Origin of the sequence: Vibrio paracholerae (genome assembly GCF_037672085.1) — a bacterium.
In the GTDB taxonomy this organism is placed as follows: domain Bacteria; phylum Pseudomonadota; class Gammaproteobacteria; order Enterobacterales; family Vibrionaceae; genus Vibrio; species Vibrio cholerae.
Map to the genome: position 1 here is coordinate 1567416 of NZ_JBBHLM010000002.1, position 115343 is coordinate 1682758.

Annotated in this window: 80 protein-coding genes, 2 tRNA genes, 2 pseudogenes and 1 riboswitch (2 of these 85 cut by a window edge); of the genes and pseudogenes, 40 read left to right on the top strand and 44 right to left on the bottom strand. The window is 47.2% G+C overall.

Annotated features, from left to right (window positions below; translation table 11 throughout):
* A protein-coding gene (locus R4537_RS12380; RefSeq protein ID WP_071178248.1) for an SslE/AcfD family lipoprotein zinc metalloprotease crosses the window boundary here: on the bottom strand, window positions 1–2490 show its 5' portion. Its footprint begins 2079 nt before the window's first position; the window shows 2490 of its 4569 coding nt (coding positions 1–2490); the start codon lies at window positions 2488–2490; the stop codon falls past the left edge of the window.
* 301 nt (window positions 2491–2791) lie between these two features.
* Entirely contained in the window at window positions 2792–3670 is an 879-nt protein-coding gene (locus tag R4537_RS12385; protein ID WP_071178249.1) for a LysR family transcriptional regulator, read from the bottom strand.
* A gap of 108 nt (window positions 3671–3778) precedes the next feature.
* Between R4537_RS12385 and budA the strand changes: the two genes are divergently transcribed.
* The 3 genes from budA (at window position 3779) to budC (ending at window position 7161) form a co-directional block, all read left to right on the top strand.
* A complete protein-coding gene (budA, locus tag R4537_RS12390; protein ID WP_001068896.1) occupies window positions 3779–4564 on the top strand; it encodes an acetolactate decarboxylase in 786 nt (261 codons plus the stop codon).
* Window positions 4565–4702: 138 nt separating this feature from the next.
* Entirely contained in the window at window positions 4703–6406 is a 1704-nt protein-coding gene (alsS, locus tag R4537_RS12395; protein ID WP_001191535.1) for an acetolactate synthase AlsS, read from the top strand.
* The gene (gene budC / locus R4537_RS12400; protein ID WP_001214790.1) at window positions 6403–7161 is read left to right on the top strand and encodes a meso-2,3-butanediol dehydrogenase; all 759 of its coding nucleotides are present in this window, start codon (window positions 6403–6405) and stop codon (window positions 7159–7161) included. Before alsS ends, budC begins: the two co-directional genes overlap by 4 nt.
* 74 nt (window positions 7162–7235) lie before the next feature.
* On the opposite strand, the gene galM is transcribed toward budC, so the two are convergent.
* From galM to R4537_RS12420, 4 genes are all read right to left on the bottom strand, one after another.
* On the bottom strand, window positions 7236–8288 hold the full coding sequence (gene galM / locus R4537_RS12405) for a galactose-1-epimerase (protein ID WP_071178250.1): 1053 nt from the start codon (window positions 8286–8288) through the stop codon (window positions 7236–7238).
* Window positions 8289–8296: 8 nt separating this feature from the next.
* A complete protein-coding gene (gene galK, locus R4537_RS12410) occupies window positions 8297–9457 on the bottom strand; it encodes a galactokinase (protein ID WP_071178251.1) in 1161 nt (386 codons plus the stop codon).
* A gap of 65 nt (window positions 9458–9522) precedes the next feature.
* The gene (locus tag R4537_RS12415; protein ID WP_071178252.1) at window positions 9523–10587 is read right to left on the bottom strand and encodes a UDP-glucose--hexose-1-phosphate uridylyltransferase; all 1065 of its coding nucleotides are present in this window, start codon (window positions 10585–10587) and stop codon (window positions 9523–9525) included.
* Window positions 10588–11030: 443 nt separating this feature from the next.
* On the bottom strand, window positions 11031–12464 hold the full coding sequence (locus R4537_RS12420) for an MDR family MFS transporter (protein ID WP_071178253.1): 1434 nt from the start codon (window positions 12462–12464) through the stop codon (window positions 11031–11033).
* A gap of 211 nt (window positions 12465–12675) precedes the next feature.
* Between R4537_RS12420 and R4537_RS12425 the strand changes: the two genes are divergently transcribed.
* Window positions 12676–13431 (top strand): substrate-binding periplasmic protein, encoded by a 756-nt coding sequence (locus R4537_RS12425; protein ID WP_071178254.1) that lies wholly within the window; start codon window positions 12676–12678, stop codon window positions 13429–13431.
* 172 nt (window positions 13432–13603) lie between these two features.
* Here the strand turns inward: R4537_RS12425 and R4537_RS12430 are convergent.
* Together R4537_RS12430 and R4537_RS12435 are read right to left on the bottom strand one after the other, a co-directional pair.
* Window positions 13604–13680: transfer RNA gene (locus R4537_RS12430), tRNA-Val, on the bottom strand.
* Window positions 13681–13701: 21 nt separating this feature from the next.
* Window positions 13702–13778 (bottom strand) — tRNA-Val (locus R4537_RS12435).
* Between the two features lie 271 nt (window positions 13779–14049).
* On the opposite strand from R4537_RS12435, the gene R4537_RS12440 reads away from it, so the two are divergent.
* Window positions 14050–15108 carry a GGDEF domain-containing protein gene (locus R4537_RS12440; RefSeq protein WP_071178255.1) on the top strand — a complete coding sequence of 353 codons (1059 nt, stop codon included), beginning with the start codon at window positions 14050–14052 and terminating at the stop codon, window positions 15106–15108.
* Between the two features lie 2 nt (window positions 15109–15110).
* Here R4537_RS12440 and R4537_RS12445 read toward each other — a convergent pair whose 3' ends face one another.
* The gene (locus tag R4537_RS12445; protein WP_071178256.1) at window positions 15111–15800 is read right to left on the bottom strand and encodes a DUF2726 domain-containing protein; all 690 of its coding nucleotides are present in this window, start codon (window positions 15798–15800) and stop codon (window positions 15111–15113) included.
* Here R4537_RS12445 and R4537_RS12450 point away from each other — a divergent pair.
* Window positions 15775–15896 (top strand): annotated as a pseudogene (locus R4537_RS12450) (glycerol-3-phosphate regulon repressor). The gene R4537_RS12445 and the pseudogene R4537_RS12450 overlap by 26 nt on opposite strands.
* Window positions 15897–15916: 20 nt before the next feature.
* On the opposite strand, the gene R4537_RS12455 reads toward R4537_RS12450, so the two are convergent.
* The 5 genes from R4537_RS12455 to R4537_RS12475 form a co-directional block, all read right to left on the bottom strand.
* Window positions 15917–16720: a hypothetical protein gene (locus R4537_RS12455; RefSeq protein ID WP_071178257.1), complete on the bottom strand. Its 804-nt coding sequence runs from the start codon at window positions 16718–16720 to the stop codon at window positions 15917–15919.
* Between the two features lie 134 nt (window positions 16721–16854).
* On the bottom strand, window positions 16855–17832 hold the full coding sequence (locus R4537_RS12460) for a chemotaxis protein (RefSeq protein ID WP_000070390.1): 978 nt from the start codon (window positions 17830–17832) through the stop codon (window positions 16855–16857).
* Between the two features lie 27 nt (window positions 17833–17859).
* On the bottom strand, window positions 17860–18633 hold the full coding sequence (locus R4537_RS12465; RefSeq protein ID WP_071178258.1) for a substrate-binding periplasmic protein: 774 nt from the start codon (window positions 18631–18633) through the stop codon (window positions 17860–17862).
* Window positions 18634–18698: 65 nt separating this feature from the next.
* The gene (locus R4537_RS12470) at window positions 18699–19385 is read right to left on the bottom strand and encodes a response regulator (RefSeq protein ID WP_071178259.1); all 687 of its coding nucleotides are present in this window, start codon (window positions 19383–19385) and stop codon (window positions 18699–18701) included.
* Complete coding sequence (locus R4537_RS12475) at window positions 19385–21001, bottom strand: ATP-binding protein (RefSeq protein ID WP_071178260.1); 1617 nt, start codon at window positions 20999–21001, stop codon at window positions 19385–19387. The genes R4537_RS12470 and R4537_RS12475 overlap by 1 nt, the downstream gene beginning before the upstream one ends.
* Window positions 21002–21329: 328 nt before the next feature.
* Between R4537_RS12475 and R4537_RS12480 the strand changes: the two genes are divergently transcribed.
* The 5 genes from R4537_RS12480 (at window position 21330) to R4537_RS12500 (ending at window position 26459) form a co-directional block, all read left to right on the top strand.
* Window positions 21330–21563 (top strand): hypothetical protein, encoded by a 234-nt coding sequence (locus R4537_RS12480; protein WP_001250487.1) that lies wholly within the window; start codon window positions 21330–21332, stop codon window positions 21561–21563.
* Between the two features lie 167 nt (window positions 21564–21730).
* The gene (locus R4537_RS12485; protein ID WP_071178261.1) at window positions 21731–23161 is read left to right on the top strand and encodes a TolC family protein; all 1431 of its coding nucleotides are present in this window, start codon (window positions 21731–21733) and stop codon (window positions 23159–23161) included.
* 11 nt (window positions 23162–23172) lie between these two features.
* Window positions 23173–24147: an HlyD family secretion protein gene (locus tag R4537_RS12490; RefSeq protein ID WP_071178262.1), complete on the top strand. Its 975-nt coding sequence runs from the start codon at window positions 23173–23175 to the stop codon at window positions 24145–24147.
* Window positions 24148–24165: 18 nt separating this feature from the next.
* Window positions 24166–25314, top strand: coding sequence for an ABC transporter permease (locus R4537_RS12495; protein WP_071178263.1), 1149 nt, complete (start codon window positions 24166–24168; stop codon window positions 25312–25314).
* A complete protein-coding gene (locus tag R4537_RS12500; protein ID WP_071178264.1) occupies window positions 25311–26459 on the top strand; it encodes an ABC transporter permease in 1149 nt (382 codons plus the stop codon). The genes R4537_RS12495 and R4537_RS12500 overlap by 4 nt, the downstream gene beginning before the upstream one ends.
* Before the next feature lie 3 nt (window positions 26460–26462).
* Here R4537_RS12500 and R4537_RS12505 read toward each other — a convergent pair whose 3' ends face one another.
* Window positions 26463–26837, bottom strand: coding sequence for an ATP-binding protein (locus R4537_RS12505; protein WP_071178265.1), 375 nt, complete (start codon window positions 26835–26837; stop codon window positions 26463–26465).
* Between the two features lie 140 nt (window positions 26838–26977).
* On the opposite strand from R4537_RS12505, the gene metA reads away from it, so the two are divergent.
* Both metA and pilW read left to right on the top strand, forming a co-directional pair.
* A complete protein-coding gene (gene metA / locus R4537_RS12510) occupies window positions 26978–27919 on the top strand; it encodes a homoserine O-acetyltransferase MetA (protein ID WP_032475906.1) in 942 nt (313 codons plus the stop codon).
* A gap of 208 nt (window positions 27920–28127) precedes the next feature.
* Complete coding sequence (gene pilW / locus R4537_RS12515; protein WP_071178266.1) at window positions 28128–28841, top strand: type IV pilus biogenesis/stability protein PilW; 714 nt, start codon at window positions 28128–28130, stop codon at window positions 28839–28841.
* A gap of 3 nt (window positions 28842–28844) precedes the next feature.
* Here the strand turns inward: pilW and R4537_RS12520 are convergent, their stop codons facing one another.
* The 3 genes from R4537_RS12520 to R4537_RS12530 all read right to left on the bottom strand — a co-directional run bounded on the left by R4537_RS12520 (window position 28845) and on the right by R4537_RS12530 (window position 30859).
* The gene (locus R4537_RS12520; protein WP_001217307.1) at window positions 28845–29069 is read right to left on the bottom strand and encodes a hypothetical protein; all 225 of its coding nucleotides are present in this window, start codon (window positions 29067–29069) and stop codon (window positions 28845–28847) included.
* A 198-nt stretch (window positions 29070–29267) separates the two neighbouring features.
* Entirely contained in the window at window positions 29268–30356 is a 1089-nt protein-coding gene (rlmF, locus tag R4537_RS12525; RefSeq protein WP_071178267.1) for a 23S rRNA (adenine(1618)-N(6))-methyltransferase RlmF, read from the bottom strand.
* The gene (locus R4537_RS12530) at window positions 30353–30859 is read right to left on the bottom strand and encodes a M48 metallopeptidase family protein (RefSeq protein WP_001935138.1); all 507 of its coding nucleotides are present in this window, start codon (window positions 30857–30859) and stop codon (window positions 30353–30355) included. Before R4537_RS12530 ends, rlmF begins: the two co-directional genes overlap by 4 nt.
* Window positions 30860–31032: 173 nt before the next feature.
* Here R4537_RS12530 and R4537_RS12535 point away from each other — a divergent pair, with 173 nt between their 5' ends.
* Entirely contained in the window at window positions 31033–31266 is a 234-nt protein-coding gene (locus R4537_RS12535; protein WP_000832721.1) for a glutaredoxin family protein, read from the top strand.
* 30 nt (window positions 31267–31296) lie between these two features.
* On the opposite strand, the gene R4537_RS12540 is transcribed toward R4537_RS12535, so the two are convergent.
* A complete protein-coding gene (locus R4537_RS12540; protein ID WP_071178268.1) occupies window positions 31297–32166 on the bottom strand; it encodes a LysR family transcriptional regulator in 870 nt (289 codons plus the stop codon).
* 105 nt (window positions 32167–32271) lie between these two features.
* Here R4537_RS12540 and R4537_RS12545 point away from each other — a divergent pair, with 105 nt between their 5' ends.
* The gene (locus R4537_RS12545) at window positions 32272–33489 is read left to right on the top strand and encodes an MFS transporter (RefSeq protein ID WP_071178269.1); all 1218 of its coding nucleotides are present in this window, start codon (window positions 32272–32274) and stop codon (window positions 33487–33489) included.
* A 55-nt stretch (window positions 33490–33544) separates the two neighbouring features.
* On the top strand, window positions 33545–34093 hold the full coding sequence (locus R4537_RS12550) for a DUF1415 domain-containing protein (protein ID WP_029627548.1): 549 nt from the start codon (window positions 33545–33547) through the stop codon (window positions 34091–34093).
* A 106-nt stretch (window positions 34094–34199) separates the two neighbouring features.
* Here R4537_RS12550 and R4537_RS12555 read toward each other — a convergent pair whose 3' ends face one another.
* A complete protein-coding gene (locus R4537_RS12555; RefSeq protein WP_338953241.1) occupies window positions 34200–51278 on the bottom strand; it encodes an Ig-like domain-containing protein in 17079 nt (5692 codons plus the stop codon).
* A gap of 436 nt (window positions 51279–51714) precedes the next feature.
* On the opposite strand from R4537_RS12555, the gene R4537_RS12560 reads away from it, so the two are divergent.
* Together R4537_RS12560 and R4537_RS12565 are read left to right on the top strand one after the other, a co-directional pair.
* Window positions 51715–53022, top strand: a complete 1308-nt coding sequence (locus tag R4537_RS12560) for a TolC family outer membrane protein (RefSeq protein WP_071178350.1) — start codon at window positions 51715–51717, stop codon at window positions 53020–53022.
* A gap of 1 nt (window position 53023) precedes the next feature.
* Complete coding sequence (locus tag R4537_RS12565; RefSeq protein WP_071178351.1) at window positions 53024–53662, top strand: OmpA family protein; 639 nt, start codon at window positions 53024–53026, stop codon at window positions 53660–53662.
* A 134-nt stretch (window positions 53663–53796) separates the two neighbouring features.
* On the opposite strand, the gene nspC is transcribed toward R4537_RS12565, so the two are convergent.
* From nspC to R4537_RS12605, 8 genes are all read right to left on the bottom strand, one after another.
* On the bottom strand, window positions 53797–54930 hold the full coding sequence (nspC, locus tag R4537_RS12570; protein WP_071178352.1) for a carboxynorspermidine decarboxylase: 1134 nt from the start codon (window positions 54928–54930) through the stop codon (window positions 53797–53799).
* A 265-nt stretch (window positions 54931–55195) separates the two neighbouring features.
* Entirely contained in the window at window positions 55196–56440 is a 1245-nt protein-coding gene (locus tag R4537_RS12575; protein WP_071178353.1) for a carboxynorspermidine synthase, read from the bottom strand.
* Between the two features lie 13 nt (window positions 56441–56453).
* A complete protein-coding gene (locus R4537_RS12580) occupies window positions 56454–59339 on the bottom strand; it encodes a pyridoxal phosphate-dependent class III aminotransferase (protein ID WP_071178354.1) in 2886 nt (961 codons plus the stop codon).
* A 596-nt stretch (window positions 59340–59935) separates the two neighbouring features.
* On the bottom strand, window positions 59936–61084 hold the full coding sequence (gene nhaA / locus R4537_RS12585; RefSeq protein WP_071178355.1) for a Na+/H+ antiporter NhaA: 1149 nt from the start codon (window positions 61082–61084) through the stop codon (window positions 59936–59938).
* A gap of 279 nt (window positions 61085–61363) precedes the next feature.
* Entirely contained in the window at window positions 61364–62482 is a 1119-nt protein-coding gene (locus R4537_RS12590; RefSeq protein WP_071178356.1) for a lipocalin-like domain-containing protein, read from the bottom strand.
* Complete coding sequence (locus tag R4537_RS12595) at window positions 62483–64936, bottom strand: ABC transporter permease (protein ID WP_071178357.1); 2454 nt, start codon at window positions 64934–64936, stop codon at window positions 62483–62485.
* Window positions 64917–65588, bottom strand: a complete 672-nt coding sequence (locus R4537_RS12600) for an ABC transporter ATP-binding protein (protein WP_000939697.1) — start codon at window positions 65586–65588, stop codon at window positions 64917–64919. Before R4537_RS12600 ends, R4537_RS12595 begins: the two co-directional genes overlap by 20 nt.
* A 125-nt stretch (window positions 65589–65713) precedes the next feature.
* Window positions 65714–67090: an MATE family efflux transporter gene (locus R4537_RS12605; protein ID WP_071178358.1), complete on the bottom strand. Its 1377-nt coding sequence runs from the start codon at window positions 67088–67090 to the stop codon at window positions 65714–65716.
* A gap of 127 nt (window positions 67091–67217) precedes the next feature.
* On the opposite strand from R4537_RS12605, the gene R4537_RS12610 reads away from it, so the two are divergent.
* On the top strand, window positions 67218–68654 hold the full coding sequence (locus R4537_RS12610; RefSeq protein ID WP_071178359.1) for a DUF2867 domain-containing protein: 1437 nt from the start codon (window positions 67218–67220) through the stop codon (window positions 68652–68654).
* Between the two features lie 86 nt (window positions 68655–68740).
* On the opposite strand, the gene R4537_RS12615 is transcribed toward R4537_RS12610, so the two are convergent.
* The 3 genes from R4537_RS12615 to rsuA form a co-directional block, all read right to left on the bottom strand.
* Window positions 68741–69400 (bottom strand): DUF2913 family protein, encoded by a 660-nt coding sequence (locus tag R4537_RS12615; RefSeq protein WP_000024969.1) that lies wholly within the window; start codon window positions 69398–69400, stop codon window positions 68741–68743.
* Entirely contained in the window at window positions 69400–70605 is a 1206-nt protein-coding gene (locus R4537_RS12620; protein ID WP_000108087.1) for a Bcr/CflA family multidrug efflux MFS transporter, read from the bottom strand. Before R4537_RS12620 ends, R4537_RS12615 begins: the two co-directional genes overlap by 1 nt.
* Window positions 70606–70924: 319 nt before the next feature.
* Window positions 70925–71620, bottom strand: a complete 696-nt coding sequence (rsuA, locus tag R4537_RS12625; protein WP_071178360.1) for a 16S rRNA pseudouridine(516) synthase RsuA — start codon at window positions 71618–71620, stop codon at window positions 70925–70927.
* A 133-nt stretch (window positions 71621–71753) separates the two neighbouring features.
* Here rsuA and radD point away from each other — a divergent pair, with 133 nt between their 5' ends.
* The 5 genes from radD (at window position 71754) to rplY (ending at window position 76513) form a co-directional block, all read left to right on the top strand.
* Entirely contained in the window at window positions 71754–73523 is a 1770-nt protein-coding gene (radD, locus tag R4537_RS12630) for a DNA repair helicase RadD (RefSeq protein ID WP_071178361.1), read from the top strand.
* A gap of 118 nt (window positions 73524–73641) precedes the next feature.
* Complete coding sequence (locus tag R4537_RS12635) at window positions 73642–74043, top strand: PepSY domain-containing protein (protein WP_019828553.1); 402 nt, start codon at window positions 73642–73644, stop codon at window positions 74041–74043.
* An 11-nt stretch (window positions 74044–74054) separates the two neighbouring features.
* Window positions 74055–74714 carry a response regulator transcription factor gene (locus tag R4537_RS12640; RefSeq protein WP_000699609.1) on the top strand — a complete coding sequence of 220 codons (660 nt, stop codon included), beginning with the start codon at window positions 74055–74057 and terminating at the stop codon, window positions 74712–74714.
* Window positions 74704–76077 (top strand): ATP-binding protein, encoded by a 1374-nt coding sequence (locus R4537_RS12645; RefSeq protein WP_071178362.1) that lies wholly within the window; start codon window positions 74704–74706, stop codon window positions 76075–76077. The genes R4537_RS12640 and R4537_RS12645 overlap by 11 nt, the downstream gene beginning before the upstream one ends.
* Before the next feature lie 157 nt (window positions 76078–76234).
* A complete protein-coding gene (gene rplY / locus R4537_RS12650; RefSeq protein WP_000667183.1) occupies window positions 76235–76513 on the top strand; it encodes a 50S ribosomal protein L25 in 279 nt (92 codons plus the stop codon).
* A gap of 153 nt (window positions 76514–76666) precedes the next feature.
* Here rplY and R4537_RS12655 read toward each other — a convergent pair whose 3' ends face one another.
* Together R4537_RS12655 and R4537_RS12660 are read right to left on the bottom strand one after the other, a co-directional pair.
* Window positions 76667–77440 carry an EAL domain-containing protein gene (locus R4537_RS12655; RefSeq protein WP_071178363.1) on the bottom strand — a complete coding sequence of 258 codons (774 nt, stop codon included), beginning with the start codon at window positions 77438–77440 and terminating at the stop codon, window positions 76667–76669.
* A gap of 91 nt (window positions 77441–77531) precedes the next feature.
* Complete coding sequence (locus R4537_RS12660; RefSeq protein ID WP_001143312.1) at window positions 77532–77933, bottom strand: ribosome recycling factor family protein; 402 nt, start codon at window positions 77931–77933, stop codon at window positions 77532–77534.
* 274 nt (window positions 77934–78207) lie between these two features.
* On the opposite strand from R4537_RS12660, the gene R4537_RS12665 reads away from it, so the two are divergent.
* On the top strand, window positions 78208–79914 hold the full coding sequence (locus tag R4537_RS12665; RefSeq protein ID WP_071178579.1) for a methyl-accepting chemotaxis protein: 1707 nt from the start codon (window positions 78208–78210) through the stop codon (window positions 79912–79914).
* A 387-nt stretch (window positions 79915–80301) separates the two neighbouring features.
* Entirely contained in the window at window positions 80302–81492 is a 1191-nt protein-coding gene (locus tag R4537_RS12670; RefSeq protein WP_071178364.1) for a DUF3103 domain-containing protein, read from the top strand.
* A gap of 67 nt (window positions 81493–81559) precedes the next feature.
* Here R4537_RS12670 and chxA read toward each other — a convergent pair whose 3' ends face one another.
* From chxA to R4537_RS12685, 3 genes are all read right to left on the bottom strand, one after another.
* Window positions 81560–83467 (bottom strand): cholix toxin ChxA, encoded by a 1908-nt coding sequence (gene chxA, locus R4537_RS12675; protein ID WP_071178365.1) that lies wholly within the window; start codon window positions 83465–83467, stop codon window positions 81560–81562.
* Window positions 83468–83930: 463 nt separating this feature from the next.
* Window positions 83931–84539, bottom strand: a complete 609-nt coding sequence (locus tag R4537_RS12680) for an HAD family hydrolase (RefSeq protein WP_001007813.1) — start codon at window positions 84537–84539, stop codon at window positions 83931–83933.
* Window positions 84540–84709: 170 nt separating this feature from the next.
* A complete protein-coding gene (locus R4537_RS12685) occupies window positions 84710–84874 on the bottom strand; it encodes a hypothetical protein (RefSeq protein WP_000470863.1) in 165 nt (54 codons plus the stop codon).
* A 229-nt stretch (window positions 84875–85103) separates the two neighbouring features.
* Between R4537_RS12685 and R4537_RS12690 the strand changes: the two genes are divergently transcribed.
* Window positions 85104–86867, top strand: coding sequence for an SgrR family transcriptional regulator (locus tag R4537_RS12690; RefSeq protein ID WP_071178366.1), 1764 nt, complete (start codon window positions 85104–85106; stop codon window positions 86865–86867).
* Between the two features lie 80 nt (window positions 86868–86947).
* Here R4537_RS12690 and R4537_RS12695 read toward each other — a convergent pair whose 3' ends face one another.
* A complete protein-coding gene (locus tag R4537_RS12695) occupies window positions 86948–88585 on the bottom strand; it encodes a S1 family peptidase (protein ID WP_071178367.1) in 1638 nt (545 codons plus the stop codon).
* A 327-nt stretch (window positions 88586–88912) separates the two neighbouring features.
* On the opposite strand from R4537_RS12695, the gene R4537_RS12700 reads away from it, so the two are divergent.
* A complete protein-coding gene (locus tag R4537_RS12700; protein WP_071178368.1) occupies window positions 88913–91351 on the top strand; it encodes a M9 family metallopeptidase in 2439 nt (812 codons plus the stop codon).
* A 33-nt stretch (window positions 91352–91384) separates the two neighbouring features.
* Here R4537_RS12700 and R4537_RS12705 read toward each other — a convergent pair whose 3' ends face one another.
* From R4537_RS12705 to R4537_RS12715, 3 genes and pseudogenes are all read right to left on the bottom strand, one after another.
* Window positions 91385–93052, bottom strand: coding sequence for a response regulator (locus R4537_RS12705; RefSeq protein ID WP_042988432.1), 1668 nt, complete (start codon window positions 93050–93052; stop codon window positions 91385–91387).
* A gap of 14 nt (window positions 93053–93066) precedes the next feature.
* A complete protein-coding gene (gene vieA, locus R4537_RS12710; protein ID WP_080483317.1) occupies window positions 93067–94821 on the bottom strand; it encodes a two-component system response regulator VieA in 1755 nt (584 codons plus the stop codon).
* Between the two features lie 4 nt (window positions 94822–94825).
* A pseudogene (locus R4537_RS12715) lies at window positions 94826–98286 on the bottom strand (ATP-binding protein).
* Between the two features lie 521 nt (window positions 98287–98807).
* Window positions 98808–98977, top strand: a riboswitch (M-box (ykoK) riboswitch).
* Window positions 98978–99079: 102 nt separating this feature from the next.
* On the opposite strand from R4537_RS12715, the gene mgtE reads away from it, so the two are divergent.
* Window positions 99080–100432, top strand: a complete 1353-nt coding sequence (gene mgtE, locus R4537_RS12720) for a magnesium transporter (protein WP_071178370.1) — start codon at window positions 99080–99082, stop codon at window positions 100430–100432.
* Window positions 100433–100514: 82 nt separating this feature from the next.
* On the opposite strand, the gene R4537_RS12725 is transcribed toward mgtE, so the two are convergent.
* On the bottom strand, window positions 100515–101378 hold the full coding sequence (locus R4537_RS12725; RefSeq protein ID WP_071178371.1) for a DMT family transporter: 864 nt from the start codon (window positions 101376–101378) through the stop codon (window positions 100515–100517).
* A 336-nt stretch (window positions 101379–101714) separates the two neighbouring features.
* Between R4537_RS12725 and R4537_RS12730 the strand changes: the two genes are divergently transcribed.
* Together R4537_RS12730 and R4537_RS12735 are read left to right on the top strand one after the other, a co-directional pair.
* Complete coding sequence (locus R4537_RS12730; RefSeq protein WP_071178372.1) at window positions 101715–102968, top strand: aromatic amino acid transport family protein; 1254 nt, start codon at window positions 101715–101717, stop codon at window positions 102966–102968.
* Window positions 102969–103250: 282 nt separating this feature from the next.
* Entirely contained in the window at window positions 103251–103466 is a 216-nt protein-coding gene (locus R4537_RS12735; RefSeq protein ID WP_000828213.1) for a hypothetical protein, read from the top strand.
* 5 nt (window positions 103467–103471) lie between these two features.
* Here the strand turns inward: R4537_RS12735 and R4537_RS12740 are convergent, their stop codons facing one another.
* Window positions 103472–103738 (bottom strand): DUF1289 domain-containing protein, encoded by a 267-nt coding sequence (locus R4537_RS12740; protein ID WP_019828519.1) that lies wholly within the window; start codon window positions 103736–103738, stop codon window positions 103472–103474.
* A gap of 146 nt (window positions 103739–103884) precedes the next feature.
* Between R4537_RS12740 and R4537_RS12745 the strand changes: the two genes are divergently transcribed.
* The 5 genes from R4537_RS12745 to R4537_RS12765 all read left to right on the top strand — a co-directional run bounded on the left by R4537_RS12745 (window position 103885) and on the right by R4537_RS12765 (window position 108639).
* Window positions 103885–104328 (top strand): META domain-containing protein, encoded by a 444-nt coding sequence (locus tag R4537_RS12745; RefSeq protein ID WP_000778133.1) that lies wholly within the window; start codon window positions 103885–103887, stop codon window positions 104326–104328.
* A gap of 207 nt (window positions 104329–104535) precedes the next feature.
* Window positions 104536–105684: an ABC transporter substrate-binding protein gene (locus tag R4537_RS12750; protein ID WP_042988429.1), complete on the top strand. Its 1149-nt coding sequence runs from the start codon at window positions 104536–104538 to the stop codon at window positions 105682–105684.
* Window positions 105685–105697: 13 nt separating this feature from the next.
* Window positions 105698–107398, top strand: coding sequence for an ABC transporter permease (locus R4537_RS12755; RefSeq protein WP_071178373.1), 1701 nt, complete (start codon window positions 105698–105700; stop codon window positions 107396–107398).
* Window positions 107364–108026 (top strand): ATP-binding cassette domain-containing protein, encoded by a 663-nt coding sequence (locus tag R4537_RS12760; RefSeq protein ID WP_000577782.1) that lies wholly within the window; start codon window positions 107364–107366, stop codon window positions 108024–108026. The genes R4537_RS12755 and R4537_RS12760 overlap by 35 nt, the downstream gene beginning before the upstream one ends.
* Window positions 108019–108639 carry a CDP-alcohol phosphatidyltransferase family protein gene (locus R4537_RS12765; RefSeq protein ID WP_057557222.1) on the top strand — a complete coding sequence of 207 codons (621 nt, stop codon included), beginning with the start codon at window positions 108019–108021 and terminating at the stop codon, window positions 108637–108639. Before R4537_RS12760 ends, R4537_RS12765 begins: the two co-directional genes overlap by 8 nt.
* Window positions 108640–108697: 58 nt before the next feature.
* Here R4537_RS12765 and R4537_RS12770 read toward each other — a convergent pair whose 3' ends face one another.
* Window positions 108698–109405, bottom strand: a complete 708-nt coding sequence (locus R4537_RS12770; protein WP_071178374.1) for a TIGR01621 family pseudouridine synthase — start codon at window positions 109403–109405, stop codon at window positions 108698–108700.
* A gap of 148 nt (window positions 109406–109553) precedes the next feature.
* On the opposite strand from R4537_RS12770, the gene R4537_RS12775 reads away from it, so the two are divergent.
* From R4537_RS12775 to R4537_RS12785, 3 genes are all read left to right on the top strand, one after another.
* Entirely contained in the window at window positions 109554–110537 is a 984-nt protein-coding gene (locus tag R4537_RS12775; protein WP_071178375.1) for an AraC family transcriptional regulator, read from the top strand.
* A 218-nt stretch (window positions 110538–110755) separates the two neighbouring features.
* Window positions 110756–111706, top strand: a complete 951-nt coding sequence (locus R4537_RS12780) for a hypothetical protein (protein ID WP_071178580.1) — start codon at window positions 110756–110758, stop codon at window positions 111704–111706.
* Window positions 111707–111869: 163 nt separating this feature from the next.
* On the top strand, window positions 111870–113576 hold the full coding sequence (locus tag R4537_RS12785; RefSeq protein ID WP_071178376.1) for a HEAT repeat domain-containing protein: 1707 nt from the start codon (window positions 111870–111872) through the stop codon (window positions 113574–113576).
* Window positions 113577–113632: 56 nt separating this feature from the next.
* Here the strand turns inward: R4537_RS12785 and R4537_RS12790 are convergent, their stop codons facing one another.
* Window positions 113633–114967, bottom strand: a complete 1335-nt coding sequence (locus R4537_RS12790; protein WP_071178377.1) for a sodium-dependent transporter — start codon at window positions 114965–114967, stop codon at window positions 113633–113635.
* A 373-nt stretch (window positions 114968–115340) separates the two neighbouring features.
* Here R4537_RS12790 and cls point away from each other — a divergent pair, with 373 nt between their 5' ends.
* Window positions 115341–115343, top strand: partial view of a cardiolipin synthase gene (gene cls, locus R4537_RS12795; protein WP_071178378.1) — the beginning only. Its footprint extends 1452 nt past the window's final position; 3 of the gene's 1455 nt are visible here — the first part of the coding sequence; it begins with the start codon at window positions 115341–115343; its stop codon lies off the right edge, out of view.

Consider the following 115343-nt stretch of genomic DNA (forward strand, 5'->3'; position numbering starts at 1 on the left):
TTTTTGCCAATGATCCGCTTCATCGATGAAAGCAACTTGCTTAACCAACGAACCTTCACTGTTTTTCTCTAGCCAACTGGCTACCTCTAGGTTGGGTTTATCATCCGGCTTACCTTCAATAATAAACGTCCACTCAACCGTGCCATCTTCTTTAATCGTGTACGGTAAGATCGGGGCTGCACCATTCCCCCCTTCTATCGCGGCATAACGTTCAAGTACCCATATACCATGTTGACGTTGATTACGTACGCGATCTGGGTAACCACCACTCGGACCATTACCATTCGCTATCACACTTGATCCCATGCCAAAAGCAATGCCAGCACTATCGAGTAAGCGCGTCATCTCCCCCGCATTAGCTTGGTCGATGATGGTTTCCATCATCAGTACATTGCCGCCACGACTAACGTAGTCGATCAGATTCGTGACATCGTCTTGGCTCATTTTCGGCTCGTCAGTATCGGCACTCAACGGCAGATCATAACTTCCCATCCCTCTCAATCCACGATATTCATAACCATTGAGGATCACAACAGGCAGAGTTTCTGGATCTAGTCCTTCAAAACTCGTCAGCGTCTCTGTGCGCGCAGCAAATCGTGTATCCAAAATAAATGGCGCTGAGCTACCCATCACTTGTCCATGACGCTTGAAATAGACGTAAGGAATATTCGTACCAACCGTCAGTTCGGCCGAATTTTTTCCAGTCAGATAACGCAACACATTACTGAAAAAATTTCCCATATCATTGCTGTCAGAGCTTGCGATACATTCGCCTTGATTGTTTACGCCACCATTCCAACTAAAGCCATTCGGGCAAACTAAAACGCTGTTGTAACGCGAGTTACCGATTACCATCACTTTTCCTCGGCCAAGATCACCGACGCTAATAAAAGGCAAGTTAAACGTTGCGGTCTCGGCAGAAACTTTCTCAGGTTGAACCCGCGAAGGCGCTTCTGTAATGAAAGCTAAACCTTGAGCATCCCATGCCTTCGGTTTACCAAAATCAATCCAGTAGTTGTTATCGTTTCGTGCCATCAAAACAGGGAAAGCCGTATTGGCGATGTTGACTGCCGCTTGTCCACGTGCATGACCGGTACTACCGTAAAAATTGGTACTGTCATGAAATACATGGAAGCGTTCCACTTTTTTCCATCCTTGTTTCTGCACTTCCTCTGTCGCGCCCCAGAGTTTTTGGATGTCCGCCAGAATTCGGCTCGCTTCTGGATCCACGGCCGATTTCGTCGCAAACGTTGACCACATTTGTGATGCACGACTGGGGTTTAAAGCTTGATCAATTTCTGCGGCGATCCCTTGGGAAAATTGCTTGTGGAACTCTCCTGGCACCGTTTGCTTTTCACCACCTCCGACATCCAGCTCGACATCTTCATTACTGAGCGACAATGATATGGCTTCATTCACAACATTCGGGTATTGAGCAAAAACTTGGGTAACTTTATCCGAAAGTGAAACTATATCGCCGGAAATATTGGCATAACGCAACACTAAAGCTTCTGCATTCTTCCCTGCCCATTCAGAGCCTAACTCATTTAATTGAAAGGCATTTTTATTGCCACGAATATGACCAAGCTCAAAGGTGTCAATCGCAAAACTGATCGTATCTCCCCACGAAAATTCAAAGCTGCCGTCTCCCGTGGCTTGCCCATTTTTATTAATACCTGTCACACCTCGACTGTGCTTACTGAAATAAGCAACCCCATTTACCGGACGCCCTTGGCTGTCCAATAATTGACCTTGGCTTAAAATGATTTCTGTTGGTTTATACACCAAATTCTCTTCAGCATTCGCTGAAACAAAACCGCTGTTTAAATCGTTTGATGTCCCCGGAGTGACCGCGGGTGGAATATCAGGAACATGGGTTGAAGGTTGTTTGTCCACTTGGTTATCGTTACTGACTTTTTCGGTAATCAGTTCACGAAACTCTTCAGCAGGCATATCTAAATTATTTCGTAGATAATTTTGAAAAGTGAGTGAATCACGGGATGATTCGAAATTAAAATCAATATTTTTCCCTTGCAGATTACCCATGTTTTTGATCAAAGTTTGTACGTTGCTTTGACGTAATACGGACTCTTTGTACTCATCGGCATTCGTCAGTGTAAGTAATTCCAATCCACTTGTTCGAGCTGCCATGCGTGAATTCGGAATATTGAAAGGAGAGCTAAAGGTGGCTAACGTTTGACCATCCAATGTACACACTACATGATCTTTCTGTTCAACTGAAAACTGGTTGGCAGGTTGATCATTACACTGCACCGATTCACCAAACATCAAGCTACCATCTAAAGAAAGACGAGAAATAATTATTGGGTCATCAACTCCGATATCGGGTAGTTCCCCCCCCGTAACTGAATCACCTTCACCAATATTAGGAATATCAGGCTTAATAGTATCGGATGGATTAGGAATCGAATCATGATTACAACCAGCAATTGCTAGAGCAACCATAATAGCGGTTAATTTTATTTTCATATTTATCATTCTTATGTATTTAAATTTACCAAAATTACAATAAGAAATATTTAATCTTTAAGTCTATTATGTCAATCGATACGGTATAGGACTTTTCCCACAATGGTAAAGTAGCAAGATAACACAGAATGGATTTATTTATTTCATACCGATTTATTATTGATAAGCGCAAATAATTAATAATTTAAAAACAATTTACATCGATGCACATTCTATAAATAAAAAATAGAATAAGAACATCCTCAATGACTTGGAATTGCAGGTAAGTATTAAATGAATCGCGATGTACAATTAAGCGAATTCATTCCCCCATACACGCAATGCAGCGATTGAGTAAGGGGTGGTGATGTCCGGCATCGGAAACGATAGCAACCTGACTGACAAACGGCATATCTTGAATCTTCTTCACCACCACCGAATGGTCAAGATGCTCTGTGAGCGATAAAGGAACGATCGCAATACCAAACCCAGCTTGCGCCATAGTAATTGCCGTTCTTAACTGTGGCGCAGCATACGATCGCGCGATATTGACTCCGGCTGCGCTGAATGCGGCTTCAATATTGTCGTACAGGGCCGGCCCGACCTCTCTTGGAAACATCAATACATTTTCATGGTTAAGCTGGATGAGCTGAATCTTTTCCACTTCCGCTAACGTATGCACGGCGGGGATCACCGCCACAAATGGGTCATCAAATAATATCTTTCGCCGTAGCGCTTCACTGGCATAACAAGGCAAACGCATAAATGCGATATCCAACTGTTTTTCTTGGATCATTCTAGCCAACTCTGGCATCGGATGTTCTACGGCGATCAATTGTAGATCTGGAATCGTTTCATGCAGTTGGCGCACTTTTTCTAATACCACAGAACTGCTGGCGGTTGAGGCAGCAAAGCCTAAACGCAGTTCAAGATGCTCTCCCCTTGCCCTTTGTCTAACTCGATCTTTGGCTCGTTCAACTTGTTGGAGAATGCTGGTCGCATCCTGATAAAAAAGCTCACCGGCGGGCGTCAACTCAACGCCTCGTGATAATCGTTTGAAAAGATTGACGCCAAGCTCTTCTTCTAACTTTTTGATTTGCTGACTTAAAGGTGGCTGGGCTATGCCAAGTTGCTGCGCCGCACGCGTGAAATGTTTTGCCTCTGCGACGGCCGCAAAGTACTTCATGTAACGAAATTCCATCAACCACCCATATATTTTCTATATCAAAATAAATCTTATTTATATTGGATTTAGCGCCACTAAGAAGTCAACCTAAATATACACACAGATTCATATTAGAGTTGACTTATGAACCCTTTACTCTCTGCCCACTGTTCATGCTCACAAGAGATTGCTCAGCAATTTGCCCACTATCAACACATCAGTGGTGAAGGCGAGATTTATCAAACCTCATTGATGAGCGCCTTAATCGCTGGGGTTTATGAAGGTGCAACCACCATAGCGCAACTTTTAGAACATGGGGACTTTGGTCTCGGTACGTTTAATGAACTGGATGGCGAATTGATCGCATTTGATCGGCAAGTCTTTCAACTGCGTGCTGATGGTTCTGCACAACCCGCACATCCTGAGCAGCAAACGCCTTTCGCCGTTTTTACTTTTTTTAAAGCGGATATTGAGCTGCCCATTACCGAGCGCATGACTCGTGAACAAGTGCATCAGTTGATTGACCGATTAGTCCCAAGCGACAACCTATTTTGTGCGATTCGCATTGATGGCACCTTTCCGAGTGTGCAGACCCGTACTGTACCTAAACAACAGCGGCCCTATCGACCTATGTTAGAGGTGGTTAAACAGCAGCCCGTTTTTCGTTTTCAACAGCAACATGGCGTGATTGCCGGATTTCGCAGCCCGCAATACACCACAGGCATCAACGTGCCCGGCTACCACGAACATTTTATTACTCAGCAACGTACGGGTGGCGGACACATTCAAGATTACATCATCCGTTCAGGATTCTTACAAATTGGGCGAGTTTCGCGTTTGGTGGTCGACACTCCGGTGTCTCGTGACTTTCTTGAGGCGAACCTCACCCCTAATAACATCCGTACTGCCATCGAAGCAGCGGAAAAATAATCGCCCAACCGTGAAATGCTTGTGATTGGCGGCGAAAGCGCTCTCCTGTTGCGATTATCTCCGTGCAGGAAGTGCCCACCCACTTATCGCAAAACAACTTTCACTTAGGGTGTAACGTCAGGTAACTAAGGATCACTTATGCAATCCAACATTCACTTGCGCAGCGGAGCACAACTTATCGCCCAACAGCTTGAAGCTATTGGTGTGCGTTATGTCTTCGGCATTCCGGGGGCCAAAATCGACCGTCTTTTCGACGCGATTGAGGATACCAAAATCCAAATGATCCCAGTCCGTCATGAAGCGAATGGCGCTTTTATGGCGGGTATTATGGGGCGTCTTTCAGGTCGAGCGGGAGTTACCTTAGCCACATCTGGCCCCGGCTGCGGCAACCTTGTAACAGGCGTCGCGACAGCCAATTCTGAAGGCGATCCGATGATCGCTATTGGCGGCGCAGTCAAACGTGACTATCAACAAAAGCAGACCCACCAGAGCATGGATACGGTGAGTATTTTTCGTTCTATCACCAAATACAGCGCCGAAATTCAACATGTCGATGCCACCAGCGAAATCATGGCTAATGCATTTCGTCTCGCCGAATCGGGTCGCCAAGGCGCGTGTTTTATCAGCGTACCGCAAGATGTGCTGGCCGATAAAACCTCAAGCGAAATTATTATCCCCAGTGCTTATCAGCCCACGGCTGAAGCCGACCCAGACAGTTTGCAGGAAGCCGTAGAACGGATTCAAAAAGCGCAGCGCTGCGTCGTATTACTCGGACTGCATGCCAGCCACCAAGCCACTGCTGAAGCGGTCAGCGCTTTTTTACATAAAACCCAGTTACCTGTCGTGGGCACCTACCAAGCCGCTGGCGCAGTAGACATCAACTACTATCACCATTTCGCCGGACGAGTCGGCTTATTCAATAATCAACCCGGAGATGTGCTGCTTAAAGAGGCCGATTTGATCATCACCATCGGTTTTAATCCGATCGAGTACGATCCTGAGCTATGGAATAGCCAGCGCTGTCCTATCGTTCATATCGATATTGAGCCTGCGCAGTATCAAATCCACTACCAGCCATGCCTACAAATTGTCGGTAACATTGCCAGTAATTTGGCGGCACTCTGCCGCCCACTACCCGGTTTTACTCGCCTCTCCCCGACTGCATTAGCGATTTTGGAAGAAGTGACTCAGCAGCGTCACGCCATCAAAGCCTATCCTTTGCGCTATCAAAATGCGGGATTTCATCCGCTAACCTTGATTAAGACCATGCAAGCGATCATCAAACCTGATACCACCCTCTGTCTCGATATGGGGAGTTTCCACATATGGATTGCGCGCTATCTGAGCTGTTTTCGTGCACGGCAGATGCTGGTATCTAACGGACAGCAGACCATGGGCGTTGCCCTACCTTGGGCGATTGCGGCCAGCTTACTCAAACCCGGCCATAAAGTCGTTTCAGTATCCGGTGATGGCGGCTTTATGCAATCAAGCATGGAGCTCGAAACCGCGGTGCGCCTCAAATGTAATATCGTACACATCATTTGGGTCGATAACGCTTACAACATGGTCGAGATGCAGGAAGTGCAGAAATACCATCGCGCTGCTGGTGTAAAATTCGGCCCTATTGATTTTAAAGCCTACGCCGAATCCTTTGGCGCTCGAGGCTACGCCATCACGCAACCCGATCAGTTGCTCCCTACTCTGCGCCAAGCGATGGAAGTCGAGGGCCCCGCCGTCGTCGCGATTCCAGTCGATTACTCGGATAACCCCAAATTGATGCAAGCGCGCACCGAAGCCAATCAAGATCCCGTATTTCAAACCCTAGAAGGAGTTTTCGCATGAGAGGTTTAACCCATAAAGTCGCCTTAGTGACCGGTGCTGCTAACGGTATTGGACTGGCGATTGCCGAACGTTTATATCAAGAAGGCGCAACCTTAGCGCTGGCTGATTGGAATGAAGAGCAGTTAGCCATTGTGATTGAGCAGTTTGATTCTGCGCGAGTTTACGCGCAAAAAGTCGATGTCTCGGATCCCGAACAGGTGCAAGCTTTAGTACGTAAAACGGTCGAGCGTTTCGGGCGTCTAGATATTCTCGTCAACAACGCAGGGATTCATATTCCGGGCACAGTGTTGGAGTGCAGCGTGCAAGATTGGCGACGCATCGCCTCGGTTAATATAGATGGAGTGGTCTACTGCGCAATGCATGCATTACCTGAGCTAATAAAAACGCGCGGCTGCATGGTGAATACGGCGTCCGTGTCCGGCTTAGGCGGTGACTGGGGCGCAGCCTTCTACTGCGCGACTAAAGGTGCAGTAGTCAATTTCACTCGCGCTCTAGCACTGGATCACGGCGCGCAAGGTGTACGCATTAACGCGGTATGTCCAAGTTTGGTGAAAACCAATATGACCAACGGCTGGCCACAAGCGATCCGCGATCAATTCAATGAACGCATCGCTTTAGGCCGAGCCGCAGAACCAAAAGAAATAGCCGCCGTCGTCGCCTTTTTAGCCAGTGATGATGCCTCGTTTGTCCATGGGGTGAATCTTCCCGTTGATGGCGGTGCCACCGCCTCCGACGGGCAACCTAAAATCGTTTAGCCTCATTGGCCTCGTGATGAATAACCCTAGCCAGATCTGAGAGCGCCGAGAGGCGCTCTTTTTATAAATTCAATCTAGAAAACAAACTGATAGCACGTTTGATAGCGATAGACTTCTTCGGGTTGCAGGATGCAGCTCGGTTGCGGCCATTCTGGATGATGAGGGGAATCGGGTAAAAACTGCGTTTCTAAAGCGAGGCCTGCATAATCCTTGTAGTGCGAACCAAGGCGATTAGGTGTTCCCGCTAACCAGTTACCGGTATAAAGCTGCATAGCAGGTTTATCCGTACTGACGAGCAGTTGCACTTTCTCATCGGCAGACCACACCTTAGCGATAGGCGTGTGCATATCACGCTCTGGCGCAAAGAAATAACTGTGGTCATAGCCTTTCGCACGGATTTGCTGCTTATCTTGAAGCAAATCTTTCCCAACCCTTTTCGGTTGAGTGAAATCAAAAGCGCTACCCAGTACCGATTGCAACTCCCCGAGCGGGATACCCGAGGCATCCGTTGGTAAGAACTGCTTTGCATCAATCCAGAGCTGATGATTGAGGCAATCACTACCTTGCTCAGCGCCATTCAAATTAAAGTAGGCGTGGTTCGTCAGATTCACGGCGGTCGCACGATCGGTGGTGGCTTGGTAGTCGATATTCACCCCACCTTGCTCATCCAGCGCATAAGTCACCGCAACTTGTAAATGACCTGGAAAACCTTGATCGCCCGCGGCAGACAGCAGTTGAAAAGTCACACTTTGTGCTTTTTGTTTCACGATTTGCCAGCGACGACGATCAAACCCTACAACGCCACCGTGTAACGTATTGCCAGCTTGATTAACTGACAAAGCATATGTTTGTGTCCCTATCTTGAGTTCGCCACGCGCAATCCGATTGGCATAACGTCCCACTGTTGCGCCTAAATAACTGCCTTGGCGCACAAAATCATCCATGCTACTTACGCCAAGTAGCACTTCTCTTGATTCATCGCCCATCGGTAGAGTGCAACTGAGCCAAGTGGCACCGATATCCATCACTACCACACGCATACCGCGGCGGTTAGTGAGCTCAATAAGCTTGGCAGGCTGACCATCATAGGCGGCCTGTGCTGTCATGCTGGTGAATAACGCGTTCATCTCTAACCTTATGCAAGCTCAACCAATCCCGCGCCCGAAGTTGCATGGCAGACATAGATCGATGCCTTCAGCCCTGTCGCAGCTTCATAGTGTTCAACCACCGCTTGCTGCACCGCTTCTACTTGCGTCGGATGTATAAGGGCAACCACACAACCACCAAAACCGCCGCCGGTCATTCGCACACCGCCTTGATCGCCAATCACAGATTGAACAATCTCGACCAGCGTATCTATCTCCTTGACGGTGATTTCAAAATCATCACGCATCGAAGCGTGAGAAGCGGCCATTAACTCGCCTAAGCGCGTCATGTTTCCTTCACGCAGTGCCTGAGCGGCATGCAAAGTGCGTTCATTTTCCGTGATAACATGGCGCGCACGTTTGGCCACCACAGGATCAAGTTCGGCCTGCTTTGCAGTCAATTGCGCCAAAGTGACATCGCGTAACGCTTTCACACCAAAAGTTTTGGCTGCGGCTTCGCATTGCTGACGACGGGTATTGTATTCACTCTCTACCAAGCCGCGTTTTTTATTGGAATTGAGGATCACCACTGCCATCTGCTCTGGCATCGCAACGGCCTCGGTTTGCAAGCTACGACAATCGAGCAACATGGCATGGTTCGCTTGCCCCTGCGCCGAGATCATCTGATCCATAATGCCGCAGTTACAACCGACAAACTGGTTCTCCGCTTGCTGGCCATTGAGGGCGATCTCCGCCTGACTGATTTTTAGCTGGTAAAGCTCTTTAAAAGTTTGCCCAATCACGACTTCTAAAGCCGCCGAGGAACTGAGCCCCGCCCCTTGAGGTACGTTACCTGAGACCACAATATCTGCCCCATTAAACTCAAAACCACGTTCAATCAAGCACTTGATTACACCGCGAATATAGTTCGACCACATTTTTTTAGGCTGAAAGGCAATCTCTTCTCGCAGGTCAAATTCGTCCGTGTCATTGTCGTAATCGACGGCGACCAAACGCACTAGAAAGTCTTCCCGTTTGGCTGCAGCCACGACGGTCTGGTAGTTAATCGCGCAAGGCAGCACAAAACCATCGTTGTAGTCGGTGTGCTCGCCGATCAAATTGACCCGCCCCGGAGCTTGCACAAGGTGCGTAGCATCATAGCCAAAGAGTTGTGCAAAGGTTGTAGTCACGTTTTGGATTAATTCAGACATAGGGCTTCTCACTTTAAATGGGGAGAGCGACGCTGTCGTTGGTGCTGCGCCGCTCAAAATATCTGTTATTGATGGTTATGCTGTTCTTTGTAGTGAATATCACTCACCGCGCGTAAACGCTCTGCGGCCTGCTCTGCGGTTAAATCACGTTGGCTTTCTGCCAGCATTTCATAGCCAACCATAAACTTACGAATGGTTGCGCTACGTAGCAGCGGCGGATAAAACAGCGCGTGCAACTGCCAGTGGTTAATGTCGGTACCCGCTTCAAAAAATGGCGCAAAGTGCCAGCCCATCGAATATGGAAAAGCACATTGGAATAAATTGTCGTAGCGGCTAGTCAGTTTTTTGATGGCAAGTGCAAGATCATCACGCTGCTCATCATTGAGCTCACTCATGCGGCGAATGTGAGCTTTGGGCAACAACAGGGTTTCAAACGGCCAAGCCGCCCAATAGGGCACCACCGCTAACCAATATTCGGTTTCCACCACGGTTCGAGCGCCATCTTTTAGCTCGGCTTGTACGTAATCCACCAGCAAATTGCGGCCATATTGTTGGTAATAAGCCTTGAGGTGCTGCTCTTTGCGTTCTATTTCGTTGGGTAAAAAACTGTTCGCCCAGATCTGCCCATGGGGATGCGGCTGAGAGCAGCCCATAGTTTCACCTTTGTTCTCAAAAGCTTGCACCCAAATATACTCTCTACCGAGCTCTTCGATTTGTTCGTTCCATGTCTCTATCACGCCACGAATCTTATGCACGGGTAACTCTGGCAGCGTTTTGCTGTGATCAGGAGAAAAACAGATCACCCGACTTAAACCACGTACCCCTTGCGTTTTGAACAGCGGATTATCGGACTCTGGCGCTGCTGGAGAATCCGTCATCAGCGCAGCAAAATCGTTATTGAACACATAAGTGCCGCTATAGTTGGGGTTTACATCCCCAGAAATGCGAGTATTGCTCGGGCACAAAAAACATTGCGCATCATAGTGGGGAAGCTCAGTGAGCGCCGGTTTCTCATCGGCCCCACTCCATGGACGCTTTGCTCTGTGAGGTGAAACGAGGATCCACTGCCCCGTCAATGGGTTATATCGACGGTGTGGATGATCGACAGGATTAAACTTAAGCTCAGACATGAAAACTCTCTCACGCCCTCCACTGCAACAATCGAGTGAAAAGACAGTTAGCAAAGATCAAACAGTAGGCTTACGACGCACAGTCCAGCCTTTTACCAAGCATAGCAATCCTACTATCGAACATTCTGTGAAGTAAATCGCACAGTGTAAACGCTTTCACAAGTTATCACTAAGGCAGCCAAAGTCATCTGCTCTAAATGCCGCATATTGTGAAGTCTGATAAAAAGGTAATGAATGACAAAGCAATAGCAGAAAAGGAACACCCAATCAACGGGAATGGTTGACGATCAGTGACAGCGCATTGCGCGTGCTACTCCGCCAAATTGAGGGAGAGATGTCATGCTCTCATTAAGCATTAAAGTTAAACGTTTACACAGAGCGTACAGAGCGAGTTAATCTGGTTACTGCACCTGCAACTCCAAATCGTTTAGGTATAGTGACATTTAAGAGTCAAAGGCGTAATCATCCAACTGAATTTTCGGAGCGCGCAACGCATTCAATGCCCCGAGCAACGCAAGCAGCGCCGCAACCGCAAAGCCAATTTGAAAAGCATGCAAAATCTCACTGTGTGGCAATGCGGCAATCGCCTGCAAACCACTGTTTGGCGATAATCCGGGGAGTAAGGAGTAAATCAATGTACCAAAGAAAGCGGTGCCGACCGATGCTCCTAACGAGCGGCTCAACGAAGCCATCGCAGTGATCCGCCCTAAATTAGCTTTACCTGCCAATGTTTGAACTAAAACTTGGGTTGAGGGCATTACAGTGCCTAAGCCTAAACCACATAAGGCTGCAATCGCACTCACCACGGGGGCAGAGAGCGAAAACATCGCCAACGCAGCAAAGGCGCAGCTACTTAAACTCATACCAAACACAGGCAAGAATTTTGGCACTCCCGTTTTTGCAATCACTTTGCCGGTCGTATAGGCGCCACCAATAATGCCGCACGACAGGGGGATAAGCAGTAGCCCCGATTGTGCTGCGTTAACTCGTAAGCCAAGCTGTAAAAAAATCGGTAAAAAGAAGATCAGTGCAAACAAACAGGCCGCGAAAATGAACGTGGAAAGCAACGGAATATGTATTTCACGACGCGCCAATAAACGGAGTGGCAAAAAGGACGCCGTGACTCGCTTTTGCTGAGCGATAAACAACAAGCTTGTTAAAACAAATGCACTGACTAGGCTGATGCTGGTGACCGAGAACCACGGAAAATAGTGCCCGCCAGCCGAAAGCCAATAGATGATGAGAGTCATCATGCTGGGAAACAGGATAAGCCCAGCCACATCAATTGAAGCCTCAGACTTACGTGAACTTTGCACAAATTGAAATCGTGCCAGTCGATACAAAGCGATGCCCACAAGCGGCAGGTTAAACCAAAACAGCCATTGCCAAGAAAGGTAGGTTACCAATACACCACCTAACACAGGCCCACCAATACTGGCCACCGCAAACAGTGAGGAAAAATAGCCCTGAAATCGAGCACGCTCGCGGGGCGGTACTAATTCTCCGATCAAGGCTTGCGATAAGCTCATCAAGCCGCCGCTACCCAACCCTTGAACAATGCGCCCAGCCACCAACCACGGCATATTCATTGCAAAAGCACAAATGACTGAACCTAAGGCAAAAATACTCAGCGCAATCATTAACATCGGTTTACGTCCATACTGATCCCCTAACCAGCCGTAAACCGGAACACTGGCTGCACTTGCCAGCATGTAACCAATCGCAATCCACGAAGAAAGTTGCAAGTTGCCGAGATCGCGCACAATCGCAGGCGTCGCGGTAGCCAGCAAGGTTTGATCAACGGCCGCCAAAAACATTGGCAAAAAAACCGTAAAAAAGATGCCCAAAAAGGTTTTTCTATCTACAGGCTGCGACATACCTTCCTCATCGATAACTCACTAGAACACGACAACATCCACTTAAGATATTCATAAAATCAGCATGATGTGGACATCTCGCGGTCAAGCTTACTCCTTAAATTTCGTCAACTGAATCAAAAAAGCCGATAAAAATTAAACCTATGATTTGACAGTGAGGAGTCAACTTACCCATGATTCAAAGACTAGCCTAGACCACCAAGGAACCGTCATGCTGAGCAACAGATACTTAAAACGTTATGTGCGCTGCTGCTTGCTCATCATAGGATTATGTCCCGCGCTGCTGTATGCACAATCCTCCCCCAACGCAGAGGATAAACTCGTGCGTATTGCATCCGGCGAATGGCCACCTTTTATCGGCAGTGATTTACCTAACTATGGTTTTGTTGGTGAAATCATCACCCAAGCTTTTACCAAGCAAGGTTATCAGGTGGAATTTCAGTTTTTACCATGGGCAAGAGCTTATGCTGAAACCCAACGCGGTTTGTACGATGCCACTGCGATCTGGATGCACAGCGCGGAGCGTGAAGTCGATTTTTTCTATAGCTTGCCAGTGAGCCAAGAAGAGTTTGTTTTCTTTTATCCCGTTAAAAAGCCCTTTGATTGGAAAACCTTAAGCGATTTAGCCCCTTATAAGTTAGGCGGCGTATTGGCCTACAGCTATGGTAAAGAGTTGGATGCCCTACTCGACTCTGGCGTACTGACGATGGAACGCAATGGCTTAGCGGCAAAAAATCTCGAAAAACTCGCTAAAGGCCGAGTCGATCTGGTGCCAGAGGAAAAACATATTGGCTACTACCTCATCAACCAACAAATTCCACATTTACAAGATTTGATCACCCACCACCCGACACCTTTTCTCACTAACAGTAATTACCTGCTGTTTCCCAAACAGGGGGCCCGCAGCCAAAAGCTATTAGATGCGTTTAATCATTACCTCGCTCAGACACAAAAGAAGAAAAAATAGTAGCGATAGACTTGGAATATCAGGTAGGAGGCATGTGAACTCATACCCATGAACATAGGTAGACCAACAGTCGGCGTTGCCAATAGCACAGCAGTCGCAAATAATTTTAGTTAGGAAAAGCACAAAGCCCGCGTTAAGCGGGCTTTGTGTGGTGTTCGTATTGAACAAATTCTGGTGCGTCTAAGTGGACTCGAACCACCGACCCCCACCATGTCAAGGTGGTGCTCTAACCAACTGAGCTATAGACGCATACTTTTTTTAAGTTTCTCATGGTGCGTCCGAGTGGACTCGAACCACCGACCCCCACCATGTCAAGGTGGTGCTCTAACCAACTGAGCTACGGACGCATCGCTTGAGAACGAGGTGGATATTAGCGACAGTTTTTCTGACGTGCAAGCCCAATTTCTTTGTTTTTGAATCGTTTGGCTTTTCTGTCATCATTTTGATGTTTTTTTGTGCTTTTAGTGTTCTTTTACGGCCTTAGTTTACTAAGCCGCAAATAGTTTGCAGAATTAGAGCGCCGTCTACTTTTGTGACATGCATTCAAGATCAATATTGATCAAGATATTCAACTCTGTACTATAAACGCTTACGTTTAGCCCCGGAGAGGGTGAGTGCATGGATGCTAGGTTATTTGACAATACACAAACGCTGCGAGCTTCAGTGCTATGTGGCCTAAGCTTTTTTTGGGCTTTGATCGCTTTCTTGATGGCGCTGATTAATTTTTGGTCAACACAGTTAGTCGAACTCGCGTTACTTGAGCTCGTTTGCGCTTTCTACTCCCTTTACATTTATTCGCTAGCCAAACGCCGCATTCACACGGAGCAGCACGTTTACTTTTATCTGTTTGTCTTAACTGGCACAACGCTTTTCGCGACCTATATGAAGCCATTAATGATGGGGGTTTATATTTGGAGCTGCTTCGTTCCCATCCTGTTTTACATTTTTACCTCTGCTCGCTTTGCCTTTGTTACCTCTTGCCTGTTTTTGATCATACAAAGCAACATTATTTACTGGCAGCTACAGCAAACTGGTGCGGCTATCTCTTGGTCGGTACTCCTACACTTTTGTTTTGCTTACATTGGAATTTGGGTGGTTGCTCATGTTTACGAAGATAACCGACGTAAAATTGAAAACTCCCTACTCTATCTTGCTTCACGTGATCCTTTAACCGGCGCGCACAACCGTTTGTCTCTCACCACATCGTTCCAACATTTTGAACGGTTTAGTGATCAAACCTCACTCTGTTTGCTCGTCATTGATTTGGATTTTTTCAAATCGATTAATGACCAGTTCGGCCATGACACCGGAGATAAAGTGCTGATTGAAACTACTCGCCTTTTTGCTCAAGTTGTCGGTGACAACAATTTATATCGAATTGGTGGTGAAGAGTTTTGCGTTACTTTATTTGATCAATCACTTGAGCAAGCTGGGCGTGTTTGCGAGCGCTTGAGAGCGATTGTCAGCCAGCACTTGTTTGCGTTTGGAGAAAAACGAGTGCAAGTGACGATCAGTATTGGTGTATGTGAGTATCAGGCAGGAGATCAACTGAACGATCTCCTGAAATTTGCCGATATGGAATTGTACCGAGCCAAAAAGGCGGGAAGAAATCAGGTTCGTTTATTCCAACACGCCTCAACTAACGCCGCAGTCAATCAACAAACCGAGAATGTGTGAGTTTAGTTGCCATTGGTATTGCTGGCATTGTCCTCTTCTTCAAATTCATAAACCACGTTGTAATTTTCAGTGTAAGAACAGTGTGGTTGGCGGCTACAGGTAAAGAATCGTCTTCCACGGTATTCCCCTTGTGTGGCCACTTTAATCACCATAGGACTGCCGCAGCGTTTACAAAAACGCACTTCTTGCTCGGTTTGAATTAAATCGATATGCGCGGCCAGTAAACGTCTTAATTTGCCGACTTGGTAACTCATGCGAATATTGGAGCCAATCAACGGGATATTGGCCGATTTACAAACGTGCAGCAGCAACTTTTCTCGTTCTACTTTGCCCTTTTGCAGCTCTTTCCCATCATCCAATTCGAGCACGACTCTGGGTTCAAGCGTTCTTGCATCGCACACCACAAAGTCAAAGTAGCTTTTTGAGATCTTGTTATAAGCAATAAACCAGTGCTTTTTGTTCGCGACTTTACTTGGAGTGATCACATTAGCCATATTCACTTTCGCTAAAACCACACCATGATCGCCAACCGCGCTAACCAGCGCGTTATAAAAAGCACTTTCCTTCATATCCAACAAGGGGCCTTTCTTTTTATAGGCATAGTCCTTGGTGTCATCGTGACGAATGACATATTTTTGGATCACGAAAAAGAACAGAACTAGCAGTATGACGACAACAAAAATTTCAAACATAAAGTATTTGAGCCAAAGAGAGGGATTACCTTTTCATTGATAACTGATGTTGTGCTGAAAAACCAGTTTCTATTGTTGATTTTGTGCGGAAAATAAAGTGGTTATGGAAACAGGGATTACTTGCCTTCGAAGGGTATCTGTAATTCAATCACCCGTCTTTGATCAAGCCTCAATAAAGAGAGGGATTCCCCCCAATACTTCTCAGCCAATTCGCTCATTAAGCCGGATTCTTGCGCCGCCTTAAGTGCTTGGCTTAATAATGCCTTATGTTGAGCAGCTTGAGGACTCAAATAAAATTTAAAATCTCGCTGATATTGAAATAACAGATGCTGTTCTATGGCTAAGTGTGGATTGATAATGGATTCTGGGTAGATTTCAGTCACACCACGCGGGAAGTAGTTAACCACACCCGTGACAGAAAGCTTCTTGTACAGCTCTCGCCACTCTCCGTTTTGAATATAGAAAGGCAAATGGTTAGAGCGCCAAACCGCAATATCTAACCATCCCTCACCTAGCCCAGCCACCAGTCGTGTTTGACGAAACTCATTCACGTTACTGATTTTCGCTAGTCGGCTCTGTAAGCTAGGTGGAATGAGTAAAATACGTTGTCCAATCAAACCATTAGTTAACGGTACATCGATATAGGCAAACTTTTTATTGCGCTCCGGCGTTTCCAATAACCAAGTGAGTGACAGTTGATTGTTTTCAACCATTTTCACCACCCGTTTTTGCGGTACGTGGGAGTATGGCATTTCAATAGTTAAAGAGACGCCTTGAGCCGCTAAAGCTCGGGTAAGTAACTCATGGTAATAAGCATGCCCATTATCGTTTTGTGCCGCTAAAACCAAGGTAATGGATTGATGGTTAGCAAAAGCACTTGTCGAGAACCATAGGAGAATGAACAACCAAGTTATGCGCATATTGCCTCCACAGTTACTTCATTTTCTATCCTTCATCACTCAGCAAGATACCGACCATGCTTTACTGCAGAACTCTTGGGTGATAGCGCTGTTATCACTCCCATAAGAAAAGCGGAGCAATGCTCCACTCATCCTCAAAGATTGAGAGTATATTTATCCATCATCGCAACCATTTTACCGATTTCAGGCTTAGTCAACGTATCATTGGCACCAAGAGCAAGCGCTTTGGATCGGTTATCGTCACTCATCAGTGATGAGAACATGACTATTGGCATAGTGGCGTATGAGTCATCCTCACGTAAACGTTTAATCAGATGCATACCATCCATTCTTGGCATTTCCACGTCCGTGACGACGGCATCGACCAGTTCACTAACAGGAATATTCTCCTCTTTTGCCGATTGCTTAAGCTCCATCAGCTTTTCATGGGCCTCGCCACCATCTTTACAAGCGATAATGTTGTAACCCGCTGAACTCAATGTGTCTTGGATTAAGCTTCGGATAAAGGCAGAGTCATCAACGACCATAATGGTTTTCGCATTACGCTTGGTCACCATACGCTGGTTGAGATCGACTTTTCTATCCACCGTCACATCGTATTTTTCCATACTCAGTTCAGGGTTGATATCAGAAATGATCTTCTCAAAATCCAGGATCATGATGAGCTTTTTGTCTTGTCGAACGACCGCAACCACACAATCTTGCTCACCCGCTTCGAGGAACTGGCTAGGTGATTCCACATCGTTCCACGAAATACGATGAATACGGCTGATACTGTCGATCAAAAAACCATTCGTCATACGGTTGAAGTCGGTGACTATCACGTATTTCTTACTGATATCCGTTGAAGTGGGCACACCGAGCCATCCAGCTAAATCCACCAATGGGGTTAAAATTTCCCGTGAGGAAAATACCCCTATCATGTGTGGTTGGGCATTCGGATAGTCTGTCGTCTCTGGAACCCGGATAACTTCACGAACCTTTGCCACGTTAATGCCGTAATAACAGGTTTTGGTTCGCCCGTCGGGAAGCACTTTTTCAAGATGAAACTCAATGATTTCTAGCTCGTTAGTGCCGCTTTCAGTCAAAATAGTACTGCTTGGGTTGCTCATAATCGTCACATCTTCTCGGGATGGTTATCAATATTTGTCCAGTATTGCCTGATAACGATTTACTCCATTCGCATTGACACTGTTTTTAATCAGCTCAATGCCTTTTTGTAAATCGTTCAATACTGACTTATCTATGTTTTTGTTAAATGCGTAATACAGTGAACCTTGCATTAAAACGTATACCGTTTCAAATTCTTCAACAGGATAGCTGTCTTGGCTCAACCACCAAAGTGCGGTTCTTTCATCATAAGCAAGCAGATCGATGCGTTTTTTTAGCAGTTGTTCTGCCAAGCTGCTGACGGTGGAACCTTCTACCATGGACTCCCGTGGCACACCGAGTTGCAATAATTGCTGTTCACCAATGTCATCACGGATCACGCCAATTCGGTAATTCCCCAACTCGATGGGGTCATTCACTTTGATCTGACTCGACTTGCGTGCCAGCACGACCACTTTGATATCGGCAATAGGGCCGACCCAATTAAATAAATTTTCACGATGTGTTGTACGCGTCGTAGAAAAAAGCACTCCATCTTGATTTAACAACGCTGACCGATAAGAACGTGGCCAAGGTTGTACTAAAATTTGCTCTGAGTCCAAAACGACGTTCACCGCTGCCGCTGCTTCTTGGAGTAAATCAACCGCAATCCCTGCAGGTTTGCCATCTTGGGCAAAATTCAGTGGTGGATAGTTTTCTGTGTAATACGTTAACGATTCCAACCCCTGAGCTTGAACCTTCACACTAGGACTAAAGCTCAGAACAACACCCAGTACTGTTGTCAAACAAAAACGCCATTGCATCTGTCGACCTCATCACATTCGTGTAATCTGTTTAAACTTTAGATGCAGTTATCCAATCCGTCTAATCAGGATGTGTGACGAAGTAATTTACGGTACGTTCGCTCTGGTCGCCCCACCGTACCATAACTGAGATCGGCCTCCAACTCTCCAGCAGTGATAAGATACTCAAGATAGCGTCGGGCTGTTGTGCGGCTAGCCCCAATTTTTTCACCTGCTTCGTCCGCCGTCAGCATGGTAGCACTTTGAAATAGCAACCGAATCTTATCTAATGTCACGGCGTCGATGCCTTTCGGTAAACGTTGCGGTAAAGCCTCTGATGAGTGTGTGGTGAACATTTTGTCGACTTTTTGCTGATCAAAATCCGCCAACTGTTTTAGCTCAGCTTGCCGCATTTGGTATTTTTTTAATGCAGTTTCCAACCGTGGGAACATCACAGGCTTGAGCAGATAATCTACTACACCACCACGCATCGCTTGTTGCAGTGTCTCTACCTCGCGCGCCGCCGTAATTAAAATCACATCGCAATGAACATTACGTCCACGAATCCATTGCAACAGATCAAGACCAGTCCCATCCGGTAAGTAAACATCCAACAACACCAAATCGGGGTTAAGCACTTCCATCTGTAAACGCGCATCCGCTTGGGACGTCGCGATCCCGACTACCTCAAAGCCTTCTAACTGACTCAAATAGCGATGATGAAGCTGCGCAATTGCAGCATCATCTTCAATGATCAGAAGTCGGGTTTTCATTACAACTCATCCTTGGGTAAATACACTGTCATTCGGGTACCTTGTGTTTTGCTGTGCATGTTTAGTTGTCCTTGATATCGATCGGCAAGCTGTTTGACTAAAAACAGCCCCACCCCTCGGTTTTGCACGGCCTTGCTCGACACCCCTTTTTCCGTTAGCTGCCAATGTTCCAGCTCTTTGGGTAAACCGCAACCTTGATCATCCACTTCCAAAATGATTTCGTTACCAAAATCACTGATCGAGACCTCAATCACTCTGCGTTCAGGTGGAACCAGCGACAGCGTGCGTATCGCGGTTAACGTCGCTTCAAACGCGTTGTCTATAAGGTTACCGAGAATGGTCACCACATCTTCCGCTTTAATATGAATAGGCAGCGTTTCTAAGCGCGCCCCTTCTTCCACCATGAGTTCCAAGCCCAGTTCACGAGCGCGCTCTGTTTTGCCAAGCAGCATGCCTGCAATCAAAGGGTCTTTGATCGTTTCACGTAAAAACTCAATCAACACTTGATAGTGTGCGGTTTCTTGGCCAATCAGCTGCTGAACGGCATCTAACTCCCCCATTTGCAACAACCCACTGATAGTATTCAATTTATTTCTATGTTCATGGGTCTGAGAACGCAGCATCTCTGCGTACTCACGGGTTTGAGCCAACTGCTCAGTGAGTTCATTAATTTCATCACGAAGACGGAAACTCGAAACCGCCCCGACGATTTTTCCCTCGACCACGATCGGACTGCGATTAGCAATAATCCAATGTTTATTCAAGTAGAGTTCAATATCGTGATCAGTTCTTCCGGTCACCAAAACCGTATAGAGGTCGCTTTCTGGCAGAATGGTGGTCAAGCGTCGATTGAGAGCTTGTTCGCGGCGTAACCCCAAGATTTCACAAGCACTTTTATTGATTGAACGTAAAATCCCTTTGTCATCAATGCTGATGATCCCTTCTTTGAGGGTGCTCATGGTGACATCCAGCTCCACGTACAAACGGGCAATTTCTTCCGGTTCAAACCCCAAAATTGCGCGCTGAAAACGTCGTGAGGCATAGCTCGAAACTAATGCATTGGCGCCAACCACCAGTAACGCTGTCGCTATCAGATAAAATAGAAACGGTTCAACGCGGTCTTGTAGACGTTCAATTAAGTAGCCAACCGAAACAACACCGATGATTTGACCGTGTTGATCTACCACCGCCGCTTTACCACGAACCGATTTACCTAACGAGCCTTGAGCGAAAGAGACATAGGCTTTACCTTCCACTAAAGCTCTCTCGTTATCTCCACCCATCATAGGTTTACCGATACTCTCATCTATGGGGTGGACTAATCGAATACCGTGATTATCGCCAATCACAATAAAAGCCGCGCCAATCAGTTGAGTTAATTCACGGTAGCTTTGCTGCTGGTCATCGGAAGCACGGCCGGTCTTGATCATGTTGATAACCGTCGGCGTTTGAGCAAGAAATGCGGCAACGCCTAGTGCTTTCTGACCCACTTCTTGCTCTTGAGAATGTTTGACATACATAAACCCCGCGACAACCAAAAGTAGCAGCTCAATCAGACCCGATAAGGTCATGATGATCAGCATTCTCTTGCGGAAGGTAATACTGCTCCACACCATTGTTCACTCCTTGCTAGCGAGTGAAAGCTAACATCAATTTAACATTGGGGCGAAGCTCGTAATAGATAACTGTGAGGCTGGCACGAGATTCACGTTAGCCATATGCCAGCAAGACAGATCGTAGCATCAAAAAAATAAAACCAATTGCATATCTGTTTTATGGCACAGGTCACAACAAATAGGCACTTTGTTCCGGCAACTTTCTAGGTAAAGCAGTATACTTAATGCGCAGTGAGCATAAACCTAACTGGGATGCAATTCAGGCATAAGACTGAGAATAAAAATTGCGGCCAAGTTCACTCAATAACACGTCAGAAGGAATAGAGACATGAGAAGAGATGCTTTTGGAATTTGCCTATCCAAAGACATGCTTTGTGAGCATTTACACTCGACATTTACTCATGTGAGGGCTTACGAAATCGAGCCAGAAACGCATGATGAGATGCGTGTTTTGTTTGCTTTTCCTCAAATGTCAGGCAAAGACGTACTGACGACCATGCAGGGAACCAAAAAGTTAGTTTGGAGAGCCGATTACTATTGCCCCTCCTACCCTCATTGTTGATCACGTTCCTAAGCTCAAGACACTTTTTTGGGCGTCAAAACCGATTACTCAAACAACTGGCTTGCTCTTGCAAGTCAGTTTTTTATACTGCAGTCCTTAACTCTTTGTTTGACTTCATCATCCAAAAAATAGAGCATTAGCTCTAAATTCATTCTGTCGAGCTCAAAATGAAAGTGAAATCTCTCTCTCTGGCGATCTGCTCTATGTTACTTATGCCGATTGCCCATGCAGCGCCTCTCTCATTTCAAGAAGCTTGGGACTTGCTGCAACAACAAAACAACTCGCTTGCGGCACAAAGAGCCAATGTTGAACGTTACGCTCATTTGAAAGATGCCACACAAAACCTCAATCTACCTTCCGTCAGTGTTGGCGCGAATTTTATTCGTTTAGACCAGGACGTCACACTATCTGGCAAACAAATCCTAGATAGCTCTGGCGGGATAGACCCTAGCCTGATGGCTCACTTACCCGCGGATATTTTACCACTGGTAACCCATTTAGGCGCTGCTAAATCTACCATCACTGAACGCGATATTTTCACTTCCTCGATCCGTGCGATATGGCCAATTTTTACTGGCGGACGAATTACTGCTGCGCAAGATGCCGCCGCGGGTAAAGAAGAGGAAGCGCAAAGCCAGCTCGCGATGGAAATACAAGCACGATATGAAGATTTAGCCAAATATTACTTTAGCGTAGTGTTGGCCAAAGAGGTGCTCGCTACCCGAATCGCGGTTGAAGAGGGGCTCACGCAGCATAGAGATAATGCCCTCAAGCTCGAGCAACAAGGACAAATTGCTCACGTTGAGCGTCTGCAAGCGGATGCGTCACTGGATAAAGCCAAAGTTGAGCGTAAAAAAGCACAAAAAACCTTGGATATTGCGCAAAGTGCGCTAACCCAAATTTTAGGCGCTACAGAAACCGTAGAACCAAGTGGCATGCTATTCATTAATACCAGCTTACCGCCCATGCACGCCTTCATCGAACAAACGCTCAATACCTATCCCGGCTTAAGCCTGCTCGATGCCAAAGAAAAGCAAGCCAGCAGTCTCATTAAAGCTGAGCAAGGGAAATACTACCCAGAAGTCTATCTGTATGGCGATTATAGCTTGCATGAAGATGACTCACTCGCTAGCCAAATGAAACCGGATTGGTTGGTTGGCGTTGGCGTGAATATTCCGCTCATTGAAAACACCGGGCGCAGTGAACAAGTCAAAGCAGCCAATAGCGCCGTGAATCAAGTGCGCTATTTAAAAGCGCAAGCGAAACAAGATCTCAGCGTGCTGGTGGAAAAGACCTATCTCGAAGCAGAACAAGCGTTAGAAGAAGTCACAGGACTCAACTCCAGCCTAAACTTGGCGCAAGAAAATCTACGCTTACGCCAGAAAGCATTTAGCCAAGGTTTATCCACCTCCGTCGATGTGGTGGATGCCGAGCTTTATCTGGCCAGCATTCGCACCCAACAATCGCTAGCGAGCTTTAACTATCTCATTTCACTGAACAAATTATTGGCTCTGTCGAGCGAGATGAGCAGCTTTTCCACTTACCATCAATCCGCAGTTGCTCTCTCTTCACTGCACCAAAGCGCCACGGCTAAGTAAAAGGAATCCAAATGAAAACAGTAAAAACGACCTTAATGACGCTCACCGCTGTCGCAGTTGTTGGCTGGATTGGCTATCGCTTTTATCAAGCCTATCAACCTGAGCCTGTCACACTGCAAGGTCAGATTGAGTCTCAGCAGTACAGCATCTCCTCTAAAGTGCCGGGGCGCATTGACCAAGTTTTGGTGCGCAAGGGCGATCAAGTGGAAAAAGGCCAACTGATCTTCACTCTACTCAGCCCTGAAATTGATGCCAAGTTGGAACAAGCGATCGCCGGCCAGAAAGCCGCGGGGGCACTGGCTCAAGAAGCAGAAAATGGTGCGCGTGAACAGCAGATTCAGGCCGCCAAAGATCAATGGTTAACAGCGAAAGCAGCGGCAGACTTGGCTGAAAAGACGTATTTGCGCGTTAATAACCTTTACAACGATGGTGTGGTGTCCGAACAAAAACGGGACGAAGCGCAAACCCAATGGCAAGCAGCGAAATATACCGAAAGTGCTGCACTACAGATGTATGAACTAGCTAGAGAAGGTGCGCGGGAAGAAACTAAACAAGCCGCTTTCGAAAAAGCCCGCATGGCTGCTGGTGCCGTGGCAGAAGTCGAAGCCTACGCAGCGGATACCAAAATTCAGAGCTGGTTTGATGGTGAAGTATCACAAGTGTTGATGCACAGTGGTGAGCTGGCTCCGCAAGGTTTCCCTGTCGTCACCGTTGTCGATACGCAAGACACTTGGGCAGTATTTAACGTGCGTGAAGATCTGCTCAAGCATTTTACCCAAGGTGTTCAGTTTACGGCTTACTTGCCGGCTCTGGATAAATCCATCGAGTTTAAAGTCACTCACGTCGCCGTGATGGGTGATTTCGCCACTTGGCGCTCAACCGACGCCACTCAAGGGTTTGACCTGCGCACGTTTGAAGTGGAAGCGCGTCCAGTCACGCCAACCGAAGGCCTGCGCATGGGCATGAGCGTTGTGGTTAAGTTATAAGTTGTGGTTGAACTTAAAATGAAACACGCCATCCCTCGCCAATGGACGTTACTGCGTCACGATAAATGGTTACTTTCCTGTTTAACATGGGTGCCCATTCTACTCGCCGTCTCCATTTGGTGGATTTTTTCCCAAGGTATAGCGCGCGATCTGCCGTTTGGTGTGGTGGATTTCTCCCACAGCCAGCTTTCACGCCAGCTTATTCGTGAGGTCGATGCGACATCGACACTGCTTGTCAGTCAGCATTTTTCGAGCGTCGATGAAGCCAGCCAAGCAATGCGCAGTAATCAGATCTATGGCTTTATGGTGATCCCAGCACAATTCGATAAAGCGATTTATCGTCAAGAGCAGCCGCAAGTAACGACCTTTTACAACAGCCAAATGATTTTGGTCGGTAAGCTCGTTAACTCAGCGGTGGTGCAAGCACAAGGCACATTTAATGCTCAAGTGGATGTGATGAAAAATCTCGCCACCAAAACGCATACTACCCTTGCGGCCATGGGGCGCTCGGTGCCCGTACGCACACAAATAACGCCACTCTTTAACCAAAATACCAACTACGCGCAATTTTTAGTGTCGGCGATTGTCCCCGCATTGTGGCAAATCACCATTGTCGTTAGCACCATTTTGATTCTGGCAGCCAACTATCGTCATTACGGGTTAACATCTTGGTTCGCGCAGTCTCCCTTAACCCAGTTAACCCGAACCCTATTGCCCTATCTCCCCATTTTCATGCTGCAAGGGCTTGGTTTTTTGATCTGGTTTTATGATGTACTGCGCTGGCCTATGTTTGGTCACTTTTCCACTTTGCTGCTTGCTCAATCGATTACCGTGGTGGCATGCGTCATCATGGGGGCATTTTTCTACTTCCTCACGCTCGATCCCGCTCGCGCGATGAGCTTTGCTGGCGCTTTCACTGCGCCCAGTTTTGCCTTTATGGGGATCACCTTTCCGGCTAGTGATATGAATACGCTCGCTCAAGCGTGGCGCAATTTGTTGCCGATTAGTCACTACATTGAAGTGCAAGTGAACCAAGTGAGCTATGGGCTTGATGCCTTAAGTTCTTTACAACCTATGGTCAATATGTGGGGCTATCTCCTGCCGCTTGGTTTGGCGCTACTTCTGATCCGCAAGCATTTAGCGCGTGAAATGGGAGCAGCCGTATGACCCTATTTGAGCTATTTAAAGCAGAATTAAAAGCACTCTTCACTAACCCTGTTGTCGTGCTGACCGTCTTTGGTGGTGTGGTATTTTATTCTTTTCTCTATCCGCTGCCTTACGCCAAACAAATCCCCCGTGAACAAACCGTTTCTGTGGTCAATCTCGATCACAGTCAGGCCAGTTTTCAACTGGAGCGGATGGTAGATGCCACGCCGCAAGTCAAAATTGTTCAGCGTGATCACACCATTGCCGATGCCAAACAAGCTTTCTTAGACAAGAAAGTGGCTGGGATACTGGTTATCCCTGAGCATTTCTACAAAGACTTATTGTTAGGGAAAAGCCCAACGCTCGCTTATGCGGGCGATGCTTCCTATTTTCTGGTTTACGGTACGATAGTTGAAGGTTTAGCCCAAGCGGGCGGTACACTCGCAGCACAAACCAAAGTCAGTCGTTTGGTCATCGAAGGTGAACCGATGGCGTTTGCCGCGCAGCATTTCTCGCCAACCAGTGCCAACCTGAAACCCACTTTTAACCCACGTATGGGCTATGTCGATTACGTCGTACCCGCCGTTTTTGTATTGATCCTGCAGCAAACGCTGATCATGGCGGCTGGATTGATGGTTGGGACACAAAAGCAAGGTCACGGCTATTGGAGCCGAGTCGCTCCTGCAAAACTGTTGTTAGTGCGTAGTTTTGTGCTGGTTGCGGTCTACTACTTGCTCAGTCTTTATTATTTCGGTGCCAGTTTTGATTTGCACGGCGTGAATACTTTAGCAAAGCCAAGTGATCTTATTAGTTTGCTCCTGCCGTTTTTATTAGCCTGTAATTTTGTCGGTATTGCGTTGGGAGCAGTGACTCCGAGACGCGAACTGGTCACTTTGGTGGTGTTAATTAGCTCGATGCCACTGATTTTTACCGCTGGATTTATTTGGCCGTTGGAAATGATCCCTGCGCCTTTAGTCTGGCTTGCGCAGTGCTTCCCAAGCACGCCAGCAATCCAAGGCTTTCTGGGTTTAAACCAAATGGCGGCCAGTTGGTCAACCATAGCACCAAAATGGACACTCCTTTGGGCACAGGCTTTGGTATGGGGCGGTTTGGCGTTTTATCTTTTACGCCGAGATCTCCAGCGTACCGCTAAACACCCACAATAATGTCTACTCTTGCCACTGTTGACGCATGCGTTCGACAGTGGCTTCATCCACCCCATGCACGTTTTGATAACGTTCTCGGCACACCAGAATCGTCAGCTTAGCTCGATATTGTCGGGCAAGTTTTCGGTATGCCGCCATCTCCCAATGCCGAACAAAAGTATTCGATACCACCACGTCTTTGCCTTGTTGCAGCCAGTATTCCGTCTGTTGTTGACACCATTCATGGGCTTGCGCCAAGTGTTCGGGGTGAAAATGGTAATCACCTTGTGGATTGACAAAATACATGTCTGCTTCCAGATGCACAGCAGCCAAGGTCTTCGCCAAGGTTGATTTCCCCGAACCGGGCAAACCACGAATAAGGGTTAAATGAGGTCGCATACTTGATTCACAGTAGTCAATTGTGCCGAGAGATACTAACTTAGATTGAGGTTCGTTGCATTTTGCTATCGACAATAATTTTCGGTTGAGTTATAAGTCTGGATGTTTAGACGTCCAAATCAACGCTTAGGGAGAAAGCTGTGCCGATTAGAATCCCCGACCAATTACCGGCGAGTGATGTGCTACGTAACGAAAACATCTTCGTTATGTCCGAATCGCGTGCTTCGACGCAGGAAATACGACCACTCAAGGTGCTATTGTTAAACTTAATGCCTAAAAAAATTGAGACGGAAACTCAGTTTTTACGCCTCTTGTCCAACTCCCCTTTGCAGGTCGATATCGAGCTGCTGCGCATTGATGACAGGCCAAGCAAAAATACTCCAGAAGAGCATCTCAACACTTTTTATCGCCAATTTGAGCTGGTCAAAAATCGCAACTTCGATGGGTTAATCATCACGGGCGCGCCACTGGGCTTAGTGCAATTTGAGGATGTCGCCTATTGGCAGCATCTACAAAACATCATGGCTTGGGCTAAAGCGCATGTCACCTCCACTCTTTACATCTGTTGGGCGGCGCAAGCTGGGCTGAAGCTGCTGTACAATTTGCCCAAACGTACGCGTGAAGAGAAATTATCCGGTGTCTATTATCACGACATCCATAAGCCGTTTCACCCTTTGCTGCGTGGATTTGATGATCGCTTCCTTGCCCCCCACTCTCGCTACGCAGATTTTGATGCGGAATTTTTGGCTGAGCATACTGATCTCGACATTCTAGCAACGTCAGATGTCGCGGGCGTTTACCTCGCCGCGACCAAAGATAAGCGTAATGTGTTTGTGACTGGCCACCCTGAGTACGATGCTTACACCCTACATGGTGAATATGTGCGTGATCTGGGCGAAGGGCTTAATCCTGCGATCCCCGTCAATTACTACCCCAATGACAACCCAGATAATAAGCCTTGTGCCAGCTGGCGTAGCCATGGACACCTGCTATTTTCTAACTGGCTTAACTACTGTGTTTACCAACAAACACCGTACGATTTGGAAAAATTCAGCGAAGCCAATTTTACCAAAGACGAATAATCCTTTCGGCCGCCGCGTGCGGCCTTTTATCCCTTTACTCGCCTTTCCGCCTTTAACTTCTGCCTGATATCCCATCCACTTGGCGTTGCAGCTTCAAGCCAGAAGGGGGATAGATAAATAGATTTGCTAACTGACTCGCAGACTTAACCCTCACCGCTCGGCCTCTCAATTGAATTGCCTATCATTGGTGCGTTAACGGGAGGGATGTATGAAAAATGTGTTTGGTTTAGGGCTCATCATCGCCTTAGCAGGCTGCGTCACCGTCACTGAAACGGCGGGTAATACAGCGCAAAGTGACCCAACTGAGATGGCAGAGGCGCGCATTGCCCTCGGTTTAGGCTATTTAGAAAATGGCAGCATGATCAAAGCACGGGAAAATTTAGAAAAAGCACTACAGCATGCACCGGATTATTACCGCTCACAACTTTCAATGGCGCACTATTATGAGGCTGTTGGAGAGAATGATTCTGCGCGGAAAATGTACCGCACGGCATTAAGCAAGCACCCGAAAAACGGTAATGTGCTGAATAACTTCGGTACCTTTTTGTGTAAGCAAGGCGAATATGACACGGCCGATCAATACTTTCGCCGTGCGGTCGAGCAACCTTATTACTACTTAATTTCAGCCAGTTACGAGAACGCCGGATTGTGTGCTCTCAAAGCAGGGAAAACGGACAACGCTCGTGAATATTTCAAACGTGCTATCGATCACGATCCAAATCGTCTTCTGTCCATTTTACAGCTGACTAAAATGGAGATCGAAGCCGGCGACTACACACCCGCTCGCTTACGTTTAATGGACTTGAATCAGCGTTATGGCTATCAAAAAGCCTCACTCAAACTACTGATTGAATTAGAAAAACGCGCTGGAAATTCAGCGTTAGAGCAAAAATATCAAACCCTATTAAATTCACTCTCTTAAGCTTTATTTGATATTGGTCGGACGACCACCGCCCTGACGATCTCGATAATGAGTGCGCCGCAATCGGCGCACTTTTTGTGCGCGCTGAATTTTTAAGTATTCGCGATAAATAATGCGAATAAAGAAAACCAACCCAATCAAGAGCAATAACGCAAAAATACTCATAAAAGGAACACACAGCCAATGAGGCTGGCAGGGTGCGTAGAGTGGAACGTCTTCAATTCTCATCTTGCCCCTCCTGGGTTTTTATTTAGGAGCGATTGGCTTTTTACTTTTCATGTTCAGTATACCCAAACGACTTGGAGTTGCAGGTAGGCGGCAAGTAAGTGAATCCCCATGAGCATAGGCAAACTATGTGATTGGGGTGAACGAACGTAGCCAACACCGCTGCAACTTTAAGTAGGAAGGGTATAACTTGTTTAAAGCTTAACATTTTGCCTGCCACCACAGCTTGCGCTGCTCAGCATTTTGAAAACTCCAAGCGACAAAGCGACTTATCTTTTGGCCCTGTGCCATCTCTACCACTTGTATCGACTGAGCGCCGAGTTTTTCCAGCTGTTTTTTCATGCCACGAACGTTATCACCTTTAGAAATCAGCGTGGTAAACCAGAGTACTTGCTGCGCAAACTGCTGGCTTTCTACCGCCATTTTACCAATGAAAGCCGCTTCTCCGCCTGGACACCATAGTTCAGCTTTTTGACCACCAAAATTTAACCTTGAGTGGCTTAACGTTGGCGTTGCTAAGCGGCCTTTCTTGCGTTGATTTGCCTGTAAGTTGGTCAACTTTCGCTGGGTTCCTTGCTGAGCGTCAGCTAAGGATGCATGAAAAGGAGGATTGCAAGTCGTCAGCGTATAACGCTCTCCCGCTCTAATAATGCCGTTAAAAATATGTTGGCTGTTCTTTTGCAGGCGGCATTCGATATGGCCTTGCAGCTTCGAGTTGCTTTGAACAATCAAACTCGCTTGTTGTATTGAGACAGGATCGACATCACTGCCAACCCATGACCAGCCATATTCCGTTACTCCCAGAATCGGATAGATACAATTCGCGCCTACTCCAATATCCAGTGCTCTGACTTGATTCGTGCTTAATTTGGGATTGTCTTTAAGCAGCAGATCGGCCACGCGATGAATGTAATCCGCACGACCCGGAATGGGCGGGCATAAAAAGCCCTCTGGGATATCCCAATAGGTGACACCGTAATGCAGAGCCAAAAGCGCTTTATTGAGTAACTTTACCGCGATCGGATCGGCAAAATTAATCGTCCATTGCCCTTTAGGATTTTTCATCACATGGGATTGCAACTCTGGCACGACCTTAATCAGTGCCGGAAAATCATACTGCCCACGGTGACGATTGTGTGGATGTAACCCAGATTTAACGGCAGCGACTTCCTCACCTTGTACTTTGTGGGTTGGCGGCTGCTTAGTTTGCTGCTTTTTCACAACTGGCTTATTGGCTTTCGGTTTTCGATTTGTTTTTTGCCCATGTTTTGGCTTAAGTGGAGTGTTCATGCTTTGCCTGCCTTAAGCTCTAGCACCATCATGTATAACCGTGCATCCAGTTCAAGCTGGTGATAATTCGGTTCCATATGGCAACAGAGCTGATAAAACGCTTTGTTGTGTTCTTTCTCTTTTAAATGCGCCAGTTCATGCACCACTAACATGCGCAGTAGCGGTTCAGGAGCTTGTTTAAACACATTGGCAATTCGGATTTCGTTTTTCGCTTTAAGCTTATTCCCATGCACCCGAGAAACGTAGCTGTGTAACCCCAGCGCATTATTAATGAGATGAATTTTTCCGTCATACACCACTTTACTGAGCGGAGCCGTTTTCTTCATATATTGGTTTTTTAAAGCCATGGTGAAGTCAAACAGCGCTTTTTCACTCTGGATATCGTGCCGATCAGGATAACGCTGCTCAAACCAAGGTATCAGCTTGTCGTTTGCGATCAGTTGAGCAACTTGTTCAACAATGTGTTGGGGATATCCCTGAATGTACTTCAGTGCAGGGTGCATACTCATTTCGCGTGCTCAGTTCGGGTGACAAAAAAGGTCGGCAAGTTTACTCAATTTCCACTCAAGAATCACCTACACCAATAAGTATGAGCGCTTCAAGTCGGAGGGGGATATTTGCATCTCCAGCCGACTCTCGTTACACTTTGCGCCCTTTTGATTCATGAGAGATTCCAATGAAACGCGTGGTTTTGTACATAAAAGATAAATGCCCACACTGCAAAGACGCCCAGCGTTATCTGGACTCAAAAGGCATTAAGTACCGCTTATGCAACGCAAAAATGGAACGCGGCCGCAAAGAGCTCGATGCTCTCGGCGCTCGCAGTGTACCAGTACTAAAAATTGGTGATCGTTTGATGATCGGCTGGAACCACACCAATTTTGAACGTATTTACAGCAGTAAAGATTAATAGCAGTAAAGATGAATGCTCTTCTTGGCGCTAAACGTACTTTTTCACAAACTCGATGAAAGCACGATCAGCATTGGAAAGATAACCTTCTTTACGCCAAGCCAATGCAAGATCAAGCCACACCGGCGGTTCAAACGGAATCGCCTTCACTTCCGGTTCATTGCTGGTCACCAACTCCAACAGCGCGGTAATCGCATATTCATGTTTCACTATGCTTAAAATCATAGGTAACAAATTGGTTTCAAAAGAAAAATCCGCAGTAAACTTATGTTCTCGGCACACTTTATCGATAAAGTCTCGGTGAAAATAGCCGGGTTTAAACATCACCAGTTCATGTTCAAAAAACTCGGCAAAAGTAAGATGACGACGTTCAGCTAACTCATGATTTTTGCCAACCACAGCAACCATTTGCGAAGAGAGCAACGGATCTGCTGCCAAATCGTCTGGCAAATCGTGATTCAAAATTACCCCAATATCCAACTCGCCTGAGAGCAGCATTTTGCGGATCGATTGAGTACCCGCTTCGATCACCGTCATTTTCAGATTCGGAAAGTGGCTTTTAAACGCCATGATGATTTGCGGGAAAAAGTAAGAGCCCATCATGCTTGGCGCGCCAAGGCGTACCTCGCCTTTCACAACGCCTTTGAGCTCATCAACCGCCAATTGAGCATCATTGACTTGTTGCAAAATGCGCTTGGCATGTTCAAGCAACACTTCACCTTCATGGGTCAACGCAACTTTTCTTTCATCTCTTTTGAATAAGGTAACACCGAGCTGCTGCTCAAATTTCTTAATCGAAATACTCAGTGCAGGCTGCGCAATATGCAGTTGCTGCGCGGCTAAGGTAAAACTTTCCCATTCTGCCACGGTCACAAAGTGACGCAGTTGTCGAACTTCCATCATATATCCTGTATATCGCAACCATATTTTTAATATATTTCATTAATCGAAATGCCACTGCTATCGTGATCACATCACCGCCTCTTTGCATCTTGGATCCGCTGTATGATTGAACTGCATTCTCCTCAATATTTAAAAGTGACCTTTGCCCTCGCCTTCGGCTCATTTTTAGTTTTCTGCAATCTTTATCTTTTCCAACCCATGCTGCCTTATTTGGCGAATCACTTTGCGGTTTCGGAAACCCAAATTAACTGGTTGTTTGCAGCTTCCACCTTAGCTTTATCACTTTGCCTCGTGCCTTGGGCGGTCACTTCGGAAGCCGTTGGGCGACGCTTAGTGATGCTGACCGGCTTATTTGCTATGCCTGTGATTGGCTTAACCATGCTTTATGCTGAGCAATTTTGGTTTTTGGTACTCACCCGGGCTTTAATGGGCGTGGCTTTAGCGGCCTTTGCTTCGGTTGCGGTGGCCTATATGGTGGAAGAGCTTTCTCCGCAAGCGTTTGGTAAAGCAATTGGCGGATACATTGCGGCAAACTCATTGGGCGGTATTACCGGCCGCATTGCTGGAGGGTTACTCACCGATGCCCTTGGCTGGCAACATGCGGTCGTTGCGATGGCTATTTTTACTCTGCTCGGCGCACTTTTGGTCGCGTATTTGCTGCCCATTCAACAGCATTTTAAACCGCAGCGTGGGCTGTTTTTCCATCACAATCGTGCGTTGGTCAAACATCTGCAGAACCGTACACTCTGGCTAGCTATGTTGATTGGCGGAGTTAACTTCGCGCTGTTTGTTAACCTCTATTCCGTCATGGGATTTCGTTTAGTCGCCGAACCCTATTCACTGCCCATCGGCATCGCTTCACTGATTTTCGTCTGTTATTTAGCTGGAACACTGAGCTCAAAGCTCACCGCCAACTGGAACCGTCGTTTCTCCGCGATTCCCGGCATGATGCTTGGCGCACTCATCAGTATGGCGGGCATGTTAATTGCGCTCATTGAAGCGATACCCGCCATGCTGGTCGGTTTGATTTTGATTAGCTTCGGCGCCTTTTTCACCCACACTTTGGCTTACGCTTGGGTCAGTCAAAAAGCCACACAAGCCAAAGCCACCGCGACTGCACTTTACTTGGTTCACTACTACATCGGCGGTAGTTTAGGTGGTTTTTACCTGCTGTACTGTTGGCAACACGGTGGTTGGGAAATAGTCACCCTCGGCGGGTTGGGGCTTTACTTCATCTTGTTTATCCTTGGTTGGCGCCTAAGCCGACAAAATAAACAAACGCCACAGGGCAGTCAGGCTTTGGTCAGCCCTTCGGCCTAAGTTATGCTATGCTCAGCGCCAAGTGATAAATGTAAACGAAAAATCTGAGCTCAACATGTCAACGGAAACTATTATTCAAGAAGTCGATCACTGGCTTAATCAGGTCGTGATCGGCTTAAACTTATGCCCATTTGCCGCAAAACCACAGCGTAATCAGCAAATTAAAATCTATGTCAGTGAAGCCAGTGATGAAGAAGCACTGCTGCAAGATATTTACGATCAGTTGCTTGAACTTGATACGAAAGAGCCGCAAGAGCTTGAAACAACACTCGTCGTTGTACCAAACCTGCTGCACGATTTTGTTGATTACAATTTTTACATCGACTGGGTGGAAGCGTTAATTCGCCAGCAAGACTGGGAAGGTGTGTTTCAAGTCGCAACGTTCCATCCTGATTACTGCTTTGCAGGCACAGATCCAGAGGATGATGAGAACCTCACCAACCGCTCACCCTACCCAATCTTTCACCTGATCCGCGAAGAGAGCATGGAAAAAGTGCTAAAACACTACCCAAATCCAGAAGCTATCCCAGAGACCAATATCGCAAGAGTCAGCGGCCTTTCTGCACAAGAAAGAAAACAGCTTTTCCCTTATCTGTTTCGCTAAACCGATGACGGAGTCTTCACTCATTCTGCGAGCGGATACTGGCGAATAATATTGTTCTCCAGAGACAAAACTCCCGCCAGTTAGCGGGAGTTTTATTTAAGGGCTACTAATCTTTTATCTGGATTATGTTTTCCAAATTGGAGAGTAAATCACCCGCGGTTATTCCATCGAGCTGGATTGTAACATGCTCTGTGGGTCCCTTATTAATAACGATTTCCGAGTTTTGTCCTTTATCAGTAATCTCAATAACATGGCTATTAAGCAGTTGATCTAACGTTCTGGTTTCATCAGAGAACAAATCACTTAAATCGATCTTGTCTTGGCCAATCGTAAAGTCGGTAATCCGATCTTTACTATTATCTAAATCACCATCAACCCATTTGAAGAGATCTTCACCTGAGCCACCAGTTAGAATGTCGTTACCCAATCCCCCGATAAGGATATCGTTGCCTGAACCACCATCGAGGTAATCATCACCGCTACCACCTCTAAGAACATCGTTGCCATCACCCCCATACAGATGATCGTTCCCGGAACCACCAAAAATGAGATCGACGCCCCCTTGTCCATAAATTCGATCATTACCTCCTCCACCATGAGCAACGTCAACGTAGGCATTACTAAAGGAACTTATCTTCAGGGCACTATCTTCATTATTTGGGTCTTGTAACCAGTCGCTATCTTTACCAGAACCAAATTCTTTCCAAGCATTGAGTGCAGCTTGTTCTTTTAGCATCGCCTGTGCATGAGAGTCCAAACCCTCTACATGGCTATCACCGAGGAAAATAATATCGTCGCCTTTACCTAGATGAACATTATCTCCGCCAGCACCCACGTCAACCACCAGACCTTTTTCGGCATGTTCATAATATTTAACGCTCGCCCCAGAGCTGCCAGTTGACGACCATTGGACTTTTTGATTGGTTAAAGTCGGGTCATACACTTGAACTGAATCAATCTGTTCACCTGAAGATTTAATGTCTGTTCCTACCACAAACGTCATAGTACTAGAGCTAACATCTCCATCGTTATCTTTTAGTGTATAGCCAAAATCAAGCTTAGCTGACGGAATTACCGCTGCACCAAAGAACTGGTAACTACCGTCATCCAAATCAACAATCAACGAATGCTTGTTATCAATATAAATTGATAACGTCTTCGTCGAAGTGTCAAAACCATAAGCGAGCGAAGTTGAGTGACCTGAAACGCTAACAGTTTGACCATTAAATAAGTACTTAACGCCATTGATACTAATTTCACTAATCACCCCGCCATCTGCGCCAATACCATAACCACCACCAGAATTGAGTAAGTTACCGCCAATCGGTTGAATGACAGACTGCAATAAAATTGGTGGAAGCTTTGTCACATCAGGCACGACTACTGCATTGGTATTAAGATTCAAATGCCCATCGTAAGCCACCTTGTCCAGCTCACCTTGTGGAACACTATTACCCATACCATAGGCAAGTGCCGTAATTTTATTCGCTTGAAGATGGTTAATCCAGCCAGATAACTCATTGGGCTCGATCGTATTTAAGTTCCACTCCCACTGATTGTTTCTCCATACCCAATCACCACCTTCAGGAACCCCATCAGATAAGAAATAACTGACGTTACTTGCGCCTGATAACAATCCTCCGGAACTGAGACCTAGCCAGTTTTTTTCTGCTAATTCAATAGCATGATCATAATCTGTCCCACCAGAAGCAATTAATCCATTAATATGAGTTTTTGCCTGATCCACCGTCATCCAGACAGAGCTTCCTTGTGATTTTATCGATGCATCACTGGCAAAAAGTATCAACTGAACCTTAGTTTGTCCTATTGATTGATACTGTTCTAGAAGCTGTATCGCCGATTCTTTCATCACTTGTAGACGACTCTTACCATTACCAGCATCCCATGCCATGGAGCCAGAGACATCGAGTATTAACTGTACATTAGCCCCTTGTTTTGTTTCAGATTCAGCAATATGGAAAATTTCTTTTGCCACGGGTGCATCATCTTCAATCACAAGAGTCACTTTGCCCGTTCCTATTGCACCTGTAGCGTTTTTCGCCTCAAGTGGGATATTGATAGCCAAGCTATCCTCACCCGACTTATTGGCATGATCAATTGGAGAGTGGAGGGTACTGTGCACTTTACCTTGGTTATCTAAAGTAAATTCAACGACTTTATTACCTCCCGCAGACCCAGTGAGCGTTTGTTTATCCGCAGATAATACCCAACTGATTGCGGCTCCATTCGACGTATAGTTACCAGTGGGTATTCCCATCGATAACTGAGCAACGTTAGACAAATTCAGTTGACCATCTGCACTAGTATTGTTTGTCGTATCTTGGGAGTTTGATATTGATGAACCATCAGCAATTCCACCTTGCAAGCCCTCTTCTGAAACATTAAGTGTAAGCTCACCGATCACAGGCGGAGACATCGGCTTAACAGCAAAACCAAGTTGAGCACTATCGCCATCGGCATCTGTCACTTGTACTTTGAAGTCAATATCTGCATCACCTATTGGCGATTTCATATTTTGATACTGATAAAACTCCCACTTACCTGTTGCCGGAGTGAACTCAAGTTTAAACACCAAGTTATTATTGGCATCTTTACCCACTATAGTGTTCGCGCTTTCTGCAACCACATTAACGGGTGATCCGTTGGCTGTCTCTAAAGTCGTTGACTCATTTAATCCAATAAGTTTCAGTGTTCCAGGACCATCAGCCCCCCACTGAGGGATAACGGTACCAGAGCCGTAAGCAATTACCGCGGGTGAGTCGGAGCCGATAAACTCAATACTTTTAACAGTAAAGTCACTGTTATCCTTATGAGTAAAGGGCTTACCATTATCTGTAGCTTTGATTACCATCGTATCAAAGCCACCTTGTTGTACTGAGAAATTCTTAGCGTAGTTACCGCTGGTTTCTTCAGAAGTAAACACTTGAGTCGCTACAAGCTTACCATCACGCCAGAATTCAACGACTCCACTCTCACGTTCCCCACCGAACATTTTGCTAAATTCAATCTTAGCGCCATAAGCAACGGTATTGGGATCGAGTTTAACGATGATCTCTTCAGAAGCGGTTGTTCCATCAGCAAACTTACGGAAATCAACTTCATTTTCAAGATTATGATAAGGCGAGCTATTGCTACTTACACCTAGCCCCTCAGAACCACCATTGACATATGCATCAACCAGTTTAGAAGAGTCCGCGGATTCAAAGCCTTTTGCGGTGATCGTAAACTTACCGCCATCAATAGAAGATTTGTTACCGCTGTAATTGGTTAAATTGAATTTACCCACCAAAACATCAGGGATATCTGCAACTGTTAAAGATACAGGCTCCATCTCAACGGCAATTGGTGCATCGTCTTCGATCGTGACATTGAGTTTAGTCTCTGTCGTTGTTTTACCATCAGAAACAATAACATCGAGCTGTACCAACAGTGAATCTTCAACTCCTTTCACTGGATGATCTACTGGAGCCTTGAGGGTTAGCTCATAAGTCCAGTCTCCTTTACCACTCTCATTTGGTGAAATAAGCTGCACTTCAACAATAGCGTTATAGCCTTCGCCGTTGAGTGTTCCTGTATAACCAACCAGCTTCTGACTACTCGCATCCCAATGCCAAGAAATATTATTGCCACCGGACGTTAACCCATTAGGGCCATTTAAGGAAACATCAAGCTTATCGCTATCTATGTCATTAATGGTAATCTTGCCTCTAGTAACAACAGCATTCGTTGAATCCGTATTGCCCGTGTCATCAGCGATAGCGCCAACAAGTCCTTCCTCCGAAACAACAGCATGCTTATCGATACTGAGCGTCGGTGCATCATTGACAGGGTTAACCGTAATTGTAATCTTTGCTGCTGTCGGATCTGCAAGCCCTTCATTATCTACCGCTACATAACTGAAATTGGTGATTCCATTCCAATCAGCGTTCGGAGTAAAGGTTAACTTACTCGCATCCTCAGCGACTATGTTCTGACCAGCTGTCACAGCAACGCCATCCAGATAAAGGACTCCGTTAGTCGGCAGTGTATTTATGGTAAAACTCACTACTGTGCCATCAATATCAGTGCCAGAGAGTGTAGGAATTGCAATACTAGTAGCGTCTTCTAAACCTTCGGCATGTTTATCTAGCGTATTGGGCGCTTCATTGAGCACTAACGCTGTATCGTTACCAGATAACGAGATATTTCCTGCCTTGTCTGTCTGGGTCGCACTGACGCTCAGTGAGTTACCATTAGGCGGGGTAACCTCGGTCCAGGTGATTACGCCACTAGCCGCGTTGTAGCTGTAGCTCTTACCATCACTCGACTGCAGGCTGCCGTCTGCCTTTTGGGTCAGTTCAACATTGCTTGTCGTGCTGCCGTTGGTGATGGTCAGGTTCACCTTGCCGCCGTCCACAAGATCCGCCGCGTTGACCTGCACCGTTACCTGAATGTTGTCGTTGCCAATCTCAGCCTTGGTCAACAGCTCATCGTTGTTGGTGTCATCCACGATGGTCACCACCGGGGCGCTCGCCTCCAGATTGTCCACTCCGGCTTTATCTTCTGCCAGCGCGGACGGGTTACCCGCTTGATCGGTCACTTGCGCCGTGACCTGGATTTCATCGGGCGTGCCGACAACCGGCACTTCCACGTTCAGGCCGTTAGTTAGCATCTCGGCGGTCACCTTGCCGTTAAACAGCTCGTTGCCTGCCCCATCTTTAACAACCAGCACATCGCCTACTTGAGTGCCGACCGCCAGCGTTACTTTGGCGGTCACGCTGTTGTCATCACCAATCTCGGCTTTGTTGTAGAGGCTATCATCCCCTGCACCTTGCAGCTCAACGGTCGGCGTCGGCGCGGCTACGTTGTCCACTCCGGCTTTATCTTCTGCCAGCGCAGACGGGTTACCCGCCTGGTCTGTTACCTGCGCCGTGACCTGGATTTCATCCGGCGTGCCCACAACCGGCACTTCCACGTTCAGGCCGTTAGTTAGCATCTCGGCGGTCACCTTGCCGTTAAACAGCTCGTTGCCTGCCCCATCTTTAACAACCAGCACATCGCCTACTTGAGTGCCGACCGCCAGCGTTACTTTGGCGGTCACGCTGTTGTCATCACCAATCTCGGCCTTGTTGTAAACGTCGTCGCTACCTGCGCCTTGCAGCTCAACGGTCGGCGTCGGGGCCGCTACGTTGTCCACTCCGGCTTTATCTTCTGCCAGCGCAGACGGGTTACCCGCTTGATCGGTCACTTGCGCCGTGACCTGGATTTCATCGGGCGTGCCGACAACCGGCACTTCCACGTTCACACCGTTATCCAGATCTTGCTGTGTGACCGGGCGGCTCAGCAGCACTGTACCGGTACCGTCTTTAACAACCAGTACGTCGCCTACTTGAGTGCCAGCGGCGAGCGTCACCTTGGCGGTCACGCTGTTGTCATCACCAATCTCGGCTTTGTTGTAGAGGCTATCATCCCCTGCACCTTGTAGTTCGACACTTGGCGTCGGCGCGGCAACGTTGTCCACTCCGGCTTTATCTTCTGCCAGCGCAGACGGGTTACCCGCCTGGTCTGTTACCTGCGCCGTGACCTGGATTTCATCCGGCGTGCCGACAACCGGCACTTCCACGTTCACACCGTTATCCAGATCTTGCTGTGTGACCGGGCGGCTCAGCAGCACTGTACCGGTACCGTCTTTAACAACCAGCACATCGCCTACTTGAGTGCCGACCGCCAGCGTTACTTTGGCGGTCACGCTGTTGTCATCACCAATCTCGGTTTTGTTGTAGAGGCTATCATCCCCTGCACCTTGTAGTTCGACACTTGGTGTCGGCGCGGCCACGTTGTCCACTCCGGCTTTATCTTCTGCCAGCGCAGACGGGTTACCCGCTTGATCGGTCACTTGCGCCGTGACCTGGATTTCATCCGGCGTGCCCACAACCGGCACTTCCACGTTCACACCGTTATCCAGATCTTGCTGTGTGACCGGGCGGCTCAGCAGCACTGTACCGGTACCGTCTTTAACAACCAGCACATCGCCTACTTGAGTGCCTGCGGCGAGCGTTACTTTGGCGGTCACGCTGTTGTCATCACCAATCTCGGTTTTGTTGTAAACGTCGTCGCTACCTGCGCCTTGCAGCTCAACGGTCGGCGCCGGGGCCGCTACGTTGTCCACTCCGGCTTTATCTTCTGCCAGCGCAGACGGGTTACCCGCCTGGTCTGTTACCTGCGCCGTGACCTTGATTTCATCGGGCGTGCCCACAACCGGCACTTCCACGTTCAGGCCGTTAGTTAGCATCTCGGCGGTCACCTTGCCGTTAAACAGCTCGTTGCCTGCCCCATCTTTAACAACCAGCACATCGCCTACTTGAGTGCCGACCGCCAGCGTTACTTTGGCGGTCACGCTGTTGTCATCACCAATCTCGGCTTTGTTGTAGAGGCTATCATCCCCTGCACCTTGCAGCTCAACGGTCGGCGTCGGCGCGGCTACGTTGTCCACTCCGGCTTTATCTTCTGCCAGCGCAGACGGGTTACCCGCCTGGTCTGTTACCTGCGCCGTGACCTGGATTTCATCCGGCGTGCCCACAACCGGCACTTCCACGTTCAGGCCGTTAGTTAACATCTCGGCAGTCACTTCGCCACGGAACAGCTCGTTGCCTGTCCCATCTTTAACAACCAGCACATCGCCTACTTGAGTGCCGACCGCCAGCGTTACTTTGGCGGTCACGCTGTTGTCATCACCAATCTCGGTTTTGTTGTAGAGGCTATCATCCCCTGCACCTTGTAGTTCGACACTTGGTGTCGGCGCGGCCACGTTGTCCACTCCGGCTTTATCTTCTGCCAGCGCAGACGGGTTACCCGCTTGATCGGTCACTTGCGCCGTGACCTGGATTTCATCCGGCGTGCCCACAACCGGCACTTCCACGTTCACACCGTTATCCAGATCTTGCTGTGTGACCGGGCGGCTCAGCAGCACTGTACCGGTACCGTCTTTAACAACCAGCACATCGCCTACTTGAGTGCCTGCGGCGAGCGTTACTTTGGCGGTCACGCTGTTGTCATCACCAATCTCGGTTTTGTTGTAAACGTCGTCGCTACCTGCGCCTTGCAGCTCAACGGTCGGCGCCGGGGCCGCTACGTTGTCCACTCCGGCTTTATCTTCTGCCAGCGCAGACGGGTTACCCGCCTGGTCTGTTACCTGCGCCGTGACCTGGATTTCATCGGGCGTGCCCACAACCGGCACTTCCACGTTCAGGCCGTTAGTTAGCATCTCGGCGGTCACCTTGCCGTTAAACAGCTCGTTGCCTGCCCCATCTTTAACAACCAGCACGTCGCCTACTTGAGTGCCGACCGCCAGCGTTACTTTGGCGGTCACGCTGTTGTCATCACCAATCTCGGCTTTGTTGTAGAGGTTATCATCCCCTGCACCTTGCAGCTCAACGGTCGGCGCCGGGGCCGCTACGTTGTCCACTCCGGCTTTATCTTCTGCCAGCGCAGACGGGTTACCCGCCTGGTCTGTTACCTGCGCCGTGACCTTGATTTCATCCGGCGTGCCCACAACCGGCACTTCCACGTTCAGGCCGTTAGTTAGCATCTCGGCGGTCACCTTGCCGTTAAACAGCTCGTTGCCTGCCCCATCTTTAACAACCAGCAAGTCGCCTACTTGAGTGCCGACCGCCAGCGTTACTTTGGCGGTCACGTTGTTGTCATCACCAATCTCGGCTTTGTTGTAGAGGCTATCATCCCCTGCACCTTGCAGCTCAACGGTCGGCGTCGGCGCGGCTACGTTGTCCACTCCTGCTTTATCTTCTGCCAGCGCAGACGGGTTACCCGCCTGGTCTGTTACCTGCGCCGTGACCTGGATTTCATCGGGCGTGCCGACAACCGGCACTTCCACGTTCACACCGTTATCCAGATCTTGCTGTGTGACCGGGCGGCTCAGCAGCACTGTACCGGTACCGTCTTTAACAACCAGCACATCGCCTACTTGAGTGCCGACCGCCAGCGTTACTTTCGCGGTCACGCTGTTGTCATCACCAATCTCTGCCTTGTTGTAAACGTCGTCGCTACCTGCGCCTTGCAGCTCAACGGTCGGCGCCGGGGCCGCTACGTTGTCCACTCCGGCTTTATCTTCTGCCAGCGCAGACGGGTTACCCGCCTGGTCTGTTACCTGCGCCGTGACCTTGATTTCATCCGGCGTGCCGACAACCGGCACTTCCACGTTCAGGCCGTTAGTTAACATCTCGGCAGTCACTTCGCCACGGAACAGCTCGTTGCCTGCCCCATCTTTAACAACCAGCACATCGCCTACTTGAGTGCCAGCGGCGAGCGTTACTTTGGCGGTCACGCTGTTGTCATCACCAATCTCGGCCTTGTTGTAAACGTCGTCGCTACCTGCGCCTTGCAGCTCAACGGTCGGCGTCGGCGCGGCCACGTTGTCCACTCCGGCTTTATCTTCTGCCAGCGCAGACGGGTTACCCGCCTGGTCTGTTACCTGCGCCGTGACCTGGATTTCATCCGGCGTGCCCACAACCGGCACTTCCACGTTCACACCGTTATCCAGATCTTGCTGTGTGACCGGGCGGCTCAGCAGCACTGTACCGGTACCGTCTTTAACAACCAGCACATCGCCTACTTGAGTGCCTGCGGCGAGCGTTACTTTGGCGGTCACGCTGTTGTCATCACCAATCTCGGCTTTGTTGTAGAGGCTATCATCCCCTGCACCTTGCAGTTCGACACTTGGCGCCGGGGCCGCTACGTTGTCCACTCCGGCTTTATCTTCTGCCAACGCGGACGGGTTACCCGCTTGATCGGTCACCTGCGCCGTGACCTTGATTTCATCCGGCGTGCCCACAACCGGCACTTCCACGTTCAGGCCGTTAGTTAACATCTCGGCAGTCACTTCGCCACGGAACAGCTCGTTGCCTGCCCCATCTTTAACAACCAGCACGTCGCCTACTTGAGTGCCAGCGGCGAGCGTTACTTTGGCGGTCACGCTGTTGTCATCACCAATCTCGGCTTTGTTGTAGAGGTTATCATCCCCTGCACCTTGCAGCTCAACGGTCGGCGCTGGGGCCGCTACGTTGTCCACTCCGGCTTTATCTTCTGCCAGCGCAGACGGGTTACCCGCCTGGTCTGTTACCTGCGCCGTGACCTGGATTTCATCCGGCGTGCCCACAACCGGCACTTCCACGTTCACACCGTTATCCAGATCTTGCTGTGTGACCGGGCGGCTCAGCAGCACTGTACCGGTACCGTCTTTAACAACCAGCACATCGCCTACTTGAGTGCCTGCGGCGAGCGTTACTTTGGCGGTCACGCTGTTGTCATCACCAATCTCGGCTTTGTTGTAGAGGCTATCATCCCCTGCACCTTGTAGTTCGACACTTGGCGTCGGCGCGGCCACGTTGTCCACTCCGGCTTTATCTTCTGCCAGCGCGGACGGGTTACCCGCTTGATCGGTCACCTGCGCCGTGACCTGGATTTCATCCGGCGTGCCAACAACCGGCACTTCCACGTTCAGGCCGTTAGTTAACATCTCGGCAGTCACTTCGCCACGGAACAGCTCGTTGCCTGCCCCATCTTTAACAACCAGCACATCGCCTACTTGAGTGCCGACCGCCAGCGTTACTTTGGCGGTCACGCTGTTGTCATCACCAATCTCGGTTTTGTTGTAGAGGCTATCATCCCCTGCACCTTGTAGTTCGACACTTGGTGTCGGCGCGGCCACGTTGTCCACTCCGGCTTTATCTTCTGCCAGCGCAGACGGGTTACCCGCTTGATCGGTCACCTGCGCCGTGACCTGGATTTCATCCGGCGTGCCGACAACCGGCACTTCCACGTTCACACCGTTATCCAGATCTTGCTGTGTGACCGGGCGGCTCAGCAGCACTGTACCGGTACCGTCTTTAACAACCAGCACATCGCCTACTTGAGTGCCGACCGCCAGCGTTACTTTGGCGGTCACGCTGTTGTCATCACCAATCTCGGTTTTGTTGTAGAGGCTATCATCCCCTGCACCTTGCAGCTCAACGGTCGGCGCCGGCGCGGCCAGGTTGTCCACTCCGGCTTTATCTTCTGCCAGCGCGGATGGGTTACCCGCTTGATCGGTCACTTGCGCCGTGACCTGGATTTCATCCGGCGTGCCCACAACCGGCACTTCCACGTTCACACCGTTATCCAGATCTTGCTGTGTGACCGGGCGGCTCAGCAGCACTGTACCGGTACCGTCTTTAACAACCAGCACATCGCCTACTTGAGTGCCTGCGGCGAGCGTTACTTTGGCGGTCACGCTGTTGTCATCACCAATCTCGGCTTTGTTGTAGAGGTTATCATCCCCTGCACCTTGCAGCTCAACGGTCGGCGCCGGGGCCGCTACGTTGTCCACTCCGGCTTTATCTTCTGCCAGCGCAGACGGGTTACCCGCTTGATCGGTCACTTGCGCCGTGACCTGGATTTCATCGGGCGTGCCGACAACCGGCACTTCCACGTTCAGGCCGTTAGTTAGCATCTCGGCGGTCACCTTGCCGTTAAACAGCTCGTTGCCTGCCCCATCTTTAACAACCAGCACATCGCCTACTTGAGTGCCGACCGCCAGCGTTACTTTGGCGGTCACGCTGTTGTCATCACCAATCTCGGCTTTGTTGTAGAGGCTATCATCCCCTGCACCTTGCAGCTCAACGGTCGGCGTCGGCGCGGCTACGTTGTCCACTCCGGCTTTATCTTCTGCCAGCGCAGACGGGTTACCCGCCTGGTCTGTTACCTGCGCCGTGACCTGGATTTCATCCGGCGTGCCCACAACCGGCACTTCCACGTTCAGGCCGTTAGTTAGCATCTCGGCGGTCACCTTGCCGTTAAACAGCTCGTTGCCTGCCCCATCTTTAACAACCAGCACATCGCCTACTTGAGTGCCGACCGCCAGCGTTACTTTGGCGGTCACGCTGTTGTCATCACCAATCTCGGCCTTGTTGTAAACGTCGTCGCTACCTGCGCCTTGCAGCTCAACGGTCGGCGTCGGGGCCGCTACGTTGTCCACTCCGGCTTTATCTTCTGCCAGCGCAGACGGGTTACCCGCTTGATCGGTCACTTGCGCCGTGACCTGGATTTCATCGGGCGTGCCGACAACCGGCACTTCCACGTTCACACCGTTATCCAGATCTTGCTGTGTGACCGGGCGGCTCAGCAGCACTGTACCGGTACCGTCTTTAACAACCAGTACGTCGCCTACTTGAGTGCCAGCGGCGAGCGTCACCTTGGCGGTCACGCTGTTGTCATCACCAATCTCGGCTTTGTTGTAGAGGCTATCATCCCCTGCACCTTGTAGTTCGACACTTGGCGTCGGCGCGGCAACGTTGTCCACTCCGGCTTTATCTTCTGCCAGCGCAGACGGGTTACCCGCCTGGTCTGTTACCTGCGCCGTGACCTGGATTTCATCCGGCGTGCCGACAACCGGCACTTCCACGTTCACACCGTTATCCAGATCTTGCTGTGTGACCGGGCGGCTCAGCAGCACTGTACCGGTACCGTCTTTAACAACCAGCACATCGCCTACTTGAGTGCCGACCGCCAGCGTTACTTTGGCGGTCACGCTGTTGTCATCACCAATCTCGGTTTTGTTGTAGAGGCTATCATCCCCTGCACCTTGTAGTTCGACACTTGGTGTCGGCGCGGCCACGTTGTCCACTCCGGCTTTATCTTCTGCCAGCGCAGACGGGTTACCCGCTTGATCGGTCACTTGCGCCGTGACCTGGATTTCATCCGGCGTGCCCACAACCGGCACTTCCACGTTCACACCGTTATCCAGATCTTGCTGTGTGACCGGGCGGCTCAGCAGCACTGTACCGGTACCGTCTTTAACAACCAGCACATCGCCTACTTGAGTGCCTGCGGCGAGCGTTACTTTGGCGGTCACGCTGTTGTCATCACCAATCTCGGTTTTGTTGTAAACGTCGTCGCTACCTGCGCCTTGCAGCTCAACGGTCGGCGCCGGGGCCGCTACGTTGTCCACTCCGGCTTTATCTTCTGCCAGCGCAGACGGGTTACCCGCCTGGTCTGTTACCTGCGCCGTGACCTTGATTTCATCGGGCGTGCCCACAACCGGCACTTCCACGTTCAGGCCGTTAGTTAGCATCTCGGCGGTCACCTTGCCGTTAAACAGCTCGTTGCCTGCCCCATCTTTAACAACCAGCACATCGCCTACTTGAGTGCCGACCGCCAGCGTTACTTTGGCGGTCACGCTGTTGTCATCACCAATCTCGGCTTTGTTGTAGAGGCTATCATCCCCTGCACCTTGCAGCTCAACGGTCGGCGTCGGCGCGGCTACGTTGTCCACTCCGGCTTTATCTTCTGCCAGCGCAGACGGGTTACCCGCCTGGTCTGTTACCTGCGCCGTGACCTGGATTTCATCCGGCGTGCCCACAACCGGCACTTCCACGTTCAGGCCGTTAGTTAACATCTCGGCAGTCACTTCGCCACGGAACAGCTCGTTGCCTGTCCCATCTTTAACAACCAGCACATCGCCTACTTGAGTGCCGACCGCCAGCGTTACTTTGGCGGTCACGCTGTTGTCATCACCAATCTCGGTTTTGTTGTAGAGGCTATCATCCCCTGCACCTTGTAGTTCGACACTTGGTGTCGGCGCGGCCACGTTGTCCACTCCGGCTTTATCTTCTGCCAGCGCAGACGGGTTACCCGCTTGATCGGTCACTTGCGCCGTGACCTGGATTTCATCCGGCGTGCCCACAACCGGCACTTCCACGTTCACACCGTTATCCAGATCTTGCTGTGTGACCGGGCGGCTCAGCAGCACTGTACCGGTACCGTCTTTAACAACCAGCACATCGCCTACTTGAGTGCCTGCGGCGAGCGTTACTTTGGCGGTCACGCTGTTGTCATCACCAATCTCGGTTTTGTTGTAAACGTCGTCGCTACCTGCGCCTTGCAGCTCAACGGTCGGCGCCGGGGCCGCTACGTTGTCCACTCCGGCTTTATCTTCTGCCAGCGCAGACGGGTTACCCGCCTGGTCTGTTACCTGCGCCGTGACCTGGATTTCATCGGGCGTGCCCACAACCGGCACTTCCACGTTCAGGCCGTTAGTTAGCATCTCGGCGGTCACCTTGCCGTTAAACAGCTCGTTGCCTGCCCCATCTTTAACAACCAGCACGTCGCCTACTTGAGTGCCGACCGCCAGCGTTACTTTGGCGGTCACGCTGTTGTCATCACCAATCTCGGCTTTGTTGTAGAGGTTATCATCCCCTGCACCTTGCAGCTCAACGGTCGGCGCCGGGGCCGCTACGTTGTCCACTCCGGCTTTATCTTCTGCCAGCGCAGACGGGTTACCCGCCTGGTCTGTTACCTGCGCCGTGACCTTGATTTCATCCGGCGTGCCCACAACCGGCACTTCCACGTTCAGGCCGTTAGTTAGCATCTCGGCGGTCACCTTGCCGTTAAACAGCTCGTTGCCTGCCCCATCTTTAACAACCAGCAAGTCGCCTACTTGAGTGCCGACCGCCAGCGTTACTTTGGCGGTCACGTTGTTGTCATCACCAATCTCGGCTTTGTTGTAGAGGCTATCATCCCCTGCACCTTGCAGCTCAACGGTCGGCGTCGGCGCGGCTACGTTGTCCACTCCTGCTTTATCTTCTGCCAGCGCAGACGGGTTACCCGCCTGGTCTGTTACCTGCGCCGTGACCTGGATTTCATCGGGCGTGCCGACAACCGGCACTTCCACGTTCACACCGTTATCCAGATCTTGCTGTGTGACCGGGCGGCTCAGCAGCACTGTACCGGTACCGTCTTTAACAACCAGCACATCGCCTACTTGAGTGCCGACCGCCAGCGTTACTTTCGCGGTCACGCTGTTGTCATCACCAATCTCGGTTTTGTTGTAGAGGCTATCATCCCCTGCACCTTGTAGTTCGACACTTGGTGTCGGCGCGGCCACGTTGTCCACTCCGGCTTTATCTTCTGCCAGCGCAGACGGGTTACCCGCCTGGTCTGTTACCTGCGCCGTGACCTGGATTTCATCCGGCGTGCCGACAACCGGCACTTCCACGTTCAGGCCGTTAGTTAGCATCTCGGCGGTCACCTTGCCGTTAAACAGCTCGTTGCCTGCCCCATCTTTAACAACCAGCACATCGCCTACTTGAGTGCCAGCGGCGAGCGTCACCTTGGCGGTCACGCTGTTGTCATCACCAATCTCGGCTTTGTTGTAGAGGCTATCATCCCCTGCACCTTGCAGCTCAACGGTCGGCGTCGGCGCGGCTACGTTGTCCACTCCGGCTTTATCTTCTGCCAGCGCAGACGGGTTACCCGCTTGATCGGTCACCTGCGCCGTGACCTGGATTTCATCCGGCGTGCCGACAACCGGCACTTCCACGTTCACACCGTTATCCAGATCTTGCTGTGTGACCGGGCGGCTCAGCAGCACTGTACCGGTACCGTCTTTAACAACCAGCACATCGCCTACTTGAGTGCCGACCGCCAGCGTTACTTTCGCGGTCACGCTGTTGTCATCACCAATCTCGGTTTTGTTGTAGAGGCTATCATCCCCTGCACCTTGTAGTTCGACACTTGGTGTCGGCGCGGCCACGTTGTCCACTCCGGCTTTATCTTCTGCCAGCGCAGACGGGTTACCCGCTTGATCGGTCACCTGCGCCGTGACCTGGATTTCATCCGGCGTGCCCACAACCGGCACTTCCACGTTCAGGCCGTTAGTTAACATCTCGGCGGTCACCTTGCCGTTAAACAGCTCGTTGCCTGCCCCATCTTTAACAACCAGCACATCGCCTACTTGAGTGCCGACCGCCAGCGTTACTTTGGCGGTCACGCTGTTGTCATCACCAATCTCGGTTTTGTTGTAGAGGTTATCATCCCCTGCACCTTGCAGTTCGACACTTGGCGTCGGCGCGGCAACGTTGTCCACTCCGGCTTTATCTTCTGCCAGCGCGGACGGGTTACCCGCTTGATCGGTCACTTGCGCCGTGACCTGGATTTCATCCGGCGTGCCGACAACCGGCACTTCCACGTTCAGGCCGTTAGTTAACATCTCGGCAGTCACTTCGCCACGGAACAGCTCGTTGCCTGCCCCATCTTTAACAACCAGCACATCGCCTACTTGAGTGCCGACCGCCAGCGTTACTTTCGCGGTCACGCTGTTGTCATCACCAATCTCGGTTTTGTTGTAGAGGCTATCATCCCCTGCACCTTGTAGTTCGACACTTGGTGTCGGCGCGGCCACGTTGTCCACTCCGGCTTTATCTTCTGCCAGCGCAGACGGGTTACCCGCTTGATCGGTCACTTGCGCCGTGACCTGGATTTCATCGGGCGTGCCGACAACCGGCACTTCCACGTTCACACCGTTATCCAGATCTTGCTGTGTGACCGGGCGGCTCAGCAGCACTGTACCGGTACCGTCTTTAACAACCAGCACGTCGCCTACTTGAGTGCCAGCGGCGAGCGTCACCTTGGCGGTCACGCTGTTGTCATCACCAATCTCGGTTTTGTTGTAGAGGCTATCATCCCCTGCACCTTGCAGTTCGACACTTGGCGTCGGCGCGGCAACGTTGTCCACTCCGGCTTTATCTTCTGCCAGCGCAGACGGGTTACCCGCTTGATCGGTCACTTGCGCCGTGACCTGGATTTCATCGGGCGTGCCCACAACCGGCACTTCCACGTTCAGGCCGTGAGTTAACATCTCGGCGGTCACCTTGCCGTTAAACAGCTCGTTGCCTGCCCCATCTTTAACAACCAGCACATCGCCTACTTGAGTGCCCGCGGCGAGCGTTACTTTGGCGGTCACGCTGTTGTCATCACCAATCTCGGCTTTGTTGTAGAGGCTATCATCCCCTGCACCTTGCAAACTAACAATCGGAGCATCAGGCGCAGTCACATCGACACTGCCGTTGTCGGTTGCTGTCCCGGTGTTGCCAGCTAGATCAGTGACGCTGGCGGTCACCTGATAGTCACCTTCCGTCAGCGGGGTGGTCACATCCACACTGTAGTTGCCATCCTTGTCAACGGTTACGATTAGCTCCTGTTTGTCACCCTTGGCATCGGTCACCACGATGATCACTTGACTGCCTTCAGTTGCATCAGTCTTGCCTGTGATGGTAGGCGTCGTGTCGTTGGTGTTGTCTGGGGCATCGACCGTGATCACTGGCGCAGTCACATCGACACTGCCATCGTCGGTCGCGGTGCCGGTGTTGCCAGCCGGATCGGTCACAGTGGCGGTGACGGTATAAGGGCCTTCCGCCAACGGGATGGTCACATCCACGCTGTAGCTGCCGTCCGGCTGTACCGTAGCGGTCAGGGTCTGCTGGTTGCCGTCGGCATCGATCACGACCAGGGTAACGGTACTGCCCGCCGGGGCATCCGTCGTACCGGTAATGGTCGGGGTGGTGTCGTTGGTGTTGTCCGGCGCATCGACCGTGATCACTGGCACAGTCACATCGACGCTGCCATCGTCGGTCGCCGTTCCGGTATTCCCCGCAGGATCGGTCACTGTGGCGGTGACGGTATAAAAGCCTTCTGCTAACGGGGTGGTGACATCAACGCTAAAAGTTCCATCTGGTTGCACGATAGCGCTAAGTGTTTGCTGGTTGCCGTTGGCATCGGTCACGACCAGGGTAACGGTACTGCCCGCTAGAGCATCCGTCGTACCGGTAATGGTCGGGGTGGTGTCGTTGGTATTGTCCGGTGCATCAACAGTGATAACTAATATCACTGTTGGCTCTTCTGGTAAAACGGGGACGTTGGGAGCTTGCAATAGGTTCAGCAAACTCAGGCTTTGCGTTCTTGATAGGCCAATGGCTTCGAAGCCTGATGTATCAAACTGCGTTGATGCAAGAGTTTCTGCACCATCACGTTCAATTGTAAAAGCGGCGCTCAATGCAGAGCCTGTTAAACCACCAGCAGCGGTGGCAAATTCCTCACCCAATGCAGTCGGGTCTGCGCCTTCTTCTAATGCGGCTAAAATCTGCTCTATATCGTCGGTTATCGGCTGGGCATTACCTTCTGCGTCCACCAGTTGTGCTAAGGGCATTGGCTCCTGCTCTGGCATCAAATTGTTGCTATTCGGGTCGAGGATAACCGCACCTTCAGGAACGGCTTCTCCTGCGTTGATGATCGTGACATTACCATTTCTATCAATCACAAGCAGCTGATTCGCTGCAAGATTTGCTAAAGACAACAAAGCATGAATTCCCATATAAAGCCTCAGACCCTATTACTTTTGAGTGTGTTGATAATTGACACTCTTCCTTTGCCACAAAACCAGTCAAGATAAATGTTAACTTTAGTTAAAAATCCGTTTAACTTTTCACATCACAAATGAATCAGCAGAGCCATTTAATTTAGTAACAACATATTTTCTGAACTAAAATCACATCAGAATACTTTAAAAGTGTTAAATTTATTCCAAAACCATCCACAACTGAAATGATTTAATACTTTTAGTTTACACCGTTATGACTGGTTCACAGGGGTTTATTTACGTAAATGTGTGATACGCTTCTCGCGTGCGTCATATTGTTGACGTCAAATATCCTATATGTCTTATAAATGATAATGAATCTGGATTAGACTAAAGGTCATTCATTGAGTAATGGCCCACATTGGGGAGAACGTTTTTGAAAGGATTACCATTAAAAGCGATTGCGCTCGCTATCGCATTAAGCAATCCGGTTTCTGCGCAAACGTTGGAGCAAGCTGTATCCATCACCTTGGCATCTAACCCGGAGCTAAAAAGCGCATTTAATCAATTTAAGAGTCGTGAATATGATGCCGAAGCATCGTCAGGCGCTTACTTACCGAAAATTGATCTTGATGCAGGTATCGGTTATGAGGGAATTAATCCAGCTGATGGTAATAGAAATACGGATTTAACTCGTAAAGATGCCACTCTTACCCTCACTCAATTGATTTGGGATGGGTCTGCCACATTGAATGATATGGATAGAACGGCAGCGGAAGCCGAGGCGGATCGCTATCAATTACTAGCCGATGCCTCTAACATGGCTTTAGAAGTTACCAAGATTTATCTGGATGCGACGAAAGCTTCTGAGATTTTAACTCTGTCAGAAAACAATCTGGCTATTCACAAAGATATCTACCGCGATATTAAAAAGCGCGCCGACTCAGGGATTGGCTCTACAGCCGATGTGACCCAAGTTGAGGCTCGTTTAGCAAAAGCGCACAGCAACTTAGTGGCCGCACAAAACAATCTTTTTGATATCTACACTCAATTTCGTCGATTAGTGGGTCAAGAACCAGTGAGCTTAGAGTTTCCTCGGGCCGATCAAAATGCGATACCACCCACATTAGAAAATGCTTTAAGTATGGCGCAAGAAAATCATCCTGTGATTAAGGTTGCTCAAGCGGATGTAGATGCTGCTCGCTTCCAATATAAGCAGTCTAAAGCGCCAAATTACCCGACACTCTCTTTTGAAGCGGCTCAAAGCTGGCGTAACGATGCCGGTGGTGTCAAAGGCAGCAGTGATGAGCTCAGTGCGATGCTCCGTTTACGCTACAACCTTTACAATGGCGGCAGTGACAGTGATCGTACGCAGAGTGCAGCTTATCAGCTCAATCGTTCCAAAGATCTGCGTGAAAAAACCTTCCGCACTGTTGAAGAAGGTCTTCGCTTATCTTGGAGCGCCTTGGATCTCACTCTGCAACAGAAGCATTTTTTGGCTGATCATGTTGACTCCGCATCCAAAACCGTCGTTGCTTACCGTAAGCAGTATCAAATTGGCCAACGCACATTGCTCGATCTTCTCAACACGGAAAATGAGCTTTTCGAGGCTCGCAAGGGTTACCTCGATGCACGATATGCTGAACAATATGCAAAATATCGTGTGATGAATGCATCTGGTAACTTGTTAGATGCCTTAAGAGTCGATATCCCGCAGGAATGGACAACTAAGGTGGAGTACTAATATGTCAATCAAATCATGGGCTCTGCCGCTAATTCTTTGCACTGTAACCACGTCGGCATTGGCAAATCAGGGCGAGTACAAAAAACACGAAGGTGATGAGTACGACTACCGTCCTACTCCACTCGCAAATCAGATTGCGGATCTGCAAGATGATGATAGAGACGGCGTTATCAATGCTCGCGATCTCTGTCCTGATACACCTAAGGGCTCTGAAATCGATAATGATGGCTGTGGCACCTTTGTGAAAGCATCACAGATGCAGCAATTACATATTCTGTTTGCCAATGACTCTAGTTCGATTGAACCTGCGTTTTTAACGCAAATCCGTCAGATGGCTGAGTTTTTGCAAACCTATCCTTCAACATCTATTGAGTTACAAGGCTACGCGAGCAAAGTAGGCAGCGCAGAACATAATCTGGCACTCTCTAAGCAGCGTTCAGAAGCAGTTCGTGACCAATTACTGCGTTATGGTGTAGCACCAGAGCGCGTGAACATTGTCGGATATGGGGATAGCGTTTTGGAAGTAGAAGGTACCGATGATGTGAGCCACGCTCGTAACCGTCGCGTTACCGCAACGGTAGTTGGCTACAAAGGTGAAGTTGTCAAAGAGTGGACGATTTTCACGACACTTCCTATGTAATCACTATCTTCAAACATCAAAAAGCCGTGATTACTCACGGCTTTTTGATGTTTTTTATTGGCTATCGTCATCAAGGGTGAGTAATCCTAATCGCTTAACCTCACCGCTTCGAGTCCAAACAAAATACGTACTCGCTATTCAATTGACCATAAAGATAAGGCGCGTTTGAAATCCTCATAGCCAAACTGGTTGATCTTCTGAATTTGGCCATTTTTGCGCTCACAATAAACCGACGGCATTTTCAGGCCATTGAACCAATTGAGTTTAACCATGGTATAACCCGCGCTGTCTAGGATATGCAGTTTCTGCCCGACCTGTAACGGCTCATCAAACTTAGCCACACAGAACTGATCGCCCGCTAAGCAAGAACAAGAGCCAATCACATATTCGTGCTGTCCGTTGTCACTGGCTTCCAACACCGATGCAGGCTCTTTATAGATCAGCGTATCTAAGCGGTGCGCTTCCGTTGCGGAATCGACAATCGCGGTTTTCATCCCGTTTTCCACAATATCTACCACTGTCACTACAAGATCCGTGGTTTTGGTAATGATCGCCTCACCCGGTTCGAGATAGAGCTGAACAGCGTGACGCTCAGCAAACGCTTTCAGTGCTGCGCCTAATTTATCGACATCGTAACCCGGCCAAGTAAAGAATACGCCCCCCCCTAAACTCACCCAATCTAATTTATCGAGATAACGACCAAAACGTTCGGAAATGGCATCCAGTAAGCCAATAAAGGCATCAACGTCTTTATTTTCACAATTCATATGAAACATCACGCCATCAATCGAATCGAAGACACTTTCATCGATATGATCGGCCTGTACCCCTAAACGCGAAAACTGACGCGCGGGATTAGCAAGGTCTTGACCTGCATAACTAACGCCGGGGTTGATACGCAAACCTAGCGACGCTTTGCCTTCCACAAGATGGCGATAAGCGGCCAGTTGCGATTGTGAGTTGAAGATCATTTTGTCACAAATATCAATGACTTCTTTTACATCCTCTTCACTGTAACCTACTGAGTAAGCATGAGTTTCACCACCGAAAGTTTCATAGCCCAGTTTCACTTCAAACGGACCCGAGCTGGTTGTGCCATCTAAATAAGGTTTGATGATGTCAAAAACACCCCAAGTTGAGAAACACTTCAGTGCCAACACCATTTTCACACCCGAAATGTCCTTCAGGTGCTTAGCAATTTCTAGGTTAGCGATGAGTTTTGCTTCATCAATCATGAAGTATGGGGTTTTCAATTCGTCTTTTAGCATGTTTATTCCTATTTCCTGCAATGTTTCCATTCATGTTGGTGATAGCAAATATCTCGATAACAAGAATGGAAAAACAGCCATAACCCTTCGGCTATAGCTGTTTATACCCAAACTACTTGGAGTTGCAGGTAGGCGGTAAGTGAGTTCATCCCCATGAGCATAGATACACTATGTGATTGGGGTGAACGAACGTAGCCAACACCGCTGCTGCTTCAAGTAGGAAGGGTATAGAGTTAATCACTGAGGTTTTTACACTCAGCGTGCATTATTTCACCACTTGAATATCTGGCTGACCAGGTTCAAGTTCCATGACATCCCAGCCTAGACCGATCGATGGCATCGTTTCTAGGAAAGGATCAGGATTAAGCTGCTCCATATTGAATACCCCCGGCTCTGCCCATTCACCACGGAAAAACTGCAATGCCGCGGTAATCGCAGGCACACCCGTTGTATAGGCAATCGCTTGGTGTTCAACGTCATGGTAAGCCACTTCATGATCTGCATGGTTATAGATGAAAACGCTACGCGCTTTACCGTCTTTTTTGCCCTGTACCCAAGTACCAATGCAGGTCAGACCTTTGTATCCCGGCGCAAGCGATGTGGGATCGGGCAACATCGCTTTCAATACTTGCAGGGGCTTAACAACCGTTCCATCTTGCAGAGTTAGAGGCTCTGGACTCAGTAAGCCAATATCACGCATCACATTGAAATAATTCAAGTAGCGATCACCAAAACCCATCCAGAACTCAATGCGCTTGGCAGGAATGAACTCTTTCAGCGAACGCAGCTCATCATGCGACATGGAGTACACTTTGAATTTGCCACATTTAGGGAAATCAAACTCCAACATCCGACTATGGCAAGGGACGCGTTTCCACTCCCCTGCATCCCAATAGATGGAGTCACCCTGAATTTCCAATAGGTTGGTTTCAGGGTCAAAGTTAGTCGCAAACTTCTTGCCGTGATCGCCAGCATTAATGTCTAAAACGTCAATGGTGTCGATTTCATCGAACAGATATTTCGCTGCGTAGGCCGCAAATACGCTGACTACACCCGGATCAAAACCCGCACTTAAAATCGCGGTGATACCGGCTTGCTTAAATTTGTCGCGAAACGCCCATTGTGCGTCATACGCCTCAGGTACTTGCTGGCCTTTTGAACAGAGATCGACCGAAACAGAAGTGTCCAAATAGGAAACTTTCGCTTGGTAACACGCTTCCATAATGGCGACGTTGACCCATGGTGGCCCAGCATTGATGACTAAATCTGGTTTTACTTCATTAATCAGTTTCACCAGTGATTCGATATCATCCACGTTAACCTGACGCGCTTCTAGTTTCTTGGAAGAGTCTTTAAGGTTGTTTTTACCCTTAATCGACTCAATGATTTTTTCACACTTCGCAATCGAACGAGACGCAATAGTAATATCACCCAGCACATCGTTGTTTTGTGCGGCTTTGTGCGCCACAACCCAACCAACACCGCCTGCACCAATCTGTAGAATAGACATAGTTCCTTTACCTTTAGTTCGCTAGCTCAGCAGCTAGAGCTTCAATTTTAGCCAGTAGAGAGTCGAAATCCGACATCGTCAAGCATGGGTTCAAGATTGTGAATTTTAAGGCCGTTTTGCCATCCACTATGGTTTCGCCAAGTACAGCGACACCACGTACCAGCGCCTGTAGACGAACAGCTTTGTTCAATTCATCCAGATCAGCAGCTTGTTCATTTACCGCGCGGAATAACACGGTAGACAAAGATGGCTCAGCTAAAAGCTCGAAGCCTTGATGCTGACGTACCAGTTCCGCCACCTGCAATGTTTGAGCGAGCAGGTGATCGTACATGGCGCCCAGTTGTTTAGGTCCCACGTTTTGCATGGTCATAAACACTTTAAGGGCATCAAAACGTTTAGTAGTCGAAATCGATTTATCGACTAGGTTTGGCAGCGTATCGTGCTCACGGTTTAAGTAGTCTGCATGGTGCAGCAGGTACTTAAAGTTATGCTTGTCTTTGAGCAGCAATGCGCCACAGCTAATGGTTTGGAAAAACAGCTTATGGAAATCCACACTGATGGATTGAGCGCGCTCGATACCATTGAGGCGATCTTTATGGCTGCTCAGGATCAACGCACCGCCATAAGCACTGTCCACATGCATCCACAGTGCGTGCTTCTCCGCCACATCGGCGATCGTCACCAGATCATCAATCGCACCGTGATCGGTAGTGCCTGCGGTGCCCACAATGGCAAAGGGAATCAGCCCTTCGGCTTTGGCTTGTTCAACCACAGCTTCAAGCTTAGTCACATCCATGGTGCCATTAGGTAGTGCGTCAACAGCAAGAATGGCTTTCTCACCGAGTCCCATCCAAGATGCCGATTTTTGTACCGTGAAGTGAGATTTCTTCGAGCAAACAATACGCAGTTTGTCCGCATACTCAGGTAGACCCAATTTCTGGATTGAATGACCACTGAGCTTATCGGCGATCCAGTCACGAGCCAGCATCAGGCCCATTTGGTTACTTTGCGTGCCACCGCTGGTGAAAATACCGTCCGCTTGCGCGCCCAGTTCATACTTTTCACACATCCAATCCACGACTTTTTGCTCAACAAAGGTCGCCGCAGAAGATTGATCCCATGAGTCCATGGATTGGTTCAATGACGCAATAATTGCTTCAGCAACAACGGAAGGCATTAAGGGTGGCGTGTGCAGGTGCGCAATACAGTCAGGGTGCTGCACCATGATGGAGTTTTTCGCGATCAACTCAGCGGTTTCAGAGATAACCTCTTTTAATGACGCATTTTTGTTATCCAGATCCACCGCGTAAATCGCTTCTTCCAGCAGTTTAGGATCAAGGCCTGAATAGGGTGCTTTCACCTCTTCAAACACGGCTTTCATCGCAGCGGTCGTATGGTTCATCACTTGTGAGAACTCTTGGCTGCCCATGTGGCCAGTGTGAATAAAGTGTTTTTTCCACTCTTGGTTAACTTGCTCAGGATCTTTTTTACCGCCGCCTGCAGCAAGAATCGCCTCTTCAAGCACGCGTAACGCGAAATCGAGCTGTTCAAACGAAATGATGACTGGTGGCAAGAAACGAATCACTGAGCCATCACGGCCGCCCTTTTCTACCATCAAGCCGCGCTCAAGTGCCGCACGTTGAATCGCCAATGTCAGTTGTGGTGCTGATTTTGGCTCACCAAACTTGTTCAGTTCACCAGTTGGATCTTTAATCTCAAGACCGAGCATCAAGCCTTTACCACGCACTTCGGCAACGCAATTGACTCGACTTTGGATTTTTTCTAGGCCGGCGCGTAGGTATTGACCCGCAATACGCGCGTGCTCAACGAGGTTATCACGCTGAATGATTTCCAGTGCTTTAGCGCCAGATACCATCGCCAGTTGGTTGCCACGGAAGGTTCCGGTGTGCTCACCCGGACGCCATGTGTCGTGCTTTTTGTTGATAACCAGAATCGACATTGGTAAACCGCCGCCGATGGCTTTTGATAAACAAAGCACGTCAGGAATTATGCCGGACTCTTCAAATGCAAAGTTGTGGCCTGTTTTGCCTACACCACATTGGATTTCGTCAAAAATCAATAGGATGCCGTGCTCATCACAAATGCGGCGCAGTTCTCGCAACCAGAATGCTGGCGCAGGGATCACCCCCCCCTCACCTTGTACGGGTTCAACGATGATCGCGGCAGGTTTCATGATCCCCGCTTCATCATCATTCAGCAGACGTTCGATGTAGCGGATACTGGCTTTTGCCCCCTCATCGCCCCCTAAACCAAACGGACAGCGTAAGCTGTACGGGAAAGGCATAAAATGCACATCAGACATCAAGCCAGTACGGCGCGCTTTGGTATTGAGGTTACCCATCATCCCCATCGTGCCGTTAGTCATGCCGTGGTAGGCACCACGGAAGGCAAACATGGTGTTACGACCCGTGGTTTGCTTGGCAAGCTTAATTGCCGCCTCAACCGCATCGGCACCCGATGGGCCACAGAACTGGATCACACAATCTTCACCCAAGGCTTTAGGCAAAAAGCTCTTCACGGTTTTGATGAAATGGGTTTTCGCTTCGGTTGCAATATCCAGAGTTTGGTATGGCAAACCAGAGTCGAGTTGTGCTTTCAGTGCTTGATTGATTTCTGGATGGTTATAACCAAGCACCAAAGTACCTGCACCGGCTAAGCAATCCAAGAAAATCTGCCCACGCGTATCTTCCACCAAGCAGCCATAGGCTTGTTTAATGGCAATAGGAATGCGGCGTGGATAAGAACGCACTTCAGATTCATGCGCAGCTTGATCAAGCAGCACTTGGTCTGGCGTGAGATCGTAAAGACCGTCTAATAACGGCACTTGAGTTGAAAACAGAGTTGCGATGTGGTTATCGACTTCAAAGGCTGTACTCATCTTTTTCCCCTTGAGATGATTCGTGTCCGCCTTTCCGGTTTAGGTTATGGAAATGGCGAATAGCAAAATGCTCCGCGTTTGCGCATAGGCAAGTCGGAATGTAGGTCATCGCTTGGATGACGAATTGCTAAATCAGAGAATCAAGGTTCAGTAATGCTGCTGTCCTGCTGAACAGGGCATAGAGGAAGTACAAAGCTGATTAATGTATATAAGTTAAGTGAGTTCAATGTTGGGTTTCCCATTCACATGCCGCTCCGCAGCAAGAGTATCCCGTCTATCGACAAAAGGACTTGTCGATACCTACCCTACGTGGTGTCACAATCAGCCTGAATGGTCACCACGCGTGTCCCCCAGAAGCTCAGTCCGAGATTGGCGCGAACCTTATCATAAAAAGAAAGTCAAGCGCAATCGTTTTTAATAATTATTCGCATCGACTGCATAGCCTTATTGATATGAATGGTTATAAGAATTTCTGCACTTGACCTTCTCTCTAGAGTCCCAACTGAGCTGCAAATTCGGGACACAATCATAGTGTGAACCTACAAAAAAGCCCCCGCATTGCGGAGGCTAGAATCGTTCAAAGCCTGATGAAATGATTACGCTTTTTTGAGCGGCAGAGAGAGTCTCAGTAAAGAATAACCAAGTAATGCAGCGGTGGTTGACCCCATTAAAATACCTAAGCGCGCATAAGTATCATAGGCTTCATTAGCTTGGCCAAAAGCCAGTGATGAAATGAAGATCGACATAGTAAAACCGATGCCACACAGTACCGATACTGCAAAAATATGCTTGAAGTTGATCCCTTCTGGTAGTTTTGCTACCCCGAGTTTTACCGCGGCCCAACTAAAACTAAAAATACCTAACGGCTTACCAAGGAGCAGACCTAATGCAACACCGAGTGGCAGCATAGAGGTAAGCCCCGCTAATGACACGCCTTGTAGTGAGATACCAGCATTAGCAAAAGCAAACACAGGTAAAATCGCAAAGGCAACATAAGGATGCAGTGCATGCTCAAGGTGTTTCAACGGTGAATGCTCACCCTTATTACCTTTCAGCGGGATAGCAAAACCAATCACTACTCCAGCCAATGTGGCGTGGACACCCGACTTTAATACGGCGATCCATAGGATGAGGCCTGCCACCAAATAAATACTCAATTTAGTGACGTGCTTGGTGTTAAGCATAAACAGCACACCCGTCATGATAAAGCCGATGGTGAGTGCAATGGTTGATAAATCACTGCTGTAAAACAGAGCGATGATCACTACTACGCCAAGGTCATCAATAATCGCCAGCGCCAGCAGAAACACTTTCAAACTCACAGGTACACGCTTACCCAGTAGCGCCATGATCCCGAGCGCAAAAGCAATATCGGTGGCTGCAGGAATCGCCCAACCTTGAATGGCAGCCGGATCGTTAAAATTGAACGCTACATAGATTAATGCAGGAGCGAGCATACCGCCTACCGCCGCTATCGCAGGGAAAATCGCCGTTTCACGGGATTTCAGCGCCCCTTCCAGCAGTTCACGTTTGACCTCTAAGCCAATCAACAAGAAAAACACCGCCATTAGACCATCATTAATCCAGTGCGAAACCGACATACCAAAGACATAGGTATGTAAAAATGCTTGGTACCCTTCACCCATTGCTGAATTGGCAATGACCATAGCAATCGCCGCCGCAATCACCAGCAGAATGCCCCCCGCAGATTCCATCTTGAAGAAATCTCGAATCATGTCAGACATATGTTTGTCCTTAAATTATGTTAATAATTGATTAACAAAAGAATGTTCCAGAGTGTAGCTAGGCTTAGTGTAATGGAAAAATCGATTGTAATGAGGCTTTGCTTCGGTTTTTTCGAATCCAGACGTATTTCACTGCGAATTTCACCTTAATTGAGTATAGACAGTCTCAGTTTCATACTGAGATCAAAAAATAGTAATTGATTGTTTTATATTGTTCTCATATCCAAAAAAGCGCTTAACGCGCCTTTTTGTCAAACCCTAAATAATCATCACTGGAAATTAATAGCCCGATAATTGCATAAAACCCGTCTGGTTGTGGCTGCCCAGTACTTTAATTCGCCCTTCCCAATACGGAACTAAGAATGTCTGCCAAGCGTCACGATCCAATGGCTCAATAGATACATTCACTTGAAACTTAGGAATCGCTAACCGCCAACGTAGAGGGACTCGCTTTCCATTACTCAATGAAGACGAGGAAAGCGCTTCGAGTTGAATATCCCGATTCAACAACGCGACACTCTTACCGTTGAGGTTATGCAGCATGCCGTACACAGAATCAGGCACTCCACGGTGGCGAAAGCGATTGACCGTCAACCATTGCTTATCGTTGAGTGGGATAACGAAACTATCCGTGCCCGCCAGATCGTTAGCGACTAACTCACTGCCCCACTCTTTACTTAACCAAGCGCGTCCGCGGACTCTCAATGCGGGTAGCTCAGGACTTACCACCAAATCACCATGAACTGCGATATAGGGCAGTTGAAACTGGTAACTCGCAAGAGAAAGCAGCTCTTGTTTGACCTGATAACCGCGATCCCCCGATAACTCATAAGGACCAAGCGCACGCAGTTGCAGATTTAGGGCGAAGTGATCGGCACTGAGGTGCAAATTACCGGGTAAAGGTCCCATGCCCAATGAACGCCAAGTCCAGTTATCAATCCACATCCGAAAAGGCTGATCGCCCATTCCGGCTTGACCAATGCCGCCACGAGCCATTTTTTGATCGCGCAGACTCACTTTCTTGCCATTAATCACGATAGAAGAAAAATAAAGCTGAGGTGTCTGCCACCCTAACGTATCACGCTCATCCTGCGCCAAACGCAAAAAGTTCCATTGCACACTGAACGGATTGCCTTGTTCATCCTCCAGTAAAGCGTATAGCTTCCACCACTCTTGTTCAAATTCAGGGCGAGAGGCAAAATCAGCCGGTAAACGAACGGGATGATTGGGTAAAACGGGCTCAAACACAGCCTGTACCGTCGAATGTCCAGGATCAGCCGAGTGCAGTAACATGCTGTGATACTCATCCTGCTCATAGCCAATAAAGCCCACCACAAAAAACAATGCGCCAAGGCAGAGCCATACCCAAGGTTTCAAGCGCATACGAAAGCGGCGCATTTACAAAGCCTCTCGCAGTGATTTCATCGGTGATTTTCTTGCCAAACGAATAATCGGCAAAGCGCCCGCCAAAATTAAAGCCATCATAGACCACACCACTGTGTACACATACTCTCCCGGCACCACTTGCAACTGCATAGTCCATCCAAAGGAATGCTTGATCACCACATCAATCACTAATTTGGCCAAAGTTAACCCCAAAGGCAGCGCAATCAATAAAGAAATAGCGCCGAAAACAAATAACTGCATGCCGCCAATCAGCACTAGCTCTTTACCCGACACACCAAGGCAGCGCAGTAAAGAGATATGGCGTAAACGCGATGTTTCTCCCGCTAGAGTTGAGAAGAAAATACCACAGACGGCGATAAATAAGGTGATATTGCCCAGCGTCTCCGCAATCGAAAACGTGCGATCAAAAACCCGCATCGCATGACTATGAATATTGGTGTTATCAAAGATACGATCCGCATCCAGCCTAAAAATGGTATCAAGGCGTTTTTTGACACTTTCTCCGGTAAGTCCTTCTTTAAGCACAACCGCCAAGGCTACGTTGCCAGTGCCGGCAAAGGCTTTCATCCAGTTTTGATGTGACATCATCACTTGATGATAAGGATTACCGTAATCGTAATAGACCCCAAAAACCGCCCACCCCGAGCCCATCGGCTCCGGTAAATCAATCAGGTCACCGGGGCGAATCCCGAGCTTCAGCGCCATCGATTCACTGATCATCACCCCCCGCGCATGGTGCAAATGGTACCAATAATTAGGCACGCCCAGTTTGACGGTTAGTGAGTCCAGCTCGCCATCCGAAGCGCCCGTACTGACAATTTGTACTGGCCCATGTCGTGATGCGAAATCTTTTTCCCAACGCCACCACACGGCGTCAACTTCAGGTTGCTGGCCAAGCCATTGGCTCATACGAGAGGCAACACTGTTACTCGGATGAAGGTAGATATCGGCTGCAAGGCGCTGGCTGAGCCAGCGATCTGTGGTGTCTCGGAAACTGCCGACCATGGTTTCAACACCAATATTGGCCGCTAAAGCGACCATAAATGCCATCGTGGCGACGCCACGATAACTCATACTCGCGGCGGCATCGGCAAAAAACCAACGCACTTTGACCCAGCGCAGCGTGTAAGAAAAGCTGGTGAATAACGTCCAGATAATGTAGGGAGTAAACAGCGCAACGCTCAGAAGCATTAAGCCAATAATCGCAAACCCTGATTGCTGACTTTTCGGGGCTTGATAAATCGCGACCGCAGCCACACACAAAGCACAGGCCAGTAGCGCTTGTAGCTTAAACTCTTTCCCCGCAAAACGAACCAGTGACAGGCGTGCCGATAAGCGAATAGGTTGAGAACGCAACAAACGCACCAAAGGCCATGTACAAGAAGCAAAGGCCGCCAATAATGCCATTAAAAGACTGTAACTGCTCCATGACCAATCCCAACCAATCGCTAAGTCCACATTGGCGTTATACAGATAACCCAAACTGCTCGCGACAGATGGAATTAATTGATTAGCAAGTAGTAAACCCAAGGCGTTACCGCATACCCAACTCACCAACACTAATAGCAAAAGTTCAATCAGCAATGCTTTGGCCAGTTGCCAACCATTAACACCAATTTGTCTTAGCGTGCCCACCAGAGGCTGACGCTGCACCATGGATAGTGACATCGCTTGATAGAAAATAAAGATACCGACTAAAAAGGCCAACATGCCCATCGCGGTTAAGTTGAGATGGAAAGCTTGCGTTAAAGACTCCAACTCTGAACGTGTACTGCGGGTGAGCGTTAAGCCATTGGGCAAGCTTTTTTTCAGTTTATCGAGCTTGGCCGGTGGCATATCCGCACACGCGATCACCGTCAATCCAGAGCCTTTTTTGAGCATACGGACCAAGGATAAGTCGGCCACCACTCGCATTCCCGTGACTTGGTTATGTCTATCAATCACAATCGGGCCAAGCTGAGAACCATCCGTCAGCGCAATGTAGTCCCCTTCTTGCCAATCTTGCAATTTGGCTAACTCTTGACTCACCATGACCGGATATGGTGGGTTCATCAGTTGCAAACCACTTTGTTGAGCTAAGGGTTTGCCGTTGTCGAGAGAGAGTAACGCGACGGGATCAATCCCTTGTAAAATCAGATCTAAGCCTGACGTAGTACTAAAGCGGTAATCATCGAAAGGAACACACTGCTGAAAACCGTCACGACGTAACTGAATATATAAGCCTTGCGGAATTTTATTAGCAATATGCTTGGAGCGGATACGATAGGGTAAAGGATTAGAAAATAGCTTCTCACCATGCTCATAACTTTGTCTGGCATGATGGTTAATGGCTGTAACGCCCACCAATAGAGAGACACCGAGAGTCAGACCAAGCCAGACCAGACAAATCTGTAATGGATAGCGACGATAATGACCCAATAGCGCCTTAACTACGGGCCATAACATGCAGTTGTCCTCCTTGCAGACGAATACAGCCATCCATGTGCTGCGCAACTTTTTCACTGTGCGTCACCAAAAGCAAGGCACAATCGAGTTGACGAGTCAGAGTCGTGAGCAAGCGCATTACCGCTTCGGCATTGCGTTCATCTAAGCTGCCGGTCGGCTCATCAGCAAGTAAAATTTTCGGTTCCATATACAAAGCGCGCGCAATCGCCGCTCTTTGTTGTTGACCACCAGACACCTCTTCTGGGTAGCGACCCAGCAAAGGCATGAGATCGAGAGCCGACAGAATTTGTCGCCACAAACTGGCATCTTCAGGTAAGCCTTTCAGTTGACGACAGAAACGAATGTTATCGGCAATGTTGAGTGTGGGTAGCAAGTTATATTGCTGGAAGATTTGGCCAATATTGTCACGACGAAATGCCGTACGATGGTGCTCAGAAGTGTGATGCATGGGAAATCCGGGAAACCAGATTTCCCCCGAGTCAGCGCTATCTAGACCGGCGATCAAGTTAAGTAGAGTACTTTTACCAGATCCACTCTCGCCCATGAGCGCTAACTGATCGCCTTGGTTCAACGTCAACTCAGCTCCCTGCAAAACAGGATGAAATTCATCACCATCTACATAGCCTTTGCATAGGTCTATTAGCTGTAACATCGAACCACTCATTGCCGAAAATGAAACCGGACACAGAATCTACACCAAAACCCTAAGCGGAGAAAGTATTTTGGCTAGCAGATCACACTATATGCATTAATTTGCACCAGCCGAACGATGAGTGTCTAATTTTCAATCAAATTCTTCATCCACTTCTTGCTTTTCATACGGTGTAGTGAGCCAAACCACTTAACCAGTTCCTCAGTCAAGAACAAAAGATAAATCCATTGAGGGTCGACTTTTAACACTAAAGCTGCAAATGCCGCGAGCGGGATACCAATACACCACTGCGCGACGATGTCTTGGCCGAGACAGAATTTTACATCGCCGCCCGCGCGCAACACGCCAACGATCGCGGTCATCGGGAATGAACGCAGCACGATGCCTAAGCACAAGATCAGCATGAATTTTTCTGATAACTCGCGCGTTTCAGGGGTTAACGCCGTAAACGCACCAAGCACCGGAATTTGCACCAGATACAGACCAATCGCGACAACAATACCGACCAGCACACTGCATGCGGTTACACCTATCGCTTGGTAGTACACCGCTTCATAGTTTTTCGCGCCAAGTTGATTGCCCACCAAGACGGCCGCCGCAGTAGACATGCCAATCAGTAAACTCAGGGAAATCGATTCAACCGGAGTCATGACGGATAGCGCAGCAAGCCCCTGAACCCCCGTCTGCCCCATGATAGCGTGGTAGGTAAATAAACCGGCAGCCCAGATCAGAAAGTTAAACGTGGTGGGTAATGACAAACGTAGAAAACGGCTGATTTTCGGTAAATCAATCACCGCGTTGATGTCTTGCCAGCCAAAGGCCATCAAATGTTTTTTGCCATACAAGTAACTGTACAAACAAGCAATTTCAATCGCGCCACTCAACACGGTGGCAATCGCCGCCCCTTGAATACCCATCGCTGGGAATCCAAATTTACCGAAAATTAACATCCAGTTCAGTACCACGTTAGACACAATGCCAATACCGCTGAAAAACGTGCTTACCCCGGGCTTGTGCATCGCGCGAAGTCCTACTGCCATACTGCTGACACAGGCCACCGCAAACATGGTGAACGAGGTGATAATCAGATATTGACTACCCAGCGCATTAACTTGCTCCGAATCGGTGGTTAACGACATGATTTGCTGTGGAAAAAACAGGAACAGCAATACCGTGAAAAAAGCAAAAAAGTTTGAGACTAACCAAGTCAGTGCCGTACTTTCACGCACACCTTTGCGATCGCCCGCGCCCCAATACTGCGCCGTTAGCAGTGCGCCGCCTGTGGTCACGCCCACCAGCATAATCGTAGTCACAAAGGTGGCACGTGCCGCGACACCCACTGCGGCAATTTCGGCCTCTCCCAGTTGACCGAGCATGAGCACATCGACCAAACCGCGGCTGGAAAACATGATATTTTGTAGCGTGATCGGCAAAGCAATCGCGATCAAGCGGCGGAAGAAATCCCCTCTCATGTGGGATAAAACTTGAGAGACAACAGACACAATATCACTCCAAAGCGTGAGGACTACCTTTTACCTGTTAAGGTTAAGGACATAGTAAGCAGAAAAAACAGCCGCTATTATACTCACGCACACATAAGCACAACAAACGATTAAAAAGGACCGTCGGATGAAAAAGGTATTAGTGTTAGGTGCATCAGGTTATGTAGGGACGCAATTGCTGCCGCTACTGCTAGAGGCTGGATACCATACCACGGCCGCCTCTCGTCATATCGAGACATTGCATGCGCGCTTGCCCACTCATCCCAACTTAACTCGGCTCACGCTGGATTTAGCGGATCGTCAGAAAACTCTCGCCACCATCCCCAATTATGATTTGGTCTTTTTCTTGGTTCATGGCATGGCGCATGGCGGGGATTTTGTCGATTACGAGCTTTCATTGGCACAAAACGTAAAAGACGCGCTCGATCTTGCGCATAGCCAAGTACGACATGTGATCTATTTAAGCTCGCTCCAACCGGAGTCTGGCCGCTCCCCTCATTTACAAGCGCGTTACGCTACTGGTCAGATACTGCGCCAGTCACGTGTCCCGATAACGGAGCTGAGAGCGGGGGTTATCATCGGCCCTGGCTCGGCTGCATTCGAAATCATGCGCGATTTTGTCTACAACTTGCCAGTACTCATTACGCCTAAATGGGTTGACTCCCAAGCCAATCCAATTGCTCTGGCTAATCTCAACACCTATTTACTGAAATTTGCTGAAGAGCAGCCAAAGATGCATCAGACGTTTGAGCTTGGCGGGCCTGATGTCCTCAGCTATCGCGAACAGTTTCAGATTCTGTGCGAATTGACCGGGAAACCCTATCGCTTATGGTCGACGCGCTTTCTCACTCCAAGCATGGCTGCACGCTGGCTCGGTATGGTGACTTCGGTGCCAAGCTCGATTGGACGCTCGCTGCTGGAAGGGTTAACACATGATTTTATTGCCGACACCCAAGCGATTGAAGCACGCTATCCACAGCCATTGATCGCCTATCGAGAAGCGGTCAAAGCGGCGATCAGCAGTGAAGGGACCTTTGTGCGTAGCCAAGTATGGGGATTTGACCCTCACGCCATTGTTCGTTGGCAACCGGGCTTTGGTTATTACCCCAAGCAAGCGGGGGCCAGCATCGAAACCGAGTTAACTAGCCAAGCGCTGTGGAAAGTCATCCGCACTATAGGCCGCCGCGATCAAGGGTATTTTTTTGCCAATATTCTGTGGCGCACTCGTGAATGGTTGGATGTGCTGTTTGGTGGTGGTAAGCCGATTCGTCGCTATCCCGCTGGCGCTGAGCTCGCAGTGGGAGATTATATCGACTCTTGGAAGGTGATCCGCTGCCAACCGCAGCAGTTTTTGTCCTTGCTATTTGGTATGAAAGGCCCGGGGCTAGGACGTTTGGAATTTACCATCGATGATTTGGGCGATAAGCGACGCCTGAATGTAACGGCATGGTGGCACCCACAAGGTTTTCTCGGCTTGATGTACTGGTATGCCATGATGCCAGCGCATCTGTTTATCTTTCGTGGCATGGTAAAAGCTATCATAAAAAAATCCCGCCGAGATTAAGCGACGGGATGAGGTTTTCTTCAGTCAGGCTTTTGAGCGCCGTTTTTCAAACTGATCTAACTGAGCTATTTAGTTAGCATGAAAAGTTAGTTAGCACGAAAAGAAATCGGAATTTCCGCCAACTGAGTACCTTGGTTGGCCGGGAAAATCAGGTACTCACCATGGTATTTTACATTCGATTTGTAATCGGTTTGCTTATGTACCATAAATCCCGCCGCAAAGGCTTTCTCAATAAAGCCAGCGTGGTGCCCGCGCACAAACCAGTTCATTGGTTTCACTAACCGTTCACCATCAAAACAAGCTTCACACTGCACAGAGCAAAGAGCCAATGAATTCTGGCCGTCAGTAAAAATCTGCACTTTTCCTGCATTGACTAACGGCTCAGAGGTCGAAACTTCCCAACCTGCTTGCTCCATCTCATCCAAAAACGCTTCGATTTGTTTATCGGTGATCGGTGTGTGCTCTTGCTCTGCAAAAAAATGCGCGTAATACGCGGAGATGCGTTGAAAGGTCGGTAACAGTTGTGATTCTGTCCCTTTTGAGCGCCCCGCTTTCTGCCACTGAGTTAAATCATCACCCACGCAGCGGTGAAACCGTTGTGCTTTTAGCGCTTTCGTCACCCAATGCACTAAAAAATGGTTGTTAGCCACTGGCGCATTGGCAAGCTTGCCCGCTTTATGTTCGGCCTCTAATTCTGCCAGTGCAGTATTGACCACATTTTGAATTTCTAAATGGTAATTCGCCATTACGCTTTTCTTCCTAACGTCCAGTAAAAGGCACCTGATAACACAGAACAAGCCGCCATCACAAATATCATTGGCCATGTTTCAGTACCCGGCAACGCAGCCACGACAGCGCCGATGATTGAGCCCGTACCAAAACGCAATGTGCCCGCTAATGATGATGCGGTTCCCGCCATACGCGGGTATTTACTCAGCAACAACCCCATCGAGTTACTGCCAATGGTTGAGATTGTACCGACAAACAACACCACAAATGGTACGGTTCCCCATAATCCCCAATCCATGACCCAGCTAACAAACAGACCAATCCCCGCCATCAGCTGTAAAAAGAGTGCGAAGCGTAGCATGTTGTGTGAGCCGATTTTTTTGACAAAACGGCCGTTGATCGTGGTCAGCGCAATCATCGCGACAATATTAAGGCCAAACAGGTATCCGAAACCGTCTGGGCTAACACCATAAATATCGATGTACACAAACGCGCCGGCCGTCAAAAACGCGAACATACCGGCGAACGAAAATGCGCCTGAGAAAATGAGCCCCATGGCAACCGGATTTTTACACAAATCAAAATAGTTGCGCATGGTGCTACGAAAACGCAGCGGCTGACGATTTTCAGGGCTCAGCGTTTCCGGAATTTTCCACATCACCATTGCGATAACGAGTGCCGCAAACAGCGCCAACACCCAGAAGATGGAACGCCAGCCAAACCAAATCGCCAAATGCCCACCGATCATGGGTGCAACCAAGGGAGCCAAGGTCACCACTAAAGTGACAAACGACATCGCCCGCGCGAAATCTTCGCGGTCAAACATATCGCGTACCACCGCTTGAATGACCACGGCCGCAGCCGCCCCCGCAAAACCTTGCGCGGCACGAATGTAGGTTAAGGCTTCAATACCATTAGTAGTCGCGCTCACCATAGCGGCAATACCAAAGAGGAAGATACCGCACAGCATCACCGGACGGCGACCATAACTATCGGCCAGCGGACCATGCAGCAATTGGCCAATGGCAAAGCCTGCCGTATAGGCAGTTAGAGTAATTTGCACCGCACCAGCGTTAACGCCGAAATCACGGGCAATGGTCGGCATGGCTGGCAAATACATATCGATCGCCAGCGGTGTCAACGCACCGAGCGCACCGAGCACAATATAAAGCAACAAACTCATTTGCGGTGTTTGTTGGGTATTCACGGTTGAGGTAGACATACTTCTCCGTAGAGTTAAATTGGGTTTTCCGCGTACACCCATAAGTGTATGCGAATTAGAGATTGCTTGATGAGGCAATAAAACATCGGAGGACTTAACGCTTAAATTCAGCGCTAAGCCTTATCGGTCTATACCCTTCTTACTTGAAGCTGCAGCGATGTTGGCTACGTTCGTTCACCTCAATCACATAGTCTCTCTATGCTGATGGAGACTCACTTGCCGCCTACCTGCAACTCCAAGTTGTTTGGGTATATGATCTTAATAATCGCCGCGATTAACTAGTGCTAATTCAGAAACAATCTATTTCCTAAATCTTGGTTTATTTCCAGATTGAAGCCACTTCTTCTCCCGTCAAATAGCGGTATTCCCCCGGCTCAAGGGTTTCATCTAAGGTAATCTGACCAATACGTTCACGATGTAACCCAATGACTTTATTACCTAAAGCGGCAAACATACGCTTCACTTGGTGATACTTTCCTTCATGGATGGTCAATAGCACTTCCGTTTCACTGATCACCTCCAGTTGCGCGGGCAAAGTCAGCTCACGTTCACCACGCAATTCAATACCTCGGTTAAATTGCTCTGCGTAATCAGCTTGAATGGGATCCGCCAACCACACGCGGTAGGTCTTCTCGCACTTATGTTTTGGTGACGTGACTCGGTGCGACCATTGCCCATCATCAGTGATCAGCAGTAAACCTGTGGTATCGACATCCAAGCGGCCTGCAAAGTGCAAATCTTCAACATTCACTTCATCAAGCAAGGTAAACGCCGTTTGGTTGAAACCATCCTCATGCGAGCAGACCACACCATCCGGTTTGTGCATCATGATGTAACGCGGGCCATGCAACGTAATTTCACGGCCTTGCCACTCAACGCACGACGTCTCTTTGAGTTTGAATGCACCACTTTTTTGCACCACATCATCGACGGTCACTTCACCACTTTTGAGAAGTTGAGTGGCCTCTTTGCGCGTTGTACCGAGCGCATCACACAGGAATTTGTCTAAACGCATGCTTACCTCATCTGCTGGAAGTCGGCTATTATACAGACCTCACACAATAATTACCCAGCGCAATTGCTTGCGGCCGACATCAAACGATGCAAAAGCCGTCAATTGCCCAGATAACCTCGGTAACTCCCAGCGGATGTATACGTTACGACCTTATCAAGCCGACTCAGTGAAAGCCGTCGTGCACTATTTTCGCCAGCACTCTACCCCCGCTGTGATTGTGCTTCCGACCGGCGCAGGAAAAAGCTTAGTGATCGCAGAGCTTGCGCGCCTTGCCCGTGGCCGCGTATTGGTATTGGCCCATGTCAAAGAGTTGGTTGAGCAAAACCACGCCAAATATGAAGGCTATGGCTTAACCGGCGCGATTTTTTCCGCAGGCTTGGGGCGCAAAGAAACCGATCAACAAGTGGTGTTTGCCTCAGTGCAATCGGTGGTGCGCAACTTATCCGAGTTCCAAAACCAGTTCTCTTTATTGGTGATTGATGAGTGCCACCGCGTCCCCGATGACAAAAACAGCAGTTATCAAAAAGTGATCACCCATTTGCTGGAACTCAATCCGGGCATGAAAGTGCTCGGACTGACCGCAACCCCCTATCGGCTCGGGATGGGATGGATTTACCAGTATCACACCCGTGGTTTAGTGCGCAGTGAAGAGCCGCGTTTTTTCCGCGACTGTATTTTTGAGCTACCCATTCACTATTTATTGGATGAAGGTTTTCTCACCCCCGCTCAATTGATTGACACCCCCGTCATGAGCTATGACTTTTCGCAGTTGAAACCGGCCAATACCGGGCGCTATCGTGAATCAGAACTCGACTTGGTGATTGAGCAATCACAGCGCGCCACTCCGCAAATTGTTGCCCAGATCATTGAGCTTGCTAAAGCGCGACAAGGGGTGATGATTTTTGCAGCGACCGTGCGTCACGCCGAAGAGATCTACCGTTTACTGCCTACCGAGCACGCTGCTTTAGTGATCGGTGATACCCCAACGCCAGAGCGTGATCGCATTATCCAAGCGTTCAAGCAGCAACAGATTAAGTTTTTGGTCAATGTTTCCGTACTCACCACCGGATTTGATGCGCCGCATGTCGATTTGATTGCGATTTTAAGGCCAACGGAATCGGTCAGTCTCTATCAACAAATTGTCGGCCGCGGGCTACGCCTTGCGGCGGGCAAATCCGACTGTTTGGTGCTCGACTATGCGGGTAATCAGTACGATCTGTATCAACCTGAAGTGGGCGATCCGAAACCCGATTCAGACAGCGAAATCATCACCATTCCCTGCCCCGCTTGCGGTTTTAACAATAACTTCTGGGGCAAGCTCGATGCGAACGGCTTTCTGATTGAGCACTATGGCCGCCGCTGCCAAGGCTATTTCACCGATGATGAGACGGGTGAGCGCGAGCATTGTGGCTACCGTTTTCGTGCCAAATACTGCAATGAATGTGGTGCGGATAACGACATCGCCGCTCGCATCTGCCATGAGTGTGACGCCACGTTAGTGGACCCCGATAAGAAACTCAAAGAAGCACTCAACCTGAAAGATGCGCTGGTGTTTGAATGTACCGACATGAGCCTGAAAGTTCATAAAGACGCCAAAGGGAAAAGCCAGCTTCAAGTGACTTACCACGGGCAAGATGCGGCGCAAGTACACCAGTTTTGGCCACTGAATACGCCGCGCCAAAAGCAGCAATTTCACGACCAATTTGTACGTCCACATCTGGCTGACAAACATCGGCCTTTTGAGGCAGCAACGCCTGCCAAAGTCGTGGATCATCAGCACCGCTTTCGGCCCCCCCTGTTTGTGATTGCGCGAAAATCGGGCCGCTTTTGGGCCATTCGAGACAAAGTATTTGCTGATGAATTCGCCTCCCCAATCGACGTTCACTTATCAAACCGAGACTAGGCAAACCCAAAGCAAGCGTTCATCATCTAAACCATAGCGATGGGGGTTTCGCAATTCACTTTCTGTTCATTTTTATCTCGTTATACTCGGCAACAGATTCAACATTCAGGTATTGATTATGCAGATTTTTCGTATGCAGCAAAGACCGCAAGCCAGCCTACTACTCCTATTGTTGTTGCTAGGGTTTGCACTGCCCACTCACGCTGATAACAAGGTGCGAGACTGGGAACAAGGCTCGTATCGTGAAGGGACGCAAATTGAAATTGATGAAGACCAAGATGACGTTTATCGCGCCGTCCAAAAAGGGTTGATTCGCCCTTTTGCCGAACTCTATGCCACGGTCGATCAGCAGTTGAATGGGCGTTTGATCAAAGTCGAGCTTGACGAAGATGACGATGAGTGGATTTATGAGCTGAAATTGGTGTATGACAATCAAGTCTTTCGTGTCGAATACAACGCCGCTACGTTGGAGCTGATGTCCATTCGCGGACGTAATGTGATTCATGCCATCAAAAAATAATCGAGCAGACCATGAAAATATTAGTTGTTGAAGATGATGTTCAGTTAGGCCAGCAGATCCTCTCGGCGTTAGAGCAAACAGGTTGGGTTCCCGAATTGGCACAAGATGGCATCGATGCCTTATACCGCGCCACCGCGGAAGAGTGGGACGTCATCGTACTCGATCTCGGCCTACCGAAATTGGATGGTTTGACCGTACTTAAAGGCATTCGAGACGAAAACATCAACACTCCTGTGGTGATTTTGAGTGCACGCGACACCCTCACTCAACGGGTCGAAGGTTTGAATGCAGGAGCGGACGATTACCTCACCAAACCCTTTGAAATGGTTGAGTTGATTGCTCGTATTCGCGCCCAACTGCGCCGTGCGTCCGGCAATGCCTCCCCGGTGATGCAAGTCGGTGATCTGAGTTTAGATACGCGCACTTCCAAAGTAATGTGGCAAGGGCAAGCGGTTAGCCTCACCGCCCTCGAATATAAAGTGATCGCCTATTTCATGCATAACCCTGAGAAAGTGATTTCACGCACTGAGCTTGTCGAACATATCTATAAGCAAGATTTTGACCGGGATTCCAATACCATTGAGGTGTTCATCGGGCGCATTCGTAAGAAAATTGCGCCGGATGTGATCAAAACCGTGCGCGGTCTTGGGTATCAGCTACATGCCAATTAAATCTCGGGCGTTACGTCATCTCAGCCTAAAAACCCGCTTGCTCCTTGCCGCGGCACTATGGCTAGGCGCGATGATCTTGGCCGCCGGTTATTTGATCCCCAATCTCATCCATCAATATCTGCTGGAAAATGTGCAAAACCAGTTGCAACTGTCGATGGATGAGATCACCGCCAACTTGGAAGCCAATCCACAAGGACAATTAACCCTCACCACTCGACTTGCGGATCCCCGTTTTACCCAGCCTTATAGTGGCCTTTACTGGTCAGCCACTTTAGGCGATCAAACGCTTCGCTCACGCTCGTTGTGGGATCGCTTTTTGACCGAAGAAACCCATGTTCACGGTACGATTTATCTTGGCGCGAAAGAGGAATCGTTAATTGTATTAAAGCGTACGGTTTATCTGCCCGAATTTTCACAACCCATCACAATCACGATAGGCTTGGATGATGCCTCCCTAAAAGCCACGCTACAGCGTGTGAGCAAAGAGTTGTGGATGATTCTGGCTCTATTGTTCAGCGGAATACTCATTTTAACCGGCGTACAAGTGACGTGGTCACTCCGCCCACTTTCGAAAATGCAGCGTGAGCTCTCAGCCTTGCGAGATGGCCAGCAAAATGCGTTGAATGGCGATTATCCACAAGAGATTTCACCACTAGTCAATGATCTCAACGCTCTCCTCTTTCATTACCAAGAGCTGCTTGAGCGAGCCAGACACCATGCGGGGAACTTATCCCACGCATTAAAAACACCACTTTCTGTGCTCAAAAACGAAGTCGCTCATCTGAATGATGCCCGGCTCAAAAGCCAGTTGCAGCCTTCTGTTGAACAGATCCAACAGCAAATTGACTACCATCTAGGGCGTGCTCGTATGGCGGGGTCCGCCAATATTCTTTCGGTCAAAACCGCACCCAGTGCGCGAGTCGATGCTATTTCACAAGCCTTTGATAAGGTTTACGCAAAGCGTGGAATCACCTTAGTGAATGAGCTGGATTCGGACTTAGAAGTGGCCGTTGAACCGACTGACTTAGATGAAATGATCGGTAACCTTCTGGAAAACAGCTACAAATGGGCCAACAGCTTAATTCGTGTACACAGCCAAATACTGGGTGACGATTGGGTACAGATTTGCGTGGAAGACGATGGTGCAGGTATCAGTGCAACGAACCGCGAAAAAGCCCTCAGACGTGGAGTGCGCTTAGATGAAACCACGCCCGGCTCTGGGCTTGGGCTTAATATTGTAAGTGAAATGGCGCACAGTTATCGTGGAGCATTGGCTTTGGGAGAGAGTCCGTTAGGCGGCTTAAAAGCCACACTGACCTTAAAACAACCCACTCGCGCAGCCAAAGCCGTCAAATCCCATTAAATGCAGTGCAAAAACGGATTTTCAGTTGCCCGAGAGAGCAATGAATGCTAGTATCCGCGCTCGTTTCTAGCCCTCCTATAGGTTTGGAAACTCTACGACACGGGCAAGGTCGCATTGCCCTGTCACTCTGTTTTTTACTAATTTGAGAGTAAATTCTATGAAATTCGAAGCAGTATTACGTACTGATCTAGGTAAAGGTGCGAGCCGCCGCCTACGTAACACTGGTTACTTCCCAGCGATCGTTTACGGTGGTGAAGCAGCTCCAGTTTCTATCTCACTGAACCACGATGACGTGATGAACCAAATGGACAAGCCTGAGTTTTACGAAGCTATCGTTCTGGTTATCGACGGCAAAGAAGTGAAAGTGAAGCCTCAAGACGTTCAACGCCACGCGTACAAGCCAAAAGTTGAGCACATGGACTTCATCCGTATCTAATTCCCTACCAAGGAATTACTCGGATTAAATCCAGCCTTTTGCATAAATAAGATCATCGGCATTACCAACCGAGAAATCTAAAAATTCGAAACCCCGATAGCTACCAACTGTCGGGGTTTCACCGTTTTAGAGCCAATCAATCTAATTTACAATTCACACTTCGCTTAACTCAGGATTGACGCTGGGTAGGCTCTCAAAGCCGGGCTTTGCAAAATAATAGCCTTGCATTAACTCAATGCCTGCCGCTTTTAACCAAGCAAACTCAGCATGACTCTCCACACCTTCAGCCAGCGGTTGAATATTTAAATCACTAAACAGCTTTAAACAGTTTTTCATGATCGACTGACGAACCTGATCGGCATGGATATTTCTTATCAACCCCATATCCACTTTTACAATATTGGTTTGAAAATCAGCCAATAAATTTAACCCTGAATAGCCAGATCCAAAATCATCAATTGCTGTTTGAAAACCCAAAGATTTGTAGTATTCGACAATCCTTTTTATATGATTAACATCTTCTACCCGCTCAGCCTCGGTAAATTCGAACATAATATTTTCGATCGGAAACTGGTAACGTTTCGCGGCCTCTAACGTAGTACGAATACAACGCTCTGGCACATAAATAGCGTTGGGGAGAAAGTTTATACTTAATTTACTGGTCAGCCCTAACTTAGCGGCAAGAGCAATCGCTTTAACTCTACACATTTGATCAAATAAATAACGATTATCTTCATTAACTCTTGAAATAACCGAATAAGCCGATTCGTTATTTAAGCCTCTCACTAAAGCTTCATAGCCAAATATTTCTTGCGTTCTGCAATTTACTATAGGTTGAAATGCCATAGTAAAATCAAAATCGAGCGAATTTTCATTCACACCACATGAACAAGTTTTGGGATCTGACGCCACAGGAATAATATGCATTTGACTATGCCTTAATTATAGATTCATTAAAGACTAGTTATATTCGACACATAAAGCAAAGATTCTATTCAATATTACTTCATCAAAAGGGTCACTCAAAGCTCTCCTCAGCAAAACGAGCCGCTCGCGCCTGCATCAAGCTGCAATGTGTGGCTGCCATGAGTTCCGCTAAGGTTATGGACGGATTTTGCTGAACTAAACGCTGCAGCTGGACTTCGATGGATTCAATCTTGTCGCTCGGCAGCCTTAAACCGGCTTCCACACGTCGAATCAGATATTCAGCAACTTGATATTCGGTCTGCTTGATTTGGAAAACAAAATTCTGCATCGAGGCAGCTTCACCTAATAACTGCCAATTTCGCGAGCGACGAATACGCTTTAACTCGCAATCAAAAGTCTGTGCCTGCAGTTTCAATCGCTTAACGGTATCGCTACCTATACGATGAATCAAAGAAGGCAAAGTAATGGCTATCGCTTGATCGGTTGTTGGCATCTCTCCACTCCAGTTATTAAGGTTCTCTCAAATACGTTCTGGATAGTGATGATAATTAACATCAATATACCAAGAGCATTCAATGGGCATTTTATAACAGTGGGTTAATTTTCAGTGTCTGATATTGTCAGTAGACCGTCATCCTTGTGAATATCATCCGTAAAAATCATGATCTACGTATCATAACGTTATGAAATTCAATCAAATTATCCAGTTTGGACCATACTCAAATCAGTATAATTTCATTAACTTTTTACTTTTTGTCGGGGGATGGATAATGGTATCCAATCAACATAACAATGCTCATCGCACAATAATAGCGGGCACTACAAACTCACTGCATAGCGTTGGCCTACGCTTGAAACTGATCGTGGTGCTAATCGTGGTTTCCATTCTTTTCTTGGGTTTCAAAGGCTTGACAGGCATGCAAAGTGCTTCATATTCGATTGAATCGCTTTATACAAAGGGAATGCAACATACGATTCGTGCTGGACGCATATTGGATGAATTAGGCAGCGCGCGCAGCCAACTGCTATTAGCTTTCCAACATGACCCATCCTCCAAATACGCGCTGATGCATGATCATCCGATCACAATGCACGTCGAAGGTATCCAAACATCGCTGACCAATTTGCACCGTATTGTGGATAACGAAATATTAGCTACCGTATTGGATGCTCAAGAAAAAGCCGTGATCCAAACCTTGAAAGAAAAACTGGATCAAGTCACTCGTCAAGGATTTGAACCCGCTCTCCAACAGCTCAAGGCTGAAAAATACGATGCGGCTAACTTAATTCTGCTCCAAGTCATTAACCCTCTTTATAACGAGATAAAAAAAGCGGCGGAAGCCTTTCTCGACATTCAAACCCAAGAAGGAAAAAATAACTTTTCTGCCTCTCAACACGAGATTAACCAATTTATCTGGATAGTCAGCTTACTGGGTGCTTTTGCCTTGATAGTGACTACCAGCTTAGCACTACTGATTGCTAAGCGAGTCAATAATGCCGTGCATCACTTAGCAAGTTCTGCCACCCATATTGCCGCTGGCGATCTCACTCAACGCATCCCCATCACTGGGAACGATGAATTTTCGGATATTGCTAAATACGTCAACCGAATTGTAACGAGCTTTCAAGAAGTCATTAGCAGTAATCGCCACTCAGTCTCTGCTTTAGCGACGGCTGCCGAGGAAAACGCGGCCGTTGCGATGCAAACGAAGCAAAATATCGTCGAACAGCAGTCGCAAACACAGCAAATTGCTGCCGCAATCCATCAGTTCACCGCCACCGTACACGAAGTCGCGCAAAGTGCAGGCCTTGCTGCAGAAGCCTCTGAAGAAGCAGAACAAGCCGCGATGCAGGGACGCAAGGTCGTTGAGGAAAATATTGCGATGATTGAAGGGCTATCCAACGATTTACAAAAGATGCTTGCCGCCATGCAGTTGCTTGCCAAAGATTCAGAAGACATTGGCAGTGTTGTGGATGTGATTCAGAGTATTTCAGAGCAAACCAATTTATTGGCGCTGAATGCTGCGATCGAAGCCGCTCGCGCGGGTGAACAAGGACGCGGATTTGCAGTCGTCGCCGATGAGGTCAGAACCTTAGCAAGCCGCACCCAAGAATCGACTAAACAGATCCTACAGACAGTGCAGCGCTTACAGCAGAGCAGTCGAGATTCGGCGAATTTAATTGAACAAGGGGTTTCTGGAGCATCAAAAGCCGTTGAAAAAGCACGTTTGGCAGGGACGGCGCTGTCTCAAATTACGGCTAACGTCGATCGTATCTCGACCATGAACACGCAAATTGCGACGGCGTCAGAGGAGCAAAGTGCGGTGACTGAGGAGATCAATAAAAACATCATCACCATCAGCGAAATCTCCAACCAAACCGCGTTGGGAGCACAACAAAGCTCTGAAGCAACCTTGGAGTTGGCAAGACTCGCCGAGAGCATGCAACAGGAAGTCGCGCGTTACAATGCCTGACATATCCCAAAACGACTTGGAGTGGCAGCGAAACGAAAAACGAGTCTATCCTCATCAACATCTCAAACGATGTGATTAGGGTGAGCGAACGTGCGAACACTGCTGCTTCAAGTGGGGAGAAATGCCTTAAATAGGTTTACGTGATGCTAATTGCTTGAAACAGAAGATAATTCGACGTTTAACCAAACTTTGACAACTCTAAAAATCATTCACCCGAGCACAGTAGCACTTTATGCTGCGATCTCACCCTTATGTTGCAGAATTTGATCTTGAGCCACAAAGATAAATCTGCTGAATAGTTTCTCTCTGTGTAACGTGCAAAGCGTGGTAGCTTGAGCCCAATAGAGCTATGGCTCTATTCACTACAACAAGAAAAAGGGTTCACCTATGCATAAACCACTCTCCATAGCAGTGCTTCTGACTGTTGCACTGGTTGGCTGCCAATCAGAAGAAACACAAAGCAACACCGGACTAACAGCGCAAGCGAAGGCGGATGCCGTCGTTGCACAAAAGCGTCAATTGGCGGAATCCTTCAGCCAAAACTATGCCGCTTACTCGCACACACTCAAAACACAAATCAGTGCAGATAACTTGAGCATTTCAGTCTCTGAACTGGTGGAATCCGCGCCAAATACTGAGATGAGCCAACAGTTACGCTCTGCAGATAAGAATGTGCGCACCTTAAAAGGTATTGACCAGTTTACAGAGCAACTTCTGCAACTGCGTTTGGCCGATGCTTCGATGCTCAAAGAGTGGCAAGAAGGACAAAGTCCGCTGTTTGCTTTTGAGCCGAGCGGTAACGATGATAGCTGGCAATACATTGAAGCTTATGATGTGTATGGCCAAATCCACCAACTCGATGTCTACCAATTACCAGATGTTCCCGTTTTTGTGGTTGATAACGATAGCGCCGTCGAACTCAAAGCGGGTCTGCAAGCCATGCGTGCGGAAATGCAGCGCTTAGGGCAAAGTCCACAATTGTCTACGCAAGAGAGTAGCTCAATTGAAGCATCGACACGTTCTTTGAGTCGCTCTGCATCCGCCGATACAGCGCCCATTTCCACCACTGTTTTAAAGAAAATTCGTCTGCAAGATGACAAAGAACCTTGGATTTCAGGCCGTGCCGAAATTTATGCGCTAGTCACTGGAGTTGATCCAAGCCGCGATAAACCAACCATTGATCTGATTGATATGCCTTATCTGGATTACGATAAACAAGATTATTTCCCGAATCAGGTGGTCATTCACTGGGCTCGCTATCGCTGGGGTGCTGCAGATATGATTCTTATGGAACAAGATGATGGAACAGATTACAAAGAACTCGCAAAGCGCATTATTAAAGTCGCAGAAGAGGCACTCAAATTGATTCCAGATCCTGAAGCACAAGGTTATGCCATCATTACGCAGCTTACAGGGAAAATTATTGATGCCATTCCAAATCGTTTATTCGTAAATGATGATGATTTTGTTGATGTATTTTATACCCTAATGCAAGACACTTCTTATATCGATCATCCGGGAGCCAACGGCAATGCAACGGCGACGTTTGAGCCTTTGACGATTTATCCGACGAAATAAGAACCGTAATTTCATTAATGATCGATTGCAAAGCCTCACAGCTTAAGCGTGAGGCTTTATTTATTATTTATTTCAGTTCATCTTTTTGCTCTTTATAAGGTGGTTTTGCGCTAATCGATTGCTCTTTAGCAACAGCCTCCTCATCAATCGCCAATTCTTCGTAAGCGTTCCCTGGAATAGTCGAAGGAATCGCAACTGCATGAATCGCCATATCCCAGCCAATGACAGTTTCGTCTTCCCCTCCCGCACTTTCTGGACCAGTAAATGCTTCATTTCGTAATGGCAAAGAATGACCAATCACTTGCGTTATATGCTCCTCAGCATTTTCCAAAGGTGTATTCGTTCGATAAAAACGTTCTAATGAAGCACGAGGGATATACACTCTTAGCATTACCCCACGAGTCTCACGCTCAGCACGGGTCGGAAGTCCATACTCCCCTGTCCCTTCTTTGATCCGAGCATAACCATGGGCAACTTCAGCGTGAGTTGCAACATATAACCCGCCCCACTTTTCCTCGTTTTCAGTGTTGTTGCCTCTCGGAACAGGGGCAATTCTATTCACTATGGTTTGCGCAGCGACATGATTCGTACCATGGTAACCCACGAACACATAACCCTCTCTAGTCAGAGCTTGATGTGTTGTTTCGAGTTCCTGATAAGTCCAATTTGTGACTCCTTGAGGGGTGATTACCGCACGGTTTTCAGGCAAATATGAACGGCCAGAACGAGACTCAATGTTAATATTGGCTTGATCGTTGTTTGAAGCCACACAAGACTTATCAGCATCAGGGCAAAATAAAGAGAGGATATCGGCAGCTTGTGCACCCGCACTGGTTTGCTCAGGAGTTAATCCGGGATGGTGAGTGACATAATCGTTATAGATCTGTCGAGCAACGGTTAAAACCTGTGTAACCATGCCGGGGTTATCTTCATTGATTCTTCTGAGATCACTTAACCTCTCAGCCACCTCTGGTGCTTGTTCGTCAAGATTCAGAGTAAATACGCTATCTAGATGAGAGAATAAAATTCTCGTCGCGACAAATAAACTCACAATATTCTGCGCTTGATAGGCACATGATAAATCATCCGGTAAATCTCTAGGCTTCCGACTGCGCGCCAAGGTTTCTAATGGCACACCACAGACTCGATGAGCTGCAAGTGCCTCCATCGCATTCTTCTTGGAGAAATGGATGCGCTGTTCAACGGTTTTTTGTTCTATCCCTTGCTTAACCGTAATCGCCTTCGGAGTTCCTGCAACAGTTTTATAGGCTCCACCATGCCAATCGTCACCATAAGTACAAAGCTCAGGATCTTCATAGAAACATAAAACCACTTTTGGTAATGTCGTGAGCCAGTTTGCCCAACGCTTATGACGCGAACCATTTTTATGCGCCGCTTTGTAACTGACACTTGGCCAAGAAATGGCAATACTTTGTTCTGGTCGCGTTACCGCAAAAGAGACATTACCTTGATTTTCCCACTGTTCTAACGTTTGGTTATCGAGATCAATACTATATAGTTTAGGCACCTCGATGATATTTCTTTGCTGATCGAGCTCATCAACGGAAATTTTAATGCTTGCAGGAGAATCTTCACCAATAGGCACTAACCAATTAATCGCAAATTCACCCTCTTTTCGGTTATAAGAGTACGTTTTTGTACCATTTTCTGTCGTAATATCTAAATTAATGACACCAAAAGGCGCATCTTGATTAACATAATGTCTAGTCGCTCTTACTGTGGCAAATTCACCAATAGTAATAATGGACTCTCCTTTGTCCTCATCCTTAATATCATTCTGCTCATCATTAATCGTCATCGAGTAATACAGAACACCTTCATCTAAAACAACATCACTAGGGATAGACAATTTTGATTGAATCGGCTTACCCGGTTCCGGGGTCAACGAACATGGCGAACGGCATTCATCAAATATCTTTAACTCATCTTCGACTGCTAATGTGGGATGAGCCATACTGGATATCACCGTAGCCCCTGCTATTAATAACATCTTCTTCATTACTTTCTCCAAATAAAATGTCAAGTACAGAATGTACTCGCAATTAGGATTAAGTTAATGAAATTAAAATCGCCAATAAAATTAACAAAAACCAGAAGCATCATCACACAAAATAAGTATTTATATTTTTTAATTTCAACCTTAAAAAATATAAATAATCAACTTACTTAAAGTTAAGTATTTATATTTGTAAGGCTTGTTTAAAAATTAAATTCACAGCCTATGAGCTATACCAAAACTACTTGAAGTTGCAGGTAGGCGGCAAGAGAGTGAATCCCCATGAGCATAGATAAACTATGTGATTGGGGTGAGCGAACGTAGCCAACACCGCTGCAGCTTCAAGTAGGAAGGGTAATATAACCAAACGGCTTGACGCTACCACATCAAGTATTGATCTTTTTAGCCAAAGCGCTGACCTTTAAAAGTGCAGCCCCATTTGCGCTAGCTGCACTCTTGCTTGGTGCGCATCAACAAATTGAATGGCATGAAATCCTTGTTGGCGCGCCCCCTCGACATTGGCTGGCATATCATCCATAAAGACACTTTCTTGCGGGAGAATGCGCTGGGAGTCTGCCAGATGCTGGTAAATCGCCGGATCAGGTTTAAGCAAACCACACTCACTCGACACTACTGCGCCAGTAAATTTGGGCCAAAAGTCATATTGTTTTTTTAAGTAAGCGACAATCTCATTCACATTGTCGGTCAACGCGTAGAGGCGATAACCTGCTTTGAGGAGATCATCCATTAATTGCAAGGTACCGGGCAGCAAAACTTGGGTATTTTTAATATGGAAAAAGAGTTGTTCTAGAGTGTCAGAGGAAAGGCCTAATTGCTGATGGAGTGCGCGTTTCACTTCCGCTTCAGTGTATTTTCCTTTATTCAAATCGCGCCAAAACTCACTTTTAAATACAGCCGTTGCCATGAAGGCACTCTCTTCTCCCTCACCAAACGTCAGTTGGGCAATGTCTTGCGGTGCCCATTTTACAATCACATTACCAACATCAAATACCACATTACGGATTGCCATCACCCTCTCCTATTCATTCAGTGAGGGAAAGAGTTTAGCGAACTTAGCTGTACATTATTGGCTATGTGCTCACAAAGTCACCCTACGCAGGTAGTAAAGAAGCAGCACTTGCGTATCAGCTTGGGGGAAGCGTCAGGAGCAATAGTGCAAGTGCTGCGGGTTTTATCTCGTTATGGGGTTGATGATTTGGGCTGTTCTGGCTCAGGGGGCGTTTGAGTAAAGAGCAACTCAAATAACGCAACCAACGCCATTCGCTCAATCACACTATGAGTTTGCTGCAGCCGTTGTTGATAGTAGGCGGCCATCGTCTGTTCGTTAACGGGTGATATGAACATACTCTGCACTCCTTGTTGTGTTGATGCTTTTATTGTCATCCTGATTAAGGAAACAAAAAAGTGAGCGATTTAAATCACTTTGCTCCGCATTACACCGTTTTACGCAGAAAATTGGGGATTTCGCACCGAGATGCCGAGAAATGAGGAACAAACAACCCGTAGGTTTTCACCATTAACTCCACCTTTTTTCACTACAATAGCCGCAGATGAGCTAAGCGTTGAGGTAACCATGTCTGATCTCAATTTATTGCGCTATTACGCTAGGCTGACTCCCTTGGGTGTGGGTCACGATATTAAAACCACTTTGCCTGAACTGGCGGAGCGACTGTTTACGAGTCCTCGTCACGCAAGAAATTTGCTGGTGCGTTTGAATCAATTGGGTTGGTTAACTTGGACACCGAAGGCAGGACGACATCACCGCTCTTCATTATTACTGCACAGAGAACTTGAGCCACTCAAGGAGCAACTGGCGGCCAAACGAGTACAGATCGGTAAATACGAACGAGCATTAGCGATTTTAGATAACGATGAGGTCGCTTTTGCCAAACTGTTAAAGAAAACGTCTGGTGCTACGGTACAAGAAGGACGGCTGCATATTCAGCTCACTTATAAGCGTCCATTTGAACCGCTGCTGCCCCATCTTCCTCAGCGAAGTAGCGAGCGTTTTTTGATCCGTCAGATCTACAGTTGTTTGGTCAGCTCTGATGCTAATGGCCATGTACACCCCGAACTGGCGCATCATTGGCATTATGATCCGCACACTTGGCAATGGACATTTTATCTGCGACCCGAATTAACCTTTCATAATGGTGCGCCGCTGGATGCCAATACCATTGTCAGTCTGTTTGCTAAACTCTCTAGCCTAGAAACACACCGTGCAGAGCTGGCACATATTAGCGATATTAAAGCACCAACCCCTTTTCAAGTGGTCTTCAACTTAGAGCGCCCAGATCCGGGGTTTGCAGGGATGATTTCTGGCGTGAAATACGCCATTCAACCGGTCAGTCAATTGAATTACAGCCAATTTCATGAAGGACAAATTGTTCCTGTGATCGGTTGTGGCCCTTTTGAAGTTCAGGAACACACCCGCAATAAACTCAAGCTCAAAGCATTCAGTCAATTCTACGGCTGTCGAGCCTTGACCGATCGTGTGACCATTTGGCAAGTCGATGAGGAGCGTTTAAGTCGCCCACTCATTGAAACTAATCAGCCGGAAGCCAATACGACCAGCCATCATCAAGTCTCATTATCAGACTCGCCTCATTTAACCTCTGCCGCCCAACAGCAAAGCCGCGTCGAAGATGGGTGTTTAATGGTGCTGTTTAACCAGAGAGCCAAGCAACCGTTGGATCAAGCTCAAGCACACCGACTCAGCGAGCTACTCAATCCAAACACGATTGAGCAAGATATTCGCTGTCACGGAGTGATGTTTGGCGTCGAACCCGCGCACAACTTGCTGCCAAGCTGGCGCGCTGTGTTGAAATCTCCAGCTCCGAAAGTTGCGCTTCCCACGCAGTTGACCTTGGCCTTGTACAACTACACCGCATTACAGACTTGTGCCCAAGCGATTGCCAGATTGCTTGCAGCTCAAGGCATTACATTAAGCATTCACACTTACACTTATCGGGAATTGAATCAACGTGCGCTCAAGGGCGAGCTGGATGAAACCTTGGTACTGACCAACATTAATTTGGATGACAACCGCCACGCTTCCGCTTTTGCTATGTTATTCAGCAACCCGATTCTGCATGCGTGCGCCAGCCAAGATGAGGTGATATGGCTGATGCAGCAATTAAATGCCGTACGTGAGCAAGTGCAATTACCTCAATATCTCGAGCAACTGGAGCCGATTGCTTCACTTCTGGTCAGTGAATCTTGGCTAGCGCCTCTTTTCCACCATAGACAAACCTTGCGTTTCCATGGTGTATTACATGATGTTGCGCTCACCAACTGGGGTTGGCCGGATATTCGCAATGTGTGGTCGGCGGACTAGCTCTCCCAACGATTTGCCAAAAACGACAAAGCCAACCTATCACGGTTGGCTTTGAGTAAACGAAATTGGCTATCGATAGATCAGACGCTTTGACGGCGACGTAACCAGCCACAACCAAAGAGGAAAGCTAAAACTGCTCCACCTAGGCTACCGCCGCCACTATCACCGACACGAATATCAAGCGGTGGAGGTAGATCAAATAATTTTGGATCGTAGCTTATTTGGCTCAATATTGCTCGACTCTGGTCATCAGTACTACTGCGATGTCTTCTGTATATAAATCGAACCTTGTTACTCGTACCATACATATCAAGCGTCGCTAGACTTTCCGTGTTGTTATAGTATTTACCCTTAAATTTATCATTCACGTAGACAACTAGCTGATCGAGAACTTCACTTGACGACAGTTTATAGTGGAATTTGAGTCTACCTTTAGGTAAGTTTTCCAACAAAATTACAGATTCTTCTCCAGCTGATAAAGACGATGTCTGCAGACCATTACCGACAACAGTCCAAGGATGATCATTCACATGAGTATTGTGGACAGGTAAATGCGCTAAAAAACTTACTGTTTCTGAAGGCGCTGCATCCAAAGCATCAAAATATAGGTAAGCTTGAATATCGCCAGATTTATAACTATTTGAAGATATATATAATTTTACCAAGCCTTGTTTATGTTGAGTGATATCATAGCTAAACTCAACGTCACAACTCATTCCTGAAGCTAGCACTCCTGTACAGCTATTATTCACAATCGCAGCGTCCGCACCGGAAATGCCAATAACAGTGGTACGACCCAAGTTGATGTCAGAAGTGCCGTTATTCGTAAAAGTTAATTTATGAGTGTACGAACCTAGTCTTACTACTCCTAAGTCTCGTTTTTGGCGATAAGATAGACCTAGTTGCTGATCATCTAACCAATCATTAAAAACGCTGAGGTTAGTATAAACACCAGGACTATTGGCTCTACCACAGCCGTCCCCCCAGCTAACAACGCCCATCTGCTTTCGACCCTTGTTGGAATCAAAAAAGATAGGGCCACCGCTGTCACCTGAACAAGAGTCTTTGCCAAACGAACCCGCACAAAACGCGTTATTGGTTAGTTTAGAGTAATCATCTTTAGCATCCTGATCACTTCCTTTTGTTTTACATTCTGGGAGTGGAACAAAGGGTACCTGTACTTGGTGTAATATGGTTGCAGGATCGGATTTCTCACCATCGACTTCTTTACGATTACCAAAACCGATCACCGTCATTGGCGAATCTTTTGTCAACTCATTGAAATCCGATGAATCTGAAATTTGCACAGATCTTCGAGGTAAGGGATCCCGTTCTAATTCAAGAACAGCAATATCATTGCCCATTGAAGCATCGATATAGCTATTATGCACATAAATTTGTCTGACATGAATTCTCTCTGCAGTATTAACATCATTCATGTCAAAAGCACCGAGCAGTACATCCCCCTTAGCAGGATCTTCTTTATCCACACAGTGCGCAGCAGTCAAAACATAACGACCACCAAGATAACTACCACCACAAAAAACGTAGCTACTATTTCGAGCGGTTAGCGCAACCATATAAGGCCATTCGCCTGCAGTCGCTTGTTCTCCACCAATAATGCGGCTAGAGACTCCGGATTCCGTTCCAGAAGCACTGAACTGAAAAGATGTAAAAAGAAGTGTTCCAACCACTCCTGATAAAAATGTTTTGTTCATAGATACCTCTGATAACTCCCACTCAGACTATTGATGGGAACGGTACCATATCATGGGAAAATAAAATGTAAAGCAATGTGAATAGAACATTTCTATCTATTGCAGAGTATGAACGGATTTCACACTAAACATCCTCGAATTATTAGTGATTTATCACTAAACCATTCAACATAAAAATGTATAAAAAGTGACCTCCATTCATTGAATTAGAATAAAAAACCAACTTATTGAATAAGCCTCATGATTCATACGCATCATGTTTTATTGAAACCCAAAAAGACCTTATAACCCACAGCCCAAATATATTCATCATAAATAGGTTTTGCAGTGTCTTTTCAACAACGTATCCAACATCACCCCATTGCTTTGGCGTGCGTCATCGCTGGTCTTTCTTACTCCTCCTATTCACAAGCAGCTTGTGAGATACAAGATTTACAGCCCGCGCGCGATCTTCCTGCGCAAATTGCCGCGGCTACACAAGCTTGTTACAACTCATGGTTTTACGCACCAGCGGCAACCTTGGATAACCTCTATAGCGAAGCTTCTCTAGCGCATTTACAAACTGTGCTCGATGCAGAAATTGCTCGCTATACTGGTGAAGCGCAGCAAGCTCGTCGATTGGAAAACTATGGTGAGTTCATTCGCGCAGCGTATTACGTGCGTTATAACGCTGGGCGTGAACCTTATTCTCAAGCACTCAGTCAACGCTTTGCTCAATCGACCAACCGCTTTTTACGTCATCCGCATGCTTTTGACCAAGGCCGTGAACAGGTGGGCGCAATGAAGAGCCTAAGTTTAATGGTGGATAACGTTAAGCAGTTACCGCTCACTATGGATGCGATGATCTTAGCTCTGCACCGCTTCAATCGAGAAACGGCGCAAGATACACAATGGGTCGATGGTTTAAATAACTTATTCCGTGCGATGTCTGGCCATGTGGGTAACTCGGAGTTTTACCGCTACTTAGCCGCCAACACTCAACATATTGATACCTTGTATCGATTCGCTCTGGACAATGAGTGGGCATTAGAAACCGACGCTGAGTTTTTGGTTTACAACGCTCTGCGTGAAACTGGCCGCTTATTGATTAGCCCAGATGCCATCACCAAGCAAAAGGCTCGTCATGTGATGCGACAAGTGATTGCTCGCTATCCTTTAGGGAGTAAACACGAAAAATTGTGGATAGCTGCCGTTGAGATGTTGCACTATTACGCACCTGAGGTGCTGCAACAGCTCGGTATCGATCTTGATGCAGCGAAGCGCGATTTAGCCGCGCGCATTTTGCCAAACCGCTTTGAATGCCAAGGCCCTGCCATTATTCGCTCGCAAGATCTTTCCGATTCACAAGCGGCGCAAGCCTGTGACGTATTGGATAAAAAAGAGCAAGATTTTCACCAAGTGGCAAATACGGGATTGGCACCTGTCGCCGATGATTACAACACTCGCGTTGAGGTGGTGGTGTTTGCCAATAACAGCAGCTATGTCAATTACTCCTCGTTTTTATTTGGCAATACCACTGACAATGGCGGGCAGTATTTAGAAGGCAACCCTGCGGATCAAAACAATCAAGCCCGTTTTGTCGCCTATCGTTATGCCAATGATGCGGATTTGTCGATCCTCAATTTAGAGCATGAGTACACTCATTATCTGGACGCGCGCTTCAACCAGTATGGTTCGTTCAGTGATAACTTAGCCCATGGTCATATTGTGTGGTGGTTAGAAGGTTTCGCGGAATATATGCATTATAAGCAGGGCTACCAAGCGGCGGTTAAGCTGATTTCTCAAGGTAAATTGAGCCTTTCTGATGTGTTTGCCACCACCTACTCGAATGATACGAACCGCATTTATCGCTGGGGCTACTTAGCGGTACGCTTTATGTTGGAAAAGCATCCACAAGACGTGGAAAGCTTGCTGGCACTCTCTCGTACTGGGCAGTTTGATCAGTGGGCACAGAGTGTCAAATTGCTAGGTGAACGCTATAACACCGAGTTTTCGGCATGGCTGGATACATTGCAACGCGATAATCCAGATAATCCAGATAATCCAGATAATCCAGATAATCCAGAACAGCCTAACCCAGAACCCAATGCGGTCACTCAGTTAGCGGCCAATTCGTCCTTAACACTGACAGGAAAGGCGTACAGCGAGCATCTGTTCTATGTGGATGTGCCAGAGTACAGCCGAGAGTTCCACGTTCAGATCTCCGGGGAGGGAGATGCCGATCTGTACATGAGCTACCAGCAGGTTGCCCATTACTATGATTATCAGGTAACGGAATTTACCTATGGCAGTAACGAGCAAATTACCTTCAAACCTGAGCAGAATGGTTACATCAAACCCGGACGCTACTATTTAAGTGTGACAGGACGTGCGGATTACTCAGCCGTCATCCTCAACACACACCTAGTCACCGAACAGCCTAATGAGCAACCGACTATCAAAGATGATCTTGCTCCTGTGGTTTTAGAAGCGGGCAGCAGTCAAAGCCTTACCGTGCATCGACAACGTTATGTCGCCATCTACGTGCCAAAAGGCGTCAGTGAAGTGCAAGTATGGCTCACCGCTTCAGAACAAAACCGAGGCAATGTCGACCTGTTTGCAGCAAAAGCGTATTGGCCAACTCGAGAGCAGTTTGAGCACGCCTCAACTTGTGCGGGCAGTCATGAATATATGCGTATTCCTGTGACACAAGAAGGCTATGTGCACTTTTCGTTAAACGCACAACAGCTCGGCGACACGGTCGAAATGGTGGCCTATTTCGACTGATGATGCGGCGTAACCGCCCTCTATAGAGGGCGGTTAGATTTCTTCTGACAACGCATTTTCCTCATAATAGTGGGCACGAAACATAAGCGCTTTTTTATAAAGATCTTCATACTTCGAGCTAGTCAACTCCTCATCATTCATCAACTGCAAAATGGTGTGATTACACTTTTTAAGTAGCAAATCCGCTTCCGCTTCACTCAATATTCTTGGCCAATAACGAGACAAAATTGTCACGACTTTCATGCATACCGTTCGAAGTGTCGGACATCTTTCCAATATTTCGATGTAGATTTCTAATAGAGAATCGATCGTCAATTTTTTATTGCATAAAGCATGATATCGCTCTTCTAACCATTGCAACTTATCTTCATTAGCTTGCTTCAGTGCTTTGCCTAACACAATCTTACTTTCTAACAATATCCCACTTTCCTGATTCAATAGGGCTTCATTACACCAACTGATGCATTTCGCAAATTCAGAATCAAACCCCATCACATTCAATAACCACGTAAAATGGTAGCGGTCTTCAAACAGCTCGAACGGTTTTGAACGGTATATTTTATTTAATATTTCGACTGATACTGCAAACTCATCATCCTCCATCGCGAAATGGGCAGCGACAAGCTCAAGTTGAGGCAATATTTCTTCATGCTGACCTTTATCATAGAGCTCTTTCAGGATGGTTTTTGCTTCTTGTAACCATTTTTCCCTCGATGTCGATTCAGCATATCGAGCGGCATACAGCAAAGTACGAATAAAATTGAGGTGCATTTGCTGGTTGTTGCGGTGTGTTTCTTTATTGATTTCAGAATATAAGCGATAACGCTCTAAAGCCGAAACTGTATCACCTACTGATAAGCATAAATTAGCCAATACCCATTCCCTATCTATATGCCCGGGTACAATTTGGTTGGCAATCTGTAAATGGTGAATAGCTTCAGGAACCGAGTTATTACTCAGACTAATACTGGCGGCTTCGACCCGAGCACGAACGTGGTTAGGCGCATTAACCAAGAGATCTTGTATTACTTGCGTGGCTTCGACTTGACGTCCGGTTTGCTTGAGGGCATTCGCAAGACCAATTTTTGCCCAGTCAAAGTCTTTATGCTCTAACGTTTCGAGGTAGACTTCGCGCGCGTGATCGAAACGGCGCAACTGAGTTAAAAATTCCCCACGAAATTTTTGGATCACGAAATAGTAATCGCTGTAAAAAGGCTCCAGTTCATCACACAATCTCACTCCCAATTCGGCATCGCCATCAAGCTCCGCTTGATAAAGAGCTTTGAGCGCATGTTTGCGTGAAATAGCGTTGGTTAATCGCTCCTGCAAGGTCATGATATTGAAGGGTTTGAGGATATACTCATCCGGCTTCAACTCTAAAATCGAGTGCACAACGTATGACGAATTCTCACCTGTCACTAGAATAAATACCGACTCATTTTTTAAGAGATTATAATGTTTGAGTTCTTCAAATATCTGCTTACCATTTAATCCCTTACCGAAATTATAGTCACAAATATAAATATCAAATTTTTGCCGACTAGCAATAAAAAGCGCCGCTCTAGGGTTTTTCGCGCTTAATATATTCGCGTCACGAAAACCAAGTCTAAGCAACATGGTTCGTAAACTCGTGACAACTATCTGAGCATCGTCAATCAGTAAAACACTGAGTTCAGAAAAAGAAGGGCTTGTTATATTCATTACTTATAGATGTCCTAGCTCAAATCTAAAAACCTGACTAATTCTATTGCTGATTTAATATCTAGCTTATTTAATACGCGAGCCTTATAGGTACTCACGGTTTTCTGATTAATGTCTAACTGTAGGGCGATTTCCTTATTTGTCAGCCCTTCCACTAACATTTTCGCAACTGTCAACTCTCGCTCAGAAAGCTGAGTAAGCTCTTTTTGTTGCGCTTGTGGGCGCACAGTGTTCTGCTGCGCTTGCTGTAAGATTCGAGCACTGGTTTCCATCAAAGTATTTGCTTTGACGACGATGGCTTTGGAATCATCCTGTTGAATTTCAGCGGTTAATCCATCATGCAGCACCAAGATCGCCCCTCGATAGTAAGGCTCAAGCAACTCGTGAAATGCCGCAGGACTGATTGTCGATAAAAACCGACTTTCGACGACCAGCAGGTTGATCGGTAAATCGCGCAGTTTGTGCAGCGTCTGCTCAATATCTTGTGCAACAAATACCTTGCTGACGTTCTCTTCTTTATTGAGCACTTTTTGTAATGCCGTGGTGCTGAGCATATGGTTATCCACCAGCAAGATTTGCCAGCCATCATCCATGCTTTGACAACCTAAACACTGACGACGATTTTTAGTGTAAAGCTCACTCAACTGAGCAATCGGCATGGGCTTAGCGGCGTAGTAACCTTGGCAAGTATCTACCCCAAGTTGACGTAAGTATTGCCATGTCTCTTCGTTCTCTACCCCTTCGACGACGCAGTGCAACCCCAAAGATTGAGCCAGCAACAAACACATATTGGTCAATTGTTGGTGTTTGTAGTTGCTTGCCAAATCATGCACAAAGCTGCGATCAATCTTGAGTTCCGTAAAAGGCAGTTGAGCCAGTTGACCTAATGACGCGTAGCCCGTACCAAAATCATCAATCGATAGCCCAACGCCATACATTCGCAGGCGAGCAAGGTTGGCCAATGAGGTCGGGGTTCCGTTGTACACCTCATGTTCTGTCATCTCTAGAGTCAGTTTGCTTGCGGGAAAGCCATACCGCTCACAGATGGCGAGAATGGGATCACAGATCGAGTGTTGCAAGTTGCGCTGGCTGATGTTGACGGAAAGCTGCAAGTCAGCACCAATACTGGCCAGCGCAGAGACCGACTTTTCTAATACAGTAAGGAAGAGTTTCTCATGCAAGCCACACTGCTCAATTAAAGGCAGAAACACTGCTGGGCTTAACATGCCATGAGTTGGGTGCTCGTAACGTACTAGCGCTTCAACGCCGACCATCGCCCCACTGCGAAAATCAAACTGTGGTTGATAGTAATTAAAAATATGGTCGTGCAGAAAAGCTTGTTCAATCTCGTCACAGGTTAGCGTGATTGCAGGTTTGTGACTGGTTTCGGGCTCCGTTTGCTTTTGAAACCCCTCGACAACACGCTGTAAATCCTCCACTTCGTAGGGCTTAGGTAGGCGATCAACATAAGCAAATCCAGCCAAACTACACATGTTGTGGGTTAACTCAAGAATCGTATCTTCCACCGCGCTGAGTATCACCACACCTAGCTTAGATGCCTGTAAACTCAGTTGTGATAACAAACTGATCCCATCCATCTGCGGCATTCGAATATCGCAAAACATCAAATCGATAGCTACTTTGTTACACAGTTCTAAGGCAGCAAATCCGTTTTCAGCCAAGATGACGTCATCCAATCCAAGCTGTCTTAGCTTGAGCTTCAGGCTCGTCGCCTGAATTCGATCATCTTCTACAATCATTATTTTCATAACGTTATTCGCTCTGATGCTTATTAAGCCACTGTTGTGCCTGCTCGACCACTTCATGCATGGCATTGATCAGTTGCTGCTTGTCGGCCACAAGTTGATGTGGATCGTTTTGTTTCTCAACGGTTTTGGCCAAATCGGCTAACCGCTGTAGTTGAAGGGAGCCGGCTGCCCCTTTGATTCTATGCGCCAGTGCTTTGACATCACAGTCTGGCTGATTGAGTAAAGCGATATCTTGAGCAAGTGACTCAGCCACCACTAATGCCATCTCTTCGCGCTCCTCTTCTTGGTAAGCGTCAAGCCAAGATTGTTCGGGCAGTGCGACCCATTGCGTTGTGAGATAACGACTGAGTACTTTGCGCAAATTGGCTAAGGTATAAGGTTTGTAAATCACCTTATCCATACCCGCTTGCAGAGCTTGTTCCGCTGCTAGGCGCGAATCTTCTGCAGTACAACCCACAACTGCGCCTTTAAATAGGGATATCTCTTGCTTCACTTTTCGCGTTAAAGCAAACCCATCAAGATGTGGCATATGGCAGTCAGTAATCAGCAAATCATACTGCTCAGGATGTTGCGAGAGCTTTTCGAAAGCTTGCAATCCATCACTCACCAAGGTTGCACTCAAACCAAGCTCACTAAGCTGTTTTTTGATCAATAAACGGTTAATCGCATCATCATCGGCCACTAATACGTGTCCTTGTAGCAAACGAGAATGGGCAGGCTCAGCTTGAGCCAGAGCCATATTGGAGACCTCTCTGAGCCTATTGAGCAGCAAATCTGGGTAAATATTGTGGCCACTCTGCTCGACCCACTCTTCATTCTCTTCCACTCGCATTCCCAGCGCTTTTGCCCACAGCATATAAGGGGAGCGATAAGACATAGCAACGACTTGCCCACGAAACTCATCACAAGTTTGCGTCACAAGAGGCAAGTTCACTTTAATTTGCGTCCCTTGCTCAAACTCGCTCTTCACCTCAATCTTGCCATTCATCAGTTCAATCAGGTTGGCGACAATCGACATACCTAAGCCTGTTCCACCAAAGCGACGAGTGATTGTGCTGTCAGCTTGCACAAAAGGAACAAACAGCGAATCGATTTGCGTTTGAGTCATACCGCAGCCGGTATCATCGACCACGATAGTTAACATCTCAGGGGCAACGTCGATTTTAAAAACCACTCGTCCTTGGTCAGTAAATTTGATCGCATTAGAAAGAAGATTGGTCACGATCTGGTTAAAACGCAAGGCATCGAAGTTCGCAAGCAGTAACGAATTCGGCGACCAAATCAGATCAAACTCAATCTCTTTGAGCTTGGCACTGGCTTCAAATCCACGCAATAACGGCCCTAGTTCATCGGCTAAATTGTACAGCCCAATATCCAGCTGTAACTGCTGCGCCTCTATCTTTGAGAAATCCAAAATATCGTTAACGTGTAATTTCAAACGCTCTGCCGAGCTTATCGCATTGGTCAATAGCAGTTGGCTTTCGCTGCTTTTTAAACGTGAAGCCAAAATCTTAAACGTGAAGCCAAAATCTCCATCAGTCCAAGCATCGCCGCAATCGGTGTACGTAACTCATGACTGACGACTGCCAAGAAATGATTGCGCGCTTCTACCGCCTGTAACGCTTGCTCATTGGATTGACGCAAGGCCTGCTCAGTTTCTTTTAATTCCGTAATATCATTGAACAGCGTTAAATAGTACTTACGTTGATTAATCGGGTGAGAAATGGCACGGCGTGTCACATGGAAATAGTGTTCGTCGATAGAGCAATTAGATTTTGGAGCTTGAATAATGATCGAGAATTCCGCTTCATGTTGGTCGGAAAGCGTAAGAAATGAACACTCAGGCTGCGATTGAACACACCCTTTTTCACAGCAGGTGTGATAAATTTTTCGATAAGCCGCATTGCTTAAAACAACCTCACCTTTTTCATCCGAAATAAATATCATGCTCGGAATGGCGTCCAGTAATTCCGTCAACCAACGTAGCTGCTCAGTAGATAACTTGGCAACTTGTTCGGAGCTGCGTAATTTACCGCGTAAACGGCTGAGTGATAAAGTGAGGATAAGCCCGATACTTAATAAACAACATAATACGATCAAGGCATATATCAGGACTTTCTGTTTGTCATAACCAAAATAGACCGTGACTCGGTCATAAGCGCCTTTGATTTCATCAATCTCTTGTTGACTGAAGGTGGCTAACACCTTTTTCAGCATGTTTTGTAAACCTCGGGCATCTTTGCGTACAAGCATCGTCATATCGGCTCGAAGATCTTGCCCCTCAGTCAATGGGGAGAGTTTGAAAGCGTCTTGACGGCCATCCAACAACATCTGATTAATCAGCACCTTATTGAGAAGCCCATGCGTAATATCCCCCTTCTCTAACGCTTGCTCAAGGTCATACATGCTGCGGTATACTTTCACATCAGATAAATTCTTTTGTGCCGCAATATAAGCGTTAAACTTGCCTGTGCGATCAAGAATGCCAGTAATTTGGGTGGTATAAGGCTGCGTTGTTTCTATATAACCAAATTGGATATCTGTGTATCTGCCTGTATGAATGAAATATCGGTCATCGACATAAGTCATATTAAAGCTAGGGATAAGATCCACTTTGCCATGACGCAGCATATCTTCTACATCTCGGCCGTAGGCAGGAACAAACTCGAATTTAAGAATACTCTTAGTACTGATTCTCTCTAATAAATCATGTACATAACCTTTGTATTTTTTCTCTTTTTCATCCCAATATGACATCGGAAATAAATCTTCTTGAATTGTATAGCGAACGACTGGATTAACATTTTCATTTCGTAATATATTTAAATTGGCTTGATCATTTAGAAAATAAACATCTGCCGAATTTAATTTATTCTCAGTCAATCCCTGCTTATCAGCGTCAATGACTTTATTGATTGCTGACAATAACAGAGGCTCATTGTTATTGATCAATATACGGTTTGTTTGTACACCCAAATCTGGATCAAAAATCACTTTACCCAATGCTAAACGTTTTTGGCTTAAGTAGTGATTTAAGGAAACATAATTTGTCACCGTCGCATCCGCAATACCTTGGCGAATCATTTCCACAGAGCTGCTGTAGTTACGAGCCATAATAATATTGGGATAACCACGATCTTTGAGAATTTCACAATAAGATGTGCCTTGAATACAGACCCATTTCAAGCTAGCAAAGGGTTTTTCTTCCATGGCTTTATCGCGTAACCAAATAACGCGTACATTCTCATATAAAGGCTTAGAAAATAGGAACTTTCCTTCACGCGCAAGGGTTTGTCCAAACCCTATCGCCATATCCGCTTTACCCGTGCTGACGGCATTAAGTAAGGCTTCAATGGTATCAAAGCCTTTGTACTCAATGTTGATCCCGAGCTCTTTGGCTATCCCTGAGGCAAAATCATGTTCAATACCTATCGGCTCCTGACCTGTCCCACCCCAGTAAGGCATCCAGATTTCTTTTAATACTGCAATGGTGACTGTAGATTTTTGCTCTACATACGCTTGCTCATTCGGATCCAAATAATCTGCAGCACGCACAAATAATGCAAAAACACTTAACAGTAATGTAAAGAAATATCGTTTCAATCGTCACAGACCCATGGCAGAGATCACACTTATGGATAAATAATAATGTACTAAAGCTAAGATAAGCAATGTTATTAATAGTTTTAACGTAAACAAACCGTAATATTTCATTCTCATCATGCTCCTGAAGGAAATTTCCTACAAGTGAAATTGGGTGGTGTGAATATGATTCTTCTCAGTACCAACCAACATCATGCAAATGTATAATCCTGACCAAAACTTTACGTAACTATTACATTTTTCACCACATTTCGGCTTGCACTGGCAAATCTATCGCACCTATAATCCCCGCCGCTCAAGCTGTTGAGCATTAAAATCCTTTTGATGAGGGAGTCATGGCCTTCAAGCCTATTTTTTGTCAAAGGGAAATATACTGTGTAATTACAGCATCTCGTTAGGCGAGGCTCCTGTACAAACATAGGCCACTGATCTCACGACATCCAGAGATGCCCAAGATCAGGACAGTTTTCATCGGATTAAGGTGTTAACCCAAGTGGCTTTCGCGTGAGCGAATACGTTGTGCAGTGCTGAAGCTGGGACTCGGGGATGAAGCCTTTTTCATACCATTTCCTTTTCGCTCGTCCAATTACTGCTGTTTTCTTGCATCAAAGTTCAAACAATTCAGGTCTGTCCTGAGTCACATGAGGTATGTGTGATGAATGTAATGAAAACAAACCACTCTGTTGTTGCGGCTGCACAACTGAAACAACTCAATGAATTTGCTCGCAAACTCGCGCACTCTTCACGTCGCGATAAGTGGGTGGAAAAACTGTTCAAACTCACCGAACCAGAAATTCATTTTGTTTTACAACAGCTCACTGGTGAACAACTGGCTGAACTGATCCTGTTGCTATCTGCTCCCCGTGCAGGCCATTTACTGTGTGTTATGGATAACAATGCACTCAATCTTGGCTTGGCTTACGCCAATCCTCGCGTTGTCGAAAAAGCCTTACGTAGCTTAAATGAAGATGAGCTGCATGGCGTTTTCAACATGATGAATCCGATCAATGCGGAGCGTTATCGTGAACGTCTGCGTTGGGGAGAAGAGAGCGTTGCCGCACATATGCACACGCAGCGTCTGGCTCTGCTTGAATCACAAACTGTGGTTGAAGCAAAAGAGGTGCTGTATGAGTCTTGGGGCGACTCACAAGCGCGCCATCGTCTTTACGTCGTCAATCAACATGGTTTGCTGCTTGGGGCGATTGATCCCAAAGCGCTGCTGATGGCGCATTCCGATCAGGCGTTGAGTGACCTTATTGAGCCACAATGTCTGACTCTCGATGCTGATCTTGACCAAGAGCAAGCGGCGCGTCTGCTGCTTGAGCACAACTTATCGGTGCTGCCCGTCGTACATCAGCAGCAGTTAGTCGGTTTTTTCCATCTGGAAGAAGCGGTCAGTATCTTAGAAAAAGAAACCACGGAAGATGCTGAAATGCAAGGTGGCTCCATGCCACTTGATGCGAGCTATCTACAAACGTCACCTTGGCAATTGTGGAAAAAACGCATTGTCTGGCTTTTGGTGCTGTTTGTGGCGGAAGCCTACACAGGCACGGTTTTACGCTCTTTTGAGGAGCAGTTGGAAGCGGCGATCGCCCTCGCCTTTTTTATTCCGCTACTCATCGGTACTGGCGGTAACACTGGTACGCAAATTACCACCACCATAGTACGTGCTATGGCAGTCGGCGAAGTAAGTTTACGCAATATTAGCACCGTACTTCGCAAAGAACTGTCAACCAGTACACTGGTTGCATTGGCGATGGCAATGGCTGCGTGGATCCGTGCTTGGACGCTGGGTGTCGGCCCTGAAATCGGTTTGGTGGTGATGCTGACTATTCTGGCGATAGTGCTATGGAGCGCGCTGGTATCATCGGTCATTCCTATGGTGCTGCGCCGTATGAATGTCGACCCAGCAGTAGTCTCCGCACCATTCATCGCGACCTTAGTCGATGGTACTGGCCTTATCATCTACTTTGAAATCGCCAAACTGATCTTGCCTGAATTGGCTTAACCGGCATTGGATTGAATGAATAGCGAACACCGCCAGCGTCATGCTGGCGGTGTGGTATCAGGCCTTTTGCTTTGCTTCGTACTTACCGCAAACGTAGCAAGCTGACTCGATACAACAGCAAAGAGGCTAACAGAAATCCACAGCCCAACATTTTGTTAAATGGCATCGTCTCTTGGTAAATCACCACACTTAACACTAACGTCCACACCGGCTCCAACAGCATCAGTAGCGCCGCATTCGTCGGATTGGCACTCTTTTGTCCCATGGTTTGCATTAAATAACGCAAGCTAGTGGCCAGTAACACACTGAATGCAAACCACTTCCAGGTCACTAAACTGATAGTCTCAGGCCAACTTTCAGTTAACCAAGATAACGTGATACCCAAACAACCTGCAGTAAACAATTGTAAGGTCGTCAATAACATAGGTGGAAGCTGGCTTGAGAAACGACTATTGAAGTTAAAATGCAGCGCCAAACAACATGAGGCCGCTAAAAACCACAACTGATTCGCGGCAAATTGCCAAGTGCCATTCCATGCCAACAAGAATAGTCCCACGACCGCCACGGGCAGTGAAAGCCAAAAGGCACGAATCGGTCGCTGTCCGAAAATCGGCCATGCCAATAGCGGTACAAACAACATAGAGAGGCTCATGATAAACGCGCCCTCACCCAAAGTATCACTGATTAAAATGGCATGGATCCAACAAAAAAGTGACGCGGCGAGTAAAACCCCGACCCCCATCGATTGAAAACACGCTTGCCGTGAGGCTTGTTTCAACGCAGTCAAGCAAAATGGCAACAAACAAAGCGAGGCCGCGATAAAGCGTAAGCCAATAAAGCCAAACGGGGGCAATTCTTGAATCGCTTGCTTCGAGAAAACCCAGCCTCCCGCAGCTAATAAGGTGGTCACAACAAGCAGCAATTCAGCAGGAAAACGAGTACGCATGGTTCATGTGATTGATAAGAAGAGTTATGACAGCGATTGTGCGCGAAAAGCGTGCCGCATACCAGTGTCGATTCCAGTTTAAGCGCCTTCTCACCTATCATTGAGCAAAAATAAAGCAAAAAATCAAATTTACTAAAAAATATAAAATTTTAGTATTTAGTTTCAACCTCAAACCAATAACCTGGAACAATAACCTAAGTTTTTCAATTTTTCATAGTTTGCAACCTAAGCACACACGGGAAATTCCAGTGATTATGACCAGTGTCGCAAAATGATCATAACCACTAATAGGAGTAGGATTCACCACATTATTATTTTTAGAGAAGTGAGATTTCAGTGAAAGACTCTCAGGAAGTGACCCATTTTAGTGCTGCCCGTTCCTCAAAATGGACTCAACATGATACCTATTGGTTACTGAGCCTATTTGGCACAGCAGTAGGTGCAGGGATTTTATTTTTACCGATCAATATTGGTTTAGGAGGATTCTGGCCGCTGGTGCTGATGGCAGTATTAGCCTTTCCTATGACCTATCTTTCGCATCGTGGACTGGCGCGTTTTGTACTTTCATCACGTCGTCCAAATGCCGATTTTACTGATGTGGTGGAAGAACATTTTGGCCAAAACGCTGGCCGATTGATTTCCCTACTCTATTTTTTATCGATTTTTCCTATTCTGCTTATCTACGGTGTTGGCCTTACCAACACAGTCGATAGTTTCTTGGTTAACCAAGCGGACATGGTATCGCCGCCACGCGCACTACTTTCTGGCGCTTTAGTGTTTGGGCTTATCGCTATCATGCTCAGTGGCGAGAAAATCATGCTGCGCGCTTTTGCCATCATGGTTTATCCGCTGGCGGCGATCCTTGCCCTACTCTCGCTGTATTTGATCCCTTACTGGTCAATGCCTTCGTTTGATTTTCCGCAAACCAGCGATTTTCTGCACACCGTATGGCTGGCCGTGCCGGTGGTGGTGTTCTCATTCAGCCATGCTGCGGCCATTTCAAGTTTTGCCAATATCCAACGTCGCCATTATGGTGAACAAGCCGAACAAAAGTCAGAGCTGATTCTGCGCCACACTAGCGTGGTCTTAATTTTGTTTGTGTTGCTGTTTGTCTTCTCTTGTGTACTTGCCCTTTCGCCACAAGCACTGCAAGAAGCCAAAGCACAAAACGTTTCGGTACTGACTTATCTGGCCAATGTCACTGACAACCCATTTATCGCGACGCTCGGGCCACTGGTCGCCTTCATCGCCATCACCTCTTCCTTCCTCGGCCACTTCTTAGGGGCGCGTGAAAGTTTATCTGGCCTACTGACCAAAAACTTAGGGGTATCACTACGTTTGGCGGAATGTCTCACCATCGGCTTTTTATTTGTCACCATCTGGATCGCTGCAATCCTCAACCCAAGCATTTTGGGCATGATGGAAGCGCTTTCGGGCCCAGTCATCGCAATGATTTTGTTCATTATGCCGATGATTGCCGTCTTCAAAGTGCCCGCCCTGCGTGAACATCAAAAACGTTTCAGCACTTTCTTCGTGTTACTGGTTGGATTGCTCGCCGTTTCGGCTTTGCTCTACAGTTTACTTCGCTAAATTTCCTGCGCTATTGGCTCCCTGTTGGGAGCCAAATTCCACACTGCCCGCTATTCACAACACCTCTCATATGACACTGTTGCCTTCACCATCGTACACGCATGGCAGTACGAAAATTGGCCTCTGCTTAGGCAATGCTCTTCTAACGGTCAGCAAGATGAAAGACATAAGATTCTGCTCGGCCTAAATACCATTAGAAAATGTACGGCAAATGACCATTGACGATAGTGTGACTGAGTTCTAACTTTTAAACTCAGTCGCTCAACAATTGGAGGTTTGCCAATGAAACGCAATAGCAAGAGTTATCGTCTAAAGCTGATAAGAGAGGTCGCCACTCGTAAGCAACAAGTAGAAAGCTGCAGCGATCCCATGGCTCGCTACATTTATGAAATGATGACCCAAGTAAAAGATCCGAGTGCTAATGAACCGCGTAAATTTGCGGGCAACCATTTCGATGATCAAGTAGGAGGTTGGGTCAGTGATTTGTGGTCTGAATAGACAGGTTAAAACAGAGTCTGCTGAGCGTCAGTCGGCGGTACTGTACTCTCGCTCAGATTTTCCGTTTTGCTCTGGCCACGCACCTCCAGCTGTTTACGGCGATAACGTTGCCGACAGAGTTTAATCACATGTAATTGCTGCGCAGGAGTCATGCTCAGCCACTCAAAACGCTCCTCACGCTTACGTAAACAACCTTTGCAATAGCCTTTCTCATCGACACTGCATACCCCAATGCAAGGGCTGACAATATTGAAAAACTCCAATTGCTCCATAAGTGAATCACATCCTTTTCTACTGGCTTCGTAGTGGCTTATAAGGCGACTAGGTTCAAAGTTTCATATAAACCATGACCTTATGCTGACAAAAACAGTGTTTTATTCACTATACTGTGCGGGTTTCCACATTCGGAGTGAATAATATGAAGCTTAGTTCAAAATCATTACTTGCCGCAATCACCCTTCCTGTATTGATGACCGCTTGTGCAAGCAATGGTGATGCCGTGCAGATTACCGCTCAAGATCTTCAACACCATAATTGGCAACTGACTCAAATTGATGGCAAAGATGTGGTGAAAAGCGAACACGAGCAAGCACCACGTTTGGAGATCGGTGAACAGATGATGGCCAGCGGGAATGCCGGCTGTAATAACTTCTTTGGTAAGGCTGAACTCAAAGATAACCAATTCCGCATTGAGAAAATGGGCATGACCATGAAAATGTGTATTGGTGATGCCATGGATACTGAACAAGCCGTGTCACAAACCTTGACTGACTGGAGCCAGATCACCCTAACCAAAGAGACGCTGACGCTGAAGAACGATGTTCACACGCTAACCTTTACCCTGCGTGACTGGGTCAAATAACGCCTTTCCCAGAGCAGTCCTTTAACGTCGGCATAAGATAACGGCAGCGCACATCGCTGCCGTTTTTATTTCACCCTATTTAATCCTGACCTCGCCACACTTAAGGCAAGCAAAACAAGCATTTTGAATTTTTTCCTTCATAATGAAAGACAAGCATCTTTCACCCGGTCTAGAAATACTGTAAAGCCGAAATTTTAAGGACAATTCATGAAAAAAATGCTGACTTTTCTCACGACCTGCGCCCTCTCATTTGGCGTTTCTGCGCAATCATGGGAAGAGACTACCGAGAAAGCCCGCGGACAAACGGTTTATTTCCATGCTTGGGGTGGCAGCCAAGAGATTAATAGCTACTTGCGCTGGTCTGCTGACCTACTCAAATCCCGCTATGGCGTCACCTTGCAGCATGTGAAAGTAACGGATATCGCCGAAACGACTACCCGTTTGATCGCAGAGAAAGTGGCAGGAAAAAATGAGCAAGGCAGTGTCGATTTGGTTTGGATTAACGGTGAAAACTTCAAATCCATGAAAAACAATCAGTTACTCTACGGGCCATTTGTCGAAGATTTACCTAACTGGCCGAAAGTCGACAAAAGCTTACCCGTTGACAGCGATTTTTCCGAACCCACTGAAGGCTTAGAAGCGCCTTGGGGCGTCGGACAATTGGTGTTTATTCATGATAAGCAGCAAGTGAACAATCCTCCGGCTTCATTTGCCGAGCTGCTCAGCTATGCGCAGGCTTTTCCAAACCGCATTAGCTACCCACAGCCCCCTGAATTTCATGGTACCAGCTTCTTGAAAGCAGCTCTGATCGAACTGACTCACTATGCGCCGGAACTCAATCAAGCCGTAGAGCCTGCCACGTTTGAGCAGCTCACCCAACCACTATGGCAATACTTAGATGAATTGCATGCTGTGGCTTGGCGCAAAGGCAAACAGTTTCCCGCTGGCTCTGCCCAGATGATGCAACTGCTGGATGATGGTCAACTAGACCTCGCGATCACCTTTAACCCGAATGCGGTATTTTCAGCGCAAGCTACTGGCAAGCTCGCACCGACAGCGCAAAGCTATGCGATGAAAAAGGGCGCTTTAACCAATATCCACTTCTTAGCAATTCCTTGGAACGCTAACGCAAAAGAAGGGGCGCTGGTGGCGATTAATTTCCTCCTGAGTGACGAAGCACAATCTCGTAAAGGAGATTTGTCTATTTGGGGCGATCCTTCCATATTGAAACCTCAGTTTCTGACAGGCAGTGCCAAAAATACCATCCTATTCCCTGCGATTGCTGAGCCGCACCCAAGTTGGCAAAGCGCGCTCGAAGCAGAATGGCAAAAGCGCTACGGTAATAGCTTAAAGTAACGGTTGTCAGACCATGCTTAGAACCGCCTATTGGGGTTTCATTTTGCTCTGTGTCGCGCCGATACTACCTGGGTTGGCGGGAGTCTTGATCTCAGCCTCAGGCTATCTGCCAGTACTTGGGCATCACCACGTATCTTGGCAGGGTTTTAGCCAAGTTTGGCAATGGCAAGGCGTTGAATACGCCTTGCTCCTTTCTGTTACTTCGACCTTATTCAGCACTTATCTTGCCCTCTTGATGAGCTTCGCCATTTTGCAGCGATTTTGGTTTCATCCTCGCTGGAAGCGCATAGAAAACAGTTTATCTATCCTGCTTGCCTTACCCCATGTGGCCTTCGCGATCGGTTTTGCTTTTTTGTTTGCCTCGACCGGTTGGTTGGCTCGTCTGCTCTATTATGGCTTCGAACTCAGTGACAACTCGCAGGAGGTGACGTGGTTGGTGCACGACCCTTACGCCATCGGACTTACTATCGCTCTGGCGCTAAAAGAAGTGCCATTTATTCTGTTGATCAGCTTGCCCATTTTACAGCAGTTGAATTTAACCAAGATGAAAATGCTCAGTGCTTCACTGGGTTATTCTGAGCCACAAATGTGGTGGAAGATTGTTTTCCCGCAGTGGCTGCGCAAAATCCGCTTTACCTTGTTTGCCGTCGCTGCATACGCTATTTCCGTGGTCGATTTCAGCTTAGTGTTAGGGCCGACCACTCCCCCAACGTTTTCAGTCCTAGTTTGGCAGTGGTTTAATGAACCCGATTTGAACCTACTACCTAGAGCCGCCTCTGGTGCGGTAGTGCTATTACTTCTCGCAAGCATCGTGTTAGTGGCGATTGTTGCGCTTGAGTGGTTATTCACTCGCGGCTATCGCGCGTGGCAATCTTCCGGTCGCTCTCACTTTCCTTTGCCTCACAAAAGCATACTCACGCTCTTGTTCACCATTTCAGGAGCCATGATTCCGCTCACATTGATTTGGAGTTTGGCACAGCGCTGGCGCTTCCCTGACCTCTTCCCAACCCAATGGACCGGACAATTTTGGTATGACGAGTGGCCGAATGTTCTGCACAACATGGAAACCAGCGTTTTGCTTGCCCTTGGCTCCGGTAGCTTAGCGTTATTGTTGGGCATCCTTGCCCAAGAGTATCGACTGCACACTCAACGGGCGATCCCGGTTTACATCATCGCGTTACCTATGTTACTGCCCCAGCTCTCCTTGTTGTTCGGTATTCAAGTTTTGACTCTGCTGATGGCTTCTCAAGCCTATACTTGGTGGGTGGTATGGGCACACACATTTTTTGCATTTCCCTTAGTTTACTTAGCCTTAAGTGGACCTTGGCAAAGCTACAATTCGAATTTCTCAAAGATTGCACGCAGTTTGGGTAAGAGCGAATGGCAAATTTTCTGGAAAATCAAATTGCCATTGCTGTTTCCTGCCCTGCTTTATGCGTGGGCTGTCGGGATCAGTGTCAGTTTGGCGCAGTATCTCCCGACCTTGATGCTCGGCGGCGGACGCTTAACCACTATCACAACAGAGGCCGTTGCCCTTTCTAGCGGTTACGATCGTCGAGTGACAGCCATTTACGCCCTCTGCCAAGCACTCCTGCCTTTTGTGTTCTTTTCAATAGCTCTGCTACTCGGACGCATGCAAATTCACCGCTACCGAGCAGCACAATTGACAACGGTATTTCATGATATTTTCTCTCGAAAACCTCGCCATCCATAAACAAGATGGCCGCTGCCTTTTGGCAGAGTTTAATTTGACTATCGCAGAAGGCGAGATTGTGAGCCTAATGGGCCCTAGTGGCTGCGGCAAATCCACCTTATTGAGCGTGATTGCGGGTCATCTCGCCACGGATTTTACGTTTCAAGGTTCGATGAAACTTGGGGATACGCAGCTCAACACCTTACCGGCTCATCAACGCCAAGTAGGCATGCTTTTTCAAGAAGATTGGCTTTTTCCACACCTCAATGTGTGGGAAAACTTAGCGTTTGCGTTGCCGAATTCGATTAAAGGCGAACAACGTAAGAAAAACGCTTATGCCGCTTTAACGAAAATTGCCCTCACTGAGCTGGCTTGCTCGTTTCCCGAGCAGATTTCCGGTGGCCAACGGGCACGGATCAGTTTGATGCGCATGCTGCTCGCCGAGCCTAAATTAGTTCTGCTGGATGAACCCTTCAGTAAATTAGATAAAGCCTTACGCAGCCAATTTCGAGATTGGGTTTTCAATCAACTGACCAGCGCAGGGATCCCAACACTCATGGTCACTCATGACCATGAGGATGTGCCAGTGGGCAGTCGTGTCATTGAATGGCCCGTCATTGAGCAAGAAACAGAGGTAAACCATGCTTGATCGCTACGCGATAAAAATCATTCGCTGGCCACTTCATCAAGCCGCAGGATTGCTGGATGAAGCGGGCGTCACCGCCAATCAAACCACGGTATTCGGCTTTGTGATTGGGGCATTAGCATTACCTGCGCTTGCAATGCAGCAATACTGGCTCGCCTTGTTATTGATTGTGGTTAATCGGATCTGTGATGGACTGGATGGTGCCCTCGCGCGCCGCCAAGGGCTGACAGATGCGGGAGGATTTCTCGATATTAGCCTCGACTTTCTGTTCTACTCTTTAGTGCCGTTTGGCTTTGTCCTTGCAAACCCAGAACATAACGCGGTCGCGGGCGCTTTCTTGATTTTTGCTTTTATCGGGACGGGCACTAGCTTTCTTGCTTTTGCAGTCATGGCCAGTAAACGTAACATCACCAATCCGGTGTATCAGCACAAATCCTTGTATTACATGAGTGGTCTGACAGAGGGCACGGAAACCATCGCCTGCTTCATGTTGATGTGTTTATTGCCTCACTCTTTTTCAACCCTAGCTTGGCTGTTTGGTGCTGCCTGTTGGTTTACTACGGCAACACGCATCTATTACGGTTTTCAAACCTTGCAACACGTCGAACAAGGGTAAAGTTCGCGCCCTCAACGTGAGTTGATCGATACGTTGAGGGCACAATGAGAACGATCGCCTACTCTTTTCCCCCCACTTTCAGCGCTGGCCAAGGTAAATCCCAAGGTGATAGCCAATTTTCAATCCCTTGGTTCACCGCTTCTTCGTGCCATTTCTGACCTAAGTGTGAAAACTGACGCGGATCGCACAGCCATTGGTAAACCTCACCTTGATAGGTAAAACGCAAGGCAAAAGCGTGCAAATAACCGCGATCGGACTCATCCGCCGTATTGTAAATAGGATCTCCTACAATCGCAGAACCAATCGATTTTAACGCTACGCGAATTTGGTGGGTTTTTCCGGTATGGGGCTTACACAAAAACAAGCGCTCCCCCGGTGCTGCGGTCGCGGAGAAAAATTGCGTGATCGCCGGATTTTCTTGCGAGCTCAACAACTTCCATGATGAGCGACGTGAGCGCTCCATATCTCCGCAGATCAAACCTTGTTTTTTCTTCGGCTTTTTACTGCCAATCGCCAGATAGAATTTTTCAACCTTGCGCTTAGCAAAGCCTTGCGAAAGTTCACTGGCCGCGGCGGCATTTCTTGCCAACAGCAAAATCCCTGACGTCATCTTATCCAACCGATGCACCAAGTAGAGCTGGTCATCCCCTGTTTGCGTCGCCACTTCTTGCAGCAGCATGGTATCGCCATCATCTTTATGAACCGATACGTTGGGGTGTTTATTGATAAGCAGAAAATCAGGATGGGTAAACAGAATATCAAACATAAATACGCCTCACATTACAGGACACATTATGTACTTTCTTGACACAAAAGAAAAATGCGCTTTTTATCAAAATTTAACAAAATAGATATAGCATTTATCTAGTCAGATACTTAATGATCAATAAATAAATCCAAACCAAAGGAATACAATGATACTTTTAACTAGCACTTGGGGTTGTCTACTTAAAGATTGGATACGCAAAGAAAATATCAATAATGAAGTTGTGGAAACGCAGCTTTCCCTTTGGAAAACCATGGGGAAAATCCCCCTTAATGAATGGATCTCCCTAGCTGAAAAAACACGAGAAATACATAAAGTATCGGCAGCTGCTGGAATAGAAATAGGCAGTTGTATATCCCCCTATCATGCTGGAATTCTTGGCTATTTAGCAACATTCTGCGACTCTGTTGAAAAAGCAATCACTTACTACGTTAAGTATGAAAAACTCTTCCAAACTGATGTATGTGCAAGTTTTTTTGTTGATGAAGAAAAAGGTGAAGTAGAATTAAGTTGGCCAGGAAAATTGACAAGCCTTTTGTATGAAGAATGCTCTGCTTCCGCATTAATTACATTCATTAATAACTATTTAGATTATCCATTGCAATTAAGTAGCATTGATTTTTCATTCCATGGCTCTACAGAAGCAAAACGTATATGTGAACGTTTTTTTTCTTGTGAAATAAACTATAACACCCCCAGATATGCACTTCGTACAAAAATAGAAGAAATAAGAAGACCGCTATCCTCAAGTGATATTAATTTGCTCTATTACTTAGAAAAGCAAGCCATGTATATTATGCAACAGCAGCCCTCACTCAGCTTCCTAGATACATTAAGAATACGAATTAAAGATTTATTAAAAAACGGTGACATCAACTTGGATAAATTATGCCAAGAAATATCACTTTCACCTCGCACCTTTCAGCGTAGACTAAATGCCTATAATACAAATTGGAAAGACTTAGTTGATCAAGTTAGATCTGAACTTGCTAATGAGTACATTAAAGACCCATCAATTAGTTTTACCAAGCTAACAAGTTTACTTGGCTATAGTGAGCAAAGTTCTTTCAATCGAGCTTTTTATCGTTGGTTTAAAAAAACACCATCAGAATATCGAGTTTCAATAAAATAAGCGCCTAAAAATCACACATTAATACATTGAACTATAGAATAAGACTAAATCTTTTTGTTATTGACCGATTTTAATATGGTCTCAAATGACAAATTTTTGTCCGGTATTGTCAATACATGGCTATAGATACCCTGTAGATTGATTCATGCTCTTAAGTTTATGAGTCGTTGAGCATATTAACTATGCTCATGTTTTTGAATCGATTAAAAGGTAGAAAAATGAAAATTTTAAATTTATCACTCATTATGTTAAGTTTAATATCTATAGAATCTTATGCAGCAGGTCTTTCTCCCGGCACGGTATTAGACGAAAAACATCAAGCCAAAACACATCGCCTCGTTGAAAATTTCGTACAAACACGCAAGAGTGACGGCTATCTTACATTGGTAGGTGGAGAGATCATCGGTAATACCAACAATAAGTTTGAGGTCAACGTCGGCCCACATAATACCAATATTGGTTCTGTTATAGGTAGTATAGACCTTAGCTTTAATCCTAAGGATGTCGAGTGTGCTCGTGGAGTCTATTTTTCGTTGAGCGTAGGTAATGATATACCATTTTCTCTTAATCCAACCTGTGATGCTTTATTTCATGGCGCTATTAAGCAAAGTTTTAGCCACAAAGTCGCGAGTATCGAAGTCCCCTTACCTGAGATTCCAATCGATCCAGCAGGTATATTTCGTCTCGGTGCAAAAATCGGTGCGGTGCTCAATGTTGGTACAGACTTAGAAGCAGGGCTAAAATTGGATGAAAATTCCAAACCTATTAATGTATATGCTAGTATAAGACCCTACATTTCAGGAAATGCCAATGTTAAAGGTTATGCAAAAATAGATACCATTATAAAAAGCATTGAAAAAGGAGCCCAAGGAAATTTAACCTTAATCAATGCTGGTACAAAAGCTTATGTAGAGACTGGATTAACTGAAAATGATGAATTTGAAATTAATGCCCCTCTTCAGTCATCTAATCTTTCAAAAGATTATCGACTTTATACTCGATTAAAATGGGATACTAGCGTAAAAGGCGGTAACGGGAGCATTGGCTTATATTGTGATATTAAATTATTTGGATTGGCCAGTATTTTTCATGCAAAAACTGATTTAGTAAGCTGGTCTCCAATCTATAACATAGAAAATACAATTTACGACAAAACCTCTTACCTTTAATCCCATAATTTATAGGCGCTAAATATAACCCAATAGTATTTGGAATTGTCACTGAACGACGAGGCAAAGTCATTCCCACAAGGGTAGATTATTTCATCTTATTATAATGAATAAAACTTAGCCAGCATTGCTCAATTTAGCGCCTTTACTATGAGTAAAATATATGAAGAAAATAATCATTCTCTACACCATAGGATTCCTTGTTTCACTAATTTTCAGTTATTATTTTTTCTTTAATAATCACAACCAAGAAAAACATCAACAAGGTTTATATTATACAGAGTCTTACGATTCAGCGACAAAAAATAAAAATGCCGATGAAAATGCATACAAAACATATGCTGTAAAAATAACCAGCACTCTCATAAATGGTACAGAAAAAATTAACCAGCAACTTGAAAACTTCAAAATGAAGTTGCATTTCTCAAATGGAATTATTCAAGATGGAACCGTTTATGACATTACTACATCAGAAACCTCAGATGAAATACCAATCTATTTACCGTTCACATACAAATATAAAAATGGATTATTTCAAGACATTTCACTACTTGACTTATCACCAGATCACAAACTAAATTTAATACAAACAATTCTTAATGATTTTTCTTATTCCACTTCTACAGATGAAGTTGTATTGAACTCAGCCTATATGGAAAGAAAATACATATATATTGAAAATGCTAAGCAAGTAACCAGAAAAAAAATTATAGTGACTGACCATAACGATAACTCAGATATATTGAATGAACATGAAAACTGGTTGCTTAGTCTAAATGATGATGGCACACCTAGAGATTTAACGAGTTACTTTTATAAAGAAATTAATTTTGAAAATGAAAGATTAAAAATCGAACAAGAAATATCAATAAAACAAATTTCAAATGAAAATATTTTAAACACTCCTTTTTTAATACACTCAAATGCTTATTTAAAAACAAAGACAAACAACCATTTGCAAAATGATGAAGAATTTTATATCAACGAATCAAACTTTAACACTTCCTTAGTTGAATTTGATAATCAACCTGACCTTGAAACTGCATTTTATCTTGGTCAATATCTTGCTCAACAAGGCAGCAAATTTATAAAAAAACTACTCATGAATGAAAAAACAAGTGACAGTCTCCACTCAAGTATTATTTTTGCTTTAGAGCGTTCAAAATCTGTAGAGGCTGAAAATATTCTAGCTGAACTAGCACAGGATCACTCTCTAGCAGAGAATGACAGACTTAGAGCAATTATATCAATTTCTAAAATGGGTGAAACAAATTCGTCAAATGCACTGTTAACATTACAATCTTTACTCAATGATGAAAATCTTTTAATTGCCAATACTGCCATGCTGAACATCGGTATTCTCGGCACACAAACAGAGCAACTAGGTGAAGAAGTTACAAACATCCTTAAGCATGCCTTAGAAAATACTCAGGATAAGTATTTTACTTTATCGGCCATTTATAACTTGAAGACAGACCAGCTAACCGATGATGTGTCTGCTTACATTAATAGTGCTCATCCAGAAGAGCGAAAGCTAGCTGCTAAGATTCTGGCTAGAAATACTCCGTCAGTTACAAAATTAATTGAACAACTGTCGATTGAAAAAAACCCAACGGTTATTAATACGATTACAGAGTCACTTATACAAAATCAAGAGATAAAGCTGACACAAGCACAAGCAAACCTAGTAAAAGAAAAGATTCTTCAGGAAAGTGTAAACTCCATTATTGGTTTGAGTTATCTTAAGTTATTCATGAAAGCTACAGCATATAACGAAGAGAATGTTTCTTTTATTGAACGCTTAAAAAGTGACCATTCATTGTCTGAAGATACAAGAAACTTGATAACTCAATGGATTGAAAATAATTAAACTATCCTAGTGAGAAGAGAACAGCGGAGCACATAATTGTGAGCCGCTGCCACGGCTTAAGCAAAAAACACCATCAACATCAGTACAGGACACACGAGGCGGACATACCAAGGCCAGATTTTCCAAAATAGGCTGTTTTCAATTTCAGGGCAGCCTTGTTTCAGCTCCGATAGGATCTGGTTACGATTCCAAATCCAACCCGCAATCAAGGTAATCAAAAGTGCGATGATCGGTTGTGAGTAAACCGTGGTGAAGTTAATCACTAAACCAAACAAGCTGGAGAAATTCAGCACAATCACACCGGAAATGATCGTGACCAAACCGCCAATCCATAACACCGCACTAGAGCGTTTCTGCTGTAACTCTTCCACTGCGCAAGCGACGGGCACTTCCAACATAGAAATCGAAGAAGTCAATGCGGCAATGATCATCAAAAGGAAGAAGATAATACCAATCACCGCGCCTATCACACCCATGGTGTCAAACATCGCAGGTAACACGGTAAAGACTAAGGTATCAGAATTGAGTAACTCACCAGATGAAGAGAAAATCTCCACACCATTATGTTTCGCTACAAACATAGCGGGCAGCACCATCAAGCCCGCAATGAAGGCGACACCGGTATCAATCAAAGCCACTTGAGCTGCGGTTTTCGGCAAATTTGCTTCTTTATTGAGGTATGAGCCATAAGTGGTCATCACGCATACACCCAGTGACAGCGAGAAGAAAGCTTGGCCCATCGCGCTAACCACAACATCCGGCGTAAAATGGCTCAAATCAGGTACCAGATACATCTTGAGTCCATCCAGAGCACCCTCTTGAGTGAAGATGTACACCGTCAGTAAACCAAATAGAACAAATAGCAGTGGCATTAAGCGGGTAGACCATTTTTCAATCCCGTTAGCGACACCGTTACGCACCACAAACATGGTCAATACCATGAATGACACCATCAGAATGAGATTTCGCTCAGTACTGAACGAGGTTAGCCACTGACTTGCACTGTCGGCACCAATCAGGGTTAAGCCACTACCAAACAGGGAGCCCACTAGCCAGCCTGCGACGATGGCGTAAAAGCTAAGGATGAGTGACACCACGACCATGCCGATAACACCAAGCAAAATCGCACCCCATTTGCCTTGCGGCCAAACAGAGCGAAATGCACGTATCGGGTTAGATTGACCATAACGCCCAATGGTTAACTCCGCCACCAACATCGGGTAAGCGAGAAGAAAGACCATACAGAGATAAACCAAAAGGAAAACGGCACCACCATTACTGGCAGCTTGAGTTGGGAAGCCCCACACATTGCCAAGGCCCACCGCAGAACCCGCTGCGGCCATAATAAAACCAAATCGAGAGGTGAACTGACCTCTAGAACCACTTGCCATATTTGCTACCAATGAATTGTGTTTGTTTGATTATGATTGCAGGTGTAAAAATAAAATTACACATAACAAAATCATCACTAACTTTGTAAGTATGGCAAGTAAATCAGTTCAGGAATAAAATTGGAAGCCCGAACAGTCCGTTTTGCTATTCATCAGCAACATTTCTGGCGCGTTTGTTTGTTTTTCATCCAAAACTTGACGCCTTACACTCATTTTTACAAATTAACAACAATAAGATCCTACTGACGCCTGAACGATTTGTCGTAGCAAGTAAGAAAAGCCTAACTATTTTATTAATTTGGTCGGTTTGCTTCCTTCTCTTATGCTTTCGCTTTACTATCCCCTTTGAATATCAGTTTGTTATTGGATAGGCATG

Excerpts from the sequence above, each read along its gene's own strand:
- R4537_RS12385 (WP_071178249.1), bottom strand. The coding sequence starts at position 3,670 with ATGGAATTTCGTTACATGAAGTACTTTGCGGCCGTCGCAGAGGCAAAA.
- budA (WP_001068896.1), top strand. The coding sequence starts at position 3,779 with ATGAACCCTTTACTCTCTGCCCACTGTTCATGCTCACAAGAGATTGCT.
- alsS (WP_001191535.1), top strand. The coding sequence starts at position 4,703 with ATGCAATCCAACATTCACTTGCGCAGCGGAGCACAACTTATCGCCCAA.
- budC (WP_001214790.1), top strand. The coding sequence starts at position 6,403 with ATGAGAGGTTTAACCCATAAAGTCGCCTTAGTGACCGGTGCTGCTAAC.
- galM (WP_071178250.1), bottom strand. The coding sequence starts at position 8,288 with ATGAACGCGTTATTCACCAGCATGACAGCACAGGCCGCCTATGATGGT.
- galK (WP_071178251.1), bottom strand. The coding sequence starts at position 9,457 with ATGTCTGAATTAATCCAAAACGTGACTACAACCTTTGCACAACTCTTT.
- R4537_RS12415 (WP_071178252.1), bottom strand. The coding sequence starts at position 10,587 with ATGTCTGAGCTTAAGTTTAATCCTGTCGATCATCCACACCGTCGATAT.
- R4537_RS12420 (WP_071178253.1), bottom strand. The coding sequence starts at position 12,464 with ATGTCGCAGCCTGTAGATAGAAAAACCTTTTTGGGCATCTTTTTTACG.
- R4537_RS12425 (WP_071178254.1), top strand. The coding sequence starts at position 12,676 with ATGCTGAGCAACAGATACTTAAAACGTTATGTGCGCTGCTGCTTGCTC.
- R4537_RS12440 (WP_071178255.1), top strand. The coding sequence starts at position 14,050 with ATGGATGCTAGGTTATTTGACAATACACAAACGCTGCGAGCTTCAGTG.
- R4537_RS12445 (WP_071178256.1), bottom strand. The coding sequence starts at position 15,800 with ATGTTTGAAATTTTTGTTGTCGTCATACTGCTAGTTCTGTTCTTTTTC.
- R4537_RS12455 (WP_071178257.1), bottom strand. The coding sequence starts at position 16,720 with ATGCGCATAACTTGGTTGTTCATTCTCCTATGGTTCTCGACAAGTGCT.
- R4537_RS12460 (WP_000070390.1), bottom strand. The coding sequence starts at position 17,832 with ATGAGCAACCCAAGCAGTACTATTTTGACTGAAAGCGGCACTAACGAG.
- R4537_RS12465 (WP_071178258.1), bottom strand. The coding sequence starts at position 18,633 with ATGCAATGGCGTTTTTGTTTGACAACAGTACTGGGTGTTGTTCTGAGC.
- R4537_RS12470 (WP_071178259.1), bottom strand. The coding sequence starts at position 19,385 with ATGAAAACCCGACTTCTGATCATTGAAGATGATGCTGCAATTGCGCAG.
- R4537_RS12475 (WP_071178260.1), bottom strand. The coding sequence starts at position 21,001 with ATGGTGTGGAGCAGTATTACCTTCCGCAAGAGAATGCTGATCATCATG.
- R4537_RS12480 (WP_001250487.1), top strand. The coding sequence starts at position 21,330 with ATGAGAAGAGATGCTTTTGGAATTTGCCTATCCAAAGACATGCTTTGT.
- R4537_RS12485 (WP_071178261.1), top strand. The coding sequence starts at position 21,731 with ATGAAAGTGAAATCTCTCTCTCTGGCGATCTGCTCTATGTTACTTATG.
- R4537_RS12490 (WP_071178262.1), top strand. The coding sequence starts at position 23,173 with ATGAAAACAGTAAAAACGACCTTAATGACGCTCACCGCTGTCGCAGTT.
- R4537_RS12495 (WP_071178263.1), top strand. The coding sequence starts at position 24,166 with ATGAAACACGCCATCCCTCGCCAATGGACGTTACTGCGTCACGATAAA.
- R4537_RS12500 (WP_071178264.1), top strand. The coding sequence starts at position 25,311 with ATGACCCTATTTGAGCTATTTAAAGCAGAATTAAAAGCACTCTTCACT.
- R4537_RS12505 (WP_071178265.1), bottom strand. The coding sequence starts at position 26,837 with ATGCGACCTCATTTAACCCTTATTCGTGGTTTGCCCGGTTCGGGGAAA.
- pilW (WP_071178266.1), top strand. The coding sequence starts at position 28,128 with ATGAAAAATGTGTTTGGTTTAGGGCTCATCATCGCCTTAGCAGGCTGC.
- R4537_RS12520 (WP_001217307.1), bottom strand. The coding sequence starts at position 29,069 with ATGAGAATTGAAGACGTTCCACTCTACGCACCCTGCCAGCCTCATTGG.
- rlmF (WP_071178267.1), bottom strand. The coding sequence starts at position 30,356 with ATGAACACTCCACTTAAGCCAAAACATGGGCAAAAAACAAATCGAAAA.
- R4537_RS12530 (WP_001935138.1), bottom strand. The coding sequence starts at position 30,859 with ATGCACCCTGCACTGAAGTACATTCAGGGATATCCCCAACACATTGTT.
- R4537_RS12535 (WP_000832721.1), top strand. The coding sequence starts at position 31,033 with ATGAAACGCGTGGTTTTGTACATAAAAGATAAATGCCCACACTGCAAA.
- R4537_RS12540 (WP_071178268.1), bottom strand. The coding sequence starts at position 32,166 with ATGGAAGTTCGACAACTGCGTCACTTTGTGACCGTGGCAGAATGGGAA.
- R4537_RS12545 (WP_071178269.1), top strand. The coding sequence starts at position 32,272 with ATGATTGAACTGCATTCTCCTCAATATTTAAAAGTGACCTTTGCCCTC.
- R4537_RS12550 (WP_029627548.1), top strand. The coding sequence starts at position 33,545 with ATGTCAACGGAAACTATTATTCAAGAAGTCGATCACTGGCTTAATCAG.
- R4537_RS12565 (WP_071178351.1), top strand. The coding sequence starts at position 53,024 with ATGTCAATCAAATCATGGGCTCTGCCGCTAATTCTTTGCACTGTAACC.
- nspC (WP_071178352.1), bottom strand. The coding sequence starts at position 54,930 with ATGCTAAAAGACGAATTGAAAACCCCATACTTCATGATTGATGAAGCA.
- R4537_RS12575 (WP_071178353.1), bottom strand. The coding sequence starts at position 56,440 with ATGTCTATTCTACAGATTGGTGCAGGCGGTGTTGGTTGGGTTGTGGCG.
- R4537_RS12580 (WP_071178354.1), bottom strand. The coding sequence starts at position 59,339 with ATGAGTACAGCCTTTGAAGTCGATAACCACATCGCAACTCTGTTTTCA.
- nhaA (WP_071178355.1), bottom strand. The coding sequence starts at position 61,084 with ATGTCTGACATGATTCGAGATTTCTTCAAGATGGAATCTGCGGGGGGC.
- R4537_RS12590 (WP_071178356.1), bottom strand. The coding sequence starts at position 62,482 with ATGCGCCGCTTTCGTATGCGCTTGAAACCTTGGGTATGGCTCTGCCTT.
- R4537_RS12595 (WP_071178357.1), bottom strand. The coding sequence starts at position 64,936 with ATGTTATGGCCCGTAGTTAAGGCGCTATTGGGTCATTATCGTCGCTAT.
- R4537_RS12600 (WP_000939697.1), bottom strand. The coding sequence starts at position 65,588 with ATGTTACAGCTAATAGACCTATGCAAAGGCTATGTAGATGGTGATGAA.
- R4537_RS12610 (WP_071178359.1), top strand. The coding sequence starts at position 67,218 with ATGAAAAAGGTATTAGTGTTAGGTGCATCAGGTTATGTAGGGACGCAA.
- R4537_RS12615 (WP_000024969.1), bottom strand. The coding sequence starts at position 69,400 with ATGGCGAATTACCATTTAGAAATTCAAAATGTGGTCAATACTGCACTG.
- R4537_RS12620 (WP_000108087.1), bottom strand. The coding sequence starts at position 70,605 with ATGTCTACCTCAACCGTGAATACCCAACAAACACCGCAAATGAGTTTG.
- rsuA (WP_071178360.1), bottom strand. The coding sequence starts at position 71,620 with ATGCGTTTAGACAAATTCCTGTGTGATGCGCTCGGTACAACGCGCAAA.
- radD (WP_071178361.1), top strand. The coding sequence starts at position 71,754 with ATGTATACGTTACGACCTTATCAAGCCGACTCAGTGAAAGCCGTCGTG.
- R4537_RS12635 (WP_019828553.1), top strand. The coding sequence starts at position 73,642 with ATGCAGATTTTTCGTATGCAGCAAAGACCGCAAGCCAGCCTACTACTC.
- R4537_RS12640 (WP_000699609.1), top strand. The coding sequence starts at position 74,055 with ATGAAAATATTAGTTGTTGAAGATGATGTTCAGTTAGGCCAGCAGATC.
- R4537_RS12645 (WP_071178362.1), top strand. The coding sequence starts at position 74,704 with ATGCCAATTAAATCTCGGGCGTTACGTCATCTCAGCCTAAAAACCCGC.
- rplY (WP_000667183.1), top strand. The coding sequence starts at position 76,235 with ATGAAATTCGAAGCAGTATTACGTACTGATCTAGGTAAAGGTGCGAGC.
- R4537_RS12655 (WP_071178363.1), bottom strand. The coding sequence starts at position 77,440 with ATGCATATTATTCCTGTGGCGTCAGATCCCAAAACTTGTTCATGTGGT.
- R4537_RS12660 (WP_001143312.1), bottom strand. The coding sequence starts at position 77,933 with ATGCCAACAACCGATCAAGCGATAGCCATTACTTTGCCTTCTTTGATT.
- R4537_RS12670 (WP_071178364.1), top strand. The coding sequence starts at position 80,302 with ATGCATAAACCACTCTCCATAGCAGTGCTTCTGACTGTTGCACTGGTT.
- chxA (WP_071178365.1), bottom strand. The coding sequence starts at position 83,467 with ATGGCTCATCCCACATTAGCAGTCGAAGATGAGTTAAAGATATTTGAT.
- R4537_RS12680 (WP_001007813.1), bottom strand. The coding sequence starts at position 84,539 with ATGGCAATCCGTAATGTGGTATTTGATGTTGGTAATGTGATTGTAAAA.
- R4537_RS12685 (WP_000470863.1), bottom strand. The coding sequence starts at position 84,874 with ATGTTCATATCACCCGTTAACGAACAGACGATGGCCGCCTACTATCAA.
- R4537_RS12690 (WP_071178366.1), top strand. The coding sequence starts at position 85,104 with ATGTCTGATCTCAATTTATTGCGCTATTACGCTAGGCTGACTCCCTTG.
- R4537_RS12695 (WP_071178367.1), bottom strand. The coding sequence starts at position 88,585 with ATGAACAAAACATTTTTATCAGGAGTGGTTGGAACACTTCTTTTTACA.
- R4537_RS12705 (WP_042988432.1), bottom strand. The coding sequence starts at position 93,052 with ATGAATATAACAAGCCCTTCTTTTTCTGAACTCAGTGTTTTACTGATT.
- vieA (WP_080483317.1), bottom strand. The coding sequence starts at position 94,821 with ATGAAAATAATGATTGTAGAAGATGATCGAATTCAGGCGACGAGCCTG.
- mgtE (WP_071178370.1), top strand. The coding sequence starts at position 99,080 with ATGAATGTAATGAAAACAAACCACTCTGTTGTTGCGGCTGCACAACTG.
- R4537_RS12725 (WP_071178371.1), bottom strand. The coding sequence starts at position 101,378 with ATGCGTACTCGTTTTCCTGCTGAATTGCTGCTTGTTGTGACCACCTTA.
- R4537_RS12735 (WP_000828213.1), top strand. The coding sequence starts at position 103,251 with ATGAAACGCAATAGCAAGAGTTATCGTCTAAAGCTGATAAGAGAGGTC.
- R4537_RS12740 (WP_019828519.1), bottom strand. The coding sequence starts at position 103,738 with ATGGAGCAATTGGAGTTTTTCAATATTGTCAGCCCTTGCATTGGGGTA.
- R4537_RS12745 (WP_000778133.1), top strand. The coding sequence starts at position 103,885 with ATGAAGCTTAGTTCAAAATCATTACTTGCCGCAATCACCCTTCCTGTA.
- R4537_RS12750 (WP_042988429.1), top strand. The coding sequence starts at position 104,536 with ATGAAAAAAATGCTGACTTTTCTCACGACCTGCGCCCTCTCATTTGGC.
- R4537_RS12755 (WP_071178373.1), top strand. The coding sequence starts at position 105,698 with ATGCTTAGAACCGCCTATTGGGGTTTCATTTTGCTCTGTGTCGCGCCG.
- R4537_RS12760 (WP_000577782.1), top strand. The coding sequence starts at position 107,364 with ATGATATTTTCTCTCGAAAACCTCGCCATCCATAAACAAGATGGCCGC.
- R4537_RS12765 (WP_057557222.1), top strand. The coding sequence starts at position 108,019 with ATGCTTGATCGCTACGCGATAAAAATCATTCGCTGGCCACTTCATCAA.
- R4537_RS12770 (WP_071178374.1), bottom strand. The coding sequence starts at position 109,405 with ATGTTTGATATTCTGTTTACCCATCCTGATTTTCTGCTTATCAATAAA.
- R4537_RS12775 (WP_071178375.1), top strand. The coding sequence starts at position 109,554 with ATGATACTTTTAACTAGCACTTGGGGTTGTCTACTTAAAGATTGGATA.
- R4537_RS12780 (WP_071178580.1), top strand. The coding sequence starts at position 110,756 with ATGAAAATTTTAAATTTATCACTCATTATGTTAAGTTTAATATCTATA.
- R4537_RS12785 (WP_071178376.1), top strand. The coding sequence starts at position 111,870 with ATGAAGAAAATAATCATTCTCTACACCATAGGATTCCTTGTTTCACTA.
- R4537_RS12790 (WP_071178377.1), bottom strand. The coding sequence starts at position 114,967 with ATGGCAAGTGGTTCTAGAGGTCAGTTCACCTCTCGATTTGGTTTTATT.